Source organism: Ralstonia condita (assembly GCF_958405655.1).
Lineage (GTDB): Bacteria > Pseudomonadota > Gammaproteobacteria > Burkholderiales > Burkholderiaceae > Ralstonia > Ralstonia condita.
Genome location: NZ_CATYWO010000003.1, coordinates 227487 through 336767 on the forward strand (window position 1 = coordinate 227487; position 109281 = coordinate 336767).

Annotated in this window: 111 protein-coding genes and 1 riboswitch (2 of these 112 running past the window's edge); of the genes, 58 read left to right on the top strand and 53 right to left on the bottom strand. The window is 65.3% G+C overall.

All coding sequences use genetic code 11. The features are described from left to right. The 3 genes in view from thiS to thiC are tightly spaced (at most 14 nt apart) and all read right to left on the bottom strand, a layout consistent with a single transcriptional unit that may run on beyond the window. Nucleotides 1-26 carry the 5' portion of a sulfur carrier protein ThiS gene (gene thiS / locus R2N03_RS12760; RefSeq protein ID WP_045205182.1) on the bottom strand. It extends 190 nt beyond the left edge of the window, so the window shows 26 of its 216 coding nt (coding positions 1-26); its start codon is at nt 24-26; its stop codon lies off the left edge, out of view. Next, nucleotides 23-1165 (bottom strand): FAD-dependent oxidoreductase, encoded by a 1143-nt coding sequence (locus R2N03_RS12765; RefSeq protein WP_316658016.1) that lies wholly within the window; start codon nt 1163-1165, stop codon nt 23-25. The genes thiS and R2N03_RS12765 overlap by 4 nt, the downstream gene beginning before the upstream one ends. 14 nt (nt 1166-1179) lie before the next feature. Then, on the bottom strand, nt 1180-3087 hold the full coding sequence (gene thiC / locus R2N03_RS12770) for a phosphomethylpyrimidine synthase ThiC (RefSeq protein WP_316658018.1): 1908 nt from the start codon (nt 3085-3087) through the stop codon (nt 1180-1182). Between the two features lie 99 nt (nt 3088-3186). After that, a riboswitch (TPP riboswitch) is annotated at nt 3187-3288 on the bottom strand. Nucleotides 3289-3503: 215 nt separating this feature from the next. Here thiC and R2N03_RS12775 point away from each other — a divergent pair. Next, nucleotides 3504-4664 carry an NAD(P)H-dependent flavin oxidoreductase gene (locus R2N03_RS12775; RefSeq protein WP_252692162.1) on the top strand — a complete coding sequence of 387 codons (1161 nt, stop codon included), beginning with the start codon at nt 3504-3506 and terminating at the stop codon, nt 4662-4664. 78 nt (nt 4665-4742) lie between these two features. Here the strand turns inward: R2N03_RS12775 and R2N03_RS12780 are convergent, their stop codons facing one another. Further along, a complete protein-coding gene (locus R2N03_RS12780) occupies nt 4743-9755 on the bottom strand; it encodes a putative Ig domain-containing protein (RefSeq protein ID WP_428984404.1) in 5013 nt (1670 codons plus the stop codon). A 117-nt stretch (nt 9756-9872) separates the two neighbouring features. Here R2N03_RS12780 and R2N03_RS12785 point away from each other — a divergent pair, with 117 nt between their 5' ends. Next, complete coding sequence (locus tag R2N03_RS12785; protein ID WP_316658020.1) at nt 9873-10088, top strand: hypothetical protein; 216 nt, start codon at nt 9873-9875, stop codon at nt 10086-10088. 316 nt (nt 10089-10404) lie between these two features. Further along, entirely contained in the window at nt 10405-12066 is a 1662-nt protein-coding gene (locus R2N03_RS12790; protein WP_316658021.1) for an acyl-CoA dehydrogenase family protein, read from the top strand. A 398-nt stretch (nt 12067-12464) separates the two neighbouring features. On the opposite strand, the gene R2N03_RS12795 is transcribed toward R2N03_RS12790, so the two are convergent. Next, nucleotides 12465-14183 carry a GMC family oxidoreductase gene (locus R2N03_RS12795; RefSeq protein WP_316658022.1) on the bottom strand — a complete coding sequence of 573 codons (1719 nt, stop codon included), beginning with the start codon at nt 14181-14183 and terminating at the stop codon, nt 12465-12467. 331 nt (nt 14184-14514) lie between these two features. Here R2N03_RS12795 and R2N03_RS12800 point away from each other — a divergent pair, with 331 nt between their 5' ends. Next, entirely contained in the window at nt 14515-15402 is an 888-nt protein-coding gene (locus R2N03_RS12800; protein ID WP_316658023.1) for a LysR family transcriptional regulator, read from the top strand. A 62-nt stretch (nt 15403-15464) separates the two neighbouring features. Here the strand turns inward: R2N03_RS12800 and R2N03_RS12805 are convergent, their stop codons facing one another. After that, nucleotides 15465-15749, bottom strand: coding sequence for a hypothetical protein (locus R2N03_RS12805; RefSeq protein ID WP_316658024.1), 285 nt, complete (start codon nt 15747-15749; stop codon nt 15465-15467). A 497-nt stretch (nt 15750-16246) separates the two neighbouring features. Between R2N03_RS12805 and R2N03_RS12810 the strand changes: the two genes are divergently transcribed. From R2N03_RS12810 to R2N03_RS12825, 4 genes are all read left to right on the top strand, one after another. Beyond that, the gene (locus tag R2N03_RS12810) at nt 16247-16816 is read left to right on the top strand and encodes a PAAR domain-containing protein (RefSeq protein ID WP_316658025.1); all 570 of its coding nucleotides are present in this window, start codon (nt 16247-16249) and stop codon (nt 16814-16816) included. Then, nucleotides 16813-17430, top strand: a complete 618-nt coding sequence (locus R2N03_RS12815) for a type VI secretion system amidase effector protein Tae4 (protein WP_316658026.1) — start codon at nt 16813-16815, stop codon at nt 17428-17430. Before R2N03_RS12810 ends, R2N03_RS12815 begins: the two co-directional genes overlap by 4 nt. Beyond that, on the top strand, nt 17427-18014 hold the full coding sequence (locus tag R2N03_RS12820; RefSeq protein WP_316658027.1) for a hypothetical protein: 588 nt from the start codon (nt 17427-17429) through the stop codon (nt 18012-18014). Before R2N03_RS12815 ends, R2N03_RS12820 begins: the two co-directional genes overlap by 4 nt. A gap of 435 nt (nt 18015-18449) precedes the next feature. Next, nucleotides 18450-19076, top strand: coding sequence for a hypothetical protein (locus tag R2N03_RS12825; RefSeq protein ID WP_316658028.1), 627 nt, complete (start codon nt 18450-18452; stop codon nt 19074-19076). Nucleotides 19077-19161: 85 nt separating this feature from the next. Here the strand turns inward: R2N03_RS12825 and R2N03_RS12830 are convergent, their stop codons facing one another. Then, nucleotides 19162-19383 (bottom strand): hypothetical protein, encoded by a 222-nt coding sequence (locus tag R2N03_RS12830; protein ID WP_027678733.1) that lies wholly within the window; start codon nt 19381-19383, stop codon nt 19162-19164. Between the two features lie 123 nt (nt 19384-19506). Beyond that, nucleotides 19507-19950 carry an acyl-CoA thioesterase gene (locus R2N03_RS12835; RefSeq protein WP_316658029.1) on the bottom strand — a complete coding sequence of 148 codons (444 nt, stop codon included), beginning with the start codon at nt 19948-19950 and terminating at the stop codon, nt 19507-19509. A 184-nt stretch (nt 19951-20134) separates the two neighbouring features. Between R2N03_RS12835 and R2N03_RS12840 the strand changes: the two genes are divergently transcribed. Both R2N03_RS12840 and R2N03_RS12845 read left to right on the top strand, forming a co-directional pair. Then, the gene (locus R2N03_RS12840) at nt 20135-20569 is read left to right on the top strand and encodes a universal stress protein (RefSeq protein WP_316658030.1); all 435 of its coding nucleotides are present in this window, start codon (nt 20135-20137) and stop codon (nt 20567-20569) included. 102 nt (nt 20570-20671) lie between these two features. Further along, nucleotides 20672-21061, top strand: coding sequence for a hypothetical protein (locus R2N03_RS12845; RefSeq protein ID WP_316658031.1), 390 nt, complete (start codon nt 20672-20674; stop codon nt 21059-21061). A 14-nt stretch (nt 21062-21075) separates the two neighbouring features. Here R2N03_RS12845 and R2N03_RS12850 read toward each other — a convergent pair whose 3' ends face one another. Beyond that, nucleotides 21076-21348: a metal/formaldehyde-sensitive transcriptional repressor gene (locus R2N03_RS12850; RefSeq protein WP_316658032.1), complete on the bottom strand. Its 273-nt coding sequence runs from the start codon at nt 21346-21348 to the stop codon at nt 21076-21078. A gap of 106 nt (nt 21349-21454) precedes the next feature. On the opposite strand from R2N03_RS12850, the gene R2N03_RS12855 reads away from it, so the two are divergent. Together R2N03_RS12855 and R2N03_RS12860 are read left to right on the top strand one after the other, a co-directional pair. Further along, nucleotides 21455-22258: a nickel/cobalt efflux protein RcnA gene (locus R2N03_RS12855; protein WP_316658033.1), complete on the top strand. Its 804-nt coding sequence runs from the start codon at nt 21455-21457 to the stop codon at nt 22256-22258. A 200-nt stretch (nt 22259-22458) separates the two neighbouring features. Next, entirely contained in the window at nt 22459-22797 is a 339-nt protein-coding gene (locus R2N03_RS12860; protein WP_316658034.1) for a hypothetical protein, read from the top strand. Between the two features lie 77 nt (nt 22798-22874). Here the strand turns inward: R2N03_RS12860 and argC are convergent, their stop codons facing one another. Continuing rightward, nucleotides 22875-23801: an N-acetyl-gamma-glutamyl-phosphate reductase gene (gene argC / locus R2N03_RS12865; protein ID WP_316658035.1), complete on the bottom strand. Its 927-nt coding sequence runs from the start codon at nt 23799-23801 to the stop codon at nt 22875-22877. Nucleotides 23802-23915: 114 nt separating this feature from the next. Here argC and R2N03_RS12870 point away from each other — a divergent pair, with 114 nt between their 5' ends. Both R2N03_RS12870 and R2N03_RS12875 read left to right on the top strand, forming a co-directional pair. After that, the gene (locus R2N03_RS12870; RefSeq protein ID WP_316658195.1) at nt 23916-24800 is read left to right on the top strand and encodes a LysR family transcriptional regulator; all 885 of its coding nucleotides are present in this window, start codon (nt 23916-23918) and stop codon (nt 24798-24800) included. Nucleotides 24801-24954: 154 nt separating this feature from the next. Next, nucleotides 24955-26247: an MFS transporter gene (locus R2N03_RS12875; RefSeq protein ID WP_316658036.1), complete on the top strand. Its 1293-nt coding sequence runs from the start codon at nt 24955-24957 to the stop codon at nt 26245-26247. A 4-nt stretch (nt 26248-26251) separates the two neighbouring features. Here R2N03_RS12875 and R2N03_RS12880 read toward each other — a convergent pair whose 3' ends face one another. From R2N03_RS12880 to R2N03_RS12900, 5 genes are all read right to left on the bottom strand, one after another. Further along, nucleotides 26252-26689: an SRPBCC family protein gene (locus tag R2N03_RS12880; RefSeq protein ID WP_316658037.1), complete on the bottom strand. Its 438-nt coding sequence runs from the start codon at nt 26687-26689 to the stop codon at nt 26252-26254. 46 nt (nt 26690-26735) lie between these two features. Further along, nucleotides 26736-27173 (bottom strand): carboxymuconolactone decarboxylase family protein, encoded by a 438-nt coding sequence (locus R2N03_RS12885; RefSeq protein WP_316658038.1) that lies wholly within the window; start codon nt 27171-27173, stop codon nt 26736-26738. Nucleotides 27174-27250: 77 nt separating this feature from the next. Beyond that, entirely contained in the window at nt 27251-28708 is a 1458-nt protein-coding gene (pdxR, locus tag R2N03_RS12890) for a MocR-like pyridoxine biosynthesis transcription factor PdxR (protein ID WP_316658039.1), read from the bottom strand. Nucleotides 28709-28785: 77 nt separating this feature from the next. Beyond that, on the bottom strand, nt 28786-29997 hold the full coding sequence (locus R2N03_RS12895) for an NnrS family protein (protein WP_316658040.1): 1212 nt from the start codon (nt 29995-29997) through the stop codon (nt 28786-28788). A gap of 20 nt (nt 29998-30017) precedes the next feature. Next, entirely contained in the window at nt 30018-31223 is a 1206-nt protein-coding gene (locus R2N03_RS12900) for a globin domain-containing protein (RefSeq protein WP_316658041.1), read from the bottom strand. 237 nt (nt 31224-31460) lie between these two features. On the opposite strand from R2N03_RS12900, the gene R2N03_RS12905 reads away from it, so the two are divergent. The 3 genes from R2N03_RS12905 (at nt 31461) to R2N03_RS12915 (ending at nt 33066) form a co-directional block, all read left to right on the top strand. Continuing rightward, nucleotides 31461-31937 (top strand): RrF2 family transcriptional regulator, encoded by a 477-nt coding sequence (locus R2N03_RS12905; protein WP_316658043.1) that lies wholly within the window; start codon nt 31461-31463, stop codon nt 31935-31937. A gap of 185 nt (nt 31938-32122) precedes the next feature. Then, nucleotides 32123-32500 carry a DUF2795 domain-containing protein gene (locus R2N03_RS12910; protein ID WP_316658044.1) on the top strand — a complete coding sequence of 126 codons (378 nt, stop codon included), beginning with the start codon at nt 32123-32125 and terminating at the stop codon, nt 32498-32500. A 26-nt stretch (nt 32501-32526) separates the two neighbouring features. Further along, nucleotides 32527-33066: a DUF4142 domain-containing protein gene (locus R2N03_RS12915; RefSeq protein ID WP_316658045.1), complete on the top strand. Its 540-nt coding sequence runs from the start codon at nt 32527-32529 to the stop codon at nt 33064-33066. A gap of 152 nt (nt 33067-33218) precedes the next feature. Here R2N03_RS12915 and R2N03_RS12920 read toward each other — a convergent pair whose 3' ends face one another. Together R2N03_RS12920 and R2N03_RS12925 are read right to left on the bottom strand one after the other, a co-directional pair. Further along, nucleotides 33219-34706, bottom strand: a complete 1488-nt coding sequence (locus tag R2N03_RS12920) for a sensor histidine kinase (protein ID WP_316658046.1) — start codon at nt 34704-34706, stop codon at nt 33219-33221. Continuing rightward, on the bottom strand, nt 34684-35364 hold the full coding sequence (locus R2N03_RS12925; protein WP_316658047.1) for a response regulator: 681 nt from the start codon (nt 35362-35364) through the stop codon (nt 34684-34686). Before R2N03_RS12925 ends, R2N03_RS12920 begins: the two co-directional genes overlap by 23 nt. A gap of 152 nt (nt 35365-35516) precedes the next feature. Between R2N03_RS12925 and R2N03_RS12930 the strand changes: the two genes are divergently transcribed. After that, on the top strand, nt 35517-36575 hold the full coding sequence (locus R2N03_RS12930) for an ABC transporter substrate-binding protein (RefSeq protein WP_316658048.1): 1059 nt from the start codon (nt 35517-35519) through the stop codon (nt 36573-36575). Between the two features lie 18 nt (nt 36576-36593). On the opposite strand, the gene R2N03_RS12935 is transcribed toward R2N03_RS12930, so the two are convergent. Beyond that, entirely contained in the window at nt 36594-37736 is a 1143-nt protein-coding gene (locus tag R2N03_RS12935) for a porin (RefSeq protein WP_316658049.1), read from the bottom strand. Between the two features lie 273 nt (nt 37737-38009). Here R2N03_RS12935 and R2N03_RS12940 point away from each other — a divergent pair, with 273 nt between their 5' ends. Beyond that, complete coding sequence (locus R2N03_RS12940; protein WP_316658050.1) at nt 38010-38444, top strand: PaaI family thioesterase; 435 nt, start codon at nt 38010-38012, stop codon at nt 38442-38444. 20 nt (nt 38445-38464) lie between these two features. Then, nucleotides 38465-39055 (top strand): hydrolase, encoded by a 591-nt coding sequence (locus tag R2N03_RS12945; protein ID WP_316658051.1) that lies wholly within the window; start codon nt 38465-38467, stop codon nt 39053-39055. 16 nt (nt 39056-39071) lie between these two features. Here the strand turns inward: R2N03_RS12945 and R2N03_RS12950 are convergent, their stop codons facing one another. After that, nucleotides 39072-39905, bottom strand: coding sequence for a helix-turn-helix transcriptional regulator (locus tag R2N03_RS12950; protein WP_316658052.1), 834 nt, complete (start codon nt 39903-39905; stop codon nt 39072-39074). A 124-nt stretch (nt 39906-40029) separates the two neighbouring features. Between R2N03_RS12950 and R2N03_RS12955 the strand changes: the two genes are divergently transcribed. Together R2N03_RS12955 and R2N03_RS12960 are read left to right on the top strand one after the other, a co-directional pair. Beyond that, complete coding sequence (locus tag R2N03_RS12955; protein ID WP_316658053.1) at nt 40030-41499, top strand: MFS transporter; 1470 nt, start codon at nt 40030-40032, stop codon at nt 41497-41499. A gap of 148 nt (nt 41500-41647) precedes the next feature. Further along, nucleotides 41648-42436 (top strand): aquaporin, encoded by a 789-nt coding sequence (locus R2N03_RS12960; RefSeq protein ID WP_316658054.1) that lies wholly within the window; start codon nt 41648-41650, stop codon nt 42434-42436. A gap of 15 nt (nt 42437-42451) precedes the next feature. Here R2N03_RS12960 and R2N03_RS12965 read toward each other — a convergent pair whose 3' ends face one another. From R2N03_RS12965 to R2N03_RS12980, 4 genes are all read right to left on the bottom strand, one after another. Continuing rightward, the gene (locus R2N03_RS12965) at nt 42452-43099 is read right to left on the bottom strand and encodes a response regulator (protein ID WP_316658055.1); all 648 of its coding nucleotides are present in this window, start codon (nt 43097-43099) and stop codon (nt 42452-42454) included. Nucleotides 43100-43107: 8 nt separating this feature from the next. After that, nucleotides 43108-43317 carry a hypothetical protein gene (locus R2N03_RS12970; RefSeq protein WP_316658056.1) on the bottom strand — a complete coding sequence of 70 codons (210 nt, stop codon included), beginning with the start codon at nt 43315-43317 and terminating at the stop codon, nt 43108-43110. 127 nt (nt 43318-43444) lie between these two features. Then, nucleotides 43445-44659 (bottom strand): EAL domain-containing response regulator, encoded by a 1215-nt coding sequence (locus R2N03_RS12975; protein WP_316658057.1) that lies wholly within the window; start codon nt 44657-44659, stop codon nt 43445-43447. Between the two features lie 897 nt (nt 44660-45556). Continuing rightward, entirely contained in the window at nt 45557-46363 is an 807-nt protein-coding gene (locus R2N03_RS12980; protein ID WP_316658058.1) for a MetQ/NlpA family ABC transporter substrate-binding protein, read from the bottom strand. Between the two features lie 487 nt (nt 46364-46850). Here R2N03_RS12980 and R2N03_RS12985 point away from each other — a divergent pair, with 487 nt between their 5' ends. From R2N03_RS12985 to R2N03_RS13000, 4 genes are all read left to right on the top strand, one after another. Then, entirely contained in the window at nt 46851-48047 is a 1197-nt protein-coding gene (locus R2N03_RS12985; protein WP_316658059.1) for a chromate transporter, read from the top strand. A gap of 59 nt (nt 48048-48106) precedes the next feature. Further along, entirely contained in the window at nt 48107-49165 is a 1059-nt protein-coding gene (locus R2N03_RS12990; RefSeq protein WP_316658060.1) for a DMT family transporter, read from the top strand. 80 nt (nt 49166-49245) lie between these two features. Further along, nucleotides 49246-49590, top strand: a complete 345-nt coding sequence (locus R2N03_RS12995) for an ArsR/SmtB family transcription factor (RefSeq protein ID WP_316658061.1) — start codon at nt 49246-49248, stop codon at nt 49588-49590. Further along, on the top strand, nt 49580-50098 hold the full coding sequence (locus R2N03_RS13000) for an SRPBCC family protein (RefSeq protein ID WP_316658062.1): 519 nt from the start codon (nt 49580-49582) through the stop codon (nt 50096-50098). The genes R2N03_RS12995 and R2N03_RS13000 overlap by 11 nt, the downstream gene beginning before the upstream one ends. A 93-nt stretch (nt 50099-50191) precedes the next feature. On the opposite strand, the gene R2N03_RS13005 is transcribed toward R2N03_RS13000, so the two are convergent. Next, a complete protein-coding gene (locus tag R2N03_RS13005; RefSeq protein ID WP_316658063.1) occupies nt 50192-50665 on the bottom strand; it encodes a hypothetical protein in 474 nt (157 codons plus the stop codon). A 725-nt stretch (nt 50666-51390) separates the two neighbouring features. On the opposite strand from R2N03_RS13005, the gene R2N03_RS13010 reads away from it, so the two are divergent. Beyond that, complete coding sequence (locus tag R2N03_RS13010; RefSeq protein WP_316658064.1) at nt 51391-51759, top strand: hypothetical protein; 369 nt, start codon at nt 51391-51393, stop codon at nt 51757-51759. A 460-nt stretch (nt 51760-52219) separates the two neighbouring features. On the opposite strand, the gene R2N03_RS13015 is transcribed toward R2N03_RS13010, so the two are convergent. Both R2N03_RS13015 and R2N03_RS13020 read right to left on the bottom strand, forming a co-directional pair. Beyond that, nucleotides 52220-52519: a hypothetical protein gene (locus tag R2N03_RS13015; protein ID WP_316658065.1), complete on the bottom strand. Its 300-nt coding sequence runs from the start codon at nt 52517-52519 to the stop codon at nt 52220-52222. Between the two features lie 203 nt (nt 52520-52722). Then, nucleotides 52723-54129, bottom strand: a complete 1407-nt coding sequence (locus R2N03_RS13020) for a GGDEF domain-containing protein (protein WP_316658066.1) — start codon at nt 54127-54129, stop codon at nt 52723-52725. A gap of 353 nt (nt 54130-54482) precedes the next feature. Between R2N03_RS13020 and mprA the strand changes: the two genes are divergently transcribed. Both mprA and R2N03_RS13030 read left to right on the top strand, forming a co-directional pair. Next, nucleotides 54483-56438, top strand: coding sequence for an MprA protease, GlyGly-CTERM protein-sorting domain-containing form (gene mprA / locus R2N03_RS13025; protein WP_316658067.1), 1956 nt, complete (start codon nt 54483-54485; stop codon nt 56436-56438). Between the two features lie 150 nt (nt 56439-56588). After that, nucleotides 56589-56828 (top strand): hypothetical protein, encoded by a 240-nt coding sequence (locus tag R2N03_RS13030; protein WP_428984405.1) that lies wholly within the window; start codon nt 56589-56591, stop codon nt 56826-56828. Nucleotides 56829-56897: 69 nt separating this feature from the next. On the opposite strand, the gene R2N03_RS13035 is transcribed toward R2N03_RS13030, so the two are convergent. From R2N03_RS13035 to R2N03_RS13045, 3 genes are all read right to left on the bottom strand, one after another. Then, nucleotides 56898-57050, bottom strand: a complete 153-nt coding sequence (locus R2N03_RS13035) for a hypothetical protein (RefSeq protein WP_316658068.1) — start codon at nt 57048-57050, stop codon at nt 56898-56900. Nucleotides 57051-57093: 43 nt separating this feature from the next. Then, nucleotides 57094-58272, bottom strand: coding sequence for a DUF4382 domain-containing protein (locus R2N03_RS13040; protein ID WP_316658069.1), 1179 nt, complete (start codon nt 58270-58272; stop codon nt 57094-57096). Between the two features lie 202 nt (nt 58273-58474). Further along, nucleotides 58475-58933 (bottom strand): hypothetical protein, encoded by a 459-nt coding sequence (locus R2N03_RS13045; protein ID WP_428984407.1) that lies wholly within the window; start codon nt 58931-58933, stop codon nt 58475-58477. Nucleotides 58934-59124: 191 nt separating this feature from the next. On the opposite strand from R2N03_RS13045, the gene R2N03_RS13050 reads away from it, so the two are divergent. Further along, nucleotides 59125-59757: a cysteine hydrolase family protein gene (locus tag R2N03_RS13050; protein WP_316658197.1), complete on the top strand. Its 633-nt coding sequence runs from the start codon at nt 59125-59127 to the stop codon at nt 59755-59757. A 140-nt stretch (nt 59758-59897) separates the two neighbouring features. Further along, nucleotides 59898-60791 (top strand): amino acid ABC transporter substrate-binding protein, encoded by an 894-nt coding sequence (locus tag R2N03_RS13055; protein WP_316658071.1) that lies wholly within the window; start codon nt 59898-59900, stop codon nt 60789-60791. A gap of 36 nt (nt 60792-60827) precedes the next feature. Here the strand turns inward: R2N03_RS13055 and R2N03_RS13060 are convergent, their stop codons facing one another. The 5 genes from R2N03_RS13060 to R2N03_RS13080 all read right to left on the bottom strand — a co-directional run bounded on the left by R2N03_RS13060 (nt 60828) and on the right by R2N03_RS13080 (nt 63070). Continuing rightward, nucleotides 60828-61706, bottom strand: coding sequence for a lysophospholipid acyltransferase family protein (locus tag R2N03_RS13060; protein ID WP_316658072.1), 879 nt, complete (start codon nt 61704-61706; stop codon nt 60828-60830). A gap of 179 nt (nt 61707-61885) precedes the next feature. After that, the gene (locus R2N03_RS13065) at nt 61886-62098 is read right to left on the bottom strand and encodes a hypothetical protein (RefSeq protein WP_316658073.1); all 213 of its coding nucleotides are present in this window, start codon (nt 62096-62098) and stop codon (nt 61886-61888) included. A 107-nt stretch (nt 62099-62205) separates the two neighbouring features. Next, complete coding sequence (locus R2N03_RS13070; RefSeq protein ID WP_316658074.1) at nt 62206-62460, bottom strand: translation initiation factor 1; 255 nt, start codon at nt 62458-62460, stop codon at nt 62206-62208. Between the two features lie 54 nt (nt 62461-62514). Continuing rightward, nucleotides 62515-62736 carry a translation initiation factor IF-1 gene (gene infA / locus R2N03_RS13075; RefSeq protein ID WP_316658075.1) on the bottom strand — a complete coding sequence of 74 codons (222 nt, stop codon included), beginning with the start codon at nt 62734-62736 and terminating at the stop codon, nt 62515-62517. Next, a complete protein-coding gene (locus R2N03_RS13080; RefSeq protein WP_316658076.1) occupies nt 62729-63070 on the bottom strand; it encodes a hypothetical protein in 342 nt (113 codons plus the stop codon). Before R2N03_RS13080 ends, infA begins: the two co-directional genes overlap by 8 nt. A 677-nt stretch (nt 63071-63747) precedes the next feature. Between R2N03_RS13080 and R2N03_RS13085 the strand changes: the two genes are divergently transcribed. After that, nucleotides 63748-63951: a cold-shock protein gene (locus R2N03_RS13085; RefSeq protein ID WP_316658077.1), complete on the top strand. Its 204-nt coding sequence runs from the start codon at nt 63748-63750 to the stop codon at nt 63949-63951. A gap of 181 nt (nt 63952-64132) precedes the next feature. On the opposite strand, the gene R2N03_RS13090 is transcribed toward R2N03_RS13085, so the two are convergent. Together R2N03_RS13090 and R2N03_RS13095 are read right to left on the bottom strand one after the other, a co-directional pair. Next, nucleotides 64133-65479 (bottom strand): ABC transporter ATP-binding protein, encoded by a 1347-nt coding sequence (locus R2N03_RS13090; protein ID WP_316658078.1) that lies wholly within the window; start codon nt 65477-65479, stop codon nt 64133-64135. A gap of 31 nt (nt 65480-65510) precedes the next feature. After that, complete coding sequence (locus tag R2N03_RS13095) at nt 65511-67280, bottom strand: ABC transporter permease (RefSeq protein WP_316658079.1); 1770 nt, start codon at nt 67278-67280, stop codon at nt 65511-65513. Nucleotides 67281-67549: 269 nt separating this feature from the next. On the opposite strand from R2N03_RS13095, the gene R2N03_RS13100 reads away from it, so the two are divergent. Continuing rightward, entirely contained in the window at nt 67550-67837 is a 288-nt protein-coding gene (locus R2N03_RS13100) for an acylphosphatase (RefSeq protein WP_316658080.1), read from the top strand. Between the two features lie 30 nt (nt 67838-67867). Here R2N03_RS13100 and ppk2 read toward each other — a convergent pair whose 3' ends face one another. From ppk2 to R2N03_RS13115, 3 genes are all read right to left on the bottom strand, one after another. Continuing rightward, nucleotides 67868-68770 (bottom strand): polyphosphate kinase 2, encoded by a 903-nt coding sequence (gene ppk2, locus R2N03_RS13105; RefSeq protein WP_316658081.1) that lies wholly within the window; start codon nt 68768-68770, stop codon nt 67868-67870. A 123-nt stretch (nt 68771-68893) separates the two neighbouring features. Beyond that, nucleotides 68894-69751: a 23S rRNA (adenine(2030)-N(6))-methyltransferase RlmJ gene (locus R2N03_RS13110; protein WP_316658082.1), complete on the bottom strand. Its 858-nt coding sequence runs from the start codon at nt 69749-69751 to the stop codon at nt 68894-68896. A gap of 60 nt (nt 69752-69811) precedes the next feature. Next, a complete protein-coding gene (locus R2N03_RS13115) occupies nt 69812-71245 on the bottom strand; it encodes a CoA transferase (RefSeq protein WP_316658083.1) in 1434 nt (477 codons plus the stop codon). Between the two features lie 107 nt (nt 71246-71352). Here R2N03_RS13115 and R2N03_RS13120 point away from each other — a divergent pair, with 107 nt between their 5' ends. After that, nucleotides 71353-72585: a citrate synthase family protein gene (locus tag R2N03_RS13120; protein ID WP_316658084.1), complete on the top strand. Its 1233-nt coding sequence runs from the start codon at nt 71353-71355 to the stop codon at nt 72583-72585. A gap of 16 nt (nt 72586-72601) precedes the next feature. On the opposite strand, the gene minE is transcribed toward R2N03_RS13120, so the two are convergent. From minE to minC, 3 genes are read right to left on the bottom strand one after another with little or no spacing between them, the layout of a single operon-like run. After that, complete coding sequence (gene minE, locus R2N03_RS13125; protein ID WP_147214336.1) at nt 72602-72856, bottom strand: cell division topological specificity factor MinE; 255 nt, start codon at nt 72854-72856, stop codon at nt 72602-72604. Nucleotides 72857-72868: 12 nt separating this feature from the next. Then, nucleotides 72869-73687 carry a septum site-determining protein MinD gene (gene minD / locus R2N03_RS13130; RefSeq protein ID WP_316658085.1) on the bottom strand — a complete coding sequence of 273 codons (819 nt, stop codon included), beginning with the start codon at nt 73685-73687 and terminating at the stop codon, nt 72869-72871. A gap of 44 nt (nt 73688-73731) precedes the next feature. Beyond that, nucleotides 73732-74502: a septum site-determining protein MinC gene (gene minC, locus R2N03_RS13135; protein WP_316658086.1), complete on the bottom strand. Its 771-nt coding sequence runs from the start codon at nt 74500-74502 to the stop codon at nt 73732-73734. Between the two features lie 312 nt (nt 74503-74814). On the opposite strand from minC, the gene R2N03_RS13140 reads away from it, so the two are divergent. The 3 genes from R2N03_RS13140 (at nt 74815) to R2N03_RS13150 (ending at nt 78899) form a co-directional block, all read left to right on the top strand. Beyond that, complete coding sequence (locus R2N03_RS13140) at nt 74815-76863, top strand: bifunctional 2',3'-cyclic-nucleotide 2'-phosphodiesterase/3'-nucleotidase (protein WP_316658087.1); 2049 nt, start codon at nt 74815-74817, stop codon at nt 76861-76863. A 12-nt stretch (nt 76864-76875) separates the two neighbouring features. Next, nucleotides 76876-77679, top strand: a complete 804-nt coding sequence (locus R2N03_RS13145) for a tetratricopeptide repeat protein (protein ID WP_316658088.1) — start codon at nt 76876-76878, stop codon at nt 77677-77679. A 263-nt stretch (nt 77680-77942) separates the two neighbouring features. Continuing rightward, complete coding sequence (locus R2N03_RS13150) at nt 77943-78899, top strand: fimbrial protein (RefSeq protein ID WP_316658089.1); 957 nt, start codon at nt 77943-77945, stop codon at nt 78897-78899. Between the two features lie 15 nt (nt 78900-78914). Here R2N03_RS13150 and R2N03_RS13155 read toward each other — a convergent pair whose 3' ends face one another. From R2N03_RS13155 to R2N03_RS13165, 3 genes are all read right to left on the bottom strand, one after another. Beyond that, complete coding sequence (locus R2N03_RS13155) at nt 78915-79892, bottom strand: 2-dehydropantoate 2-reductase (RefSeq protein WP_316658090.1); 978 nt, start codon at nt 79890-79892, stop codon at nt 78915-78917. A gap of 115 nt (nt 79893-80007) precedes the next feature. Beyond that, entirely contained in the window at nt 80008-80946 is a 939-nt protein-coding gene (locus R2N03_RS13160; protein ID WP_316658091.1) for a DUF2272 domain-containing protein, read from the bottom strand. A gap of 143 nt (nt 80947-81089) precedes the next feature. After that, nucleotides 81090-81368 carry an HU family DNA-binding protein gene (locus R2N03_RS13165; protein ID WP_004628548.1) on the bottom strand — a complete coding sequence of 93 codons (279 nt, stop codon included), beginning with the start codon at nt 81366-81368 and terminating at the stop codon, nt 81090-81092. Nucleotides 81369-81994: 626 nt separating this feature from the next. Here R2N03_RS13165 and R2N03_RS13170 point away from each other — a divergent pair. Next, the gene (locus R2N03_RS13170; RefSeq protein WP_316658093.1) at nt 81995-82537 is read left to right on the top strand and encodes an SET domain-containing protein; all 543 of its coding nucleotides are present in this window, start codon (nt 81995-81997) and stop codon (nt 82535-82537) included. A 7-nt stretch (nt 82538-82544) separates the two neighbouring features. On the opposite strand, the gene R2N03_RS13175 is transcribed toward R2N03_RS13170, so the two are convergent. Then, nucleotides 82545-84215: a sensor histidine kinase gene (locus tag R2N03_RS13175; RefSeq protein WP_316658094.1), complete on the bottom strand. Its 1671-nt coding sequence runs from the start codon at nt 84213-84215 to the stop codon at nt 82545-82547. Nucleotides 84216-84225: 10 nt separating this feature from the next. Further along, nucleotides 84226-84936 (bottom strand): response regulator transcription factor, encoded by a 711-nt coding sequence (locus R2N03_RS13180; RefSeq protein WP_316658095.1) that lies wholly within the window; start codon nt 84934-84936, stop codon nt 84226-84228. A 65-nt stretch (nt 84937-85001) separates the two neighbouring features. On the opposite strand from R2N03_RS13180, the gene R2N03_RS13185 reads away from it, so the two are divergent. Next, nucleotides 85002-85229 carry a DUF3717 domain-containing protein gene (locus tag R2N03_RS13185; RefSeq protein ID WP_316658096.1) on the top strand — a complete coding sequence of 76 codons (228 nt, stop codon included), beginning with the start codon at nt 85002-85004 and terminating at the stop codon, nt 85227-85229. Between the two features lie 7 nt (nt 85230-85236). Here R2N03_RS13185 and R2N03_RS13190 read toward each other — a convergent pair whose 3' ends face one another. Both R2N03_RS13190 and phhA read right to left on the bottom strand, forming a co-directional pair. Beyond that, a complete protein-coding gene (locus R2N03_RS13190) occupies nt 85237-85560 on the bottom strand; it encodes a 4a-hydroxytetrahydrobiopterin dehydratase (protein ID WP_316658097.1) in 324 nt (107 codons plus the stop codon). A gap of 38 nt (nt 85561-85598) precedes the next feature. Next, nucleotides 85599-86531, bottom strand: a complete 933-nt coding sequence (phhA, locus tag R2N03_RS13195) for a phenylalanine 4-monooxygenase (protein ID WP_316658098.1) — start codon at nt 86529-86531, stop codon at nt 85599-85601. A gap of 139 nt (nt 86532-86670) precedes the next feature. Between phhA and R2N03_RS13200 the strand changes: the two genes are divergently transcribed. From R2N03_RS13200 to R2N03_RS13215, 4 genes are all read left to right on the top strand, one after another. Continuing rightward, on the top strand, nt 86671-87147 hold the full coding sequence (locus tag R2N03_RS13200; protein ID WP_316658099.1) for an Lrp/AsnC family transcriptional regulator: 477 nt from the start codon (nt 86671-86673) through the stop codon (nt 87145-87147). 103 nt (nt 87148-87250) lie between these two features. Next, nucleotides 87251-88018, top strand: coding sequence for a lysoplasmalogenase (locus tag R2N03_RS13205; RefSeq protein ID WP_316658100.1), 768 nt, complete (start codon nt 87251-87253; stop codon nt 88016-88018). A gap of 44 nt (nt 88019-88062) precedes the next feature. Then, entirely contained in the window at nt 88063-89061 is a 999-nt protein-coding gene (locus R2N03_RS13210; RefSeq protein WP_316658101.1) for a delta(1)-pyrroline-2-carboxylate reductase family protein, read from the top strand. Nucleotides 89062-89252: 191 nt separating this feature from the next. Then, nucleotides 89253-89972, top strand: coding sequence for an OmpW/AlkL family protein (locus R2N03_RS13215; protein WP_316658102.1), 720 nt, complete (start codon nt 89253-89255; stop codon nt 89970-89972). A gap of 61 nt (nt 89973-90033) precedes the next feature. Here the strand turns inward: R2N03_RS13215 and R2N03_RS13220 are convergent, their stop codons facing one another. Next, entirely contained in the window at nt 90034-90234 is a 201-nt protein-coding gene (locus R2N03_RS13220; RefSeq protein WP_316658103.1) for a heavy-metal-associated domain-containing protein, read from the bottom strand. A 147-nt stretch (nt 90235-90381) separates the two neighbouring features. Between R2N03_RS13220 and R2N03_RS13225 the strand changes: the two genes are divergently transcribed. The 11 genes from R2N03_RS13225 (at nt 90382) to R2N03_RS13275 (ending at nt 102428) form a co-directional block, all read left to right on the top strand. Beyond that, nucleotides 90382-92595 carry a heavy metal translocating P-type ATPase gene (locus R2N03_RS13225; RefSeq protein ID WP_316658104.1) on the top strand — a complete coding sequence of 738 codons (2214 nt, stop codon included), beginning with the start codon at nt 90382-90384 and terminating at the stop codon, nt 92593-92595. Then, nucleotides 92592-93065, top strand: coding sequence for a Cu(I)-responsive transcriptional regulator (gene cueR / locus R2N03_RS13230; protein ID WP_316658105.1), 474 nt, complete (start codon nt 92592-92594; stop codon nt 93063-93065). The genes R2N03_RS13225 and cueR overlap by 4 nt, the downstream gene beginning before the upstream one ends. 74 nt (nt 93066-93139) lie before the next feature. Next, nucleotides 93140-94000: an alpha/beta hydrolase gene (locus R2N03_RS13235; RefSeq protein WP_316658106.1), complete on the top strand. Its 861-nt coding sequence runs from the start codon at nt 93140-93142 to the stop codon at nt 93998-94000. 55 nt (nt 94001-94055) lie between these two features. Then, on the top strand, nt 94056-95690 hold the full coding sequence (locus R2N03_RS13240; protein ID WP_316658107.1) for a GMC family oxidoreductase: 1635 nt from the start codon (nt 94056-94058) through the stop codon (nt 95688-95690). A gap of 233 nt (nt 95691-95923) precedes the next feature. After that, nucleotides 95924-96694, top strand: a complete 771-nt coding sequence (locus tag R2N03_RS13245) for an ABC transporter ATP-binding protein (RefSeq protein ID WP_316658108.1) — start codon at nt 95924-95926, stop codon at nt 96692-96694. Nucleotides 96695-96778: 84 nt separating this feature from the next. Continuing rightward, nucleotides 96779-97519 carry an ABC transporter ATP-binding protein gene (locus tag R2N03_RS13250; RefSeq protein ID WP_316658109.1) on the top strand — a complete coding sequence of 247 codons (741 nt, stop codon included), beginning with the start codon at nt 96779-96781 and terminating at the stop codon, nt 97517-97519. Between the two features lie 64 nt (nt 97520-97583). Continuing rightward, entirely contained in the window at nt 97584-98792 is a 1209-nt protein-coding gene (locus R2N03_RS13255; RefSeq protein ID WP_316658110.1) for an ABC transporter substrate-binding protein, read from the top strand. 81 nt (nt 98793-98873) lie between these two features. Next, nucleotides 98874-99758, top strand: coding sequence for a branched-chain amino acid ABC transporter permease (locus R2N03_RS13260; protein WP_316658111.1), 885 nt, complete (start codon nt 98874-98876; stop codon nt 99756-99758). Nucleotides 99759-99771: 13 nt separating this feature from the next. Next, a complete protein-coding gene (locus R2N03_RS13265) occupies nt 99772-100758 on the top strand; it encodes a branched-chain amino acid ABC transporter permease (RefSeq protein ID WP_316658112.1) in 987 nt (328 codons plus the stop codon). A gap of 438 nt (nt 100759-101196) precedes the next feature. Further along, the gene (locus R2N03_RS13270) at nt 101197-101634 is read left to right on the top strand and encodes a hypothetical protein (RefSeq protein WP_316658113.1); all 438 of its coding nucleotides are present in this window, start codon (nt 101197-101199) and stop codon (nt 101632-101634) included. 35 nt (nt 101635-101669) lie between these two features. Continuing rightward, nucleotides 101670-102428, top strand: a complete 759-nt coding sequence (locus R2N03_RS13275) for a sulfite exporter TauE/SafE family protein (protein WP_316658114.1) — start codon at nt 101670-101672, stop codon at nt 102426-102428. On the opposite strand, the gene R2N03_RS13280 is transcribed toward R2N03_RS13275, so the two are convergent. Continuing rightward, the gene (locus tag R2N03_RS13280; protein ID WP_316658115.1) at nt 102418-102795 is read right to left on the bottom strand and encodes a cupin domain-containing protein; all 378 of its coding nucleotides are present in this window, start codon (nt 102793-102795) and stop codon (nt 102418-102420) included. The two genes, R2N03_RS13275 and R2N03_RS13280, sit on opposite strands and share 11 nt — an antisense overlap. A 169-nt stretch (nt 102796-102964) precedes the next feature. Here R2N03_RS13280 and R2N03_RS13285 point away from each other — a divergent pair, with 169 nt between their 5' ends. Next, on the top strand, nt 102965-103516 hold the full coding sequence (locus R2N03_RS13285; RefSeq protein WP_316658116.1) for a phosphonate degradation HD-domain oxygenase: 552 nt from the start codon (nt 102965-102967) through the stop codon (nt 103514-103516). Here R2N03_RS13285 and R2N03_RS13290 read toward each other — a convergent pair. Then, a complete protein-coding gene (locus R2N03_RS13290; RefSeq protein ID WP_316658117.1) occupies nt 103502-104458 on the bottom strand; it encodes an SDR family oxidoreductase in 957 nt (318 codons plus the stop codon). The genes R2N03_RS13285 and R2N03_RS13290 overlap by 15 nt on opposite strands. Before the next feature lie 102 nt (nt 104459-104560). Between R2N03_RS13290 and R2N03_RS13295 the strand changes: the two genes are divergently transcribed. Beyond that, nucleotides 104561-105457, top strand: a complete 897-nt coding sequence (locus R2N03_RS13295) for a LysR family transcriptional regulator (protein ID WP_316658118.1) — start codon at nt 104561-104563, stop codon at nt 105455-105457. Between the two features lie 9 nt (nt 105458-105466). Here R2N03_RS13295 and R2N03_RS13300 read toward each other — a convergent pair whose 3' ends face one another. Further along, a complete protein-coding gene (locus R2N03_RS13300; RefSeq protein WP_316658119.1) occupies nt 105467-105682 on the bottom strand; it encodes a DUF3820 family protein in 216 nt (71 codons plus the stop codon). A 295-nt stretch (nt 105683-105977) separates the two neighbouring features. Between R2N03_RS13300 and R2N03_RS13305 the strand changes: the two genes are divergently transcribed. Continuing rightward, on the top strand, nt 105978-107126 hold the full coding sequence (locus R2N03_RS13305; RefSeq protein WP_316658120.1) for an ABC transporter substrate-binding protein: 1149 nt from the start codon (nt 105978-105980) through the stop codon (nt 107124-107126). 330 nt (nt 107127-107456) lie between these two features. After that, nucleotides 107457-109281, top strand: partial view of a tRNA uridine-5-carboxymethylaminomethyl(34) synthesis enzyme MnmG gene (gene mnmG / locus R2N03_RS13310; RefSeq protein ID WP_316658121.1) — the 5' portion only. Its footprint extends 119 nt past the window's final position; 1825 of the gene's 1944 nt are visible here — the first part of the coding sequence; the start codon lies at nt 107457-107459; its stop codon lies off the right edge, out of view.

Genomic DNA, 109281 nt, shown 5'->3' on the forward strand with positions numbered 1-109281 from the left:
TCGTTGAGGGTGACGTTCAGCGTCATGACAAAACAGGTTCGGGGGATGCGGCGGCGAACAGCGCGGGCCATTCGCAGTCGTCCGTATCGAAGGCACAGCCGTCCAGCACATCGCACGCCGCTGCCACCGCGGCTTGGGTGACGGCGGGCGCGATCATGTAGCCGTGCCGGTACAGGCCATTGACCGACAACGTGCCAGCGCCGTCCCAGCGGATGGCCGGACGGTGGTCGGGCAGCGTAGGGCGGCACTGCGTGTTCAGCTCCAGCACGCGCGCCTCGCCAAACGCGGGGTGCACAGCGTAGGCAGCAGAGAGCAATTCCAGCGTGGAGCGCACGCTGGCCGGCGACATGTCGTCGGATTCCAGCTCGGTCGCACCGATCACGTAGACGTTGCCCGGCTTGGGCGCGATGTACAGCGGGTAGCGCGGATGCAGCATGCGCACCGGCCGCGTGAGCGACACATCCGGCGCATGGATGCGCGCTACTTCGCCACGCAGGCCACGCAAGCGCGGCCACTGCGGCTTGGCACCGAGACCACGGCAATCAAGCACGAGGCGCGCGCCAAGCCCTGCAGCGGCCAGCGCCTCGGGGCTCGGATCAGCAACCTCCGTGTTCCAGCGCAATTGCACGCCCAGCGCTTCCAGCTCGGTCGCCAGCGCATCCAACACGCCGCGCGGGTCAAGCTGACCTTCGCCCGCCAGATACAGGCCCTGCGTGAAGCGTTGTGCGAGCAGCGGCTCGAGCTGGGCAATGCCGGATGCGTCTACGGCGCGCAGATCGGCGGCCACGCGCTCGGGCGGCGCGGCATTGCGCACGTGGTTGGCAAACAGCGATGCCTCACCACGGTCTGCCGCGTGCCACACCACCAGCGTGCCGGCCTCCTGGAAGAACACCGGCGTGCGCAGCTTGGGCAGCCAATCGCGCCACAGCGCCAGGCTTGCCAACCCCAAATCGACGACGAAACGATCGGCCACGGCGGCTTCGGCCAACGGCGCCAGCATGGCTGCAGCTACATACGCGGCGGCACCGCTGCCATCACGCGCGCCGCGCTCCACCACGGCAATGCGCGCGGGGGGCACCCCCGTTTGCGCAAGTTGCCAGGCACACAGGCGGCCAGCGAGGCCGCCACCGAGGATCGTTACGTCGAATGAAGTTGAGGTTGGCATTGCACCGGTTGTGGTTAGCTGTAGATCTTGCTGCCGCTCTTGCGGAACTCGATCGACTTCTCTTCCATGCCCGCAGTTGGGTTAACTGCTGCGGCGGTGGCGTTGGAATCGAGCGATGCCGCGTAGTCGCGCACTTCCTGCGTGATCTTCATCGAGCAGAACTTCGGACCGCACATCGAACAGAAGTGCGCGATCTTAGCGCCCTCGGCCGGCAGCGTTTCATCGTGGAAGGCGCGTGCCTTCTCCGGATCGAGGCCGAGGTTGAACTGGTCTTCCCAGCGGAATTCAAAGCGTGCCTTCGACAGCGCGTTGTCACGCAGCTGCGCGCCCGGCCAGCCCTTGGCAAGGTCGGCCGCGTGCGCGGCGATCTTGTAGGTGATGATGCCTTCGCGCACGTCTTCCTTGTCGGGCAGGCCCAGGTGCTCCTTGGGCGTGACGTAGCACAGCATGGCCGTGCCGTACCAGCCGATGTTGGCTGCGCCGATGCCGCTGGTGATGTGGTCGTAGCCCGGGGCGATGTCGGTCACCAGCGGGCCCAGCGTGTAGAACGGGGCTTCGAAGCAGTGCTTCAGCTCTTCGTCCATGTTGGCCTGCACGCGCTGCAGCGGCACGTGGCCCGGGCCTTCGATCATGACCTGCACGTCGTGCTCCCACGCCTTCTTGGTGAGTTCGCCCAGCGTGTGCAGCTCGCCAAATTGCGCGGCGTCGTTCGAGTCGGCAATGCAACCGGGGCGCAAGCCATCGCCCAGGCTGAACGACACGTCGTACGCCTTCATGATTTCGCAGATCTCGTCGAAGTGCGTGTACAGGAAGTTTTCCTTGTGATGCGCCAGGCACCACTTGGCCATGATCGAACCACCGCGCGAGACGATGCCCGTGATGCGGTCAGCCGTGAGCGGCACGTAGCGCAGCAGCACGCCCGCGTGGATGGTGAAGTAGTCGACGCCCTGCTCGGCCTGCTCGATCAGCGTGTCGCGGAACATCTCCCACGTCAGGTCTTCCGCCACGCCGCCAGTCTTGTCCAGCGCCTGGTAGATCGGCACCGTGCCGATGGGCACCGGCGAGTTGCGCAGGATCCATTCGCGCGTCTCGTGGATGTGCTTGCCGGTGGACAAGTCCATGATCGTGTCGGCGCCCCAGCGGATCGCCCACACCATCTTTTCCACTTCCTCGGCCAGCGACGACGTCACCGCCGAGTTGCCGAGGTTGCCGTTGATCTTCACGCGGAAGTTGCGGCCGATGGCCATCGGCTCCAGCTCGGTGTGGTTGATGTTGGCGGGGATGATCGCGCGGCCGGCAGCGATTTCCGCACGCACGAATTCGGGCGTGATGTCTTCCGGGCGCTGCGGCAGGTTGGCGCCGTACGAGAAACCCGGATGCTGCTTGAGCAATTGGCGGTATTCGGGCTTGTCTTGCAGCGCCTGCAGGTTCAGCGATTCGCGCAGCGCGACGTACTCCATTTCCGGCGTGATGATGCCGCGACGCGCATAGTGCATCTGGCTCACGTTGGCGCCAGCCTTGGCGCGGCGCGGGTTCGTCAGTTGTGCAAAGCGCAGGTGGGCCGTGGCCGGATCATTGGCACGCGTGCGGCCGTATTCGGACGACAGGCCCGAGAGGATTTCCGTATCGCCGCGCTCGTCGATCCACTTGGCGCGCAGCGGGGCCAGACCGGCCTTCAGGTCGATGTGCACGTCCGGATCGGAATACGGGCCCGAGGTGTCGTACACCGGCACCGGCGGGTTCAGCATCTCGCCCTTGTCGGTGCGCGTGGCGGTCTGCTTGATGGTGCGCATCGGCACGCGGATGTCCGGGCGGCTGCCGACGATGTAGGTCTTGCTGGAGGCCGGATAGGCGAACTTCTGGTCGAGCTCGGACTGCAGCGAGTCGAACGATGCGGCGGGGGCGCTTTTGGCTTGGGGCATGGTCTCGTCCTAGATTCTGTGGCCTGGTGGAGCAGGCAGTGGACGAAACCGGGAGAGGTGGCGTGGCCCGAAGAACTGAGGGGGTGGCTGCCAGAGACTACGCGGTGTTCTGAAACTTCCCACGCCGGTACGAACCGGATCGGGTGCGAAGGGACTCTCTCAGCCGCACGGCCCATCCGTACGGCACCCCTGTTTCATCCAACGAGGCTGAATTTAAGCACAGGGCCGCCGGCGTTGCCAGCACGAAAACCAGTGACGTGACGGTTGGCCGGTCATTTCAGTCCAAACCGCCACGCAATGTGCGGCGGCGCGCACCGGCACGGCCGGCCTTGATCTTGCGCAACCCCATCGCGTTTCACCTATGCGACGCTCAATCCCTTTTCTATTGCATTGCGGCACGGCCGCTGGGAGTTGTCATGCTGGAGCGTCGGTTCACACTCGCGGGGCGCAGCCTCGTACCCATCGTGCAGGGCGGGATGGGCGTGGGTATTTCGGCGCACCGGCTGGCCGGCGCCGTGGCGCGCGAAGGCGGCGTCGGCACCATCGCCAGCATCGACTTGCGCCATCACCACGCAGACCTTGTTGCCGCCACCGAGAAATCCCGCGACAAGGACGCCATCAACGCCGCCAACCTTGTCGCGCTGGACCGCGAGATTCGTGCAGCGCGCGAAGGCAGCCAGGGCAACGGCATGATCGCCGTGAACGTGATGAAGGCGGTGGAATCGCACCCGGCGCTGGTGCGTCAGGCGTGCGAAAGCGGCGCCGATGCGATCGTCATGGGCGCGGGCCTGCCGCTCGATCTGCCCGAGATGACGGCGGAGCATCCAAAGGTGGCGCTCATCCCGATTCTTTCCGACTCGCGCGGCGTGGGCGTGGTGCTCAAGCGGTGGATGAAGAAGTCGCGCCTGCCCGATGCGGTGGTGATCGAGCATCCGACGCACGCCGGCGGCCACTTGGGCGCGGCGCGCATCGAAGATTTGCGCGACGAGCGCTTTTCGTTTGCGCGCGTGCTGGACGAATGCCGTGAGTTGTTCATCAAGCTTGGGCTGGCTGCGGAACAGATTCCGATCATCCTGGCCGGCGGCATCGACTCGCATGCCAAGGTGAAGCACTGGCTCGACAAGGGCGCCGCTGCGGTGCAGCTCGGTACTGCATTTGCCGTGACGGAAGAGGGCGATGCGCACGTGCGCTTCAAGCGCGTGCTGACGGGCGCGGAGCAAGGCGATATCGGCGAGTTCGTCAGCGTGGCGGGGCTGCCGGCGCGGGCCGTAATGACGCCGTGGCTGTCGCGGTATCTGTCACGCGAAAGCGCGCTGCAGGCCAAGGCCAAGGTGCGGGATTGCTTGCAGGGGTTCGATTGCCTACAGACGTGCGGACTGCGGGATGGCATCGGCAAGGTGGGGCAGTTCTGCATTGACCTGAAGCTGGCGCAGGCGCTGCGGGGGGATGTGGAGCGCGGGTTGTTTTTCCGTGGGGCGGGGAAGCTGCCGTTTGGCGAGGCGATTCGGCCGGTGAAGGAGTTGATGCATTACTTGCTGACCGGAGAAAAACCGGCGGCATCCTCGACGGCCACCTGATGCGCTGACATCGCGTCTCAAAAAAAAAAGAGCCAGCCCGAAGGCTGGCTTTTTGTTGGGCGCTGACAGCTTGTTGCGTCAGAACGGTGCAGCAAACGTCAACCGAACCCCCTGCTGCAAACCGCCCATCCCGGCCATCACGCTGTAGTCCAGCCCAAACGTGAGCGGCCCGGTGCGGAACTTCGTTCCCAGCCCGATCTGCATGCGATCGCGCCCAAACGGCGTACCCGGCACGTAATAAGCAGGGCCCGCCGAGGCCAGATCGGCATACGCCAAGCCTGCATTGCTCTGCCCATTGAAGTCGTGCTGGTACTCCACCCGTGCGAATGGCAGGAACGTGCCCCACTTGGTCTTCTGCGTGTATTCCGCACGCAGGCCGAGCGTGCCGGATACCGTCGTCACCGTCTGGTCGAAATACGTCAGCGCGTTGATGCCGGCGCCTGATTCGGTGAACTGATCCAGCGTCGATTGCGAGACCGAGAGGCGCCCGTAAGGCGAGATCAGCCAGGTGCGATCGCGATGCTCATAGCCGGCCGACACGGAGGCGAACACTTGCTTGCCGTTGCGCTTGCCGGTGGCGAAGTCGTTGGAGTCCGTCACCCAGCGGCGCGAGTCGAAACTGAGCGTGCCGAAGCCCGCCACACCATCGACGAACAACGAAGGCAGCGGGCGATAGCTGCCGTACAAGGCGAGGCTGTAGCTGTCGCCCGTGCTCTTGGTGCCTGCGTTGCCGATGTCGGTGGAGTCGCGCCCGTAGCCGAAACCGCCACCGATCGAGAACTGATCGGACACGCGGTAATCCGCGCCGGCCGTCACGCCGCCCGTGGTGAAGCGGAAGCCGGAGCGTTGCGTGCCGGCGTTGGCGAAACCGAAGTCCAGCGTACCCGCGCTCCAGAACGCGAGGTTGGGGTCGGTGTTGTCCGGGCCCGCGCCCGCCGCATCAGCACCGGGCAGGTCGGGACCGGCATCGGCGTTCGACTTGCCGGTGTTGCCGCTGGCCGCATCGGTGCCCCGCTTGCCGCGCGCGAATGGCCGCACGCCCTGACCGTCACCGCGCATGCACGCATCGTGCGCGGCAATGCCGACCACATCCTGGCAACGCGCCTGCATGTCCACGCGCTGGCCCGGCATGGCGACTGTCAGACCGTTGCCTGACGGTGCCCGGCCGGTGCCATGCAGCGCTTCGAGGCGACGGTTGTAGTTGTCGATCTGCGTGGTGGCGAAGCGGCGCGCGGCCTGGACTTGCGCGTTGATCAGACCTGCCACATCCGGGTCGGCCGAGGGGTCCTTGCGCGGCGCCACGCTCACCTGCACGGTAGCCGGTGCAGAGGTCGTGAAGGCGTTGGCCAGCGTGTACGTCAGGACCGCCTGCCCGCTGTATGTGCTGGACGGCGTGAACTTGAGCACGTAGGTCGACGTGGCTGCAGCCGGCGTCTTCACGCCTGCGGGGGCCTGCACTGCCGTCTGCACGATCGTTGCTGTGCCGGCGTTGGCCGGCACGATCGAAACGAGCGTCGCGCTCGTGAACGGCCCGCCTGTGGCGCCCTCGGTCAGATCCACGCTGAGACCCGCGCCCGACGCTGTCATCGCCTGCTTCTGCGCGACGGCAATGGGCGCGACGTTGACGGTGACCGTCACGGGAATCGGCGCGGATGTGCCTGCCGAGTTGATCAGCGCATACGTGAAGTTGACGGCGCCCGAGGTGGTCGGAGTGGGCGTGTAGACAATGTCCTGCCCGTTGACCACGGCCGTACCGCTGGCCGGCGGACTGACGATCGCAATGGAAGAGAACGGTCCCCCCGTCGCATTGGCCGTCGCGTGCAGCGTAACCGCTGTGGTCGACATGGTGGTGGCTGCAATGGGCGGCGCCGTGCCGACCACCTGCCCGACGACGAGGGTGTAGCTGCGTGTGCCGCTGTAGGGGGCGCCGCTACCCGAACTGCTGTCTGTGGCCCGGATGGTGAAGGTGCTGGAGCCGAGCGTGGTGGGCGTACCCGACAAAACGCCCGTGCTGGTGTTCAGGCTCAGGCCAGCCGGCAGCGTGCCGGTAGTGACAGCGTACGTATAAGGCGCGGTGCCGCCCGTGGCGTTGAAGGCCTGGCTGTAGGCCGTGGAGATCTGCGCCGCAGTGACGCCACCCGGGCTCACGGTTACAGTCGGTGCGCCAATCGTGACGCTATATGCGCGATTGACCGTGAAGCGGTTGGCGTCGGTAGCCGTAATGGTGAAGTTGAACGTGCCGCCGGCAGTGGGCGTTCCAGAGAGTATGCCGGCCGAACTGAGCGTGAGCCCCGCAGGCAGCGTGCCTGCCGTGATGGCGTAGGTGTAGGGCGCCGTGCCGCTGCTGGCTGTCACCGTCTGGCTGTAAGCCGTGGCGATGGCGGGGTTGGGCAGCGCGCTCGGTGATACCGCGATGCTGGGGGCCGCAACGGTCAGCGTGTAGGACCCAATAATCGAATAGGGCCCGCTGCCCGAACTGCTGTCGGTAGCCACCACATTGAAGCCGACGGTGCCCGCCGAAGTGGGCGTGCCCGACAGCGTGGCGGTGGCGCTGTTGAACGATATGCCCGTGGGCATAGTGCCTGCGGTGATCGTCAACGCATAGCTGTAAGGACTCGTCCCGCCGCTGGCCGTGAAGGTTCGGCTGTAGGCCGTGCCGGCCGTACCGCTCAACGAACCCGATGCCGGCGTGATCGCCAACGTGGGCACCCCGACCGTCAGTGTATAGGCGCGGCTGCCGGTGTAGGGACCGGTGCCGGTGCTGCTGTCTATGCTGGCGATGGTGAAGTTGAAAGCGCCACTGGCGGTGGGCGTACCTGAGAGCGTGCCGGTGGAAGTCAGCGTCAGGCCGGACGGCAAGGCACCTGCGGAGACCACGTAGCTGTAGGGCGACGTGCCGCCGCTTGCCGTGATGGCCTGACTGTAGCCGGTGCCGATGATGGCGCCCGGCAGCGCGGCCGGACTGACCGTCACGGTTGGTGCGCCGATGCTCAAACTGTAGGCGCGCGTGCCGGCATAGCTGTTGGCGTCGGTGGCCGTGACGGAAACATTGAAGGTACCGGCAGCCGTGGGCGTCCCCGTGATCGCGCCCGTGCTGCTGTTCAGGCTCAGCCCCGCCGGCAACGCTCCGCCAGTCACGGCGTAGGTGTAGGGCGCGGTACCGCCGCTGGCTGTCGCGGTCTGGCTGTATGCCACACCTACCGTGCCATTCGGCAGTGACGCAGGCGACACGCTGATTGTGGGCGGTGTGGTCGTCAGCGTGTAGGTGCTGGCCAACATGTACGGTCCGGTGCCCGTTGAGTTGTCTCTGACAGTGACCGTGAAGTTGGCCGTCCCTGCAGAAGTGGGCGTACCGGACAGCACGCCGGTGCTTGTGTTGAACGAGACACCCGCAGGCAGCGTGCCGGAATTGATGGCGATGCTGTACGCATACGGCGCTGTGCCACCGCTGGCAGCAAAGGCTTGGCTATAGGGCAAGCTGGCCGTGGCATTCAGGCTGCCAGCCGGCGGCGTGATCGACAACGCGGCCGCATTCACGGTGAGCGAATACACCTGGCTGCTGACGTATGGCCCCGCGCCGCCTGTGTGATCGGTGGCTGTAACGGCGAAACTGAACACCCCCCCGGCCGTGGGCGTACCCGAAATCACGCCGCCCGAGCTGAGCGTCAAACCGGCCGGCAGGGTACCCGCCGTGACGGCATAGGTGTAGGGCGCCGTGCCGCCGCTGGCCGAAACCGTCTGGCTGTAGGCCGAAGCCACCGTGGCCATCGGCAGCGTGGCAGGCGACACGCTGATCACCGGCTGCGCGATGGTCAGCGTGAGGTTGCTGCTGGTGCCCGTGAACGGCCCGGTGCCGGTGCTGCTGTCAGTAGCCGTGACAGCGAAGCTGAACGTACCCGACGAAGTCGGCGTGCCCGACAGCGTACCGTTGCTCGCCAGGGTCAGCCCCGGAGGCAAGGCGCCCGATGCCAGCGCATACGTGTAAGGCGCCGTGCCGCCGCTGGCCGATGCCAGCGACTGGCTGTAGGCCGCGCCTGCCGTGCCACCCGACGGTGACGATGGCGTGTATGTGACCGTCGCGTCCGATACCGTGATCGTGACCGTGGCCGGTGCCGATGTGCCGCCCACGTTCGCGTCGGTGTAGGTGAACGAATCCGGCCCCGAATACGATGCATAAGGCGTGTAGGTGATCGTCATCCCGCTGGCAGTGGCGGTACCGTGGGTCGGCTGTGTGGCCACAGCCACGCTCGTTGGTGAGCCGGTGACATTCAGCGGAACGACGTTGCCGGTGCTGCCGTGCGCCACGGTGGTGGTGGTCGGGCCAGCCGTGGGCGGAGCGACGTAGGTGAACTTGTCGGCAGCGCTGTTGGCACTGGCACCACTGAATGTCGAGACGGAGACATCGACCACGCCAGAGCCAGGCGGCGAGACAGCGGTGATCTGCGTGCTGTTCACAATGGTGAAACTGGCGGCCGGGGTTGGGCCGAACCAGACCGACGTCCGGCCCTTGAAGAAATTGATCCCGGTGATGGTGACGCTTGTGCCCCCGGCGCTGGCGCCACTGGAGGCCGACAGCCCAGTCACCGTCGGTGCGGAGCCGGTGACAGCGATATTGACGGTGCTGGAAACCCAATGGACACCGTCCTGAATGGTGAAAAAAGTTGCCGTGTCGTTGCCACTGAAGTTGGAAGGCGCCAGGTAGACGAAGCCTTCGGTTCCCGAACTCAGGTCGAAATACACAGAGATCAGACCGCCCGCCGCTGTTGGTTGCGTCACCCCCAAACTACTTGCCGACGGATTACTGTTGCCCAGAGTGTCGTAGGCAATACCGAGTTGGAACGGGTCGCAGTTGTTTTGATCGGTGCCATTGAATTGATAGGTCGTCTGCGCATTCACAGCGGCCGTGAAGGAAACCGTACAAGCGACAGCCCCCTGCGATAGCAGCGCCAGCCACGCCGTCAGTAAGGCCAGCAGGCACCGCCGCATCCACGCACGCCTTACCGGCCACTCGTGCTGCAATGTGGGCAGCAACTTCGACCATCCGGCAACCCCATGCCGGCCAAACGGGCTGTGTTGTGTCAGCACGCGCATTTCTCCCTCGGTCCCGCCCGTTGCCTTGCGAGCTTTCTTCTATCGAGCGTCTTTGCGAAATTCGGAGCCTGACTGCTCTCAGGCACTCCCCCGTCACGAGGAGATCGCGCATGGAATATGCATACCGGCAATCCATTACACACAAAAAAAGATGGCGCAATGGACGCGTGTTATCCCGTGAAAATCCCCCGTGAGATCGGCTCAGTCTTTATTCTTTATTTTGACTGGCATATCGATCCGGACGCGATGCTAGAAAAAGCCCCCGGATCCGTCAATAGCCGACACCTCCGGAATCGCTTCCAGATGGGGTTTACGGGCTTTTCTTCCGCTTGAATATCGCGCTGGCATCGCGTTAGAACCAATAAATTGAGACGGAATGACAGAGATTTGAGACAGCATTACCATTTATCACCAAAATACCAATCACCTAGCCTCCTGGCATTTCTGAATCGAGAATACCGTGTGAAGCGATGCATGAAAAAAGCGCTTATCTTGGTATTTGCACTGCTACCGCGAAGATGGCTGCGCGCACTGGTAAACGGCTGCCAGGCCCGCCACCTCGCCGTATAGAAATCCCCCTCCACGCCACGCCGCCCCGACTGGTCTACCATGGCCTCACAACACAACGTGCCACGCCAGGAGACCCCCAATGCCCACCGAGGCCACCCACCGCGTCTTCAACCAGGTCCCGGACCTGACCGGCTTCAACCCCTTCACGTCCGACACCACGCTGCAAAGCGCACTCGAACGCCTGGGTGGCGGCTGGAACGCCAGCGCGCTGCAAGCCTTCGGTGACCAGCTCGGCGCGCCCGAGACGCTGCAGTGGGCCACAGAGGCCAACACCTACCACCCCGAACTCCACACCCACAGCCGCACCGGCGAGCGCATCGACGCCATCCGCTTCGACCCCGCGTGGCACGCGCTGCTCGGCCTGATGCGCAGCCAAGGCCTGCAGGCGCTGCCGTTTGCCGACCCGCGCCCCGGCGCCTGGGCCGCGCGCACCGCCGGTTATTTCATGCAGGCGCAGATCGAATCCGGCACGCTCTGCCCAGCGACGATGACGTTCGCGAGCATTCCCGTGCTGCAGAAAGAGACCGCGCTGTTTGCCGATCTGGGGCCGCGTCTCTACGTCCGCGAACACGACGCACGCGATCTGCCGTGGCGCCAGAAGACCGCCATCCTCGTCGGCATGGGCATGACCGAAAAGCAGGGCGGCTCCGATGTACGCAGCAACACCACGGTCGCAACGCCCTTGCGCGGCGAAGGCCGTGGCGCCACATACGCCATCACCGGCCACAAGTGGTTCTTCTCCGCGCCGATGTGCGATGCGCACCTGGTGGTCGCGCGCATGGGCGCGGAAGACGGGCCGCTGTCGTGCTTTTTCGTGCCGCGCTTTCGGGACGATGGCAGCAAGAATCCGATCCAGATCCAGCGCCTGAAAGACAAGCTCGGCAACCGCTCGAACGCCAGCAGCGAGGTGGAGTTTCGCGGCGCGGAGGGCATCCTCATTGGCGAGGAAGGGCGCGGCATTCCGACCATCATCGAGATGGCGACGCACACGCGGCTCGATTGCGTGATCGGCAGCGCGGCCATCCTGCGCCACGCGCTGATGCAGGCGCTGCACCACGCGCGCCATCGCATGGCCTTCGGCCGCCTGCTGGCCGACCAACCGCTGATGCGCAATGTGCTGGCCGATCTGGCCCTGGAATCGCAAGCCGCGACCTTGCTAATGATGGAACTGGGCAACGCGTTCGAGCGCGCCGATGTCGATCCGTTGGCCGCGGCGTGGAAGCGCATCGTCACACCTGCCGCCAAGTTCTGGGTCTGCAAGCGCGCTATTGAGGCGACCGGCGAGGCGATGGAAGTCTGGGGCGGCAACGGCTACGTGGAAGAAGGCCCGATGGCGCGCCTGTACCGCGAGGCGCCGGTCAACTCCATCTGGGAAGGCTCGGGCAACGTGATGTGCCTCGACGTGCTGCGCGCGATCGCCCGCACCCCGGACGACGCGCTGCGCTTGGTGCACGACATTGGCGAGCGCGCGCAGGGCCACCGTGCCGTGCGCGCGGAACTGGCGGCGCTGCAGGCGATGCTGCATCAGCCGGGTGACATCCAGGAAGCCTCAGCACGCCGCATCGCGCAGGGGCTGGCGCTGACGGCGCAGGCGGCGCTGATGGTCGCCCATGCCCATCCCGATGACGCCGAGCGCTTCATCGCCAGCCGCTTCCATCATCAGCACGGCCGCGTGTTCGGCACGCTTGATGGACACGCGCAAGCCCTGGGCGCCGTGCTGCAGCGCGCCTGGCCGGCGTGACGGGCGCCGCAAGCAGGGCCCGGCGTGCTAGCAGCTGATCGCCCCGTCGATGACGTGTCTGGTCATCGACGGCGAAGTGCAGAAGCGCCACGAGAGCAGTGGTTCCAGCCGCCAACTCCGCCCAACGGCGCGAACCTTCCCGTACCGATGAGCGATCTGCTGCGGGACTCGTTCAATACGCCGACGAGTCGTGCGGAGAACTGAGGCTCGGCTTAAGAGGGATGGCGATCGAGGGTATTGGTGCACCCCTTGTTTCATCCCCTGCCGGTGCTGGCTGACTTCCCCTGTCTTGCCAAGGAAACTCATCAAAGGAAGATGCGCCCTGGATGACGCCATCCAGGGCATCAACAGTCAGACCATTGGTGTGCCTGAGTCGGTGCGAAAAGGCGCCTTGTTGCTCAGTGCACCTCGGCCGGCACCGCTTGCGCGGGGGTGCTGCTCACCACGTTCAGTGTTGGGCGTCCGCCTTGACGCATCAGGTCGGCGGCGCGCTCGGCGATCATGATGATGGGGGCGTTGGTGTTGCCGCCGATCAGCGTGGGCATGACCGAGCCGTCAATCACGCGCAGGCCTGTCAGGCCACGCACGCGCAGTTCCGGGTCGACCACGGCCATTGCATCGTCGGCGCTGCCCATCTTGCAGGTGCCGACGGGGTGGTAGATGGTGTCGGCGTGCTGGCGGATCAGGGCACGGACGGCTTCGTCATCCGAGCCGTCGCCGCGGATATTTCCGGAATACAGCTCGCGACCGCCCAGGTCGGCCAGCGGGCGCTGCGCGAAGATGCTCTTCACTGCGCGGAAGCCCGCCAGCATGCCCGCCATGTCGGCAGGGTCTGACAGGAAGCGCGGATCGATCAGCGGCGCATCGCGCGTGTCGGCGGAGGCCAGGCGCACCTCGCCACGGCTCTTCGGACGCAGCACGCACACGTGGCAGGAATAACCGTGGCCGTAGTTGAACGTACGGTTGTGGTTGTCGGCCATGGCCACCACGAAGTGCAGTTGCAGATCCGGTTCGATCAGATCGGCGCGACTCTTGATGAAGCCGCCCGCCTCGGCAAAGTTGGTGGCCAGCATGCCGCGCCGCTCGCGGCGATAGCGCAGGATCTCGCCGAGCATGTGGGCGCCGCCTCGCAGCGAGTAGCCGATCAGGTCGAGGTTGAACAGCTTCTTGTGCAGGATGATGTCGAGATGGTCCTGCAGGTTCTGGCCGACGCCGGGCAGGTCCTGGACCACCGGAATGCCGAGTGCGCGCAGATGATCCGCCGGGCCGACACCCGACGCCATCAGCAATTGCGGCGAACCGAACGCGCCCGATGACACGATCACCTCGCGCCGTGCACGCAGTGTCTCCGTGCGGCCGGCGCGCTCCACCGTCACGCCTGCCGCGCGCTTGCCCTCAAACACGATGCGCAGCGCCTGCGTGTCAGGCATCACCGTCAACTGGCGGCGGCCACGGCTGAATGTGGCGTCGCTCTTGTCGCCGCCGTGCAGGTAGGCGCGCGCGGCGTTCCAGCGTTCACCGTTGTACTGCGTGACCTGGTACGGGCCGACGCCCTCCTGGTTGGGGCCGTTGAAATCGTCGTTGCGCCGGTAGCCGGCGGCGGCCGCCGCGTCGACAAAGCGACGCGCGACCGGATTGCCGGTGCGCAGGTCGCTCACGTGCAGCGGGCCGTTACCGCCGTGCAGCGGATCATCATCGCGCCCGGCCACGCGCTCGTTGCTTTCGGAGCGCTTGAAGTAGGGCAGCACGTCGTTCCAGCCCCAGCCGGTGCAGCCGAGCGACGCCCAGTGGTCGTAATCATTGCGCGTGCCGCGGATGTAGATCATCGCGTTGAGCGACGAGCTGCCGCCCAGCCCACGCCCACGCGGCTGATAGCCCTGACGCCCACCGAGGCCGGCCTGCGGCACCGTCTGGAAGGCATAGTTGCGCTTGTTCTTGAAGGGCAGGGACGCCGCACATCCTGCCGGCACCCACACGGAGAGGTGATGATCATGCGGCCCCGCTTCCAGCAGCGCGACGGTCACGTCCGGATCTTCGGTGAGTCGGCTGGCAAGCGCGCAGCCGGCGGAACCTGCGCCGACGATGACGTAATCGAAGGTGAGCGAATCGGTGGCCATGGGGGTGTCTCCGGAGTGGTTTTATTGGGCGAGCGACGCCGCCGGCTTGGTGCCGGTCACAACCCCACATCCTAGGCGCCCAGCGTTGTTTCAAACGACCGGGCTTACCCGCATTAGAACAGTTGCTCGGTTGTGCGCAGCAAAGTCCCCCGGCACGCGCTGACAACGCCTGCCCGGGCAATCGCCGCCCGAATGATGCAATGCAGCATTCGAAGCCACGCATACGTGTGCGACCTCCTTGCGAGCACCCGGCCACGGCGGCCGGGGTGTCCGCAATCCATTAGCGATCGTGAAACGCTCGCACCGGGGCATTAGCTTCTAGAATGCCCAGATGGCCAAGAATCTCGACATCACCCTCGTCCGCACCTTCGTTGCCGTAGCTGAAAACGCCAGCATGACGGTGGCGGCCAACGCGCTGCATCTCACGCAGGGCGCCGTCAGCCAGCAGATCAAGCGGCTCGAAGACGCCTTCGAATGCCGGCTGTTCGAGCGCGACGGCCGGCGGCTCGAGCTCACCCACGCGGGTGAGCGCTTCCTTGGCCGCGCCAAGCGCCTGCTCGCGCTCAACGATGAAGTGTGGGCGGACATGGCCGCGCGCCCACTGCAAGGGCCGGTGCGCCTGGGCGTGCCTTACGACCTGGTCGGCACAGTCTTCCCGCCGATCTTCAAGGCCTTTACCGAGGCGTGGCCGGCGGTCGAACTCGGCATCGTCTGCGGCACATCGCCGGCGCTGGCACAAGGCATGGCGCGCGGCGAGCTGGACATCGCCGTGGTCGAAGCCCCCATAGACGAAGCCAGTGGCGAATGCCTGTGCGTGGAACGGCTGGTGTGGGTGGGCGCACGCGGCGGCAACGCGCACCTGAAGCGGCCCTTGCCGCTGTCGATGGTGGACGAAAGCTGCGCCTTCCGCGCCCGCGTGCTGAAAGCACTGGGCGAGCAGCGCACCGAATGGCGCACGGTGTTCGAGAGCGGCAACATTGAAGCCACCACCGCCACGGTACGTACCGGCCTGGCCGTCACGGCATGGCTCACGCCGACGGTGCCGGCCGACCTCGACATCCTCGGGCCCGAAGCGGGACTACCGGACCTGCCGACGTTTGCGATCAGCCTCATGTTGCCAGCGCAGGGCGCGAACGCGGCGGCGCAGGCGCTGGCGGGATGCATCCGCGCAGGATTCTCGACCCGCCAACGCGCGGTGGAGCGCAAGCGCGCGGCCTGATCCACCCGGCCATCCGGTGCTACCGGCGTCCCCGCCCGTCACGGGGAACCGTCAATCCGTTGTTATGCGGCGCAAACCCGCCGCCGCTCGATGGCGGCCAATACCTCCCACGTGCGCGGGTCCACATCGCTCCCCCCGAGCGACATCGACAGATACGCGTCGATGGCATCGATAAAGCCTTTCACAAATGCTGGTGGATACGCGTGTTCCGAGAAGTACGTGAGCTGCTCGCGCAGCTTGCCGGTCCGGCATTGACCGTGCGTGCGCATATCGGTGCGCGTGCGGCACAGGAACGCGCGCGCCGAGACTGCACCGTCGAGGTAGATGCGGTTCTTGGTCAGCGACATGCGGCACCTCCCGGTTGCGTGGGAAGCCTGCAGCGCCAAGGCGGTGGGGAAGGGTAAGACGCGGGGCGATGCCCGCTGAGTGCGGTAGCCATGTGGCCTCCTGTGGTGATTGCAGGAGACCCGCCATTCGCTGCGAACGAGGGTGGCGGGCCTGACGACAGGGTTCGCAGACCGGCCACCACAGGAAACCGGCAGACCCGAAGGTCTCCCTGCCCGGCCCGCCGTAAAAAGCATAGGCGTGCGCAAGCACCGGACATAAAAACGCCGCGCGAAAGGCGGCTGTCCGTCTGTGGTGAGCGTGGACGGGCTGCGAAACCCGATCACCGTTGGTGCGGTGACGGTGGGGATTATAGCGATCGAACAAGCCCATCCCATTCGTAATATTTCGCCAAATCCTGCTTGGCGCTCGATCTGCCCAAGACAATCCGAAGCGGTTAATCGGAGGCAGGTGCTATGCAAAACGAACAGTGGTTGAGCTGCATCGTGGAGGCCACACCATGATGCGAAGAATTGCTGTTGTCGGCGATGCGCTTCAAAACGGCGGAACGGTCCTGCCTTACTCGGGGCCTCCATGCACATTTGGAAGCGCAGATAACCAAGTCGCCCTGATCGCCGGAGGAGCGTACTGCGAAGCGTGCAAGAGCGTCGGCACCATTGCAAAGGCTGGCGGCCCGCGCCGGATGAATTTCATGGGCGAGGTTGCCTTGGATGGCGACGAGGTTCTGTGCAAGTGCCCGACTCCGCAACGCATCGTCGCTTTGCTCGCCGGCAACGCCTGGTATGAAGACATGGGCAGCGGGGAACGTGCATCCCATGCTGCCTCCGGCCATCCCCATGCCGCGGCAACGAGCACGGGAGCCTCAGCCAGTCATGACGAACAGACGCACCTCGTATCGCCGCACTTGGAGGGCTTGCCGTACTACATCGAGACCTCGGACGGCCGTACTTTCTCAGGCCGCACGCCTGCCAATGGTGCGCTACCACGCGTTGTCACACTCGGCGAGGAGGCATACACCGTTTTCTGGGGCGACGAGGCTCTTGCAAAGCAAGCGGGGGAATCGGCATGACGGCAGCACAACGCAAACCGCTCAAACAGAAGGCTCAGGTCAGGACCAATGCAACGCCGGGATCGGTGTGCCGAATAGACGCTCCGGCGGTGAAGTTTGCGGACTTGTGGGGCAACTACGTTACGGGCGACCCATACGCCGACCCCACTGGGGCGTACAAGAATCAATGCGCAATCCGCATGAGCGCAACCTTGCATCGTGTCGGTATAGAGATGAAATCGTTCTCAGAGAAAGTGATAAAGCCCCCGCCCGGCAAAGATACCATCGGGCGCATCTTGCTAAAGGGAAAGGCTACGGCAACACGAGCCGATGAAATGGCCATATGGCTGAATCTGCAACCGTTCTGTGGTTTACCCAAAAGACCGCAAGATGTGACGGGCACGGACTGGGAGATGAAGGTGAAGGGGCGTACCGGCATCATCTTCTTCGGGGAGTATTGGGCTCGCGATGGCGAATCATCGGATCGCGCCAGCGGCGGTCACATCGATCTCTGGAATCAGGACACGTTGACTCCTTCCTCGACCTCCTTTTTCCGATTCAGGCTTGGCTTCAATAGTCTTTGGTATTCGGACTTACGGAACTCCAAAAAGATTCTTTTCTGGGAGATCAAGTGAAGACTCTCATCACTGCCGTGCTTGGCTCTTTTGGTGGGGCAGCACTCGGCATCGCCTTATCGCTGCCCTTCATGCACTTCATTCCCATGTGCGGAGAGGACTGCGCTGCAAGGCAGCTAGCGTTGCTGCTTTCCTGCGCATTGGTGGGCGCCATCTTGGTGTTCGCGACTTGCCTTGCGTTGCAAGTCAAGCGGAGCCGTATTGCTGTTTGGACCGTCACCCTTGGCGCCGAACTGATCATCACTCTCGTGGCGGCGATGGGCGCTTACATCCATAAGTTGCGAGAGGAGAACGCATACTTCTATAGCATTCGCGAGATACAACCGGAGTCAGATTTCTACCTAACGGTCGTCGCCAAAGAAGATGTGCAGGCATATGCGTTTCACGCCCCCGAGAATCGGGAGACGTCGATCCTCATTAAACAATGGGAACGCTGTACATCCGGAGGACCAGCGGAGGGGCGAACCCAAATCCACTGCCGATCGGGGTATGGCTGGGTGGATCGCGCTGTGCTGCTCAAGAAGTTTGCCTTCGTTCACGATCCTCGCTTGCGCTATGACGAAAGCGAGGACCGCTCAAAATGAGAAGCGCTGGCCTAGCGTTGCTGTTTCTTGCCGTTGGACTTGCCACAACGTGGGTCGCTCTAAAGGTCGGCAGTCAGATGTCATATCGGCTTCCCTTCAAGCTTGTACCTCGTAACAGAGGAGGTTGCTATGAAATCGGCCCTTGCTGGCTGCCGTGGTGGGCGATTGTTCTTCTGCTTGGATATTTGCTTGGCCCCACATTGATATTTGCCATAACGGGTTGGGCAAGCGCGCGTCCCGGCACCGGTGCACTGCGAGTATGGCGCCGACTATTAGCGCTGGTCATTGGGACGAGTTTGTTTTTTTTGTCGGATACGCGCTCCAACCCTGAAAAGACGGACAACTCAAAAGCATCCCCTACGCCTTAAACCCAACCGAAAAGCGCGGACTACGTATAAGTGCGCGACTCCAAGAAGATTCTTTTTTGGAGGTTGATTGAAGCGAGCTCTGACGTTAATAAGTTTCGTGTTCGCCGGGTTCGTAACCGCCACGATCGTCATACGCATCATGACGGCTTTTGACCACAACCCTGGGTGCGGATTGGATTGTGCGAGCCCCGACCTTGAAGCCGCGGGTGTCGCAACTGTTTTGGCATTCCCGATATTTGGTTTTTCCCTCACCCGCAAAAGAGGCTTTACGACACGTCGAATAGCGGTCACGTTGGCGACAGTGATGACAGTGGTGATTCTTGCCGCCGTCTTCCACTACGGCTTTAATCTACACACACGGTATCTCCGAGCAGAAGCAGCAAGACCCGTACAGCCGGACCTGGATTTCATGTATATGGCGATTTCGACCCGGGATGTTCAAACGTACACCGAACTCAAGAATGGTCAGCGTCTACCTGCCGGCGTGATTTCTCAATGGCAACGTTGTGCAATTGGCGGCGCGTCGTGTAGCAAACAACCCAGGCAAGCACACATGCTATGCAAAAGCGGGGAGGTTTTCGTCAATGAAGCCGACTGGAAATACTTCTCGCTGATTCCAAAAGAGAATGCCTTTGGAGCGATTCCCCTGAAATCGATGAAGCTATGCGCGCCCGACAATTGGGCTGAACCATAAGGCTTCTGCAGGCTCCACCGTTCAATAAAAACAAAAACCCCGCCAACCGGCGGGGTCCCCCAAATCCTTTTGAGCCTGCAAGCAATCAGGCCTGCGGGGCAGCCCCATCTTCGGGAGCCGCCTCGGCGCCTTCGGCCTTGGCTTCGTCCTTCTTTTCCAGCATCTCTTCCAGCGCGCCCGCGCCCTTGAAACCGGCGACGGCGGCGACTGCCTTAGTCAGCAGGCCGGCATCCGGATCGACTTTCTCGGCGGCTTCGACGGCGGCGACGGCGCCGGCGATCTTGCCCACTTCATCCAACAGTCCCATGGTCACCTCCGCGTGATTGAACGGGAGAGCCATCTTCCCACCGGGAAGGGGCGGGAGCGCAAACAAAGTTAAAAACTTTTACAGGGGAGTTCGTTTGCGTGGGCGGTGCGTCACGCCATGCCGTCACTCGGCCGGTGCATCGGCGGGGGCAGTGATGAGCGCCGCCAGACGCTGGCGCGCGCTGTCGCTGATGGGTGTCGAATGGCGCGTGGCCACGTCGATCTGCACGATCACCGACTGCGACGTCGCGGCGCAGCGGCCGTTCTGGAACAGGGCCTGCTCGAGCTTGACCGAGCTGCGCCCGATTCTCGCCACGCGCGTGCCGATCTGCACCGAGCCCGGCCAGAGGATTTCGTTGCGGAAGTCGAGCACGAGCTGCGCGATGACGAACTCGCACCCCGGCGCGGCCAGCGGGTTGTCCGGCGAGAACAGCATCTCGACGCGCCCGGTTTCCAGGTAGGTGGCGAAGACGGCGTTGTTGATGTGGCCCTGGCGGTCGGTGTCGCCGTAGCGGAGCTTGTCGGTGGCCTGGAGCGGGTAATCGGCGAGGGATGGCGTGGCAGTCATTTGCGGCGCAAAGTCGGGATAGGTGGTGCATTCTGCCTGTGTTCCTGTGCAACCGCTGATGGCGCTGCGGCACCAGGCCGCTCGGGTTGACTCGTATCAACGCGCCACATTCAGCAGGCTTTACGTTAGAAGTTAACACCGACCGCACATCCGGCGCGGGCGGCAGACATGGCAAGGAGGCCACATGAAGACCCTGGTACTGGCAACGGACGGATCGAGCTATTCCGACGCGGCGGCACGCTGTATCGCGGACAAGACGCTGTTCGGCAGCGACGTGACCGTGCATGTCGTCCACTGCATGCCGGACTTGTCCGGCGATATCCGGTCCCTGGTCGGCAAGGCGGAGGTGGATGCCTGGTACGCGGAGGAGAGCGCCGGTGCCATGCGCTCTGTCTGCACGATCCTGACCGAGGCGGGCATGCCGTTCGAGCAGCACGCGCTGGTCGGATTTCCGCCCGAACGCATCATTGAGCACGCCAAGCACGCAGGCGCGGCGGCCATCGTGATGGGCTCGCACGGACGGGGGGTGTTCGTGGAAGCGATTATGGGGTCGGTGGCGGGGCGCGTGGTGGCGCACGCGGAATGCCCCGTGCTGCTGGTCAAGGCCCCTAAGGCGTAGCTTGACGGCGGGATCCTCCCCGCATGCATGGCGATCCGCTGGCGGGCGCAGCGACATGGTCTAGGATGTAGGCACCTTTCGTCACATCCTGGAGGACACACCATGCCGCATTCCCGTGGTCTTGCGCTCGCCCTGGCGGGTGCCGCGCTGCTGGGCACCGCCACGCCGTCGTTCGCGTACTTCCGCAACGTGCTGGCCAGCACCATCATCGGCTCGATGAGCCAGACCGAACTGCAGTCGTTTACCAAGGCGATCGGCAACACGCTGGTCAACGCGGCCGACAATACCCCCGCGCAATGGACCTGGCCCGCAAAGGGCAGGCTGCCGGCCATCGAAGCGACCATCACGCCGCTGGAGAGCAAGACCGACGCCGGCCAATCGTGCCGTCGCCTGCAAAGCGAGCTGAGCCGCGGCAGCAGCAAGGAGCAATGGACAGCGTGGCTGTGCAAGCAGCCCAGCGGCGAGTGGAAGCTGCGCCCGCTGGCGCAATAACGCGCCGCGCCAGCCTATTTCAGATACGACTTGATCACCTGGAGCACGGCGCTCAGGTCTTCCTGGCGCTGCGCCTCAGCCGGCTGCTTGACCAGATGGTCGGTCAGATGGCCTTCGATGACGGCCGCCATCAGCCCGTTGACCGCACCGCGAATCGCAGCGATCTGCTGCAGCACCGCGGTGCAATCCCCTTCTTCTTCGAGTTGTTTTTCCAGGGCAGCCGCCTGCCCCTGGATACGCCGCACGCGTGCCAGCAGCTTGGCTTTGTCGCGAATGGTATGGGCCATGGATGGGCACTCGGTTTGGGGTGGTTGACGTGCGGAAAGTATCACGCGTGATACTAGGGGGGAGTATACTGCCGCCACCTTGAATTGCCTATCGCCTCGCGATCTCATGACCTCGTTCACGACCCTCCTGCAGCAAGGCAATGCCTGGCTGTTCGTTCCCAGCGCCATCCTTCTTGGCGCACTCCACGGCCTCGAGCCCGGACATTCCAAGACGATGATGGCGGCGTTCATCGTCGCCATCCGGGGCACGCTCACGCAGGCGGTGCTGCTCGGGTTGTCGGCAACGGTCTCGCACACGGCGGTCGTGTGGGCGGTGGCCATGGCCGGTCTGTACTTCGGCCGCAACTGGAATGCGGAAACGACGGAGCCGTACTTCCAGGTGGTGTCGGCGGTGCTCATCATTGGCGTGGCGGCGTGGATGGTCTGGCGCACTTGGCGGAGCACGCACAGCCACGATCATGACCACGACCACGGGCATGACCACGGCCATGGTCACGAAGCGCTGAAGCTTGCCTCAGGCGAGTACCAGGACGCCCATGAGCGTGCGCATGCCGATGACATCCGCCGCCGCTTCGCCCACCGCGACGTGACGACGGGCCAGATCATCGTGTTCGGCCTCACTGGCGGCCTGATGCCGTGTCCGGCGTCGATCACGGTGCTGCTGCTGTGCCTGCAGTTCAAGAAGATCACGCTGGGTGCCGCACTGGTGCTGTGCTTCAGCATCGGTCTGGCACTGACCTTGGTGGCCTCCGGCGCACTGGCCGCACTCAGCGTGAAGCATGTCTCGCGCCGCTGGGGCGGCTTTGGCGAGTTCGCACGCAGGGCGCCATACCTGTCTGGCGCGCTGATCACGCTGGTGGGTGTGTATGTGGGCTGGCAAGGCGTGGCAGGACTGATGCGGATGGCGTGACAGGAGCACGACGCTGCATCCGTTTCCTGGCGGCCTGCGTATATGGCGGTACAGGTTGGCGCACGATCTTTCTCGCAGATGCGGTGTCAGGTGTGCATCCGTGACGCGACCAACCTGCAGGATCGCGGCGGCAAGACGCCGTCAGCGACCTCATGGACGCCGTCTCCGGACGGCATATTCCCCCGCTCAAGGAGTTCATCATGGACACACGCCGCGCTTCGCCCCTTTCCCGCAAACTGTCGCTGAAGGTACTGGCCACCCTCTGCGCATCTGCCGCCCTGTTCACGGCCCTGCCTGCCGCCGCAGCGCAAAGCGAAGGCCGATTCGATCCGTACACGCAGGGCGCCTCCACCGACAAGGCCGACCCCTACACGCAAGGCCTGGACCGCCATGCCGACACCTATGGCTACCTGGCGTGGAAGTACGATCGTTTCGATCCGTATTCGCAAGGCACTGACCGTCAGGCCAGCGCGTACGACGTGCTCGCATGGCGCTGGGATACGAGCTACCCGGGTGATGCACAAGGGCATCGCGCCTGAAGGGCCGTCCGATCTGGTCAGGCCCGGTACCGGATACCGGCGCCTCGCCATTGACGCCCGGCCAGCGCACCGGCGATTCAAGCTGACGCGAGCATCAGCTCCAGATTCTGTACCGCAGCGCCGGACGCCCCCTTCCCCAGGTTGTCGAACACGGCCGTGAGCAGGACTTGGCCGTGGTGGTTGGCGAACACGCCCAGATGCATGTCGTTGGTCCCGTTGAGCGCCTGCGGATCAAGGTGCGTCCATTGGGACGAGGCCTCCAGGGGCATGACACGCACGTGCCGCGCGCTGGCGTAGTGGCGTGACAGGCAAGCATGCAGCCCCGCTGCGTCGACGCCCGGAGCCAGCAGGCGCAGCTCCAGCGGCACCGTCAACACGATCCCCTGCCGGTACGCGCCGTATGCAGGCACGAACATCGGCCGTTGCGCGAGGCCCGCGTGCCGTTCGATCTCGGGCGTGTGCTTGTGCATGAGTCCCAGGCCATACACCTGAAACGGTAGCGCCTGCGACGCGTCGGCGCCCTCGAATGCTTCCACGGCCGCACGACCACCGCCGGAATAGCCCGACACGGCGTGGATGCTTATCGGATAGTCCGCCGGCAGCAAACCCGCTCTCACCAGCGGACGCAGCAGGCCGATCGCACCGGTGGGGTAGCAGCCGGGGTTGGTCACGCGCGATGCCGTGGCAATGCGCTGCGCCTGCCCTTCGCTCATCTCCGGAAAGCCATACGTCCAGCCCGGTGCGGTGCGGTGGGCGGAGCTGGCATCGATCACCCGCACGTCTGGGTTGACGATGGAGGCTACCGCGTCGCGCGCCGCCGCATCAGGCAAGCACAGGATGGCGATATCGCAAGCGTTGATCGCTTCCGCGCGTCGCTGTGGATCTTTCCGGTCGCTGGCGGCGAGCGTCAGTAGTTGCAGACCGGTGCGGCCGCGCAGGCGTTCATGAATCTGCAGGCCAGTGGTGCCCTGGTCGCCGTCGATGAAAATCAGGGGAGCAGTCATGGCGGAGCCCTCTGCGCGTTCGATGGAGGAGCCGCCATCTTCAGGGTCTGCCTAGAATATGAAAAGTTGAATTCGGCAACCTTTCGATTCAGTTTTCCTGAACTGCGCCACCCGATGAGAGAAATCAGTCTGGACCGCCTGCGCACCCTGGTCGAAGTCGCTGACCGGGGTTCTTTTGCAAACGCCGCCCGTGCGCTGCACCTGGCGCCGCCCACCGTCAGCCTGCACATCGCCGAGCTGGAGAGCCGCATCGGCGCTCCGCTGCTGTCGCGCAAGCGGGGGCAGGTCGCGTCCACCGCGATCGGCGAGGTGATGGTCGAGCGGGCACGCAGGCTCCTCGCCGATGCAGAACAGGCACTGGAAGACATTCAGCGGCAGGTCGCGGGGCTGACCGGGCGCGTGAGGCTCGGCGCTTCCACCGGCGCGATCGCACACCTGCTGCCACAGGCGCTGGAGGTGCTGCGGCAAGAGCACCCCGGCATCGACGTGCAGGTGGCGGTCCTCACCTCGCAGGAAACGCTGGCGAGGCTGGCGAGTGGGGCGCTCGATATTGGCCTCGTGGCGCTGCCCCAATCGCAGATGGCGGGGCTCACGATCAAGCCATGGCGGCGCGACCCTGTGATGGCCTTCCTGCCCGCGCACTGGAAAAGCCCCGCGCGCATCACACCTGCCTGGCTGGCTGCACAGCCTTTGATTCTGAACGACGTCACCACGCGGCTCTCGCGTCAGACGGCTGAATGGTTCGCGGCCGACGGCCATCACCCCGTGCCGCGCATCCAGCTCAATTACAACGACGCCATCAAGAGCCTCGTGGCGGCGGGCTATGGCGCGACGCTGCTGCCGCATGAGACCTCGGCGCCGCCAGCGGACGCGCGCATCGTCATGCGACCGTTGCGACCCACGCTGTGGCGTGAGCTTGGCATCGCACACCGCGCCGGACAGGTCGAGCCGTCCACGCGACACGTGCTGGACGTGCTGTGGACACTCCGGATGAAATGACCTATTGCGGATAGGCGGCACACGGGCGCACGGAATAGCGTTTGACTTCCTGTGTCGTGACAACTATCTTGCGATATGTTTTTCGATATGACTTTATGCGCGGAGCGGCCAATGCCGGCCGCTGCTCGCGCGCACCCTGTCTTCCGTCGCCCTGATGCCCATCCTTGAACCCGCTCGCGAGCGCCGCCTGCTGTGGCTGCTCGCCCTCACCCAATTCACCGTCATCATGGATTTCATGGTGATGATGCCGCTCGGTCCGCAGATCATGCATACGTTTGGCATCGGGCCGGCGGCCTTTGCCATGGCGGTATCGGTGTATTCCCTCTGCTCGGGCGCCTCGGGCCTGCTGGCGGCCACATACACAGACCGCTTTGACCGGCGCCGCCTGCTGCTGTCGGTCTATGGTCTGTTCACGCTGGCCAATCTGGCCTGCGCGCTGTCTGGCAACTACGGCATGCTGCTGTTTGCGCGCGCGTTTGCCGGGCTCACGGGCGGCGTGCTCGGCTCGGTGATCCTCGCCATCCTGTCGGACGTGATTCCACCCGCGCGGCGCGGGGCGGCAACCGGAGTGGTGATGTCGTCGTTTGCCCTGGCGGCCATGGCCGGTGTGCCGGTGGGTGTTGCGCTGGGTGCGCATCTTGGCTGGACGGCGCCGTTCTTCCTGCTGACGGCGCTCACGGTGCTGATCTGGCTGAGCGCGCGCCAGATCATTCCGCCGCTGACGGCCCACCTGAGCGGCACCAGCCAGACCGTCGGCCAGATCGTCGTGAACTTGTGGCGCCTGCTGACCAGCCCGCGCCACTTGCGTGCCTTTCTGCTGACCTTCGTGATGATGGGCTCGCACATGCTGGTGATCCCGTTCATCTCGCCCGTGCTGGTGGCCAACCACGGTGTCGCGCCGCAGGATCTCGCGTGGCTGTACGTGGCGGGCGGCGCAGCGTCATTCTTCAGCTCGCGCGCCGTCGGCAAGCTGGCCGACCGCTTTGGCCGCCGCCGGGTCTTCGTTGCGGCTGCGCTGCTGGCATTCATTCCCGTGCTGGTGATAACGCATCTGCCGGACTGGCCCTTCATCGGCATGCTGCTGTTCTTCCCCTGCTTCATGGTGATCCTCTCCAGCCGCATGGTGCCGATGCAGGCGCTGATGACGACCGTGCCGATGCCGCAGGTGCGCGGCGCCTTCCTCTCGGCCAACAGCGCGGTGATGTCGGTTGGCACGGGCGTCGGGGCCTGGCTGGGTGGCCTGCTGCTCAGCGATGGCGCGGGCGGGCATATCGAAGGGTATGGGCTCAACGGCTGGCTGGCTGTGGGCGCGGGGCTGTTCTGCGTAGTCTGGGTCCGTCAGGTGAAGGGCTCGGACGAACGTGGCGACCCGTCGCTCGCGAGCCCCTCGGCACCGCAGGCCGTTCCGCACGCCCTGCCGCAAGCGGCACGGACAGACCAGCCCTGAGCTGCTAGTCCGTTTCGAGCGCGATCTTGAGCTTCAGAAGATCGCGCTGGACCCACTCGGCATCGGCCTCGAACTGGGCGTCGTCCATGTTGGGCTGCTGAAACAGCATGAGCGAGACGGTGCTGCCGGTGCCGTTGCGCACCACGCGCAGCGGCACGGTGACGACCGTGTCGTCCGGCAGGCGCACCCAGTGGTCTGCAATGCCAAAGGAATTGGGCGGGCTGAAGCGGATGAACACTCGGCCCGCCTCGCCTTCGTTGGCCGCTGGCCCCTTTGCGATCCACTCGTCGGGCGCCGCGCCCGACCCCTGCGTGCCGGGCACGAGCCCTTCCGCCAAGCCGGTCGCCCAGATCGGAAAATTCAACGGCTCGGCCAGGAACGCAGCGACATCATCGAGGTGACGTTCAACGTTGATGCTGAGCGTGCGGACGTTGTGCAGCATGAGCCCTCCGTCGGCGGCGTGCGGTGTGGCGAAGTATAGGCAGCGCTCAGCCCGGCAGCTTGCGAAAGCTGATCGCCAGCCGGTTCCACGTGTTGATGGTGCAGACCAGCAGCGTCAGGTCGACGAGTTCGGCATCGGAAAACTGCGCCCGCGCGGCTTGCCACACATCATCGGGCACGCGCGTTTCACCGACGAGCGTGACCGCTTCGGTCCACGCCAGGGCGGCGCGCTCGCGGTCGGTGAAGAACGGCGTTTCACGCCAGACCGAGACGGTCGCCAGGCGGCGCTCGTTCTCGCCACCTCGGCGGGCATCGGCGGTATGCAGATCGACACAGTACGCGCAGCCATTGACCTGCGAGGCGCGCAGGCGCACCAGTTCGGTCAGCGGTGTTTCGAGGGTGCTCTTGCCGAGGGCCTTTTCAAGCCCCATGACGGCCTGGATGGCGGCAGGATTGCTTTGATAGAAGTCGAGGCGGGGTTCCATGCTGGGCTCGTGTGCTTGAGAACCGAGCCAGTCTAGGCGGCGCAGTGGCCGCTTCATATCGCCACTCCGCGTGAATTTCAGGGGGCCACTTTCGCGAGCGCATCGGTCAGCCGGCTTAGCCCGCTGTCGATTTCCGCGACATTCACGTGGCCATACCCGACCAGCAGCCCCGGCTGCGGCGCCGTCGCGACGTACATCCGCTCCATGCCGTACAGGCCCACGCCGACGCCCTGCGCCAACTGCACGATGGTCGCCTCCGACAGCGGCGGGCGCAGTTGCGCCGCCATGTGGATGCCAGCAGTCGACGGCACGGGCGCCATCCAGCGGGCGAGGGACCCGCGCAGATGTCGCAACAGTGCGTGGCGGCGCGCCGCGTACTCCTTGTGCATGCGACGCAGATATTTGCCGAAATCGCCATCGAGCATGAACTTGGCCAGCGCCGCCTGCATGAGCGATTCACTGTGCCAGTCGGCCACCTGCTTGGCACGGCGCAGCGGCGCCACCAGCGAGGGCGGTGGCACCGCATACCCGATGCGCAATTCCGGGAAGATCGTCTTGGAAAACGTACCCACGTAGGCCACGCAGCCCGCAGCGTCCAGGCTCTTGAGCGACTCCATCGGTCGGCCGTCGAAGCGGAATTCGCTGTCGTAATCGTCCTCCACGATGAGCGCGTCATGATGCTGCGCCCAGTCGAGCAGCTGGGCGCGGCGCGCGAGGCTCATCGGCATGCCGAGCGGAAACTGGTGCGACGGCGTGACATAGACGAGCCTGGCATGCGGTGGCAGCGCCTCCACCACCAGGCCCTCTGCATCCACCGGCACCGGCACGACGTTCGCCCCGAGCGCCTGGAGCGCGATGCGAACGGGCGGATACCCGGGATCTTCGACGGCCACCGTATCGCCCGGGCGCACCACCACACGCGCGATCAGGTCGATTGCCTGCTGGGCGCCGTGCGTGACCAGGATGTCGGCCCACGTGCAGACCACCGCGCGACTGAACGCCAGATAGCGCGAAACGGCCAGGCGCAGCGACTGGTCGCCAGCGGGATCGTGATAGGCGCCACGCCCGCGTGCCTGCTGCCGCAGCGCATGCGATACGCAGCGGCGCCACGTATCAAACGGGAAAAGGCGCTTCTCTGTCACACCGCCGACGAAGTCGTAATCGATGCGCGTGCGCGGCATGGGCAGCACGTCTGGCACGTCGTTCCATGGCGTGGCAAATGCGCGCGCCGGCGGCACAGGCGAGGCAAGCTGCTCGGCCGGCGAACGCTGCGGCGCGTGCCCTCGCAGCCCGCCCGTGGCCTCGGCGACGAAGGTGCCCGAACCCGCACGCGCTTGCAGGTAGCCCTCGGCGATCAGGCGCTCGAACACGTCCAGTGTGGTCTTGCGCGACACGCCGATCTGAAGGGCGAGGTCACGCGTGGAAGGCAGCCGCTCGCCTGCCACGAGGCGACCCTCGAGGATGGCGGTGCGTAATTGTCGGTAGAGCTGGCCGGCGAGATCGTGCCGGCCATGGATCGTCAGATGGACATCCATCGTGGGCGCAGTGGGCGGTGGGGCTGCGCCATTCTACGGAGCCGCCGCTGCGGCGGGCAATGCGGAACGCAGGCTGCTCAGCCGTCCCTGCCGTCCGCGCGCGGGGCCATCAGCCACGGCGTGTAGCTCCACAGGTAGACCGCGAATGCCGCCACCCAGAGCGCGCTGGCCGTGCCGATCCACACGTTGCGCGGCACCAGCACGGGTCCCGCCACCCGGACAAGCGCTGCCACCGTGACGGCGGCGTAGGCAAAGTTTTCGGCGCGCCCGGTGCGCAGCAGCCGGCCGGTGTGGCCCAGTGCAGTGCGCGTGATCATCGCCACGATGGCGCCACCGATCGCGCCGGCGGTCAGCGCATGCAGCGCGGTGGAGCGATCGCCCCAGCCCAGCGCCGCAGCCGCCAGCAGGGCGAAGCCGACTGGAATGAAGGCATAGGCCGCGTGCAGGATGGCAACGATGGGCGTGCGCAACGTGCGCCGTGAATCCCAGCCGGCCCAGCGGGTGGCCTGAACCACGGCGGCGGCCGCAAAGACCGCAGCGGGCACGATGCCATCCAGCGGCGCCGCCAGTGCAGCCACCGCCAGCGCCGTGAGCGGCACCATCGCGCGCTCCGCCCACGCAAAACGGCGGACACGCGCGCCCGGAACGGCATTGGTCGTGAACATCGGGATGACGCGTCCACCGATGACGGTGACGAACATGCAGACCAGTCCGGCCGCTGCATCCAGGCAGCGCAGCGCCACGAGCGGCGCGTCCAACGCCAGTGCGGCGTGGAACGCAGCATTCACGGCGCCGAGCACGAGCAAGGCAATGGCCAGCCCGTAGTTGCGCGAGCTGCGCGCGCGCCGCAGGATGCGCAGGAACACGAAGCCGCACGTCGGCAGGAACGCCACATCGACGGCGATCGCCAGCGGCAGCGGCCCCGTCCACATCAGCACGCGGGCAGCGAGCCACAGGCCCGCAAGCGCGGCCAGGTGCTTGCCTTGCGGCGTCTGCAGCCCCGTCCAATTCTTGCCGGCGGTGAACAGAAAGCCGACCACTACCGCCACTGCAAACCCGAACACCATCTCGTGCGCGTGCCAGAACAGCGGGGCAAGCGCCGGGCCGTGCGCAGAGGGCAACACGCCCGTCATCAGGGCTGCCCATAACGCCATGGCCAGCGCCGCAAAGGCGGCGGCCAACAGATAGAACGGCCGGAAGCCGAGCGCGAAGACCGGGTGCCCCGCATACGGCACGCGGCTGGCAGGATCGGGCTGGCCGATATGGAGCAGCGGGGCAGAGCGGGGCATGGTGGTCTCCGGGATGAGGCTTAGAGGATGTCGTCCAGCAGATCGGGACCGAACACCTCGCGGTGGATGCGCTCGGCGGGCACGCCGTTGGCAAGGAGCGCTGCGCGCTGCGCCTGCATGAAGGGCAGCGGGCCGCAGAGATAGAAGTCCGCGTCTGCGGTCTCCGCCGCGATGAATGCATCGACGGACATGCGGCCTGGCTGCGCCGGACGCGAGGCGAATTCGGCGTCCTCGCCCGATTCCAGGAAGACATGCGCCTCGAACGCCGGCAGGATCTGCGCGGCACGCGCGAGGTCATCGGCGTGGGCGACATGGGCGGCCGCGCGGTCGGCATGGCTGAACACGATCTTGCGATCGCTGTTCTGCTGCGCGAGCGTATTCAGGGTGGAAATCATCGGCGTGATGCCCACGCCTGCCGACATCAGGACGATCGGATTGTCGGTGGCGAGTTGCGGCACGAAGTCGCCGTACGGCTGGCTCACCAGCAGGACTGCGCCTTCACGTGCGTGGGTATGCATCCAGTTCGATACGGTACCGGCCGGCCGGCCGCCATCGCCGGCATCGCGCTTGACCGAGATGCGCCAGGTGCGGCCATTCGGCGCATCCGACAAGCTGTACTGACGCTGCTGCAGCACGCCCGGGGAGAGTTCAACCTGCACCGAGATGTACTGGCCCGGCAGGAAATCCGCCAGCGGCGCATCGCCTACAGCCTCGAGCGTGAACGAGACGACGTCTTCGGCCTGCTGGCGGCGCTCGACAATTCGCACCGGCTGACGGTGGTCCGGACCGCTTCCCGTGTGCTGGTACAGGCGCGCCTCGGCGGCAATCAGCTCGGCGGCGAGCAACCAGTAGGCCTCGTCCCACGCGGCGATCAGGTCAGGCGTGGCGGCATCGCCCAGCACTTCGGCAATCGCTCCCAGCAGGTGGCGCGCGACGATCGTGTAGTGGCTCGGCTTGATGCCGACGGCGGCGTGCTTGTGCACGATACGGTTGACCACCGGGCCCAGCGCGGCGTTGTTGCCGTAGTTGGCAGCGTAGGCAAATACCGCCGATGCCAGCGACTGCTGCTGCGATCCATTGGCCTGGTTGCCCATGTTGAAGATGTTGGTCAGCTCGGGGTGGCTGGCGAACATGTTGCGATAGAAGGTCTGCGTGATGGTCAGACCGTGCTCGCGCAGCACGGGAACGCTGGCATCAATGAAAGGCTTGGACCGCTCGGACAGCATTGTGAACTCCAAATATGCGTGATTAATGCAACAAATAAGACGGGGGCGCCGTCACGCTCTGTTGTGTGGCACCCCGGTGACGAGGCAACCGCTTGCATTGGATTCTATTAAACGTATATTTGAGATGCAACAAATTGACCTGCGGCAAACCGGCGCATCTTCTGGTGAAGTTCCCCTTAAGATGTGCCTTTCGTGAATGTTTCTGCGCGCCACGCACCCGCCTGGCCGCCGCCCGCCATGCGACTGACCGACTACACCGATTACGCCTTGCGCACGCTCATCTACGTGGCCGTGCATCCGGACGAGCTCGTCACCATCCAGCGCATTGCGGACGCATTCGACATCCCGAAGAACCATCTCATCAAGATCGTCCAGCAGCTCGGGCAGGACGGCTTTCTGCACACGGTGCGAGGGCGCGCGGGGGGCATCACGCTGGGCCGCCCGGCCGCGCAGATCAACCTGGGCGACGTGGTGCGCGCCACCGAGCCGGACTTCCGCATGGTCGAGTGCTTTCATGGCGAGCACAACCACTGCGTCATCACCCGCGTCTGCGGTCTGCGGGGCGTGCTGCGGACCGCGCTGCAGGCGTACTTCGACGTACTGAACGGCTACACGCTGGAAGACCTTGTCGACAAGCCTGCCGCAGTCAACCGGGCACTGGGTGAGTCGATGACGCTGCCGATGCCGCGTAGCGTCAAGCGCAAGGCGGGTTGATCGGCGCTTGCCAGAAAACGCTCGCCTGCATGGAGGAAGCACCTCCAGTGCTGCCTGCGACCCTTTCAGCATCACAACGCCCTGCATTGCCCCGCTGCCACGCGCAGGCATGTTCACTGCTGCGCATCGGCTGTCGGCCGCGCCATTTCCGGTGACGGCCCGTTCAACCGACCAGCGGAGGTGTCATGAAAACGACTCGCGGCAAGACCCAGCACGCATCGCACTCGAAATCGACGGCGCAAAGCCATCGCGGCAGCGCATCGGCCGATGAGCGTGGCGGGCACGCCAGCCACGGCAATGCCGGCAAATCCCCAGACCGCGCGGGGGCCAAGTCGCACGGGCACGGCGCGGACGGCGGCGGCCGTGAGCACGCGATGCACTCGCCGATCAGCATTCAAAAGGCCCTGAAGGGCGCGTCCTATCCGGCGAAGAAGCAGGAACTGGTGAAGACCGCGCAGGCCAATGGTGCCGACGACAGCACGCTGCAGACGCTGCGTGACATGCCGGACGACGAATACGACACGCCGGCCGCGGTTTCCAAGGCCGTCGGCCACGAAATGTGATGCCCACCCGCGCAGGAGGACCACCCATGGACCGATCGACACAGCATATTCGCGCGCGGCGTGTCGCCGCGTTGTTTCTGGCAGGTGCACTTGGCTTTGGAGGCGCGCTGAGCGTCGCGCGGGCTGCGGCGGACAAGGCCGACACGGCCTTCGTCACGAAGGCGGCAGCTTCCGGGCTGCTGGAAGTGCAGGCCAGCCAGGTTGCCATCACGCGCGCCAGCAACCCTGACGTACGCGCCTTTGCACAGCGGATGGTGAAGGACCACACGACCGTCGGCGACGAACTCAAGCAGTTGGCCGACAAGAAGGGCATCCCCGTGCCTGGGAGCCTGCCGGCTGGTGAGCGCGCCAAGGTCGACCAGCTCAATGCGCTGGAGGGCGCGAAGTACGACAGGACCTACGCCGATGAGGTGGGGACACAGGCGCACAAGGAGGCCGTCTCGTTGTTCGACAAGGCCTCGAAGGAGGCCAAGGACCCTGACATCAGGGCGTTCTTCGCGCACAACCTGCCTGCGCTGCGCGAGCATCTGCAAATGGCGGAGCAACTCCGGCCCGCGGTGAAATGACCCGCGGCCCGACACGTACCGGTAACCGGTAACCGCTGCGCAGCCGACACGAGGAAAGGGGCGGGGTACCCGCCCGGCGACGATACGTTCGTCGCCGACGCGTCCGAACCGATGCGCAGGGCACGACCGTGCGCGAAGCCGCGCGCGGCAGTTCAGGCTGCGGCGGGACTCCCCGTCCGCCGCAGCCACACGGTGACGGCCAGCCCGACGCCGCCGGGCCCGGGCGCCAGCGCAATCTGTCCGCCCATGCGGTCCACGATCTGCCGCACGATGGCCAGCCCGAGGCCGCTGCCTTGCGTATGGGGGGCCAACCGCGTGAAGCGCTCGAACACGCGGGCATGCGCCTCGGGCGGGATGCCGGGGCCGTCGTCCGTCACGGTGAGCATGGCCCAGCCGTAGTCGGCCGCAACCTGCACCGTCACGTGGCCACCCTCCTGCGTGTAGCGCACCGCGTTGTCCACCAGGTTGAACAGCAGGGCCGCCACCAGCGTGCGGTTGCCCGATGTCCAGACCGGCTGCGGCGGCTCGGGCGCGTCCATGCCCAGGTCGATGCGGCGGCCGTCGGCCAGCAACGCGAGGTCTTCCAGCACGGTGCGCGCCACCTGCGTCAGGTCGACGGTCTCGCTGGTGGCGGCCGAGGCCTCGGCCTGCGACAGCAGCAGGAGGTCGTTGATCAGATCGGCCAGGTTGCGCGTGCTGGTGCGCGCAGCCTTCAGCACCTCGTGCAGCGCCGCATCGGCGTTGGTTTGCGCGGCCACCTGCATCTGCGTGTCGAGAATGGCCAGCGGCGTGCGCATCTGGTGAGCGGCATCGGCAATGAAGCGCTTCTGCGTCAGTGCGTTGTCGGCAATGCGCTGCAGGTATTGGTTGAACGCGCCGGCAATGGGCTGCAGCTCGCGCTGCAGTCCGCGTGGATCGAGCGCGGCAAGGTCGGTGGGCGAGCGCGCCGACACGTTGGCGGCCAGCCGCAGGATCGGCCGCAACTCCAGCGTCAGGCCGATCAGGATCATCGCCAGCGCCAGCCCCACCAGGGCAAGCTGGCGCACGGTGGACGGCCACCACAACTGGCGGATCATCGCGTCGCGGCCGTTCATGGTCTGCGCCACGCGCGTGACGACGCGCTCAATACGCCCCGCGTCGTACATGGTGCGCACCACGGCGGCCACGTGCACGGGCCTACCCTCCACGGTGTCGGAGTACGTGCCGGCATCGGCCAGGCCGGCGGCATCGAACGCGGGGCGCGTGCCGAAATCCAGCCGCCCGGCCAGCAAGCGGCCGTGCTCGGTGCTCACCTGATACGACACCAGATCACGCACCGGCACATCGGTCGTTTCCGGCGCGGCAAACACCGCCAGCGCGGCCGGCGGCACCGACACGCGCAAGCGGCCTTCGTCCCATTCGATCTGGCCGCTGATCATCTGCGCGGCGGTGTCCAGCGCATGAAAGTGCACCAGATCGGCGTTGTGGCGCGCGGCGGCCAGGTCCAGCCACGCATCGGCAGCCACGTAGATCACCAATGGCAAGGCCAGCCACAGCACCAGCCGGGCACGCAGACTGCGGGCACGCTGCGCCGTCTGCGTGGTGGCCGGGCGCGGCGAGGCCGGGCTTGCGCCCGCGCTATCGGGATTGGGTCGAGGCATCGCGCAGCAGGTAACCGAGACCGCGCAGCGTGACGATGGTGGCGGCGGAATGCTCCAGCTTCTTGCGCAGGCGGTGAATGTAGATCTCGATGGCCTCGGGGCTGGCATCTTCGTCGAGGCCGAACACGCCGTTGACCAGCGCCGGCTTGGACACCGTGCGCCCGAGCTTGAGCATGAGGATTTCCAGCACGGTGTGCTCGCGGGCGGGCAGCACGAGCAGCTGGCCAGCCAGCACGAAGGTGCGGCTGCCGGTGTGGTAGGTCAGGTCGCCGCAGTGCAGCTCCACCGACTGATCGGGCGTACTGCGCCGCACCAGCACCTGGATGCGCGCGATCAGTTCGCGGATCTCGAACGGCTTGACGAGGTAGTCATCCGCACCGGCGCCCAGGCAGGCAACCTTGTCGTCAATGCCGCCGCTGGCGGTCAGGATCAGCACCGGCACGGCGTTGCGGCGCGCGCGCAACCGTTGCAGCACACCTTGCCCCGGCAGCGTGGGCAGTTGCAGATCGAGCAGCACCACGTCGTAGTGCTGCGTGAGCAACAGGCTGTCGGCGGACTCGCCATCGGTGGCGTGGTCCACGGTGAAGTGCGCGCGGCGCAGCGCTTCGGAGAGCCAGTGCGCCAGCGGGGCGTTGTCTTCGATCAGGAGCAGCTTCATGCGAAGACGATGCGTCGTCTGAAATGAAAGCGATTTGTGGGTTGCCGCTTCCTAGAATGGTGGCGGCTGCCTACGCGTGCGCCGGACCCATCAGTTGATGACCGCAGCGCTTGCGCGATACCGATATCTACAAAAGAGCCGGAGACAACTCAATGGGTGTTTTTACCTGCAAGGACGCGCACGCACGCCGCTTCCGGCGCTGGGTCACGCCGCTGCTCGCCGCCTGCCTGGCGGCTGCGCCGCTGATCCCCTCGCTCGCCTTGGCGCAAGACCCCACACGCCTGACCCTCATGGTCAGCGGCACCGCCAAGATGATCTACCTGCCCGCCACCCTGGCACAGCGCCTGGGCCTCTTCCGCGATGAAGGGCTCGAGGTGGAACTGCTCTCGCAGCCCGCCGGCGTGGATGCCGAGAGCGAGCTGCTGACGGGTTTCGCACAGGGCGTGGTCGGCTTCTATGACCACACGATCGACCTGCAGGCCAAGGGTAAGGAAGTGCGCGCCATTGTGGTGTTCAGCGAGGTGCCGGGAGAGGCGGAAGTGGTCTCCACGCGGCTGCCTGCCACGGTGCAGGCGATGCACGACCTGCGCGGCCATAAGCTGGGCGTGACGGGGCTGGGCGCATCCACCAGCTTTCTCACGCGCCACCTGATGGCGCAGCAGGGGCTGTCGGCCGGCGACTACACCATGCTGCCGGTCGGTGCCGAGCACAGCTTCGTCAGCGCGCTGCGAGGCGGCCGCATCGATGCCGGCATGACCACCGACCCGACCGTCTCGCGCCTGGTGCGCAACGGCGAGGCGCGCGTGCTGCTCGATCTGCGCACGCCCGAAGGGACGCGTGCGGCGCTGGGTGGCCCGTATCCGGCCGCCTGCCTGTACCTGCAGACCGAATGGCTTGAAGCCCATCCGGACCTCGCCGCCAAGCTGGCACGCGCCTTTGTACGGACCCTGCGCTACATGCACACGCATAGCGCAGAGGACGTCGCCGCACACATGCCGGCCGACTTCCGGCGCGAGCATCCCGAGCTTTACGTCAAAGCGCTTGCCGCCGCGTTGCCCACCTTCAGCACCGACGGACGCATGCCGGACGACGGCCCACCCACCGTCCTGCGCGTCCTCGCCGCCAGCAATGCCAACGCGCGCGACAAGCACATCGACCTCTCGCGCACCTATACCAACAGGTTTGTCGATCAGGTGCGCGAGCGCCGCTAGCGCAAACCAGGCACTGGCTTAGAAGCGGGTGCGCATACCGATGCCGAACTCGGTCTGGCTGTTGTGGCCGTTGGTCGAACCCACGATGTACTGATCCTTCAGCTTCATGTAGTCGGCTGCCACGTAGAACTCCGTGCGCTTGGACACGTGGTAGAACACCGAGCCGTACAGCGTGTTCTTGCGGCCGCTACCCGCTGCGGTGGCACCCACTACGCTGGCGTACGCGTTGAGCGTGTTGCCGTCGGCGCTGAAGGCCGCGTTGTCGGCCTTCATGATCTGGTAGCCGATCTCATAGTCGAACGCGCCTTGCGGAGCGATCTTCAGCGACAGCGTGTAGGCGTCGTCCTTGCGATTGCCCAGCGCGGCCGGTTGCTCGCCGGTGTAGTGGAAGTAGCCGGCGTTGACACGGAACATGCCCATGATCACGTTGCCGCCCACCGAGTACGAACGGTCCATGAAGCCGCCCACCTTGGCCTGTTGCGCGAAGCCCGCCAGATGGAAGTTGTCGCCGTTGTAGCCCAGTGCGAGCGATTCGGTGGTGCCCTGCGTGAACTGGCCCGGCACTTCGCCAAACTGATAGCCCAGGGCCGTCAGGAAGCGGCCGCCCCACATCTTTTTCCACACCACGCCGTTGTTCATGCGCGTGCCGGTGGCGCTGCCTGCGTAGAAGATCAGTTGCTTGAAGTTGTTGGTATTGGTGTAGCCGCCTTCGTCCAGACCGACTTTCGCACTGGTATATGGGTCGCCGTAGATACCCGACACGTCACGAGCAATCGCGTTCTGGCGGCCGAAGGTCAGCTTGCCCAGCGATTCGCTCGACAGGCCCACCCAGGCATCGCGGTTGAACAGCACGCCCGGGGTGTCCATGTTGCCCGTCGGCGTTTCATATTCCGATTCCAGCTTGAAGATGGCCGACGTGCCGCCGCCCAGGTCTTCCTTGCCGGTCAGGCCCCAGCGGCTGCCCGAGAACCAGGGGATCTGGAAGCCGGTGGTGCGCGCGCCAGCAGCGTTGGTGTTGTTGACGGTGCTGATGGTGGTGTCGATCAGGCCGTAGAGCGTCACGCTGGATGCTTGTGCGTGGGCGCCGGGAGCGGCCAGGGTGGCCACGGCTGCGGCAGTCGCCGCGAGGGCATGAGTACGAAAACGCGTGGTACGGGACATCGATGTCTCCTTCCTTTGTGGGTGATGGTGTCCGGTCGTGATGCCGGCTTCGGGTCACGCGCAAGGGCAGCCGGCCAGCCGCCCGATGCAATCGCTGGGCGAGGGTAGAAGGGGGCACCTTTCTGGAGCCTTTCGCGTCGGTGTGGATGCAACGCTAGGGTTCGCCCGCATTGGGGGCGTTGTTGCCCGGTTCGTTGCAACGCATTGCAGTCCCGGCAACCCGGCTCGGGGTAGAGTGTCGGGTCGCCCCAACCCAAAGCACCCGACCTTCCCATGCATCCGTCCCAAATGACCGGCCTGCAATTGCTGCAGGCCATGTCGCGCGGCGAGCTCCCGCGCGCGTCCATCAGCGAAACCATTCCGATGACGATGGAAGCCATCGACAGCGGCGCCGTGCGCTTCGGCGCGAAGGCCGACAAGCGACACCTGAATCCGCTCGGCGGCGTACATGGCGGCTTTGCCGCAACAGTGCTCGATTCAGTGACGGGCTGCGCGGTGCACACCATGCTCGAAGCCGGCGTGGGCTATGGCACGGTGGACCTGAACGTCAAGATGGTGAAGGCGGTGCCCGTGGACACGCCGCTGGTGGCCGAGGGCCGCGTATTGCATGTCTCACGGTCGATCGGCGTGTCGGAAGGCACGCTGAGAACGCAGGACGGCACCCTGCTTGCGCATGCCACGGCCACCTGCGTGATCCGTCGTCCGTAATCCAGTCTCCGGAGACTTCGATGTCTGAACCGCTGCAATCCCTGTCCGCCAAGACCACCGCACTGGTGCTGATCGATCTGCAACGCGGCATCCTGCCGTTTGCGCAAGGGCCGCATTCGGCCGAGCAGGTGCTGACCGCTTCTGCCAGGCTCGCCAAGCGCTTTCGCGAGCTGGGCGCGCCCGTGCTGCTGGTGCGCGTGGGCTGGGCGCCCGACTATGCCGATGCGCCGCGCCAGCCGGTCGATCGTCCCGCACCGACGCAGCCCGGCGGCCTGCCGGCGCAATGGTGGGAGCAGCCCGACGAACTCGACGTGGCGCCCACCGATATCCAGATCACCAAGCGTCAGTGGGGCGCGTTCTACGGGACCGAGCTGGACCTGCAGCTGCGCCGGCGCGGCGTCTCCACCATCGTGCTGGGCGGCATCTCCACGCATGTGGGGGTCGAATCGACCGCGCGCGCCGCGTGGGAACACGGCTACGCGCTGGTGCTGGCGGAAGACGCGATGAGTTCGAACGACCCCGCGATGCATCGCTCCTCGGTGGAAAACGTCTTTCCGCGCCTGGGCCGGGTGCGCAGCACCGACGTCATCCTGTCCGCCCTCACGGCCTGAGCCAGCGGCCGCCGTGTCAGGTACCGTCTGCCACGGGCACGTACAGCACCATGCGCAGGCGCGGGTCTTCCACGACCGGCAGGCCGATGTAGTCGTAGCGCACGATCCTGCCGCCGGACGTGCGGATCAGCTTGTGCTCCGCGCGCTGGGCGCGCACCTCGTGCTGGCGCCACCAGGTGTCGAACTCACGGCTGCTGGTGCGCAGGCGGTCGACCAACGCCACGAGCAGCGGATCGTCCGCATGCGGGTCGTAGACGGCGCGGAACTTCGCCAGCATGCGGCGCGCCTCGTTCTCCCACTCGACGAAGCGCTCGCGCGCGTTGGCGTAGAGAAACATGTAGACCAGCGCGTTGCGGTCTTCCGGCGGCATCGTGCCGAAATCCATGAACAGCTGCGAGGCCGCGTCGTTCCAGCACAGCAGGTCGGTGCGGTAGCTGCGTACGTGGGCGGGCAGATCCATGCACGCCACGGCACGGCGCAAGACGTCGGGCACCGCCTCGGCCGGTGAGCGCCCGGCCACCCCCGTAAACGCCGCCTCCGCCCGCGCCAGGCCCCGCATGTGCGCGCGCTCGTCCGACGACAGGCGCAGCGCGCGGCCGATCGCCTCGATCGTCGCCACCGAGGGCCGCACGTCGCGCCCCTGCTCGATGCGCACATACCAGTCGATGCTGATATTGGCCAGTTGCGCGACCTCCTCGCGGCGCAGCCCAGCAGTGCGACGGCGTCCTCCGCCCTCAGGCAGGCCCACGTCCTGCGGGCGCAACTGGCCACGGCGGCTGCGCAGGAACTCGCCCAGCTCGTTACGCGGCGCGGCGGCAATGTGGGAAAGCTCGGGAGTGAAATCGTCCATGGCGGCATTACACACGACTGCGTGTGCGGGTGGGAGGGACAGCTCAATCCTAGGTTAATCCTAGCTCTGAATCGAATCTGTCCGGGCATCTACGCTGGCTCCAGTCCTCTTCCAGGAGCCCATCGTGATCCACGCTTCCCCTGTTTCGCAACCATCAGACACGCGCCGCCGCTGGCTTGCCTTTGGCGTGATGGTGACGGCGCAATTCATGTTCATCGTCGATGCGTTCATCGCCAATGTGGCGATCCCGAGCATCCGGACCAGCCTGCACGCCACCCCGGCGCAACTGGAGGGCGTACTGGCCATCTACCAGCTCGGCTACGCGATCCTGCTCATCACGGGCGGGCGGCTGGGCGACCTGTTCGGGCGGCGGCGGGTGTTCCTGCTGGGCCTGATCGCCTTCACTGCCACATCGGCCGGATGCGGCCTGGCAGGCAGCGCCGCCGCGCTCATCGGCTGGCGCTTTGCGCAGGGACTCTCTGCCGCGATGCTGGTGCCGCAGGTGCTGGCCAGCATCCAGGCGCTGTTCACCGGAGCAGAACGTGACCGCGCGCTGTCGATCTTCGGGCTGGTGATGGGTACCGGCGGCGCGGCCGGGTTGCTGGTGGGCGGCGCACTCACCAGCGCCGACATCGCCGGGCTTGGCTGGCGCTCGGCTTTCCTGATCAATGTGCCGGTGGGCGTGGCGGCCGCGCTGCTGGGCTGGCGGTGGATTCCGCGCCCGACCGCAGCCGTCGCAGAGGTGCATCTCGACACCGCCGGCGTCGCGTGGATGGCGGTCAGCGTGGCCGCGGTTCTGGTGCCCCTGCTGTTCGGCCGCGAACTGCACTGGCCAGCGTGGATCCTGGCGTTGCTTGCCGTGGGCGTGGTGGGCATTGCGACCTTCCAGCGGCTCGAAGCACGCGTCGATCGCGCGGGTGGCGCGCCCTTGCTGCCGCCTTCGCTGCTGCAGCATCGCGCGTTCATGACAGGCCTGACAGCGTCCGGCCTCCACTACATCGGCATGATGGCGTTCTTTCTTGTGATGACGCTGTACCTGCAGAACGGGCGACAGCTCTCGGCCCTGCACGTCGGCGTTGCGATGCTGCCGCTGGCCCTTGCGTTTCTCATCACCTCTCGCCTGGCCAACACGCTGGTGCGTCGTCACGGTATGCGAGCCATGCTGGCAGGGTTGGGCATCATGGCGCTGGGGCTGCTGGTGCTGCTCGCAGGCTTCGGCACCGACTGGGCGCACCCCGCCGCCCCGGGCATGGCGCGCATCGGCCTCGCGCTGACGCTGTATGGCGCGGGGCAGGGGCTGGTGGTGGTTCCGCTGATCGGCCTGGTGCTGACCGGCGTGGCGCGCACCCAGGCCGGCGCAGCGGCGGGGCTGCTGATCACGGTGCAGCAACTGGCGGGCGCACTGGGCGTCGCCTGTATCGGCGCGTTGTATTTCACGTTCGCCGCCAACGGCAGCGCCGCCGGCATGACGCGCGGGGCCATGGCCGGATGCCTCGCCATGCTGGCGGCGCTGGGCGCGGCAGCGGTTGGCTTCGCCCGCCTGGGCGCAGAGCAACGACTGATGGCCGCCGCGAGCGCAGCGAGCCCAGCCTGAACGTCTGGCGCACCAGCGGTTGCACGCCAATCCGCCGATTCGATACCGCGGCGCGCGACACAAGCGCGCCGCGATGCATTGATCGGCCCGGGCGGGCGCGCCACACTCCCGCGCGATACGCTTTGCATCGCCCGCCTTCCCTCTCCACATGGCCACCGTGTCTTCGCTTCGCGCCGCTGCGTCGGCTGCATCGGCTGCTCCGCCCCGCATCGCTCTTGCTCGCCGCGTTGCCGCCGAAGGCATCGGCACGGCGATGCTGATCGCCGTCGTCATCGGCTCGGGCATTCACGCGCATCGCCTCTCAGGTGGTGACGCCACCTGGGCCCTGCTCGCGCAGTCACTGGCAGGCGGCGCCGGGCTATTTGCGTTGCTGACGATATTCGGGCCGGTGTCCGGAGCCCATCTGAATCCGGCGGTCACGCTATCGGCCGTGCTGAAGGGCCGCCTGCGAGGCGATGAGGCGCTGGCATATGTGGTCGGCCAATTGGCGGGGGCCGCACTCGGCGTAGCCGCCGCGCACGCCATGTATGGCATGCCGGCATGGGCGGTTGGCACGCATGCGCTGTCGGGCTCAGCGCTGTGGTGGAGCGAGGCGCTCGCAACATTCGGGCTGATCGGCGTGGGCATTGCCTGCGGGCGCCACGCGCCCGGACAATTGCCGCTCGCGGTGGCCGCCTACATCGCCGCGGGGTACTGGTTCACAGCGTCGTCGTCGCTCGCCAACCCGGCGCTGGCACTGGCTTGCGTGCTGACGGACGGCCCTTCCGGCATCCGTCCCGGCGACGCAGCAGGCTACATGCTGGCGCAACTTGCGGGCACGCTGTTGGCCACGCCGCTCTTCACCTGGCTGGTGGTCGGTGAGACCACGAACACCTCTGCCGCTGCGGGCGCGCCCGCTCCAACGCTGCCGATGCCAGCGCGCCGCCGGGCCGGGTAATGCGCGCGATCGCTGTCAGCGCGGGAAGGGCACGCCGCTGGCGCGGACGTACTGGAACAGTTCGGTCTCTCGGGCCAGCCCGAGCTTGCGCAGCGCTGCCGCCTTCTGCGTGCTGACAGTCTTGACGCTCGAGCCGAACCTGCGGGCGATTTCCGATACAGGCATGCCGCTGACATAGAGACGGACGACCTCGCGCTCGCGCGCGCTCAGCACCAGCGGGGCATCCCGCTCATTGATCGGGAATCCCGCGCCTTCGAGGATGCGCGGGCTGTAGTACGACGCGCCACGGGCAGCGGCATGGATGGCGTGGCCGACGTGCATCAGCTCGTCGCGCTTGCTCACGAAGCCTGCCACGCCGATCTGGCGCATGGTGCGCAGCAGCGCGGGATTGCTCACCATCGTGCAGGCCACGACCGCGGGCGCTGGGTGTTGCTTGCGCACCCGCGCGAGCAACTGCATGCCGTCGTAGGCAGGGTCGCCGTTCAGGTTGAAATCGGTGACGATCACATCGCAGCCGATATGGTCGAGCACGTGCACGAGCTCGCGGCCATCATGCGCCTGCGCAACGACGCGCAGTTGCGGAAACCGTGCAATGGCAGCCATCAGCCCGATCAGGATCACAGGATGATCATCCGCCACCACGACCGACAGAAAAGGGGGCATGTGGCGCGTCAGGGATGTGCACGTTGTCCGCTGCCTTCCGCCTGATGCCGCCAGGCATCGACCAGGGCGCGGCGCTGCGAGGGAGATGCAAACACGAAGCGATCGATCTGCGAGAGCACCGTCGCCCGGGACGCCGCATCCAGCTTGGCGAACATCAGCAGCATGGGATAGATCGGAGCCGTCATGGCGTGAGGAGGACAGATGAAAGAGTCGTCCATACCTTACGCACCCGGGCTTCCTGCGGGCATCAGCGATTTCTGACTTTCCGGGCCCTGTAACCTTTCGGGGCAGAAGCCGTTTCAGTCAGGGCTGCGAGAAACTGAATGCCGCTGCCGCATGGCGGGGCTAGCCGCCCGCTTGCACATGCGCCAGGAACGCCGTGGTCGACAGCGGCGCCGCCCACAGGTAGCCCTGGCCGGTTGCGCAACCGAGCGCGCGCAAGGTCTGGCGTTGCGCGTCGGTCTCCACCCCTTCCGCGATGCACTCGAGATGCAGCGTGCGGGCCAGTTCGATCATGGTCCGGCAGATGACGCCGCGCTGGCTGCTCAGGTCGACGGCAGCCGTGAACGACCGGTCGATCTTGAGAATCGTGAAGGGCAGGTCAGCCAGCAGCTTGAGCGTGGCGATGCCGACACCAAAATCGTCGATGGCCAGCGGATGACCCAGCAGGCGCAACCGGTTGAGCGCGATGGCGAGCTGCGTGGCGTCAGGCACCGGTGAGTCTTCGGTCAGCTCGATCGTGACGGCGCCTGGCGAGATGCGCGCCTCGCGCACGGTGGCATCGATGCGCTCGACGGTGCCGGGGCGGCTGAGCGTGGCTGCGGACGCGTTCACGCCAATCGACACCGGGTGCGCTTGCGCGGCCAGTGCGTGCTGTACGCGCACGCAATGGTCGAGCACATGGAAAAACAGGCCATCTGCCAGCCCCAGCGCCTCCAGGCGCGGCACGAAGGCCGCAGGAGACACTCGCCCATGCACCGGATGCAGCCAGCGGCACAGCGCCTCGGCACCGGCAATCTGGTTGCTGGCCAAGTCATGCTGTGGCTGCAACACCACCTCGATCTGCTCAGGCGTTTCGTGGATGAGCGCGGCGAGTTCGTCGTCGGAAAACTGCGGCGGGCTGTCTTGCACCGAGGAGACCGGTTCGCGCTCGCGGGCGGCGGCGGCCTCCAGCAAGGGCAGCACGTGCGCCGGTCGCAGTGGCTTGTGGATACCATGCGGACGCTTCAGACCGATCGCATCGGCCAGGCTCACATGCGACTCGACGATCGGCGCATCCATGGCGCTGACCCACGCCCACACGGGCGACTGCCTCGGAAACACCTGACCGTCGCGCAGCCGCAGTTGCGCCATCAGTTCGGGGCCGTTCATGCCGGGCATGTCGATGTCGCACAGCACGAGGTCGACATGGCAGAGCTGGAGCAGGTAGAGCGCCTCGCGGCCGTCGCAGGCTGTCAGTATCTGCTGCACGCCCAGCGTATGGAGCAGTTGCCGGGCGGCAGCCCGTTGCACCGGATGGTCGTCGACCACCAGCACGGCGAGTTGCGCGAAACCTTCCATCGGCCACTCCTTGTCGTCAGTATCGGGGGCGGATCACATCCCGCCCACGCCATGTCACGTCCGCCGCGAGCCGTCATTGAAGCACCGCGCGGTGCCGTTGTCAGGCACGGGCGCCAAAAAAACAAAGCCCGCGCAGCTTTTCAACTGCGCGGGCCTTGAGCGATTCCCCCAACCTTTTGAGCATCCGGAGCCGGTGTCGACGGCGCCGGGATGCAGGAAATCGTGCCCGAAAAAAATGAAGCCCGCAACAGGGGCGGGCTCAAAAGGGGGGGAGTGCTCTCTAAAGAGAGAGCACGGTGAAGTTTAGTGGAGGGGTGTTTGTCAGACTGTCCGGCCTTCGCCGAATCGCTTGTAGGACAAAAACTGACGCAGATCCGCGATGTTAGCCACATAAAGCGCGCGGTTACGCCCAGGTTCGGGACGGAAAGGTGATTCAAACGGCGCATTGAGCACCTGGAAGGCACGTGGGGAAAGGCGATGGAATCCCGCTTCGAATCGTGCGCTTGAAAAATAGGCTCGTTGCTGCCGGGCAACGCCACGGCGTTGCCCGCAACGGAAATCAGCGTAGCCGGGATCGGCTGGGAGGCAAGTCGGCGAATCCGCCGCGCCAAAGAAAAAAGCCCGAGCACCAGGTGCTCGGGCCACAATCCACCAAGGAGGGTGGAGGAGACAGTTCCTACTATAGCGAATGCTTTGCTGCGTTGCAATAACGTAGAACTACGTAACGCAGCAATGCGTTGTCAGGGCGCCACGGACGACGGAAACGATTGCAGTCGTCACATTATGACGCGACGCAGCAAACACCGCCGCCACCCCGAAAATCCGGCCTCCTGCGGCTATACGGCTTTCAAAGGCAAAGCACGCGGCGAAAGTATTCACTAACTCACGTTCACCAGCTTAAAACGCCGGCAAGATCGCGCCCTTGAACTGGGTGTCGATGAACTGGCGCACCGTCTCCGATTGGTACGCGTGCACGAGCGTCTTCACCCACGGCTGGTTCCGGTCCTTCTCGCGCACGGCGATCAGGTTGGCGTACGGCCCCTGGCGGTCTTCCAGTGCGATGGCATCCTTGGCCGGCGTCAGGCCGTTCTTGACCGCGTAGTCGGTGTTGATGGAAGCGGCGTCCAGGTCATCCAGCGAGCGCGGCAGCTGCGCCGAATCCAGCTCGATCAGCTTGATCTTCTTCGGGTTCTCGACCACGTCACGCGGTGTCGCATTGTTGCCGTTCGTGCCGGCGCCCGCCTTGAGCTTGATCACCCCCGCCTTCTGCAACAGAAGCAGCGCGCGGTTGCCGTTGGACGGATCGTTCTGGATGCCGACCTTGGCGCCTTCCTTGAGCTGCGCGAGCGACTTGACCTTCTTCGAGTAGAAGCCCATCGGCGCCACGTAGGTCAGGCCCACGTTGACGATCTTGTAGCCGCGCGCCTTGATCTGGCCATCGAGGAAGGGCTGGTGCTGGAAGCCGTTGGCATCCAGGTCGCCGGCGTCGAGCGCGGGGTTGGGCTGGGCGTAATCGTTGAACTCGATGATCTTGACGTCCAGGCCGTCCTTCCTGGCGACCTTCTGCACGACTTCCCAGATCTGCGCATCGGGGCCGCTCATGGTGCCGAGCTTGATCTGTCTGGTATCAGCGTTGGCGGCGGCGGCAACGGCAAGCGCAATGGCCGGTAGGGCCACGCGCGCAAGACGGGAAAAGAGAGACATGGAGAAACCTCGTGGATCGTGTCGTCAATGAAATCCGCCCGCGGGTAGCGGGCGGGTGACGCGATCCTGTCATAGGGTCGCGCGCGACAGAACGACAATTTCGGCATGTCCATATGCCCCGGAACAGGGCAAAGCTTGGGCAGGGGACGCCGGCCTCCAGCCAAGGCTCGGCTTTGCAAGGTCCGCTGCACGAACCGGTCTGCGGCACCATCATCCATGCCCCCGACGAGGGCTCATCGGCATTGCAGCAACGGCGATCGCTCCCTATGCTGCAGGCATGACCCCGCGCTGGACTGCGGCCTGCTGCTGGCCGACCGCCCGCACGCCGGGATGCAACGGTGCGCGATGGCGTCGAATGGCGCCAGGCCGGTTCCGGACTCGACCGCAATGTGGGCTCGCGCGCCTTGGTGCCACCGTTCACGTGCTCGACGAGGGTCGCGCCGCTGCGCCATACCGGAAACGCTGATTCACGCTGTGAGACACCACCTTGAGCGCACCCCAACCCACTGACGCCGCACCGCAGGCAGCGCTGCCGGTCTACACCCTCTGGCAACTGATTGCCTATTTCGCACGCCTGGGCGCCTTGGGCTTCGGCGGGCCGGTGGCGCTGGCCGGCTACATGCGCCGCGACCTCGTGGAAAGGCGCCACTGGATCACCGACGCCGACTACAAGGAAGGCCTGGCGCTCGCGCAACTGGCGCCCGGGCCGCTAGCCGCACAGTTGGCGATCTACCTCGGCTATGTGCATTACCGCATCCTGGGCGCGACCCTCGTCGGCATCGCGTTCGTGCTGCCGTCGTTTCTGATGGTCGTGGCGCTGGGCTGGGCATACGTGCATTTCGGTGGCCTGACGTGGATGCAGTCGGTCTTCTACGGCGTGGGGGCGGCCGTGGTCGGCATCATCGCCATCAGTGCGCACAAGCTCACCACCAAGAGCGTGGGGAAGGACAAGCTGCTGTGGGCCATCTATCTCGTGCTCGCGGCGGTCACCGTCATCACCGAATCGGAGGTGGCGTGGCTGTTCGTGGCGGCCGGCATTCTGGTGTGGTTCTGGCGTGCACCGCCCAGGTGGTTGCGGCAGGGCAAGCTCCATGCGGTCGCCGTCGCGCCGGTCAGCGCCGCGAGTGGCATCCTCAGCACGATCGACTGGCCGGTGCTGTCACAAATTGGCGTCTTCTTTGCCAAGGCCGGTGCCTTCGTCTTCGGCTCGGGTCTGGCCATCGTGCCGTTTCTGTACGGCGGCGTCGTGACCGAGCACCACTGGCTCAATGAAAAGCAATTCGTCGACGCGGTGGCGGTGGCCATGATCACCCCCGGCCCCGTGGTCATCACGGTCGGCTTTATCGGCTATCTCATTGCGGGCTTGCCCGGCGCATGCGTCGCGGCGGCCGCTACGTTCCTGCCGTGCTACCTGTTCACGATCCTGCCGGCGCCATACTTCAAGAAGTACGGCAGGCTGCCCGCCATCCTGGCCTTCGTGGATGGCGTGACGGCCGCCGCCGTGGGCGCCATCACCGGCGCGGTCATCGTGCTGGCCAAGCGCTCGATCGTCGATGTGCCGACGGCCATGCTCGCAGTGGCCACCGTTGCGCTGCTGCTCGGGTTCAAGAAGCTGTCAGAGCCCGTGGTCGTAGCCGGCGCCGCGCTCATCGGTCTGGCGCTGTATCCGTTGCTGCATCATTGAGATGGAAGCCGCTGTGCAAGGAAAGCACCAGCGGCGCATTCCCCACCCGAACTGCCACTATGTCGATCCGCTCTGCCGCGCCGGCCCTGGCTGCCGCACTTCTGTTTGGCGCCAGCACCCCGCTGGCCAAAACCCTGACCGGCGCCATCTCGCCCATCCTCCTGGCGGGCTTGCTTTACCTGGGCAGTGGGCTTGGCCTGACTGGCGTCCTGCTGGTCCGGCGGCTGGCCCGGACATCTGGCGAGGCGGCACAGCCCGAACCCGCCATGCCCCGGCGCGACATTCCCTGGTTGCTCGGCGCCATCCTGGCCGGCGGTGTCGCGGGGCCCGCCCTCCTCATGACGGGCTTGGCACAGACGGGGGCCGCGCCTGCGTCGCTGCTGCTCAACGTCGAAGGCGTGTTCACCGCGCTCATCGCGTGGATCGTCTTCAAGGAAAACGCCGACCGGCAGATCGTGCTCGGCATGGTCGCCATCGTGGCCGGTGGCGCGCTGCTGTCATGGCAACCGGAAGCCGCCAGCCTGTCGCCGGGCGCCCTGCTGATCGTGGCGGCATGTGCCTGCTGGGCGATCGACAACAACCTCACGCGCAACGTGTCGTCCAACGATGCCGTACTGATCGCCTGCCTCAAAGGGCTGGTGGCAGGCGTCTGCAACACAGCCTTCGCTCTGGCGGCGGGCAACGCGCTGCCGGCCATGCCTGCGCTGGCGGCGGCCATGCTCGTCGGCTTTGCCGGCTATGGTGTGAGCCTGGCGCTGTTCGTCGTGGCACTGCGGCACCTGGGGACCGCCCGCACGGGCGCGTATTTCTCGGTTGCGCCGCTGTTTGGTGTGGTGATCGCCTTCCTGATCTGGCCGGAGGTGCCCGGTGTGGCGTTCTGGGTTGCAGCCGCGCTGATGGCCCTCGGGGTCTGGCTGCACCTGCGCGAGCGGCATGAACACGAACACGTACACGAGCCGATGGTTCACACGCATGCGCATCGGCACGACGAGCACCACCAGCACGTGCACGACTTCCCATGGGACGGCAAGGAGCCGCACGTGCATGCCCACCGGCACGACGCACTCGTCCACAAGCACCCGCATTACCCGGATATCCACCACCGCCACACGCACTGAACAGCGCAGCCGGGCAGTGATGGCGCACGCGAACGCGAATGGGCTTGCAGCAACCGATTCGAGAGCATATAGTTAGCCAAATGGATAACAATAGAATTGCGCTAGACGCGATCTTCCATGCGCTTGCAGACCCCACGCGCAGGGCCGTCGTTCAACGGCTGGGCAGCGGGCCTGCAACGGTGAGTGAGCTGGCGGAGCCATTCGACATGGCACTGCCGTCTTTCATGAAACACGTGCGGGTCCTGGAAGAAACCGGGCTGGTTCATTCCAGGAAGAGCGGCCGCATCCGGACATGCGAGCTGGATCGCGAAAACCTGGCGGCCGCCGAGCGCTGGTTTGCCGAGCAGCGCGAAATCTGGGCAAGCAGGTACCGCAATCTGGACCACCTCTTAGAAGAATTGAAAGGAAAGAACCATGAAGGCTGATCTCCGATTCGAATTCCTCGCCGACAAGGCTGCGAGCCGCATCACCGTCAAGCGCGAGTTCGCGGCAAGGCGCCAGCTCGTGTGGGATTGCCATACCCAGCGCGAATTGCTTGACCGCTGGTTTGCGCCCAAGCCGCTGACCACCAAGACCCAGCACATGGCGTTCAAGGAAGGGGGCTATTGGCACTACGCCATGATCACGCCCGAGGGCGAAGCATTCTGGAGCCGCCTCGACTATCTGGCCATCCACCCGATCGACAGCTATGCCGCGCTGGACGGCTTCTGCGACGAGGCAGGCAACGTGAATCCGGACATGCCCAGGTCGCGCTTGGACGTGACCTTTACCGATGCGAACGAGCGCACGCTCGTGACAACCGTGGTTCAGTACAAGTCGGCAGAAGATGTGCAGAAGGTCATCGACATGGGGTTGAGGGAAGGGCTCGCCTCCACCCTCGAACGGCTCGACGAACTGCTGCTCGACCTGGCTGCGCCGGCGCAGCGGGCATAACAGCGCCGTCGCTGGCGGGGCAACGCCGGCCGCTGGTCAGAAGAAAGGCCGCCCCTGGGCGGCTTTTTCTACGTACCGCGCTGGCAGCTCGGCTCACGCTGCCGGCGGGTCCTCCGCGCGCTTTGGAGCGCTCCGGCTGAACCGCGCCGCCAGCACCTTGCGCGCCCCGTCCAACCCTTCCCCCTGACCGGCCAGCTTGAGCAGCGCATACCCCTCCATCGCGCCGCTCATCACGTCGCTGCCCAGTGCCAGTTGCGAGTCGGACATGCGCTGGTAGAGGCTCGCCACGCGCACGAGGCGGCTGCGGAGCTGGTCGAAACCGGCCAGATCGCGGCGCAATTCCGCCAGGTCGAAGTTGCCGGGCAGCAGGTAGGGGTTGTTGTTCAGCACCTCCACGGCCTGGCGCGCAAACGCCTCGGACTTGTTGCCCATCTTCACCAGCGTTCGACGCTGGGCCGGGGTGAGGTCGATCAGGCTGGCGAGCCGGTCTTCGAGCGTCTTCAGCGCGCCGTCCACGGCGGCCAGGTCAGCCGGGGTGAGTTGATACGAAATCAGGTTCTGCGGCATGTCACTCCTCGTCAATCCATTGGCAGGGTCGCGCCATCCAGGGCACGAGGGCGGGAGATTGGCCGCTGCGGCGCCGGTTCGCAATGCTCGATGGCAGCTTTGGTTGAAGAATCAGACTGTTCCGATGCGGCGTTCACAACTCGACACATCGAGATGTGCTCTCGGCGGTCCGAGCTCGGAGCTCGACATGTGAGGCTTTTTGCTCGATGGTTCGAGCTCGGAGCTCGGCGTGTGAGGCTTTTTGCTCGACAGGTCGAGCTCGGAGCTCGGCGTGCTGGGCTTTTTGCTCGGTGGACCGAGCGCTGAGCTCGGCGCGTGAGGCTCTTTGCTCGGCAGTTCGAGTTTGAAGCTCGACGTGTCGGGCTTTTTACTCGGCGGTTCAAGCTCGAAACTCGACGCGCGGGGCCTTTTGCTCGGCGAGCAAAGCCTGGAAGGCGACGTGCGAAAAATCAGAATCTGGCGCTTACCCCCATCGCTATAATTCCTCCCGCTGCCGCACCAACGGCAGCCGGGTCTGGCGATCCGTCTGAGGTATTTCCTGTGAATGCATGTCGCCTCGCGCGACGTGCTGCGTTCGCTCGCGCAAGCCAGTTCATGGCGGGCCGGGTGGGGAGACCTTCGGGTCTGCCGGCGCCACAGGGGCCGGTTCGCCAGCCCCGCCGTCAGGCCCGCCACCCCTCATCTGGCGATGAGCGGCAGGCCTCTTCAATCCCTGTGGAGGCTTCATGCCAAATTCTCAAAGCGTGCACCGCCCCGCGTCTTACCCATCTCCACCCGCACCACTCAGTCCAGCGCCCACGTCATCCGACACCGGCAGACTCACCAAGAACCGCGTCTACCTGAACGGCGCACTCGCCGCGCAGGCGTACCTCAAGCGCACGCGCACCGCCATGTGCATGCACGGCCAATGCCGGCCGGGCATGCTGCGCGAGCAGCTTCAGGTCTTCTCCGCACAGGCGTTTCCGCCGGTCTTCGTCAAAGGCTTTGTGGATGCGATTGATGCCTACGTATCGATGTCGCTCGGGGGCCGCGATGTCGATCCGCAAGCGTGGGACGTGCTAGCCGCCATCGAGCGGCGGGGCTATCGCGAATAACAATGGTTTGGCGCATTCCCGTGACGGGCGGGAATGTCCTCCTGGAGTGGGCCACCCAACCTGCGCCGTCTGCCGCACCACCTCACGATCCATCCGCAAGGGCCGCCCGGGCGTCGACTCTGGCGTTGACACGGTGGCATGTGCCGGACGCATGCCGTGGCACTGGATGCCCGCCATCAGCGGGCGCAGGTCGCAGGTCATCACGTCAGGCGCCGGTTGCACGCGCTGCGGCCCGAAGCCGCGAAAGCGATCACCACCGATGCTCACCTTGCGCCGCGGCGCGCGTCGGTGGGCTTCATGTGTGAGCAGGATGCGGGTGGGGCGTGTGTGATGCCGGGGTGACCTTCCGGTGAGGCCGACAAGCACCATCAGGCAGCGCCCGCCTAGCCTAACCGTCTCCATGGCCTGCAGTCATTCGACTGCGGAAGCCACGCGCCACCCCCGTGCCGTCGGCGGCAGCTCATACCAGCCGCACGACGGTGTCCTGCATGGAGCCTTCTGCCCACACGTCTTTGTACTTTTCGAGCAGGGCTGCGTAGTCCCGATCGCCCAGCAATTTCTCGTTGACCTGCTGCATCTTGTCGAGGCTGTCCGAATCGAAGTGCCAGTGAATATTGCCGCCGCCGAATTGTTCGGCGCCGAAACGCATGTCGAGCGCATAGCGCTTGTTGAGGTGGGCCGTGACTTCTGCGGCAAAGGCCAATGCCGACGGCAGCACCGATGCATTCTTGACGGTCGCCGTGCGGATGAATCTGTACATGGTTGCTCTCCTGTCAACGTGACTTGAACCATTGCGGCACGCCCATGGCAGGAGTTGCTTCGCCTGGGCGGCTTCCGCCGAAGTCATGTTAGGAGGCCGACCGCCGCGCGCGTTGCGATGGCTCAAGGATGGTCGCCAAGTTGATCGGCCGTCACGCTGTGTACCCGATGGGGTTGCGCCGCGTGACAGCGCGCGTGCCGGCTTTACGCCTGCATCACGCGATTGCGGCCGCCTCGCTTGGCCTGGTACAGGGCCTGGTCCGCCAGGTGCAATACAGCAGCCGCAGTGGCGTGCAGGAACTTGCGGCTCCAGCGTTCGGGCGGCGTCGCGCTGCCGTCGTAGGTGGCGCATCCGATGCTGACGGTGACAAACCCGCCGACGGCTGGCGCGGCCGCAATGCATCGTGCTTCCACGGCCTCGCGCACACGCTCTGCGATGTGCTGGGCTTCCGCTGACGGCGTGTAGGGCAGGAGCGCGACGAACTCTTCGCCGCCGTAGCGCGCGACGAGATCCGCAGGGCGCTTGCCGAGCAGTCGCGCCAGCACTTCGGCAACCTCGACCAGGCAAGCATCGCCGCGCGCGTGGCCGTAGCTGTCGTTGATCTGCTTGAAACGGTCGATGTCGATCATGAGCACCGAGAGCGGGGTGCGATCGCGCGTGGCCCGCCGAAGCTCCGCCTCCCAGCGTTGCTCGAAGGCGCGGCGATTGGGCAACCGGGTGAGGCTGTCGACCAGTGCCTGCTGTTCGAGCTTGGCGTTGTCGCGGACGACGAGCTCGTACAGGCGCGCGATGTCACGAATCAGCTTCGACAGCACGATGGCGGAAGATACGACGCTGAGCAGACGCGCCATGTACCACCCCAGGGCATAGCGCGCACCGCCATGAAGCGTGAGCACGGCGTCGGCAAGGGCGGCCGTCAAGGCGACGGCAACCCACAGGTCGATCCGCCGACGGATGCGCGTGATGGCCACATAGGCTGTCAGGCCGATGATGTTGGCCCCGATGACCGGCACACCCAGTTTCTGCACCAAGCCACTGTATGCGCCGTCCTGGATCAACTGCGGCAGGTGGCTCACCTCGCGAAGGCTCACGAAGGCGACGGCGGCCGCCAGCAGGGGGCCCACCAGAATCATGCACGCGGCGCTGCGGTTGTGGCGCAAGGATTCCGCCGCAGAGGGCCCGGCACTCCGCCGTGCCGCAAGAAGGGCTAGCAGGACGAGCAGGGGATAGCCGGCATGCCAGAAGGTCCAGAGCCAGACCGCCGTCTGCGGTCCGGCGCCCAATAGCCCGGTTGCGGAAAACACGCCTGGAAAGGTCGGCAACTGCACTGCAGCCAGGACGGCCGAGTAGAGGTAGGCACTCGCCAGGATGCCGGAGAACGCGTCTGCTCCGATGCGCGCGCGCTGCCAGAGCAGGTAGGCCGTCAGGCTGTCCGACAGCATGATCGTTGTCAGGAACATCGGCAGGAACGGCTTGACCTCGGCCAGCGGCGTTTCGGCATGCAGAAACGCCAGGCCCATCACCGCCACGATCGAGACGACAACGGTTGCGGCCGTGATGAACTCACGCCGGGTGATCACGTCATCGTTGAGCCTGGCTGTCAGCGGCATGTGTCTTTGATTCGGGCACTGCCCTGTTCATCGTCTTGAAACCCCTCGACTTTAGACTGATTCGTCGATGCGCTCCTCGTCACTGACGACAGACAGTGTCTGTCGCGCGCTTGACGAGCATGCCGGCTCCCGGGCGCCGGGCGCCGGGCAATAGAGATAAATACCCACACGTCGTTTTTTCAAACGCGCCGATGACACACGTGACGCGACGGTATAAAGCCTGACCAGGCAAACGACCCGATTGGCCCGCCCAGGGTTCAGGCAACGCATCGGATGCGACCTGCCGCTGTCAAGTTTCCGTCCTGACCACCGAAATCAAGATTTGCCGTGCCCCGATTGATCCAACGCGCCCAATGGCCAAGATGAACCTCACGTCCTTCAAGTTTTCCGCGCTTGCCGCCGGCGCGCTTCTGCCGATATTTTCCGCACAGGCGGCGGACAAATCCCAAACGCCGGCGCAGCCGCTGCAATGGGTCTCGCAACTCATCGTCAAGGAACGCGGGGCCAGCACGGCAGGCACGCTCGACGTGGCCAGCGCGACGCAGCGCTGGGCAGCCGCAGCCCAGCTTCCGCTCGGTTACAAGCGACCGATGTCGACGGGCGGGCATGTCGTCATGTTGCCCAAGGCGATGTCGCTGGACGATGCGGCCACCGTCGCCAGGCGCATGGAAGCGAGCGGCCAGTTCGAATACGTCTCGCCCGACCGCAAGATGAGCCCCGCGTCCACGGTCACGGACCCGCTCTTCAGCCAGCAGTGGAACCTCATGCCGACGAGCACGGCGGCCGGCGGCGCCAACATCACCAATGCCTGGAGCACCACCAAGGGCTCGTCCCTGGTCACGGTGGGCGTGGTCGATACGGGCCTGATTGCAACCCACGCAGACCTGTCGGGCGCCAACATCCGCACCGGTTATGACTTTGTCAGCAGCACGGCGATGACCGGTACGCCGGACCCGAAGACCAACCTGTCCATTCCGCTTTATTTCGTCGAGAACGACGGCAGCACCGAGCAGGGCCGCGATTCGGACCCGTCCGACCCCGGCAACTGGGTCAGCAGCAACGACGCGGCAAACTACCCGACGTTCTGCGGCGGGGCGGCCAACAGTGACTGGCATGGGACGTTCGTCACCGGGCTGATCGCGGCGCAGCAGAACACCATCGGCATTGCCGGCATCGCGCCCACCACCGGTGTGCTGATGGCGCGCGCGCTGGGCAAATGCGGCGGCGTCAGCTCCGACATCATCGATGCCATGACCTGGGCCGCTGGTGGCGCCGTGCGGGCCCCCCCCCACAACGCCAATCCGGCCAAGGTGATCAACATGAGCCTGGGCGGCGTCGGAAGCTGCTCATCCGCGGAGCAGGCCGCCGTGGACAACGTGCGCGCCCTGGGCGCGAGCGTCATTGTGGCGACCGGCAACGAAGCCGGACCGGTGGATTCCCCCGCCAACTGCTCGGGCGTGATCGCGGTGACTGCGCACACCATCGATGGCGACAATGCGAGCTACGCCAACATCGGCCCGCAGACCACACTGAGCGCGCCAGGCGGCGGGCAGGGGACGGTGCTGACGGGCACCGGCAGCCTGATCCCGTCGTTGTTCAACAATGGCCTGCAAGGGCCCACCACCGATGCGTACGCGCAGGGTGCGGGCACCTCGTTCGCGACGCCTCACGTTGCCGGTGTGGCCGCGCTGATGCTGTCGCTGGTGCCGACCCTCACGCCGGATCAAGTGGCGACCCTGCTCAAGCAATCGTCGCGGCCGTTCCCGGCGGGTACCTACTGCGCAACGCATGCGGGCGTGTGCGGCAGCGGCATGCTCGATGGCACTGCCGCGCTGTTGCAGACGCAGGGCAAGCCGACGCTCCATGCCGCCACGCCGGCTGCCGGGGCGACGGCAAACGCCACGGTGACGCTCTCCGCGGTTGGCGGCCCCGGCTTTGGAAACAGCGTCGCCAGCGTGGTGTGGAACCAGACCGCAGGCACGGCTGTCACGGTGGCGTCCAGCGGCCCCGATGCCAATGGCGCGATCAGCGGCACGTTCACCCCGCCGAGCCAGGGCACGTACAGCTTCAATGTCACGCTCACCAACAGTGCCGGCGCCACGGCCACGGACAGCGTGACGTTGAACGTGGCGGCAGCCACCACGACCGGGACGCCGTCGACCGGCACCTCGGGCGGCACCACAACGAGCACCTCTTCCGGCGGTGGTGGCGGGGGCGGTGCGGTTGACCCGCGGTTCTCGGCATTGCTCCTTGCAGCTGGCGCGGCTGCGTGGTTGCAGCGCCGACGTGGCGCCGGTCAGGCACGATGAGTTGGCCGCCGCCCGGGTGACCTCCAATCAACCCGGGCGGCGTGGGCGGCACGTCGCATGGACGGCAGTTACGATTGGTTGCACAAAGCCGCACATGCGCCTCTGCGCCTCCCTACAATCGGCGGAACCATCAACAGACGGAGGAAGGCAATGAAGACAACACGATGGATGGCGGCGGGTGCAATCGGTGTGCTGCTGGCGGTGTCGGTTCCGGCACTGGCCAAGGGTGGCGCCGGGGGCGGTTCTGCGGCGCACATGAGCGGCGCCGGCATGACCAACACCAACGGCCCCGAGAGCGCCGATCGCGACAAGGGCCGCGCCCGCGCAGCGGACCGCGCGCACGAGCACGGCAAATCCACGCAGCACGAGCACGCGGGCAAGCGCAAATAAGCCACGCAATCGCTCAAAAAAAAGCCGGTCACGCAGACCGGCTTTTTACTGGGCGCTGAATTGAACCGCTCAGCAATTGCCCTTCTTGGCCTGCCCGGGCGGGCAGAAACCATTACCCCGGCCGCCCTGGGGTACGGCAACCACCCCCGAGTCAGGCACATAGACTGCGCACCCACCCAGCAGCGAAGCGCCAAGCGACAGGATCAGGACCATTTTCTTCATGATGTTGTAGGGGGCGGTGTGGTTGCCGCCCCGTGCTCTCTGGTTAGAAGGTGAAATTCACGTTGCTCTGGCTGCCGGCCGCGACGTTCACGTTGGTGCTTTGCGTGGCGCCTGTTGCGCTGGTGGCCTGCACCGAGTACTGACCTGCCACCGACGACACGGGCGTCAGCGCGATCGGCAGCGTGGCACTGTAGGCACCAACCAACGGTGCGGCTGCCGGCAACGACAGCGAGTATGCCCCGGTATCGAGGTTGGCATTGGCAGACGTGATCTCATACGACACCGAGTTGATGGTCTGCAGCGCACGCAGCGTGGCCTGGGCCGAAGCCGTGACCGTGCCGCCCGCCGTGTTGGTGGTGGAAGACGGCAGCAAAATCGGCGCGGTCGAGGTCGACACCGTGGTCGTGGCGCTGGCCGTCACCGGGACGGCGGTGATGATGCCCGTGGCATGGCCAGTCGGGGACGCGTTGTCGACGACCACGACGTCATACGTGCCGTTGCTGCTGCTCTGGACCAGCGGCGACAGGACGAACTTGCCGGTGGAGTCGGCAACCGTGCCGCGGATGACCTGGCCGTTCTGTTCGGCATACACCGTGGCGCCCGCTTGGGCAGTCGGCACGTAACCGGTGATCGAACCGCTGACGACCGTGGGCGTGGCCGTCACGACGGGCTTCAGGCTGTAGCCACCGTTGCCTTGCTGCACGATCGACTTGCAGGCGTTGAAGTCCAGCACCAGATCGACCAGCGTGTTGGGTTGCACCGTAAAGGGCTGGATGATCTTGTAGCCGCTCTGCGTACCGCTGGGGGTGGCCAGGGGCTGCTCGGTCGAGGAGCTGGACGGCACCACGGAGTTGGCGAGCGTGCCGCCCTGGTTGGGCGACAGCACCAGGCGCAATTGCTGGTATTGGCCCGCCGGCAGCGGTGCGCTGCCCAGATCGGTCAACACACCATTGGTGAGCGACAGCAGATCGATCTTCTGCGGGGTGGCCAGGGCAATGTCCGTCCAGCCGGCGTCGGTATCGGCGGCCGAAGCGCTGGCGTTGACGCGCACCTTGTTGACCGTGACGTAGACATGATCGAAGCCGCAGGCGGGCGCATCGGTCATGGCGACGCTGAGCGTGCCCGTGCTGGCGGTTCCGCTATCACCCCCACCACCACCGCACGCGGCGATGAGGAACGGCAGCGGCAGGGCCATCAGGGCGTTACGGTAACTGGCTTTCATGTTGTCTCCTCGGCTGTGGGGGGTGCCGCAAGCATAGCCCCAGCCATGGCACGCATTTTGGGCGAATTGAAACCATTCGTAACCGAAATGGGCCGACTGCAACAAGTGAAGGTTTGCGAATAACCAGCGGCCAGTCCGCACCTTCAAACGGCCGGCGGGCGCGGGTTGCGGGCACCCGGCGGCGCGTCAAACCCGCAGCGGATCAGCCGCGCATGCGGAGCAGCTCCGCGTAGGAGACGAGCTTGCGCTTACCGGGGCCCAGCGTTTTCCGTTTTGGCGTGGAACGGCCGGATTGATTGCGCTCGAACTTGGCGGCGGCGCGCGCATCTTCTTTTGCGTGGAGGCTCATGGCCCGGGCCTCTGCCTTCAGGCGCTCCGCTTCCAGCCGAGCGGCCACCCGCTCCTCGCGGGCAACATCGTGCGCAGCCGACAGGATTTCGGCACGCAGCAGGTCGCGCCGCTGCTTGGCAGCCGCGCGGGCCTCCTGCAATTGCGCTTTTCTCTGCCGCAGCCAGTCCTTTCTGCTGACCGGGGCGGGCCGGGCCTCTGCCGGCACGCTCTGGCGCAATGCCTGGCTGATGGCCAGTTTCTCAGCCAGGTGTGTGCTTCGAGCGCCATGTTTTGCATCAGTCACAGTGCGTCGCCCTCCGCAACGGCGCATGGGTGCCGCCCATGCACCACCGTCGATGGATGTCATCAAAGCTCATGCCGCGAACCTACCATAGGGCTCGCGATCGCGCCGAGGCTGGCACGGGCGGACAAGCGCGTTCGGCACATCGGGGCGTGCCGTGCCGGATACGGAAATGCGCGATCATGCCGGCTCTGTGGCCAACATCGATCCACCCCGATCCGATGACTCCTGACGACAGCGCAAAGGGAACCCGCAACGCCAACGCAAACGCAAACGATGTCACCCCGCAGATCGCGTCGATTGTTCCCGCACAGACCGCCGTGGTGGTCATGCATTACCAGACCGACATCCTCGCGCTGTTTCCGTCGGTTGCGCCCACGCTGCTCTCGAACACCCGCGAGCTGTGCGACGCAGCGCGGGCCAAGGGCGTCAGCGTCTACTTCGCCAAGATCCACTTCAGCCCCGGCTACCCCGAGGTCAGTCCGTTGAACCGGAACGGGCAGGGCATCAAGCGCCTGGGGCTGTTTGTCGACGACCAGGTCTCGCCCGAACTGGGCCGGCAAGCCACGGAACCGCTGATCATCGCGCACCGTGCCAGCGTGTTCTTCGGTACCGACCTGCAGGTGCGGCTCTCCGCGCAGGGAATCGACACGCTGATCCTGGTGGGCATTGCATCGACCGGCGTGGTGCTGTCCTCGGTGGCGCACGCCAGCGATGCGGACTTCCGCCTGTTCACCGTCAAAGACTGCTGCTACGACCCCGATCCGATCGTGCACGATCACCTGTTCTCGACGGCATTCGCATCGCGCACGACGGTGCTCTCGCTGGCAGACGCGCTGTCGCTGCTGGCCTAGGCGCTCGCCCGTTGGATGCCTCGTCTCGCACGCGTTGATGTGAGTCAATGACCGGTCTCACAGCCTGCATAGAGTCACTTCATGGACCTGCGGCAACCCCATGCCGCCAGGGCGCGCGGGAAGCTTCCATGGAGACGACAATGAAGACGATTTGCACGATCGCATCGGCACTGATCCTGGCCGGGCTTCCACTCGTACCGACGGGTGTCCACGCGCAAACGCTGGAAAAGGTTGCGGCGGCGGACAAGATCACGGTGGGGTATCGCGAGGCGGCGGTTCCGTTCAGCTACCTGCTCGGCCCGCACAAGGCAGTGGGCTTCTCCGTCGACCTGACGCAGGCCATCGTTGACGATGTGCGACACCAGCTGAAGAAGCCGTCTCTCAAGGTTGATGCCATTCCCGTGACGGGACAGAACCGCATCCCGCTGCTGGTGGACGGCACCTACGACCTGGAATGCGGATCGACCACCAACACCAGCGCGCGCGGCAAGGAAGTGGCGTTTTCCATCAATGTCTTCTACGCGGGAACACGCCTGCTGACCAGGCGGGATTCCGGCATCCAGGGCTATGCCGACCTGTCGGGGAAGACCGTGGCCAGCACGGCCGGCAGTACGAACGAGAAGGTGCTGCGAAAGTACGCTGCCGACCACCACATCGATGTCCGGTTTGTCTTCGGCAAAGACTATGCGGATGCGCTGCAGCTCGTCGAGAACGGGCAGGCCGCTGCATTGGCGCTGGACGACGTGCTGCTGTTCGGCATGCGCGCCAATTCGGCCCATCCCGCATCGCTGGAAATCGTGGGCGACACCTTGCAGGTGGAACCCTACGCCTGCATGGTGCGCAAAGGCGACGCGGCGTTCAAGAAGCTGGTGGATGGCACCATCACACGGCTCATGCAGTCGGGAGAATTCACGGCGCTCTACAAGAAGTGGTTTGAATCGCCGATTCCTCCCGCCGGTGCGAACCTGCGCATGCCCATGAGCGAGCCCCTGCGAGCCAATCTGAAGGCCCGTAGCGACAAGCCGGCGCAATAGCGCACCGCGTGTGCCTGGCGCAGAGGCGGCGCGCGCTCACACCGCGTCGGACGGTGCTGCCGATGCGCCCGTCGGCACCTTGTAGCGGTTGTAGCCCCACAGATACTGCTGCGGAAAACGGTGGATCATCTCTTCCATTTCCGCATTGATCCAGGCCGCCTGGGCTTCCGCGGTGTCGGGAAGCGGCCCGGTCAGGCGCTTGACGTGCATGCGCCAGCCGCGGCCGCCGGGCAGTCGCTCGCCAGCGGCGATGATCAGCGCGGCATTCGTCTGCGAGGCCAGCTTGCCCGGCAGGGTCATGGTGTATGCGGCGCGGCCAAAGAAGGGCACCCATACGCCGTCACCCTTCGGCGCCTGGTCGGGCAGCAGGCCGATCGCCTCGCCGCGTCGCAGCGCGCGCACGAACGCGCGCACGCCCTGGGATGTTGCCGGCACGGTCGTCAGGTTCGATGTGGCGCGCACGGTATCGAGCACGCTGCGCAGCATCGCCTTGCGGTGCGGGCGGAACATCACCGTCAAGGGAATGCGTTGTGCCGCATAGCGCGCGGCCAGCTCGAAGCAGCCCAGGTGCGGGGTGAGCATGATGAGGCCCTTGCGCTCGGCCAGGGCTTGCTCGATCACGGCCCAATCCTCGCAGATCACCTGGTCCATGCAGGCCGCGCTCTGAAACCAGACGCGCGCCAGTTCGCTCATCATCGCGCCGGTTTCTGCGGCTGCCTGTCGCGCAAAGCGCGGCTCGTGGAAGCCGGCCTGCGCGGCGTTGCGCTGGAGGTGTCGGCGATATCCGCCCGGGACCGCATAGATCAGCAGACCGAGCACACGGCCGAACCCATGAACCACCGGCAGGGGCAACGCAGAAAACAGCCGCAAGAAGGTAGTCAGGGCGCCCGAGGGGCGCTGGGATTGGCTATGCATGGTGTTGCCATCCTGGAAAATGTTGCTTTGCACGCCCCCGACGCCTTGTCAAAGCGCTACTCAAGGCCCCGATTGAAGCGCAGAAGACTAGCGAACCAGCAAGGCGTTGTCCATCCCGGGAACCGGCAGTGGCGGCGTGCCTTTCGGGGTGTGTCGAAGATGCGGCGGATCGGTCGTGCCTACTGCTCAAGCGACCAGCCCTGGTTATCCACATTCTTCTCGTCGCGGTAGATCCAGCGTGCGCCGCAGGTGGGGCAGGTGAACGTGCTGACCGTGACAGCAAGCCCGGTGGATGACTTGATGCGTTGCGTGTCGGTGATTCTCAGCAACGCGTGGCCGGGCGCGCCGCGCTGCTGGACTTCGATGGCAAGGCAGGGCGGACAGAGTGTCATGCCGCGGTTTCTCTCAAAGGATGCAGACCCGCTGCGCAGCGCTAGGGCCACGAAGGCCGGCGCGCGTGGGTCGGGGTGGAGGTTCGATCCGTTGTACTGCCTGCAGGCTACACGCCGAAGACAGGGGCACCGAACTTGAGCAGCAACTGCTCGATCTGGCCCATGTCGTCCGTGCGCGGCGTGCGGTCTTCCGTGACGCGAGACGGCCCGCCATAGACCGCAGCCACGTGCCGACGCACCGTCAGCACTTCATCGGCCGGGGCAGAGACGATGACAGGGGCGCCAGGCTCGTGCCGGTAGCTTCCGTCCTTCCACCCTTCGGGGGTCAGGTGCAATTCTTCCCATTCGTCGCAAACAGACATGGTGGACTCCTCTTCGTTGAATCGCGGTTGTGCCGCGCCAGACAGGTTGCAGGTTCAGTTCTTGTGGCGATAGTTGATCCGGCCCTTCGTCAGGTCATAGGGCGACATCTCCAGCGTGACCCGATCGCCCGCGAGGATGCGGATACGGTGTTTCTTCATGCGGCCCGATGAATAGGCCCAGATCTGGGCGCCATTCTCCAGGACCACGCGAAAGCGGTTGTCCGGCAGTACTTCTGCGACCTGGCCGCCAAATTCCACGAGTTCTTCTTTAGCCACGTTGGACTCCTTTCGCGGCACTGTGGGCCGCATGATGTGATGGGGTGCGGGCGCCAGGATGGCGGCGGCGCAGGCGCGCGATGGCCATGCTTCCGGCGTGCCGGCCGGCATGCCTTGCGAGCGCTTCGGTGCGATGTACGTCGGTGCGCATCGAGACGTTGGCAAGGATGTGCTCCATGCCGTCGCGGTACTCACTGATGAGGTAGGTGGGAAACCAGACGCCTGGTTCTTGTTCAATCGGGTACACGGAGACCGTGTACGGGGAGTTGGCTTGATTCAATACGCTGCAATGTTTCGGGCGATCGCTCAACGCAGGTCTGGCGCGGGTATGCATGCCGCTTCCTGCCAATGAGGTACGTCACGATGGATGAGGCCAATGTCTGCGCGTCATGCAACCAGGCAGGGCGCGAGTGATTGGCGGCGAGGTGACCGGACTTGCGTAGGCTGGCATGCCGAGTACATGCATGCCGGGTACGGAGCGGACAGGCCGCCGGTCTGGATGGTCATGGGCTGCGTGGCCCAGGCAGATTCGGGTGTACGCCCGACGGGTAGCCGATGGAATGTAGCGATTGCGTGTTCGGCACCCGACCCGATCATTTCGATGAACGGGTAAAGACCGCGTATGGTAACAGCTTCCGCATGCGGCTGCCTCGCCGTCGAATCCCGGCGTTGGCACCGTGCACCCCTTTGCGAGCCTCAACGCAGTCAAGCCTCGACGGCCGTCCTTTCCCGGCGCGCAGGCGCTGCGGCTCATGCGCCACCTGAGCGCCACGAGCCGGGCGACGAAGCGCCTGGAAGGTCATGTGAATGGACTGCTGCCCCGACTTTTTTTCGTAATTCGTTGACACGGTGTCACAAAGCCTGTAGAACCCGTCCCGCAGGATCTTCAAGCAGTGACTCCGATGTTCTGGGGTGCCACACCAAGCGGCGCCTCCTTTGCTCCATGTTTCTTCCTTGATTGTCGTGCCTGCTGAGCACAAGGCTCATGCAGAACTTTTGAGGATATCCAACATGGAAACCGGCACAGTTAAGTGGTTCAACGACTCCAAGGGCTTCGGCTTCATCTCCCCTGACGCAGGCGGCAGCGACCTGTTCGCGCACTTCTCTGAAGTGCAGGGCAGCGGGTTCAAGTCCCTGCAAGAGGGACAGAAGGTTCGCTACGTCACCGGCGTAGGCCAGAAGGGCCCGGTCGCGACCAAGATCGAAGCTGTCTGATCGCTCTGGTCCGCATAGAAGAAACCCCGCCATGCGGGGTTTTTTTTCGTGCTGCTCGCGCCGCGGTTGTCGCAGCCGCCGCGCCTCTCGATCCTGGCACACGAGCCGGATGTGACAAGGCCCGCTCTGGAGGCGGGCCTTGTGTCTGGTGCAGCGCCCGCCGCGCGGGCCGGCCAGGCGATCAGGCCGATCCGTCCGCGCCGCCCTCGGCTTCACGCTCTTCGCGCTCTTCACGCGGCAGCGTCAGCATGCCGGTGTTGTACACGTACTCATACACCTCGCCATACCGGCCCCATTCAATGCCGATCTTGAGCACGCGCTCGGCTTCCTCGGCCTTCAGGTAGGCCTCCAGCTCGCGCAGGACCTGCTCTTCGCGGATCTCGCCATCCTCATTGGCGTCGAGCTCCGCACGGATGTGGGCGGCCAGTGCCACGCGCTCCAGCAGCTTCTGGCCGAACAGCACCTTGCGCTCGGGCGGCTCGGTTTCCATGTAGGTCTTGCCGAACGGGGTGACGATGATGTCGCCGCGCTCGATGGTGGCGAGCTGCAGCAGGGCCAGCGCCTCGCAGGCGGGTAGCAGATCGTCGTCGGTCACGCCGGCTTCTTCGGCCAGGTGCGGCAGGTCGGCGCGGCCGTTGAAAGGGGCTTCGACCAGCAGGTCGAGAATGGCCTCCATCTGGCCGATTTCCGCCTCGGGCAGGCGGTAGGCGAGCTGCTGCGCGGCAGGTTCTGCGCCCACATAGATGCCCACGCGCTCGGGCGAGGTCATCAGGCCATAGACCTCGTCGATCAGGTTGCGCACGGCGGCCGAATCACGGTTGCGCGGGCGCGGGAACGGCACGCGCACCTCGGCGCGGATGCGCCCGGGATCGCTCGACAGGATGACGATGCGGTCCGCCATCATCACCGCCTCTTCGATGTTGTGCGAGACGATCAGGATGGCCTTGATGTTGGTGCGGCGGTCTTCCCACAGGTCGAGCATTTCGTCGCGCAGGTTCTCGCCGGTGAGCACGTCCAGCGCGGAGAATGCCTCGTCCATCAGCAGCAGGTCCGGCTCGGTGACGAGCGCACGCGCAATGCCCACGCGCTGGCGCATGCCGCCGGAAAGCTCGCGCGGGAGGGCGCTGTTGAAGCCCGACAGGCCGATCAGGTCGATGGCCTGCTCGGCACGTTCTTCGCGCTCGGCCTTGCCCACGCCTTGCGCTTCCAGGCCCAGCTCCACGTTCTGCTGCACGGTCAGCCACGGAAACAGGGCGAACGACTGGAACACCATCGCGATGCCCTGCACGGGGCCGGTGTATTCGCGCCCGCGGAACAGCACCTGGCCACGGTCGGCACGCACCAGGCCTGCCATGATGCGCAGCAGCGTCGATTTGCCCGAGCCTGATTTGCCAAGCATGGCAACGATCTCGCCCTCGCGCAGGTTGAGGTCCACGCCTTCGAGCACGGCACGGTCGGTGTGGTCTGCGGTGCGGAAGATTTTCGAGACGCCGCGCAGCTCGATGACGGATTCGGCGTTGGTGGCCATGGTGTGTTCTCTGCTGAAAATAGTCGTCGCCTTAGAGGCGGGTGCGCTCTTGCGCGATGTCGTATAGGCGGTTCCAGAGCAGCCGGTTAAAGCCAACCACAAAGAGGCTCATCACGGCAATGCCGAGTGCGATGCGCGGGAAATCGCCCTTGGCCGTCATCTCGGCGATGTAGCTGCCCAGCCCCGTGGCCACCAGCGTGCGGTCGCCCCATGACACGTATTCAGACACGATGCTGGCATTCCAGGAACCGCCGGCGGCCGTCACCAGACCCGTCAGCAGGTTCGGGAACACCGCCGGAATCAGGAACCGCTTCCACATCAGCCAGCCCCGCAGGCCGAAATTGCGGGCGGCGAGCTTGAGCTCGGTCGGGATGCCCGACGCACCGGCAATCACGTTGAACAGGATGTACCACTGGGTACCGAAGATCATCAGCGGGCTCAGCCAGATCTCGGGGTTGAGCGCAAAGCGCGCGATGAGCATCACCGCCAGCGGGAACATCAGGTTGGCCGGAAACGCCGCCAGGAATTGCGCCACCGGCTGAGCGATGCGCGCCACGTTCGGATTCAGGCCGATGCGGATGCCGATCGGCACCCATACCAGCGCAGCCAGCGCAATCAGCAGGATCACCCGCACCATGGTCAGGCAGCCCAGCCAGAACACGTGACCCACCTCGGCCCAGCCCACCTCCGAGCGCACGAACTGCAGCACCTGCGCGACCGCCACCAGGGCGGCCAGGACGATGATGACATCCGCCACGCGGTGCGACCACGGGAACCGTGCAAAGCTGTGGCCGCCGCTGGCGGTTGGCCGCGTCCGCTCGGCGCCCCAGGCCAACGTCCGCTCCGCCAGCGCGGCGGTGCGGTCGAGCAGGGCCTTGACCCATTCGGAGCGGCGCAGCAGGTCCAGCAGCCACGATTGCGGCTCCCGCTCGGAAGACATCGCATCGAAACGAAAACGGTCTGCCCAGGCAATCAGCGGGCGGAACAGCAACTGGTCGTACAGCAGGATGCCGATCAGCATGGCCAGGATGGCCCAGCCGATGGCCGGCAGGTTCTGATGCTGGATCGCCAGGGAGATATACGAACCGATGCCCGGCAGCTTGATGTCGTGGCCCGACACCGAGATGGCTTCCGAGGCCACCACGAAGAACCAGCCGCCCGACATCGACATCATCATGTTCCACAGCAGGCCCGGCATGGCGAAGGGCACTTCCAGCCGCCAGAAGCGCTGCCACTTGGACAGGCGGAACACCGTGGCCGCCTCTTCCAGGTCGGTCGGGATGGTCCGAAACGATTGATAGAGCGAAAACGCCATGTTCCACGCCTGCGACGTGAAGATGGCGAAGATGGCTGCGCATTCCACGCCGACCAGGCTGCCCGGAAACAATGCAATGAAGCCCGTGACGGTAATCGACAGGAAACCGAGCACCGGAATCGACTGCAGGATGTCCAGCGCCGGCACCATCACCTTCTCGGCCGTGCGGTTCTTGGAGGCAATGGCCGCGAATGCAAACGAAAACACCAGCGACGCCCCCAGCGCCAGCAGCATGCGGATGCTGGTGCGCAGCAGGTAATAGGGCAGCTCGGCGACGTCGAGACTCACGTCCAGCGGCTCGCCGGGCGTGTAGGGCACGTTCATCTGCTTGGCGGCATACGCCACGAGCACGATGGCAGCCAGAATGATCGGCAGCAGGGCCAGGTCGAACCGGTTGGGCGGCGCCGTCAACAGGTGGCCGAAATTGACGCCCAGGCTGTTACCAAAGCGGCCCCGGAAGGTGGTTTCGTTGTCGTTCTGCTGCATTGTGGATAACCGGGACGGAAATCGCTGACGGAAATCGCGCGGGCAAAAAATCGGCGCGTCACGTGGCGTGCATGGGCTGGGAGAAACACTTTCGCAAGCGTTGCTTGGCACCCGGCGGTAAGCCGCCTAGTTTACCCTGCATAGCGTCACACCTCGCCTTGCGGTTGTCAGTCTGACGGCGTCACATTCCAGAAATGTGACAGAGATGCGACAACGCCGGCCTGTCATGATTTGCCCAACACATTGCCCGCCGATTGCCCGGAGCCGCCATGGCCGTCCTCTGTCAAGTGATCGTCACCGTACAGGGCCGCGTGCAGGGCGTCGGCTACCGTGCTGCGTGCGCGAGCCGCGCACGGGCGCTCGGGCTGCGCGGCTGGGTGCGCAATCGCAGCGATGGCGCGGTCGAAGCCTTCCTGGCGGGCCCGGAAACCGTGGTGCTGCGCATGCGCGAATGGATGTGGGAAGGCCCGGACAGTGCGCTGGTCACGCAGCTCGACGTGTTCAGCGCCGATGACGAAGCGATGCCGCCGGGCTTCGAGGTGCGGGCGACGTTCTAGCCCGACTTCCGCGGGCCGCTTCCGAATCGCTCAGTAGCGGTTCGGGACGATCATGGATTCCGGGACCGGGTGACGGATGTACTCCGCGTGGTGCACTCGCTCGGGCAGCACGACGGGCGGATGCGGTACCGGGTGATACGGCACCTGGCCAAGCAGATGGTGGATGCAGTTCAGGCGGGCGCGCTTCTTGTCATCGGCCAGCACCACCCACCACGGCGATTCGGGGATGTGCGAGCGCTCGAGCATCGCCTCCTTGACGCGTGTGTAGTCTTCCCAGCGGCGCCGACTTTCCAGATCCATCGGGCTGAGCTTCCATTGCTTGAGCGGGTCGTCGATGCGGCTCTGGAATCGCACCTCCTGCGCCTCGTCCGTCACCGAGAACCAGTATTTGACGATCTGGATGCCGGAGCGCACGAGCATCTTTTCGAACTCCGGCACGGAGCGGAAGAATTCTTCGTATTCCTCGTCGGTGCAGAAGCCCATCACGCGCTCGACGCCCGCGCGGTTGTACCAGCTGCGGTCGAACAGGACGATCTCGCCGGCAGCGGGCAGATGGGCCACGTAGCGCTGGAAGTACCACTGCGTACGTTCACGGTTGGTGGGCGCGGGCAGCGCAGCGACGCGGCAGACGCGTGGGTTCAGGCGCTGCGTGATGCGCTTGATGGCGCCACCCTTGCCGGCGGCGTCGCGCCCTTCAAAGATCACCACCAGCCGATGGCCGGTCTCGATCACCCAGTCCTGCAGCTTGACCAGTTCACCCTGCAGGCGGAACAGCTCGCGGAAGTACATGCGCCGCGTATCGCGCGCTTCCTGGCTGATGGCCGCCTCGCCCTCCGCGAGGCGGTCGTCGATTTCCATTTCCAGCTCCTCGTCAAGCGTGTCGAGGAGGTCTTCCTGCAGACGGGCCTGCCGCTGCGCGTCGCGTTCGCTCATGGTGTCCTGCTCCTGCCGATCGGCGTGCCGCTCGCGGGCGGCACGGTCAAACTGTACGCCCGTCTAGGTAACACCGGCATGTGGCAAGGGGGTGACATGGCCGGCAGGCGCCGTCACGGCACGTCAGCTCGATTCGCCCTCGAGCGTGAACCGCGCGCCGTTGTCCTGGGCGAGCAGGCGCACGAGCGTGGGCATCGCTTCCTGCAGTTGCGCCTTGAGCGTCCACGGCGGGTTGACGACGAACATGCCGCTGCCGTGCAGGCCCAGCCCGCCGGCCACGGGTTGCTTGACGGTCAGCGTCACGTGCACCCAGTCGGTCAGCCCCAGTTGCTTCAGGCGCACCGGTAACTGCACCGATTCGCGCCGCTGCACCTGTGGATACCAGACTGCGTACATGCCGGTCGGGAACCGCTGGAGGCCATCCTGCAGGGCCTGCACGGTGCGTGCGTAGTCCTGCTTGTCTTCGAACGAGGGATCGATCAGCACCACGGCGCGGCGCGGCGGCGGCGGCAGGATCGCCTTGATGCCGGCAAAGCCGTCGCCGTCGTAGAGCATGACCTTGCGACCGGCGCCGCGGAAGTTGTTCGACAGCACCTTGATCTCGGTGCTGTGCAGCTCGAACAGGCGCAGGCGGTCGGCATCGCGCAGCATCTGCCACGCCAGCCACGGCGAGCCGGGGTAGTGTCGCAGTTGCCCGTTCGGGTTCAGCTCTCGCACCTGGTCGAGATACGCGTCGAGCAGCGGGGGCAGCGTCTCGCCGTTGGCAGCCGCGCGCCACAGCGGCCCAATGCCGGTATCGAATTCGGCCTTCTTCTGCGCCCATTCGTGGTCCAGCGCGTAGAGGCCGGCACCGGCGTGCGTGTCGATGTACCAGAACGGCTTGTCCTTCTGCGTGAGGTAATCGAGCATCTGCACAAGCACGGCGTGCTTGAGGACATCGGCGTGATTGCCGGCGTGGAAGGCGTGACGGTAACTGAGCATCGGCGGGCCATGTGCGCCTGAGAGCGCAGGCGCGCGCGGAAGAACGGATAGGCGCGAATCCTACCACCGCGCGGCGTGCGTCCCCAGCGGCACGGCGGGCAGCGTCCAGCGCGGTGGGGTATCGGACAGCTGTCCGGCGTGGCGCAAGGCCGTGAGCGTGCCGAAGCCCGATGGCGCCGTTTCGAGGTACGCACCGATGTCTTCGTAGTGCGGGTCGGCCGCATCGAAGCCACGATCGAGACGACCCAAGCCGCGCAGCCAGTGCGCCGTCTGCGCGAGCGACACTCGCACGTGCCAGCTACCGCCCTCCGTCATGCGACGTGCAAGCGCCGTCATGGCACCGGCGGCCATCAGGTAGCCCGCGCCGTGGTCCAGTGCCTGCGCGGGCAACGGGTGCGGCTTGGCGTCACCGGCAGCCTGCGTTTCCGCCCAGTTGAACCCGCTGGCGGTCTGCACGAGCGAATCGAAGCCTCGGCGATTGGCCCAAGGGCCGTCATAGCCGTACGCGCACAGGCTGACGTAGACGATGCCGGGGCGCAGCGCGGCAACCTGCTCCGGACCAAATTGCAGCGCCGCCAAGCCACCGGGCCGATAGCCCTGCACGAAGATATCGGCATCGCGCAGCAGCGTGCGGAGTTGGTCGGCACCGGCCGCATCGCGCAAGTCGAGCTGCGCAGAGCGCTTGCCACGGCCGGTGTCGATCACCAGCGGTGGGATGGCGGGCAGATGCGGCGCCGTAACGAGCAGCACATCCGCCCCATGCGCGGCCAGCGTCCGGCCGCAGACGGGCCCCGCAATCACGCGCGTGAGGTCCAGCACACGCACGCCCGAGAGCGGACGCCCGTCGGCATGCGCAGGAAGCGGCCGCGATGGCGCATCGCCAATGCGTTCGATCGTCATCAGCGGCTGGCCCGCCACGGCAATGCCTTGCGGGTGCGCGTCCCACTCTTCAAACGTGCGCGCGGCAGTGACGACCATGCCCGCCTGCGCGGCCGCCTCTTCAAACGCTTCGGCCTGCCATTGGTTCAACGCGGTGGCTACAGCGGCCCGGTCATACGCGCAGCCGAGCAGCTTCAGCACACCGTCGCGGTGATGCGCAAAGTTGGTGTGCAGGCGCACCCAGCGGCCATCACCGCAGCGATAGAGCCCAGCGATCTTGTCCCACGGTTCGGGCGGTAACTGGCCATCAACACGGAAGTAACGCTCGGAGCGAAATTCCAGCGCGGCGTGGTGCATGTCGACCGATACGGTCTGCTGCCGCCCGCTGCGCAACGTGTCGACCTGCGCGGCCGCCAGTGCAGCGGCGGCAATGGTGCTCTGCGCCAGTGTGCCCACCGCAAACGACGACGGCAGCGCCGGCTCGGCGCCCGTGAGCGTGGCGCGCGACAGCACATCGGCCGGCTGACCGAGCACGGTCCACAACTGGCCGAGTGCACTTGTGGCGCTGACAGTCTGCATGGAAGGATCAACCACATCAGCAACGGGTGACGGCATGGCGGGGCTCCGCGAGCGAGGTGCGCCCATTACAGTCCTGTGCGGCCGATAGCGTCAACATTGACTAGACTGATCAACCTCGATTGCCGCCCACCGCATCCGGCCTGATGACCACTTACCTCAATGCCGCCGAAGCTGCCGAGCGCCTGCGCGTCTCGCGCCCAACGCTGTACGCCTATGTGAGCCGCGGGCTGCTCGCGGCGTACCCGTCGCCCGACGGACGCGGCAGCCGCTACCGCGAGGCCGATGTGGCACGGCTGGCCGATCAGCGTTCCGGTGGACGGCGCCCGCGCCAGGTGGTGCGCCATGCGCTGGACTGGGGCCTGCCCGTCATGGAATCGGCCATCACGCTCATCGATCACGGGCAGTTGTTCTACCGCGGCATGCCCGCCTTGGAATTGGCCAAACACGCCACGCTGGAAACCGTGGCGGCGCGGCTGTGGCAGTGCGAAGAAGCATCCGCGTTCAACGCGCCCGCGCCGGTGTTACCGAAGAGCTGGTACGCGGCGCTCACGTCGCTGGCAGACGCAGACATCCGCCAACGCTGCATGGCGCTCTGCGCGCTTGCCTTGCCGGCGCTGGACGAGGCCGCGTGGCGGCAGGACGCTGCTCGCACGGCGCGCGATGCCGGCGCGCTGCTGCGCGTTGTGTTTGCCGCCATGCTCGGCCGCAAGCCAGATACCGCACCCGTACACCTGCAATGCCAGCAGGCATGGAATGTTGACGCGCACGCCGCCCAGGCCATCCGCGTCGCCTTGGTGCTGTGCGCCGATCACGAACTCAATGCCTCGAGCTTTGCGGCGCGCGTGGTCGCATCGACCGGCGCCAGCCTGGGCGCCGTGGTCAGCGCCGGGCTGGCCGCGCTCACCGGTGGCCGGCATGGCGGCACCACGGCGCGTGTGGAGGCGTTACTGGACGAGCTGGAAGGGGAGCGCTCCGTGACAACGGCATTGCGCCGACGGCTGGATCGCGGCGATACGCTGCCAGGCTTTGGCCACCCGCTGTATCGCCAGGCCGACCCGCGCGCGGATGCGATCCTGGCGCAGTTGCCGAAGACGAGCGCGGTGCGCAAGCGGCTGCAAACCGTGATGGATGCCGTGGCCGGGCTAACGGGCGATGGGCCATCGGTGGATTTCGCGCTGGTGGCCACCCGGCGTGTGCTGGCGCTGCCGGAAGGTGCCGGCTTTGGCCTGTTTGCAGCGGGGCGTACGGCAGGGTGGATTGCACACGCGCTTGAGCAGCGCGCGGCAGGGCAGTTGATCCGCCCAAGAGCCGCCTATGTGGGGCCGATGCCAGCCGCGCCGGACACACCGGCGGGCCGCATCATTCGCGTGAGGTAACGACGCAGGCCGAGGGTCAGGCCTGCGGAATCTCGATCTTCACCTCCAGCACTTCCAGGTTGTCCTGGCGCTCGAGGTTGACCTTGATGTCGTCGTTGCCGATCTTCACGTATTTGGAGATCACCGCCACCAGCTCGCGTTGCAATGCGGGCAGGTAGTCGGCCGGAGCACCGCCGCCGGTGCGTTCATGGGCGAGGATGATCTGCAGGCGTTCCTTGGCAACGCTTGCAGTCTTCTTCTTCTCGCCCAGCAGGAAAGACAGAATCGACATTGAGGCGTCTCCTTACTTGCCGCCGCCGAACAGGCGCTGCAGAAAACCGGGCTTGTTGTATTCGACGTAACGGAGTTCCTTCTCCTTGCCCAGGAAACGGTCGATCACGTCGTGGTAGGCGTTGGCCACGTCCGTGCCCTCCAGGTGGATGGCGGGCAGGCCCTGGTTGGATGCCTGCAGCACGGCTTCCGATTCCGGAATCACGCCGATCAGCTTGATGCGCAGGATTTCCTGAATGTCGCTCAGCGACAGCATCTCGCCTTCGGATACGCGCTTCGGGTTGTAGCGGGTGAGCAGCAGGTGTTCCTTGATCGGCTCCTTGCCTTCCACCGCGCGCCGCGACTTGGACGACAGGATGCCCAGGATGCGATCGGAGTCACGCACCGAAGACACTTCCGGGTTCGTCACCACGATGGCCTCGTCGGCAAAGTACATCGCCATCAGCGCGCCCGATTCGATACCGGCCGGCGAATCGCAGACGATGTATTCGAAGCCCATTTCCTTCAGGCCTTCGATCACCTTCTCGACGCCTTCACGCGTAAGCGCATCTTTGTCGCGCGTCTGCGAGGCCGGGAGAATGAAGAGGTTTTCGCACTTCTTGTCCTTGATGAGGGCCTGGTTCAGGTTGGCCTCACCGTGGATCACGTTGATCAGGTCATACACGACGCGGCGCTCGCAGCCCATGATGAGGTCGAGGTTGCGCAGGCCGACGTCGAAGTCGATGACGGCGGTCTTGTGGCCGCGCAGCGCAAGGCCGGCAGAGAACGCCGCACTGGTGGTCGTCTTGCCGACGCCGCCCTTGCCGGAGGTGACTACGATGATCTTGGTCATGGCTCGTATATCGAAAAGTTAAATCGCTCGGCGCACGGGGTGCGTCACTTCATCCGCAACGGTTCGAAAACCAGCGTGTTGTCCGCGAGCCGGACCTGCGCAGGCTTGCTGGCGTAGGCGTCGGGCCACGGGGTTTCGCCGGTGCGGTAGATGCCGGCGATGGAAATCAGTTGAGGCTCCAGGCACGTGCAGAAGATGCGCGCGTCCAGGTTGCCCTTCACGCCTGCCAGCGCGCGGCCGCGCAGCGAGGCATAGATGTAGATGTTGCCCTCGGCGATCACCTCGGCGCCGTCGCTCACCAGGTCGAGCACGACGAGGTCGCCACGCGCATAGATGCGCTGGCCCGAACGCAGGGGGCGATCGACGATCATCGTGCCGGGCTGCATGGCTACGGCATCGGCGGCGGGAACGGCGGGAGCAGGGGCAGGTGCTTCTGCGGCTTGGGCGTGTTCGGGCGCATCCTGTGCGTCCTTGCCGTCCTTCTCACCGCGCGGGCGGCGGCCGTGGCTGTCGAGCAGTGGCAGGCCAAAGGCCTGGGCCCACTCGGCCTGCTCGGGGCTGGCCACCACGCCGATCGCGCGGGCACGCAGCGCGGTCAGGGTCTCCACCAAACGATCGATGGGCAGGCGCTCGTCTTCGGCCAGGCGGCGGACATCGATGGCGATCACGTCGTTGGAGAAAAACTCCGGCGTGTCGGCAAAGCGTCGCGTGAGTTCGGCGGCCAAGGCGTCCACGTCGGCGGTGCGCGGCGACAGCAGCAGGGCATCGACGGTGCCGCTGCGGATCTCGAACAGCGGCGCTTTCTTCTGGGACATAGAACGGCTACGCGGAAAAATGGGCTCATTCTAACGTTGTTGACGAAACGTCCCGGATTTTTTGGTGCGCCGACTCGTCCATCGGGCCGAGATCTGCAAGGGGCGCGCGTCTCGGCGCAGAAGGTTCACACGAACTTGTCATTCGCCGGTCACGGCTCCGTCACGCTCCCTCCCGATACTCGCAGGTTCTGAGCCCCCGCGGCCCAGCCAGCAGTTCTCTCGTGTTGCGCAAACGATCGCGCGCGCGCCTCGGCAGTTCGTAGTCCGCAGTCTGTAGTTCCCATACCAAAAACGATTTTCAGGGAGAAGTTGATGCGAATCCGACCGTTGAGCTCGGCGGCGTTGCCGTTTGCTGCGTTTTTGTCGTTGTCGCTGGCTGCCTGCGGTGGCGGCGACGGCAGCCCATCCAGCGGCAGCGTAGCCCCCGTTGGTACCACAGCCACGCTGGCCGTACTTGAGACAACCGACCTGCACACGAACGTGCTGTCGTACGACTATTTCAAGCTCGCGGCCGACAATTCGTTCGGCTTCGAGCGCGTGGCGACGCTCATCAACCAGGCGCGCGCGCAGTTCCCGAACACGCTGCTGCTGGATAACGGCGACACCATCCAGGGCACCGCGCTTTCCGATTACCAGGCAATGGTGAATCCGATCACCTGCGACCAGACGCTGGCGATCTACAAGGTGATGAACGCGGCCAAGTACGACGGCGGCGGCATCGGCAACCACGAGTTCAACTACGGCCTGCCGTATCTGTCGCAAGTTACGGGCAATACGTTCAACGTCGATGGCCTGCCCGATCCGGCCACGCAGAAGAAATGCGCGGGCCCGAACTTCCCGCAGGTGCTGGCCAACGTAATCAGTGCCAAGACGAATGCGCCGCTGTTCCAGCCGTACACGATCATCACCAAGACGGTGACGGCCACGGCGCCGGATGGCAGCAACATCAGCGCGCCCGTCAAGGTCGGCATCATCAGCTTTACGCCGCCCACCATCACGAGCTGGGACAAGCGCTGGCTTGACGGCAAGGTCTACACCGTCGGCATCAAGGAGACCGCCGCCAAGTACATCCCGGAAATGCGCGCGAAGGGCGCCGATCTGGTGGTGGCGATTTCGCACGGCGGGCTGGATAACTCGACGTACTCGCCGACGATGGAAAACGGCAGCTGGTGGCTGTCCACCGTACCGGGCATCGATGCCATGTTGATCGGCCACTCGCACCAGCTCTTCCCGGATGCGAAGAGCACCGTGAGCCAGTTCAACCTGCCGGGCGTGGACAAGGTGGCAGGCACCGTGAATGGCGTGCCGACCGTGATGGCGAACTACTGGGGCAAGCATCTGGGCGTCATCAAGCTCGGCCTGACGTTCAACGGTACGAACTGGGCTGTCGACAAGACGCAGACCACGGTGGAAGCGCGCTCGATCCAGAACGCTGACAAGACCTACGTGGCCGCTGACCCGACGGTCTCGGCTGCCATCGCCACCGAACACCAGGCGACGATCAACTACGTGAAGACGCCGGTGGGCAGCACCGACTTCAACATGAGCACGTACTTCGCCGACGTGGGCGACCCCGGCGCGATCGAAATCGTCAACCAGGCGCAGGCCCAGTATGTGTCGGACTACGTCCAGGCAAACCTGCCGCAATACGCGTCGCTGCCGGTGCTGTCGGTGAGCGCACCGTTCAAGAGCGGTTTTGGTGGTGGGACAGATTTCACCGACGTGGCGGCCGGCCCGCTGGCGATCAACAACGCGGCTGACCTGTACCTGTATCCGAACACGGTCTACGCGGTGAAGGTGGCGGGCTCCGACATCAAGAACTGGCTGGAAACGGCGGCCAAGCGCTTTAACACCATCGACCCGACGCAAGCGACGGTGCAGAAGCTGGTGAGCACATTCCCGGGCTACAACTTCGACATGTTCACCACGCCGGACCTGACGTATGAGATTGACGTCACGCAACCGGTCGGCAGCCGCATCAAGAACCTGATGTACAAGGGCGTGGCGCTCGACCCCGCAGGCCAGTTCATCGTGGCGACCAATAACTACCGTGCAAGCGGCGGCGGCAATTTCCCGGGCCTGGACGGCAGCAAGACGATCTATGCGTCGCCCGATGCCAACCGTGACGTGCTCATCAGCTACATCAAGAAGATCGGCAGCGTGAAGCGCGCCACCAACGGCTCGCAGCGCAGCTGGCGCTTCACGAAGCTGGCGAGCTCGGTGGCGCAGGTGCAGTTCACGTCGGCGCCCAACAAGCTGGCCAGTGCCACGGCCGCCGGCATCACCAACGTCACGCAGGTGGCCGCGGATGACGGCTCGGGCAAGGGCCTCGCGGTGTATCAGATCGACCTGACGCAGTAAGAGGACCACGCCATGCCTTCTCTTCGTTCCGCATGGGCGGGTGCACCGGCGATGGAGTCTGCGCGCCAGTCGGTGCCGATGCTGACCGTGGCTGCCGCGCTCGCGATTGTCGTGATGGCCGGCGGTTGGCTGTCGCACGCACGCCAGGCGCCGGCCGTGGATGCCACTCAACTGGAGTCGTGGCGCGCGATGGTCGTGCAAGCGATGGAGCCAGAAGCGCTGCAGCGGTTGCGTCAGCTCGCGCGCAGCGGTTCAGTGCCGGCGCAAGCCGCGTTAGGCGAAGCCTTGCTCGGCGCGCACGACAGCGCCTTGCGTAACGAAGGGATGCGCTGGCTGGAAACCGCTGCACCGAGCGATGCGCGCGCGCAGTTGTCGCTGGGCAAGGCGCTGCTGCTGGGTACCGGTGGTGTAGAGCGCGACTATCCGCGTGCGCTGCGCCTGCTGCGCCAATCTGCCGACAAGGGCGATGCTGCAGCCGCGTACTACTTGGGCGTGATGTATCGCAGCGGCTACGGCACAGCTATCGACACGGCGCAGGCCGCGCACTGGTTTGATCGTGCCGCGCGTCACGAGATTCCGGCCGCGATGTTCATGCTGGCCAATGCGTATCGTGACGGTGATGGCGTGCCGCGCGATGAAGCCCGCGCGCTGGCGCTGTACCAGGACGCCGCTGAACACGAATTGCCAGAAGCCGTGCAGGCGTTGGCGATGGCGTATCAGAACGGCGAGCTTGGCCTCAAACGCGACGATGCGGCGTACCACCAGCAGTGGATCGAAACGGCGCATGCGCTGAAGCACCCCGCATTGGCGCCGTAAGCATCTCCGTCATTTTTCTTCCGGCTGTTCTGCTTGCGCGATCCTCGCCGTCCTGGCGATGGATCGCGTTTGTCAATCGACTCCGTACGTTTTGCGCACACTAGCGGGCTCGCGACGGGAGTCCTGCACATCGGCACGTCCACCATTTTCAGAATGAGACGATTCCTATCTACAGGAATTGCACGATGTGTTTTTATGTTGCCCGACAAAAACGAACGGAGCGACACATGCGTGCGTGGAGCGCAAGGCTGGCAGCGGGCCTCATGCTAACCGCTGCAAAGGGCGCTTTTGCCTACACCTGCACCACGGTCACGACGAGCACCACGATCCAACCGCAAACGCTCTCGGTACAGCGCGACCTCCCGGTCGGTGGCCTCATTGCGCAGGTGGTTTCCGATGTGGTGACGTCCTTCAAGTGCACCAACGAAGCGCCTGGGTTGACGTACCAGGAAGTCGGCATCAAGGGATTTGGCACCTACGTTGGCGACTTCGACGGCAAGCGCGTTTGGAAAACCAACATTGACGGGATTGGCTATGCCGTCGGCGTTGGGATTGTGAATGGATGCGGTGCCGGCCTGGAACGGTGGGTCAACGGAACCAACGTCGACAATCCAAATCATCGTCTCTATTGTGCGGTCAACGGGATATTCAGCACACAACCCATGCAGCACAAGGCGCTGATCAATTTTTACAAGACAGAATCGAGCACGGGAACGGGCAAACTGATCGGCGCCTTCATCTTGAAGAACAACCAGAGCACGTGGCAGAAGGAATCCCAGTTCAGCATTGGCTCCGTCGCAGTGGAAAAGCTGTCGTGCACGTTGGGCAGTGCGGCAATCAATGTTCCGATGGGCAATGTACCTGTCAGCACGTTCAAGGGTCCGGGGACAGCGCAACCCAGTTTTCGCGATCGAGCCTTCAGCATTCCGCTGACGTGCCCGAAGGGCGCCAGCATCAATCTGAAATTGGATGGCACGGCATATGACGCATCTCAAGGGATGCTGAAACTGGACTCGGAAGCCTCGAGTGCCACGGGCGTTGCGATACAAATGCTCTATGACGATAAGCCCGTCGAGCTGGCGAAAAACTTCAAGTGGCAGACAACCGATGCAGAGGGCACTTATTCCATTCCGCTCAAGGCGCGCTACGTGCAGACGGACAGCAGCGTCACGCCGGGCGTTGCGAACGGTAGTGCCACCTTTACGCTCACCTATCAGTAATTCCGCCCTGCCGCTTCAATAAAGCCCGCGGGTCTGGGCATGCAAACGCACCAGACCCAGCAGGGCATCCATCTGCGGTGTTGGCGCACCCACGTGCTGCCCGATCTCCCGCACCGACGCCACCAGCGCGTCGATCTCCAGCGGACCACGCCCAGCTTCGGCATCCTGAAGCATCGATGTCTTGAACGCCCCGAGTTGCCGTGTCACCGCGCTGCGCTCTTCTCCACTCTGCGCAATCGGGCAGCCGATGCGCTCGCCGATCGCCTTCGCTTCTTCCATGATGGCCAGACAGAACGCCGCCACCTGCGGGTCATCCAGGATGCGATCGCACGTTGCACCCGTCAGTACCGACACCGGGTTCATCGTCATGTTGCCCCACAGCTTGAACCAGATGTCACGTTGAATCGCTTCGCTTTGTTCAACTTGCAGGCCAGCGCGCTCCAGCAGCGCACGGATGGCTTCAAGCCGTGGCGAGCGGCCACCCGAGGGTTCTCCGAGAATCAAGCGCTTGCCGAACCCGTGGAGCACGTGTCCAGGCGCACAGGTCGAACACGTCAGATGCACCACGCAACCCAGCACATGCTTTGTCGGGATCGACTGCGCAATGCGGCCACGCGGGTCTACCGATCGCAAGCGCAAACCTTCCAGCGGTCCGGGCCGATCAAAGAACCACCAGGGCACCCCGTTCATGGCCAGCACCACGCGGGTGTCTGGCCCGATGAGCGGCCCGATGGCACTGGCAACGCTGTCCATCGCAGGAGCCTTTACCGCAACGATGACCACGTCCTGCACGCCGAGCGCATGCGCGTCGTCGCGCGCGTCAACGGACACGCTGCGCGTGACACCGTCTTCTGTCAGGCGCAGTCCTTCGGTCTGCAATGCCTGGAGCGTCGCACCGCGTGCGAACACGTTGATCGGTTGACCGGTCAGTGCCAGCTTCGCGCCCAGGTAGCCGCCAACCGCTCCGGCGCCAACGATGCAGATGCGTGTCATGGAGTCAGGCTCAGAAGAAAGAATCGATGCGATCGATGATGCGAGTCAGCGCTGGAAACCCGCCGTCATTTGCGCGAGCGCCCCGGTCATCGATCGTCATACCAGCCGTGCCCCGCTAGGGCAACTGGTTACGCAGGATCACCAGCCACTGCATGACCGAATTCGTGTAAGGGTCGATCTGGTTGGCATCGTTGAGTTCCGTGATGCTCATTGAGGCGGATTGCTGCACGTTACCGCCGATGGATCTGACCTCATGGCGCACGGGGTCCATTTCGACGACCAGGTCGCAGTGCATTGGCGTCACGCCTGCCCGGATCTCGGCCGGGTCGGACATGAAGCGATCGGCACCGCGGGCAGTACAGATGAGGTCGCCGGGGCGCGGTACTGCCGGCGTGCGTTCAAGCACAAAGGCAGGATGCTTGAGGATGTGATCGCGCGCATCGGTCACATAGTCTGCATGCGTTGCGCCCGTCAGGAACTGGTCATTCTGCAGCCCGGCCTTGCGCATGATCCACGAGATGAACACGGCGGACCACGCCCAGCCGCCGGTGGTCAGTTGCTGGCAGGTTGGCGTCTTGCCGACGATGGCCCAATAGCGCCTGGCCAGCATGCAGCCGCGCGCGGTGGCTTCGCCGCCGCTGCCGTCCGGGTAACGCAGGCACGGTGCTGACGGCGATGCGGAGGTGGCTGCATCGGATTTGGGCAGCGGCATATCGGCGCCGGACTCATCGTCCGATGGCGCCGCAACGGAATTGTCGCTGGCCAGCCATTGGCCTTGCGGTTGGTCGGGGAAGCCACCACCGGCGACGCAATACGTATCGTCACGGCCAACGCGCACCACCTGCCGCCCCCAGCGGTCCCATTCGGTCAGCGCGATCTCGATCATCTTCTGACGCGGTGTGGCGCCGGGCGTTGTCTGCACGACCTCGTTGTCGGGCAGCGGTTCGGCTTGCGGCCGCGCAGGGGGTGTCGTGCAGCCCGCCATCCAGAAGACCGGGGCGATGAAGACAACCGGAAGAACAACACGCAGAACGCGCTGTAAGCGGCGGAACATGGCGGATGGGAAAGGGATGGCCTGACGGGGAGACAGGCCGTCCGACGTGGTACGCCCGTGCTGCGGGCAGTTCACGCATGCAGAGGCATGCCACGTCGTTGGCGATGACCAGGGGAATCGGTCACGCCACGGTTGTGATCAACTCAGGCGTTGACAGCGTCCTTGAACTTCTGACCGGCCTTGAACTTGACCGTCTTGGCAGCTTCGACCTTGATCTCTTCACCGGTGCGCGGGTTGCGGGCCATCCGTTCGGCGCGCTCGCCCTGGCTGAAGGTACCAAAGCCGATGAGGCTGACCGCATCGCCCTTGCCAACGGATTCCATGATGGCTTGCAGCGTCACGTTCAGTGCCTGCTCGGCCTTGGCCTTGGTCAGACCGTCTACGCCGCTGGCGATGGCGTCGATCAGTTCGGTTTTCGTCATTGCTTGACTCCCTTCAAGAGTAGATAAAACACACATCAGAGCCTCCGGGGGATGGCTCCAAGGGCGACATGATACCGGCATGCGATCTGCACCGGCACGTGAGCTTTGTAACGACACATGGAGCGCAGGTTCCGCAAACCCGCATGGCGCTTGCGTTGCGAGGTGATCCCATCACATCGATAGAGGGGGTGACGTGCCGTGTCTTGCTTGCCTGGCACGTTCGTCAATGGGATCGACGCATGTCGATTGACGGGTTTACCTTTTTCTTTATGTATACAGATAGTAGTAGTAGATAACGGTGGACAGTTTCTGTGGATAACCTCAAAAAACGCTTTGCATTCAGTGGTTTGTCGCAAGCAAAACCGCTGGTACAGCGTGTGCCCCGACGTGGATGACTTGCGGGTTTCGCCGAACCCCCCGTTCGGGACCGGTTCAGTTGTGCCCACACCGTCGACAGGGGAGCCACAGTCAGCCCACATGCTTTGCCGGTGGTTATCCACAGCGCAGCGCCAGGTTATCCACATTGCAGGGCCGTTCGCCGCGCCGCAGACGTGTCGGGACGCCATGCTTTTGGTGTAGGCTCACGGCTTCGTTGATCGACGTTCCCTGCCTGGTTTCAGACGCCCATGACACGCTTGTCCCCCGATGCCAAATCTGTTCTGGCTGACCTGTCGCCCGTGCCGGAAGCGCCGGCCAAGGTGCGCCGCCGCGATCGGATCGAGGTGCGCGAGTCCGGCGTGCACGGGCGGGGCGTCTACGCCGTTGCACCGATCGCCAAGGGCAAGAAGATCATTGAGTACAAGGGCGAGCACATCTCGTGGAAAGAGGCGCTGCGCCGTCATCCGCACGACCCGTCCGACCCGAACCACACGTTCTATTTCAGCCTGGAAGATGGCAGCGTGATCGACGCCAAACACGGCGGCAACCGCGCGCGCTGGATCAACCATGCCTGCAAGCCGAACTGCGAAGCGCGCGAGGAGGATGGCCGCGTGTTCATTCACGCGCTGCGCGATATCAAACCCGGCGAAGAGCTCTTCTATGACTACGGTCTCGTCATCGAAGGTCGCCAGACCAAGGCGCTGAAGGAGCAGTTTGCATGCCGCTGCGGCGCCAAGAAGTGCCGTGGCACGATGCTTGCCCCGCCTGAAAAGAAGAACCGGAAGAAGTAAGACGGCCTCAGACGAGGTTGTCCGCTAGCGGCAGTCGCAGTACGAAGCGCATGACGCGGCTGCCATCGCGCGCAGTCGCGTCGTCAATGGCTACCGTGCCGCCGTGCAGCCGCACGATGTCGTGGACGATGGCCAGGCCCAGGCCGCTCCCCTGCGGCTGACCAGGCTGGTGATCTGCATCACCGCGAAAGAATCGCTGGAACACCTCGCTGCGGCGTTCGGGCGGAATGCCCGGTCCGTTGTCTTCCACACTCACCACACCCCACCAGCGCGAAGCGGCATCGGCTTCCACACCGGCGCGCAAGGTCACACGGCCGCCAGACGGTACGTACTTGATGGCGTTATCAAGCAGGTTGTTGATGGCTTCCCGCAGCAGCACCGCATTGGCCAGCACAGGCGCCTGCAGTGAACCGGGCGACGATGCTTCCTGCGGCCACGCCTCGAAGCCCAGGTCGAGGCCGCGTGCCAACGCCCGGGGCACCCACTGCGCGCCGGTATCGAATGCCAGTGATACGAGGTCGACCCGCATCGGTGGCCCCAGTTGATCGAGCGTCATGCCGGGTTCTGCACGCGCCAGGGTGAGCAACTGGTTGGACAGACGGACGGCGCGGTTGGCCCCGGATTGCAGTTCGAGCAGCGCGTGGCGCGCGTCTTCCGGTGTCTTGGCATCGATGGCCCGATCTGCGTGCAGCTTGAGCGCGGTCAGCGGCGTGCGCAACTGGTGTGCGGCATCTGCGATGAACGTGCGCTGGGCTTCGAGCGCATCCCGCAATCGGGCCAGCAGTGCGTTCATCGCGTTGATGAGCGGTTGCAGCTCGGCCGGCACGCGCGCCGCGGATTCCGCGGGCAATGGCGTCACCGACTGCGCGCTTTGCTCGTTGAGCGTGTCGGCCAGGGTCTGCAGCGGCTGCAGCTCTTCCTTCAGCACGAGCGAAAGGATCAGCCCGCCGATGGCCAACAGCACGAGCAGCGGAATCGATACCGACAGCAGCACCTCCTTGGCTGCCGTATCACGCCGGTCGAGCAGTTCAGCCACTTCCACGACGATGCCTTCTTCGGGTCGCATGGCCTCGGGCAGGGTCGGCGGGTTGGCCGCGGGGGCAGTCTGTGCCTGCGTGGGTGCCAGGGCAGGGCGGGTGACGTCGTCTTCCGGCCCAGGCAGGGCGGGCTGGCGTGGTGATCGCGGCTTCGGTACTTCGGCGCTCATGCCGGGCAGCAGCAGATGTACCGCGCGTACCTGTTTGCCGTCGATCCAGCTATAGAACACGCGCGCATCGCCGATGCGGACCTGGCCGGAGCCGTAGCCCAGTGGCAGATCCCGGCCGATGAGGGTGCCGGTCGGGCCCGCGATCCGCCAATAGATGCGGTCCTCGCCGCTGTTCTGCACAAGCGTCTGGGCGGTCATGGCAATGTCGTACAGCTTGGCGGCCGGCACATGCGGACCGGCCAGGCGCAACTGCTCGGCCAACGTGTTGGCGACGCCCACCAATGCGCGATCGAATACCTGGGTCGTGTAGTGCGCAGCCAGCCAGTACGACAGCGCACCGGTGCCGACCACCAGGCCAAACAGCGGCGTTGCCAGCGCCCGCAGCAAATGCAGGCGCAGACTGACCGCGCCGTTGGCCGACGTACCCGCTGCCGGAGCGGATGGCGTAGCAGGGCGGTGGCGCTTGAACATGTGGGAAGGGCTACGCCGCCGTGCGCGCCTGCAGCAGATAGCCGAAGCCGCGCACCGTAACGATCTCCGCCTCCGAGTGCTCGATCTTGCGACGCACGCGGTGGACATAGACCTCGATGGCCGTGTCCCCGACCACGTCGTGGCTGGCTTCTCCAATGGCATGACCGAAGCTGGCGAGATGATCCTGCAGTTGCACCTTGCTGACCACGCGGCCCTGCCGCAGCATCAGCAGCTCCAGCACCGCGAACTCGCGCGGAGACAGCTCGAGCGGTGCCGCATCGACGAAGATGCGCCGCTCGACCCCGCTCATTCGCAACCTGCCGACGAGGATATCCGGACGGCCAGCGGGTTCATCCGAGGCACTGCGCCGGCGCAGCAGCGCCTGCACGCGCGCAAGAAGCTCCAGCATTTCGAAGGGTTTTGGCAGGTAGTCATCGGCACCGGCATTCAGGCCGTTGACCTTGTCGAGCAGGCTGTCACGCGCGGTGAGGATCAATACGGGCGTCGCACGATCGCGCATGCGGAACTGGGACAGCAAGGTCATGCCGTCGATCCCCGGCAAGCCGAGATCGAGGATCACCAGGTCATGCGTTTGCCGGGCCAACTGCTCGGCCGCGAAAACACCATCGTGCACCAGATGCACGCGGTGTCCGGCCTGTGTGAGTCCGGCATGGATGCCACTGGCGATGGCGCGGTCGTCTTCAATCAGCAGGATGCGCATGCGATGCGGTCCGGAATCCGGGGAGAAAGGCCTTCGATGCGGTTGGGCGGCGCTACAATGCGCGGATGACCGAAGCTCTGCTCACCATCACCGACCTGGAAGCCGCCATCAATTACTGGCGCGCCCTTTCCCCCTCCGAGGGCGAGGAATTACGGCTGTGCGCCGAGGCGTCGGCGCTGGCCAAACCGTATGCGTTGATGATTGTACAAGGCGCCACCCGCATCGCCCCGGAACAACTGAGCGACAAGGCACGGGCGGCGTACGAGGCATGGCGCGCCGCGGCGGGCGCGTAGGCCAGGGTTACTTCCTGCCGGCCTCGCCGGCGTCCCTTGCAACCTGTTCAATGAAGCGTGCGAGATCCGCATCGCGGTGCGTGAGCCCGTTCGCGTCGTGTGTGGACAGGGTGATGTCCACACGATTCCACACGTTGAACCACTCAGGGTGATGATTCAACTGTTCGGCCTTCAACGCGACGCGCGACATGAAGCCGAACGCGGCGTTGAAATCGGCAAAGGTAAAGGTCTTGTGGATGGCGTCGCGGTCATGCTGCAACTTCCATCCGGGCAGTTCGGCAAACAGGGCTTTGCGTTGGTCTTCGTTCAGGGTCGGCATCATGGTGGTCAATGAAGATCGGTCGAGAATGCGCGCAGTATAGTCAGCGCTCAGATATCTGCCGTATCACTCCATCCCTGGCGGTTGCCGAGGCTGATGACCGTGTCGCCTTCCGCTATATCGCCGGCCCCGAAGGTGGGTTGCGCGGCGAGTGCTTCGTAAAGCGGCGCAAAGTCGGGGCGCGTGGCGTTGAACAACTGCTCGAAGCTGTCGATCACGAAGTAGGTCTTCTGGAAGGTGTCGATGCGATAGCGCGTGCGCATGATGCGGCGCACATCGAAGCCGACCCGGTTGGGACTGGCTGAATCCAACGCGTAGACCGATTCGCTCTTGCTCGACAGAATGCCGGCGCCATAGATGCGCAAGCCGGCAGGCGTCTTGATCAGGCCGAATTCGACCGTGTACCAATACAGGCGCGCCAGCATGTCGAGGGCGCCCAGGCGTGCCGCCTTGAGACCCCCCTGGCCATACGCCTGCATGTAGTCGGCGAAGACCGGGTTAATCAGCAGCGGAACATGGCCGAAGATGTCGTGAAAGCAGTCGGGTTCCTGCAGATAGTCGAGCTGGTCCGGGCGGCGCATCCACCAGCTGGCCGGGAAACGGCGGTTGGCGAGGTGATCGAAAAACACTTCGTCGGGCACGAGGCCGGGTACGGCCACAATCTGCCAGCCGGTTGCGCGCATCAGCGTTTCGTTGAGCTGCTCGAACGAAGGCACGCCCTCGCGGCTCATGCCCAGCGTCGACAGGCCTTGCAGGAATTCATCGCACACGCGGCCCGGCAGCAGCGCTTCCTGGCGGTCGTACAGCGTGCGCCACGTTGCATGATCGGCAGCGGTGTAACGATGCACGGGCTGCTCCATCGTGAAATCAGGACGCAGCGTCTGACCATCCAGGCCTTCGGCGAACTGTTCGCGCAGCTTGTCGGTCAGGGTGCCGGTAAAGCCGGCGGGGGCTGGGCTGGGGGCGGTGGTTGCGATGGCCATAATGATGACGGGCTCGAATGCAATCGGAATCCGGCCAGTGTAGGGGCGAGCCAACGCGGATTGGCCGCAAAACCCCGGCGGATTGGACGTCGCTTGCATCGTTCATGCAAAATCCAGTACTTCTGTGCAGGAGATGTGCATGATTTCCCTTGATGCTTTCGATCTGGCCCTGCTGACGGCGCTCCAACGCGATGGCCGTGCGACGCACCAGCAGCTTTCGGAGCAGGTTCACCTGTCGGCCAGCCAGGTGGGGCGACGCTTGGCGCGGCTCGAGTCCGAGGGGGTGATCGAGGGCTACCGCGTCGTGCTCTCGCCGACGGGGCTGGGGCTGGGGGTGACGGTGTTCGCGAGCGTCAAGCTTGCGCATCATGGCGACGCCATCGTCGAGCGCTTTCGCGAAGAGATCCTGCTGCTTGACGCGGTGCAGGAGTGTTTTTCGGTGGCCGGCGACGCCGACTACATGCTGCGCGTCGTGGTGCCCGACCTGCCTGCGTTGTCGGAATTTGTCATGCGCAAGCTGATGCGCGTGCCGGGTGTCGACAATGTGCGGTCCAATATCGTGCTGACAGCGTTGAAGCGCGATGGCGCTTTGCCACTATCCCACCTCGGTGGGTGACACCGTGCCTTGCGCCCGGGTGCGTGGCATGTCACGCTGCAAGCCGACATGAACATGACGCTGTTGCAGGCAAATTCTGGCCGCTCTTTGGCGGGAGACAACCATGGTTGAAGGACACACCACGCATCCGGCGCATGCGCCGGCGGATCGCGTCGGCGGCTACGGCATGCCGGCCCGGGTTCGCGCGTGGTGGGTGGCGGCGGCAGTGGCGGGCGTGACCTACGGCGGCATGCTGACGATGGTGGCCGTCGATGTGCCCCCGGGCACGCCCCTGGCTGGCCGCATCGTTGCGCAGCCGTTGTGGAAGATGCTGATGGCGATGCTGCTTGCGCGCGCTGCCACGCTGCACGAAGTCCCCCGGGAACGCGGCTGGCTGATTGGCGCCATGTTGTTTTCCGCGCTGGGGGATCTATGGCTGGCACTGCCCGGCTGGAAGTTCTCCTTCATGACCGGCCTGGGCTGCTTCCTGATTGCCCATGTGTGTTACTTGCGTGTGTTGGTCGGGTTGCGCGGGGCCGCATCGCCCATCCGCCTGCTCGGTGCCGGAGCGATGGTCGGCGTGGCCATCGGCATGTTGATCTGGTATTGGCCGGGCCTGGGCGACATGAAGGGACCGGTCATTGCCTATATGGTCGTGCTGTCGTCGATGGTCTGCGCCGCGTTCATGGCGCGTTTGCCGGGGCCGCTGACGGCCTGGGGCGCCCTCACGTTCGCTGCCTCCGACGCGATGATCGGCATCAGCGCGTTCGTCTTTCCGTTCACCGATCACGAGCTGGCCATCTGGTGGAGCTACGCCGCGGCCCAGCTTCTCATCAGCGCAGGGCTGTTGACCCGCCGCGTCCCGCCGTCGCACCGGATCGTGCAGGCGTAAGGCGACCTGCCGCTGCCATTTTCCGTTGACTGCAGGAACTCCCAATGCAGACACTCGACGCCGCCAGCACGGCGGCCCGCTTGCCTTATTCGGCGCTCGCCGATGCGATCGCCCAGGTGCTGCGCGACGCGCGTGCAGGCCGGGCCCTGGCGCCCGCCCGGCTGGTAATGCCGATACCTGGCCCAGGCAGTCTGCTGCTGATGCCGGCGTCCAACGACGACATCACCATCACCAAGATGATCACCGTGCATCCGGCCAACCCCGGGCGCGGGCTCCCGGCCATCCAGGGCGAAGTGGTGGTCATGGATGCGCAAACCGGCGTGCGTCGGCTGGCGCTTGACGGACCGACCGTCACCGCGCATCGTACGGCGGCCGTCTCGCTGCTGGCGGCGCGCCTGCTGGCGCCAAAGCCTGGGGGCGATCTGCTGTTGATCGGTGCCGGGGCGCAGGCACGGGCCCATCTGGAGGCATTTCGCTTCGGACTCGGGACACGCCGCGTGACGATCGTCGCACGCACGGCGGCCAGCGCCGGGCAGCTTGCCGCCCACGCGCAGGCCCTCGGCATGGACGCCACGCCCTTGGCTGGCGGTGATGCCGCCGGCGTGGCCGAGGCCGCCCGCACGGTCCTGCCACATGTGGCGCTCGTCATCACTGCCACGCCATCTGCGCAACCGGTGCTGCCGGACTTGGCGCAAGCCGGAAAAGCCGCGGGCGAGTTCTGGCGTCCTGATCACTTCGTCGCGGCGATTGGCGCATTTCGGCCCGACATGGCTGAATTGCCGCCGCGCCTCTGTGTGCAGGCGGCCGCCGCCGATCGCCTGTATGCCGATACGCTGGTCGACCTCGAAGCCGAGGCGGGTGACCTGCTGCAGGCCGGCATTCCGTGGTCGCGCGTGCGCCCGCTGCAACAGTGTGTCGATATTGCGCCGGACACACTCACTCAGGCCACGCCCGTGTCGCCTGTCCTGTTCAAGAGCGTAGGCAGCGCCCTGTGGGATCTGGCTGCGTGTGAACTCGCACTGTCCAAACGCGATCCTGTTTAAAAACGGTTCACCCGCGCCGAAGGTATGTGCCAGGCCGGTCGCCGCGACTGCTTGTAACAGAAAACCTCTAGAAAATCGGTTCTAGCCTAGGCAGTCACGCGGGATAATGGCCCCCCCTCCGCTCAGGAGGAGACTTAGAACGCACCGCTATCGTTGGCATCGGATGCGTTTCAACAGGAGCACATACAGAGATGGTCTATAAAAAAGCACTGGCGGCCGCCGCCGGGATGATCCTCGCCACCGCCGCGCACGCTCAGGTTGCCGGCAGCAACATCGTGAGCCTCGGCTGGTTCCGCGTGATGCCGGACAGCTCGAGCGACCCGCTGATGGTCAAGAGCATCGGCGGCATGCCGGTGAATCAATCGCAGTCCGGCACGGGCGCCAAGATCAAGGACGCCGACACCGTTGGCCTCGCATTCACCCACTTCTTTACCGACAACGTTGCCGTGGAGCTGGTGGGCGGCATTCCGCCGCGCCACAAGATCGAAGGCACGGGTTCGCTGTCGCCTTACGGGGAAATCGGTTCGGCCAGGCAATGGAGCCCGGCTGTGCTGGCCAAGTGGTACTTCTTCAGCGCCGACAGCAAATTCCGCCCGTACGTGGGCGCCGGCCTGAACTACACGTGGTTCTCGGACGAGAAGATCAACAACAGCGCCTTCCAGACGAAGCTGGCCGGCCCGGGCAGCACGAGCAGCGTCTCGACGGACAGCTCGCTGAACCCGGTGCTGAACGTGGGCGCCACCTACGCGCTCACGAAGGATTGGTTCATTGGCCTGTCGGTGTCGTATCTGCCGCTCAAGACGACGGCGACGATCGATTCCACGACGGCCACGGGCGTGCACGTCGTGAGCGAAGCCAAGATCAAGATCAACCCGGTCGTGACCTTCCTGAGCGTCGGCTATCGCTTCTGAGCGAGTCTCGCGCAAACAAAAAGGCGTGCCGCAGTGGCACGCCTTTTTTGTTCGTGCAGCGTCAGGCGACCGCTTTGACCGGATAACCGGCCTGCTCGATGGCCGCCTTCACCGCATCGGTGCTGGCGGTGGTGGTCACCGCCACCGTCTGCCTGGACAGATCGACCTGCACAGTCGCACCGGTATCGACCTGCTGGACCGCGCGGGTGACGGCTGAGACGCAATGACCGCAGCTCATGCCTTCAACGGAAAACGTCGTCATGGTTTGGGCTCCTGATGAGGAAAAAGTACGACAGGGGCGCAGTATGAACCTTCCCATCATGGGAAGCGCAAGCGTAAGATCAGCGCTTGACCTTCCCAAGATTGGAAGGTCTAGGCTAATGCCATCTTCTCTGAATTGGGTGTTTTCATGACTGCTGCCAGCCTGACCGAAGCTGCCTCCACCGACCTCGATATCGGCGGGATGACCTGTGCCGCATGCGCTGGTCGGGTCGAACGCGCCTTGCGCGCTGTCCCGGGGGTGACCGAGGCCAGCGTCAACCTCGCCACCGAACGCGCGCGCGTGCGCGGTGCGGTCAGCGCAGACGATCTCGTGGCAGCGGTCTCCGGCGCCGGCTATGAAGCACAGGTCGCCTCTGACGAGACAGCGGGCCTCACGGTGGTCGAACCCGAATTCTGGGAGGGCCCGGGGCCGGTGTGGATCGCTGCTGCGCTGTCGGTGCCGCTGGTGCTGCCCATGATCGCCGGCTGGTTTGGCGCCGACTGGATGTTGCCTGCCTGGATGCAATGGCTGCTGGCGACGCCGGTCCAGTTCGTGGTGGGTGCCCGTTTCTACAAGGCTGGCTGGAAAGCGCTGCGCGCGGGCGCCGGCAACATGGATCTGCTGGTCGCGCTGGGGACGTCGGCGGCCTATGGCCTGTCGCTGTGGCTCTGGTGGCGCGCGGACGCAGATGACATGCCGCATCTGTACTTCGAGAGCGCCGCCGTGGTGATCACGCTGGTGCGCCTGGGCAAGTGGCTGGAGGTGCGCGCCAAGCGGCAGACAGCCCAGGCCATCCGCGCGCTGCAGGCGTTGCGCCCGGACACCGCCCGCGTGCGTGCTGCCGATGGCACGCTGCGGGATGTGCCCATCACCAAGGTGCGTGTGGGCGATGTCGTCTCGGTGCGCGCCGGCGAGCGCATCCCTGTCGACGCTGTCGTGCTGGAAGGCGCCAGCCACGTCGACGAATCGATGCTGACGGGCGAAAGCCTTCCTGTGCCGAAGCGCGAAGGCGATCGTGTGACCGCCGGTGCGATCGCGACCGACGGCGTGTTGCTGGTGCGCACCACGGCCATCGGCGCGGACACCATGCTCTCGCGCATCATCCGCCTGGTCGAAGATGCACAGGCCGCCAAGCCGCCGATCCAGCAACTGGTGGATCGGGTGAGCGCAATCTTTGTTCCGGCCGTGCTGGTGGCAGCACTGCTTACGCTGGCAGGCTGGGCCATCGCCGGCCCGGAATGGGAAACGGCCATCGTCAACGCGGTGGCGGTGCTGGTGATCGCCTGTCCGTGTGCGCTGGGGCTGGCGACGCCATCCGCCATCATGGCCGGCACCGGCGCGGGCGCCCGGCGCGGCATCCTGATTGCCGATGCGCAGGCGCTGGAGCGCGCACAGCAGGTTGACTTCGTCGTCTTCGACAAGACTGGCACGCTGACGGTCGGCAAGCCCCGCGTCACGGCCATTGAGGCAGCGCCGGGCGTGGATCCTGTTGCGGTACTCGATCAGCTTGCCGCGCTGCAGGCCGAGAATACGCATCCGCTGGCACAGGCCACGCGGGACCATGTGGTGGAGCAAGGCCGTTCGATCACGCCAGCGCAATCGCCCGAAGTGCTGGCCGGGCGCGGCACCCGGGGCAAGGTGGGCGGCGCATGGCTGCAGCTCGGGAATGCGCGCTGGATGGACGAACTCGGACTCGACCGCAGCGCACTGCAAGCGCGCGCGCAAGCCCTGGAAGCCCAAGGCAACACCGTCTCGTGGCTGGCACAAAGCAGTGAAGGCGCGGTGCAGCTGCGTGGCCTGATTGCGTTTGGAGATGCGCTCAAGCCAGGCGCCAGGGGCGCGGTGGCCGAGCTGCGCCGGCGCGGCATTCGCACTGCGCTGGTGACGGGCGACAACGCCGGAGCCGCGCGCAGCGTGGCGCAAGCGCTCGGCATCGACGAAGTGGCCGCGCAGGTCCTCCCGCAAGACAAGGCCGCGCGTGTCGCCGCATGGCAGCAGGGCGGCCACGTGGTGGCGATGGTCGGCGATGGCATCAACGATGCGCCGGCGCTCGCGGCGGCCGATGTGGGCATCGCCATGGCGACGGGCACGGATGTCGCCATGCAGGCAGCGGGCATCACGCTCATGCGCGGTGAGCCGCGCCTGGTGGGCGACGCGCTGGACCTGTCGCACCGCACAGTCGCGAAGATCCGCCAGAACCTGTTCTGGGCCTTCGTCTACAACGTGGTGGGCATTCCGCTGGCGGCATTCGGGTGGCTCAACCCCACCTTTGCCGGCGCGGCGATGGCGTTTTCCAGCGTGAGCGTCGTGACCAATGCGTTGATGCTGCGCCGCTGGCGCGCCACCGGAGAGCAGGCATGACCCGCACCCAGCTCAGCGCTGCCCAAGGCTTGGCGGCCGGTCCCATGAGCATCGGCGAGGCCGCCAAGGCGAGCGGGGTCTCCGCGAAGATGATCCGCTACTACGAGAGCATTGGCCTGCTCCCGCCCAGTCCGCGCACCGAGGGCAATTACCGTATGTACGACGCGCGTGCGCTGCACGTGCTGCGTTTCATTCAACGATCACGCTCGCTGGGGTTCTCGCTCGAAGAGATCCGCACGTTGCTCTCGCTCTGGCATGACCGGGAGCGCGCCAGTGCTGACGTCAAATCCATCACGTTGCGCCACGTGGCCGATCTGGATGCGCGCATCCGCGAACTGCAGGGCATGCGCGACACGCTCATGTCGCTCGCCAATGCATGCCACGGCGATGACCGGCCGGACTGTCCGATCCTCGAAGGCGTCGCCGGCGTGATGGAAGAGGGCGCCGGCGGAGACGGCTGCTGCCGCTGACAGCACGCGTAATCCCCAGCCTCGCATCGCGCGGCGTCTATGCCACAATCTGGCAACCCAAGGAGGAGACGCCGATGACGCAAGCCCCCGCTCAGGCCGATGCGCTGGAATCCCGCCAGCGCATGAAGGACGGCACTGAATTGCTGGTCCGCACCTGGTTGCCCGTGCCCGACAACGGCGCGCCGCGCGGCACCGTCATCCTCGTCCACGGCATGGCCGAGCACAGCGGGCGCTACCCGCATGTGGCCAAGGTGCTCACCGCCCTGGGCCTGCGCGTGCGGGCCTTCGACCTGCGCGGCCACGGCAAGAGCGGCGGCCCGCGCATGGCGCTCGACGCGCAAGACAATTACCTCACCGACCTCACGGAAATCGTCGATGCCGTTGTCGCCGAGTGGCATGAGATGCCGTTCGTGCTCGGACACAGCATGGGCGGACTGATCGTGGCGCGTTTCACCACGGCCCGTATCCGGCCGGTGCGCGGCGTGCTGCTGTCGTCACCGGCGCTGCGTGTGAAGCTGCCGCCCGGGGCAGGTATCGTGCGCGGCATCCTGTCGGCGCTCGCGCCCCGCCTGCCTGTGCCCAATCCGGTCGACCCGGCGAAGCTGTCACATGATCCGAGCGTGGCAGCCGCGTATCGCGCCGACCCGCTCGTCCAGAGCACCATCAGCGCTTCCGTGCTGGAATTCATGCTCAACGCCATCGCCCAGGCGCAGCAGGACGCACCGCGCCTCGAAGCGCCCATGCTGCTGATGGCGGGTGGATCCGATTCGATTGTCGATCCGTCCGGCAGCCGGGATTTCTACGCGAATGCCCCGGAAGACTTGCGGACGCTGGCGTGGTTCGACAGCGGGTATCACGAGATCTTCAACGAAGCCGAGCCACTGCGTAGCGAGGTGCTCGGAAAGATGACGGCGTGGTTGGCCTCGCGGATCTGACGCGGCACCGAGGACGAAAACAAAAGCAGACACCCAGGAAAAGAAGCACGGAGACATGGAAACCTACGACTACATCATCATCGGCGCGGGCTCCGCAGGTTGCGTCCTCGCCAACCGTTTGACGCGTGACCCCGACGTCTCCGTGCTGCTGCTGGAGGCGGGCGGCAAGGACGACTACCACTGGATCCACATCCCGGTCGGCTACCTGTATTGCATCGGCAACCCGCGCACCGACTGGCTTTACCGCACGCGCGAGGAGCCCGGCCTGAACGGGCGCTCGCTGGGGTATCCGCGAGGGCGCGTGCTCGGCGGCTGCTCGTCGATCAACGGCATGATCTACATGCGCGGCCAGCGTGAAGACTACGACGGCTGGGCCGCCATCACCGGCGATGACTCCTGGAAGTGGGATGCGGTGCTGCCGCTGTTCAAGGCGAGCGAGAATCACCACGGCGGCGCAAACACATGGCACGGCGCTGACGGCGAATGGCGTGTCGAGCCCCAGCGCCTGCACTGGCAGGTACTCGAGACGTTCATCGAGGCCGCAGTGCAGGCGGGCATTCCGCGCACAAGCGACTTCAACCGCGGCGACAACTTCGGCGTCGGCTATTTCGAGGTCAATCAGAAGCGCGGCATCCGCTGGAATACGGCCAAGGGTTTCCTGCGGCCCGCATCGCAGCGGCCGAACCTGACCATTGTCACGGGGGCGCAGGTGCGTGCGCTCACGTTCGAGGGCAAGCGCTGCACGGGGGTGACATATCGGGGTGCGGGGCAGGACTGCACGGTGGCCGCGCGGGAAGAGGTCATCCTCTCCGCCGGCGCGATCAACTCGCCGCAGTTGCTTGAGCTGGCGGGCATCGGGCAGCCGGAGCGGCTGCAGGCACTTGGCATCCCCGTGCGGCAGGCGCTGCCCGGTGTGGGTGAGAACCTGCAGGACCATCTGCAGCTCCGAAGCGTGGTCAAGGTGCATGGTGTGCCGACGCTCAATACGCGCGCATCGAACTGGTGGGGCAAGGCGCTGATCGGCATGCAGTACGCCTTCAACCAGAGCGGACCGATGAGCATGGCGCCGTCGCAGCTGGGCGTGTTCGCGCGCTCGAATCCGTCGGTGGCGCGGCCTGATGTGGAATACCACGTGCAGCCGCTCTCGCTCGACAAGTTTGGCGAACCGCTGCATGCGTTCAACGCCTTTACCGCGAGCGTGTGCAACCTGCGGCCGACCTCGCGTGGCACGGTGCATGTCACGTCGGCCGACCCGTTTGCCGCGCCCGTCATCGCACCGAACTATCTGTCGACCGAGGAAGACCGCAAGGTAGCGGCCGATTCGCTGCGCCTGACGCGTCGCATTGTCGCGCAGCCGGCCCTGGCGAAATACCGGCCCGAGGAATATCTGCCCGGCGCGGCACTCCAGACCGATGACGAGCTTGCCCGCGCCGCCGGCGAGATCGGCACGACCATCTTCCATCCGGTCGGCACGTGCCGCATGGGGCGCGCGGACGATGTGGATGCGGTGGTCGATGCGCAGCTGCGCGTGCGCGGCATCGAAGGCCTGCGCGTGGTCGATGCGTCGGTCATGCCGACCATCACCTCGGGCAATACCAACTCGCCGACGATCATGATTGCGGAGAAGGCGGCGGAGATGATTCGCGCCGCGCGCAAGGCGCGTGCGCGCAGCGAAGCGGTAGCGGTCTGAATCTCGATGACACAGGCATGACACACGGCCCGTGTCCGATGAGATGCAATCCGTATTGCTCCGATACGTAACTCTACGTAACCCGCCGGCGGCCCGCAAAGCCAATGCCGGCGCGGATTTACGCACCGTAAGCGAGGTGTAATCCGCCTCGGTACAAACCCCGATGTTTTGCAACGCAACAGGCGTTGACAATCAGCCGCTACATAAAAAATGGCGGGAGACAAGAGGGAATCATGGCGCAGGACATCATTCTCGAAACGCGCGGACTCACGAAAGCCTTCAAGGGCTTTACCGCCGTGTCCGACGTCAACCTGCGCGTGCGGCGCGGGTCCATCCATGCACTCATCGGCCCGAACGGTGCCGGCAAGACGACCTGCTTCAATCTGCTGACCAAGTTTCTGGTGCCCACGCGCGGCAACATCTTGTTCAACGGTGTCGACATCACGGCAGAGAAGCCGGCGCAGATCGCACGACGGGGCGTCATCCGCTCGTTCCAGATTTCTGCGGTGTTTCCGCATCTGAGCGTGCTGGAAAACGTTCGGATCGGACTGCAGCGGCAGCTTGGCACGGCCTACGCGTTCTGGCGCAGCGAGCAGTCGCTGAGCGTGCTGAACGACCGCGCGATGGAGCTGCTCGATCAGGTCGGCCTGACGCAGTTTGCGCACACCGTGACGGTGGAGCTTCCGTATGGCCGCAAGCGCGCGCTGGAGATCGCCACCACGCTGGCAATGGAGCCGGAACTGATGCTGCTCGACGAGCCCACGCAAGGCATGGGGCACGAAGATGTGGACCGCGTGAAGGAGCTGATCAAACGCGTGGCCGAGGGCCGCACGATCCTGATGGTCGAGCACAACATGAACGTGGTGTCGTCCATCGCCGACAAGATCACCGTCCTGCAGCGCGGCCAGATCCTGGCCGAAGGCCCGTATGAGGAAGTCTCGAAGAATCCGCAGGTGATGGAAGCCTACATGGGCACCGCCGATGCGGCTCTGGAAGGCCATTGAGGCCACTGGCTGGCGCAGCCCCGTCGTCGATACGGCGGGACGCGGCAACACCGAACGCTTGACCCGAACACACGAGAACATTGCATGAGCACGCCCGCGCTCCAGATCAAGGACCTGCACGCCTGGTACGGCGAGTCGCACATCCTGCATGGCGTCGACCTGACCGTGAACCGGGGTGAGGTCGTCACGCTGCTTGGCCGCAATGGCGCCGGCCGTACCACCACGCTGCGCGCCATCATGGGCCTGGTCGGCACGCGCAAGGGCTCCATCGTGGTGCACGATGCGAGCGGCCGTGGCGTCGAGACCATCGACCTGTCGACGCACAAGATCGCTCACTGCGGCATTGGTTACTGCCCGGAAGAGCGCGGCATCTTTTCGAGCCTCTCGTGCGAAGAGAACCTGATGCTGCCGCCGGTGCTGAAAGGCCAGGTGGCGAAGGGCGGCAACGCCGGCATGAGCATCGACGAGATCTACGAGATGTTCCCGAACCTGAAGGAGCGTCGCCAGAGCCAGGGTACGCGGCTGTCGGGCGGCGAGCAGCAGATGCTGGCGGTCGGGCGCATCCTGCGTACCGGTGCGAACCTGCTGCTGCTTGATGAGATTTCCGAAGGGCTGGCGCCGGTGATCGTGCAGGCGCTGGCCCGCATGATCCTGATGCTCAAGAAGCGCGGTTATACGGTGGTGATGGTGGAGCAGAACTTCCGTTTTGCCGCGCCGCTGGCAGACCGCTTTTATGTGATGGAACACGGCCGCATTGTTGAGCGTTTCGAGGCGGCGCAGTTGCAGGACAAGATGCCGGTGCTGCACGAGTTGCTCGGCGTTTGATTGCTTTGCTTGACCTTTGCGCCAGGGTCACCCGACCGGCGCGTACGACACAGGAGACAAGACCATGACACTCAAGAAGCTGGCTGGTGCATTGATGGCGGCAGGGCTGGGCCTCGCGGCATTCGGCGCGCATGCGCAGGTGAGCGGCGACAAGGTGAAGATCGGCTTCATCACCGATCTCTCGGGCCTGTATGCCGACATCGACGGGCAGGGCGGCATCGAGGCGGTCAAGATGGCGATCGAGGATGCGGGCGGCAAGGTGCTCGGCAAGCCGATCGAACTGGTCACGGCCGACCACCAGAACAAGGCCGACATCGCCGCCTCGAAGGCGCGTGAATGGATGGACCAGCAGGGCCTGGACATGCTGCTGGGCGGCACGAACTCCGCCACCGGCCTGGCCATGAACAAGGTAGCCGCCGAGAAGAAGCGCGTGTTCATCGACATCGGTGCCGGCACGGCGCGTCTGACCAACGAAGAATGCACGCCGTACACGATCCACTATGCGTACGACACCGTGGCCCTGGCCAAGGGCACCGGCAGCGCAGTGGTCAAGCAGGGCGGCAAGTCGTGGTTCTTCCTGACGGCGGACTACGCGTTTGGTCACTCGCTGGAGAACGACACGACGACCGTGGTCAAGGCCAATGGCGGTACGGTGGTGGGCTCGGTCAAGCACCCGCTGTCGGCCTCCGACTTCTCTTCGTACCTGCTGCAGGCGCAGGCGTCGAAGGCACAGATCCTGGGCCTGGCCAACGCCGGCGGCGACACGATCAACTCGATCAAGGCGGCCAAGGAATTCGGCATCACCAAGACGATGAAGATCGCCGGCCTGCTGATGTTCATCAACGACGTGCATAGCCTGGGCCTGCCGACGGCCGAGGGCCTGCTGATGACCGACAGCTGGTACTGGGACATGAACGACGCCACGCGCAAGTTCGCCAACCGCTACTTCATGAAGATGAAGAAGATGCCGAGCAGCCTGCAGGCAGCGGATTACTCGGCGGTGTCGAACTACATCAAGGCCGTGGCGGCTGCCGGCACGGATGACCCGGACAAGGTCATCGCACAGCTCAAGAAGACCAAGATCGACGACTTCTACACGAAGGGCTACATCCGTCAGGACGGTCGCGCCATCCACGACATGTACCTGCTGCAGGTGAAGACCCCGGCCGAGTCGAAGAAGCCGTGGGACTACCTGAAGGTCGTGGCGACGATCCCGGGCGAACAGGCTTTCACGACGCCGGCTGAGTCGAAGTGCTCGCTGCTGAAGAAGTAAGCAGGTAAGTACCGGCGCCGCTGCCCCCATGGGTGGCGGCGCGGTCAACGTTGTTGGTGTGGTGTTCTCTTCCTGACCGCGATGGAAATCTTTGGTGTTCCGCTACCGGCCATGCTCAGCCAGCTGCTGCTGGGCCTGGTCAACGGTTCGTTCTATGCGATGTTGAGCCTGGGCCTTGCGGTCATCTTCGGGCTGCTCAACGTCATCAATTTCGCGCACGGTGCGCTGTTCATGCTGGGGGCGGTGCTCACGTGGATGGGCTTCTCGTACCTGGGCGTGCCGTATTGGGCGATGCTCGTGCTGGCGCCCCTGGTGATCGGCGTGCTGGGTATGGTGATCGAACGCACGCTGCTGCGCTTCATCTACAAGCTCGATCATCTCTATGGCCTGTTGCTCACGCTGGGCGTGACGCTCGTCATCGAGGGGGTATTCCGCGCCATCTACGGTGTGTCGGGCCTGCCGTATGACACGCCTGAACTGCTGCAGGGCGCGACCGATCTTGGCTTCATGATCCTGCCGAATTACCGTGCGTGGGTGGTGGTGGCCTCGCTGGTCGTGTGCTTCGCCACGTGGTTCATGATCGAGAAGACCAAGCTGGGCGCCTACCTGCGGGCAGGTACCGAGAACCCGAAGCTGGTCGAAGCCTTTGGTGTGAACGTGCCGCTGATGGTCACGCTCACCTACGGCTTTGGCGTGGCGCTGGCGGCGTTCGCGGGCGTGCTGGCGGCGCCGGTCATCCAGATCTCGCCGCTGATGGGTCAGAGCTTGATCATCACCGTGTTTGCGGTGGTGGTGATCGGCGGCATGGGCTCGATCATGGGTTCGATCATCACCGGCCTTGCCCTGGGCGTCATCGAGGGGCTGACCAAGGTGTTCTATCCGCAGGCGTCGTCCACCGTGGTGTTCGTGATCATGGTGCTGGTCTTGCTGGTGCGTCCGGCCGGCCTGTTCGGTAAAGAGAAATAAGCGAAGCGGCACTATGCAAAACACCTCTTCCTTCAAATACGTCCTGTACGGCCTGCTGCTGGTGGCGCTCATTGCGGCACCGCTGGTGGGCGCGTATCCGGTGTTCGTCGCCAAGCTGCTGTGCTTTGCACTGTTTGCGTCCGCGTTCAACCTGCTGCTGGGCTACACCGGGCTGCTGTCGTTCGGGCACGCAGCCTTCTTTGGGGGCGCCGGCTACGTGGCGGGCTACCTGATGCGCGACCTGAACGTGACGCCGGAACTGGGTCTCCTGGCCGGTACCGCGGCGGGCGCCTTGATCGGCCTGGTCGTGGGCCTGCTGGCGATCCGTCGCCAGGGCATCTACTTCTCGATGATCACGCTGGCGCTGGCGCAGATGCTGTACTTCTTCTGCCTGCAGGTGCCGTTCACCGGCGGCGAGGACGGCCTGCAGGGCGTGCCGCGCGGCAAGCTGTTCGGCGTGCTGGACTTGTCTTCAGACCTGACGCTGTATTACGTCGTGCTCGTCATCGTGGTGCTGGCTTTCCTGCTGATTGTGCGCACGATCCACTCGCCGTTCGGGCAGATCCTCAAGGCCATCAAGGAGAACGAGCCTCGCGCGATCTCACTCGGCTATGACACCGACCGCTTCAAGCTGCTGGCCTTCGTGTTGTCCGCGGCGCTGACCGGCCTGGCCGGTTCGCTCAAGACGCTGGTGCTCGGTTTCGAAACGCTGACCGATGTGCACTGGTCGATGTCCGGCTCGGTCATCCTGATGACGCTGGTGGGCGGTCTGGGCATCCTGTCGGGCCCACTGCTGGGCGCGGCGCTGGTGATCGCGCTGGAAAACAAGCTCGGCGACATCGGCACTTTCCTGGCAGGCGTGACCGGCATCGACGGGTTCAACATCCTCGGGGAATCGGTCACGACGGTAACGGGCGCGATCTTCGTGATCTGCGTGCTGACGTTCCGCCGCGGCATCATGGGCGAGATTGCGGCTCGCGTGCCGTGGTTGCGGCGTTGACGTCACAATGCGCGAAGATACCGGCCGTTTTGGGTTGGACGCGGCAACTTGGTGCCCCTTGCACCGTAAGGGTTTGCTCTAGTTGCTGCATTGCGGTGCATCTTTTACAGTCTCGTCACGGTTTTCGCACGAGATAAATGAGGCGGGAGCGAGGAGACGACAGCACACACCGCACGAAACGGTGGAGATGCTAAATAAAATAGAGGCCCTGCCGGGTGATCCCCGGCAGGGCCTTTTAGTTTTTGGCGCCAGGCATTCGCCACTCGGGCGGCCACGGCGGCAATTGCAGGGGAGGGCGCGGGCGGGGTCGTCCATGGCAAGGCGTCCGATGGAGCGTTTTCACCAGCCTGTTGGCAGGCTATCCACAAAAGAAGTGCCTGCGTGGTCGACGCCTATGCGGCCGCTGCATGACAATGGCGCCTTCGCCCAACGCCGCCCATGATGCTTTCCACCCGCCTCGCCACGCCGGAAGACCGGCCGCGCCTGCTGGCCGCCATTGCCCCGATGGGGGCTGCGCTGCAGCTGGCACACGCCGTTGATACGCTGTTGGCCCAGCCCGCCATGCATCCATGCATGCTCGTTGAATCCGGCGAGGCGCCGGTTGGCGTTGTGCCCATGACGCTTGTGCCCCACCTCGTTCTGGGCGGCTTGGTGGCGTGGCTGCCGGTCGGCGTGATGGTCTTGTCCGGCGGTACGACGGTGCTTGATGTCGCGCTGTCCGCCGTCAATGAGTACGCCAGCGCACATGGCATACTCCACACCCTGCTGCCGCCGGCAGCGCTGGCGGCCGACGAGGCTGCGGCCTTCGGCTTTGTGCCCGATACGTCCGGCTGCTGGCTGCGCAGCGCCCGTCCGTCACCCAAATCGCTGGGTTAGCCCCTTACGTTCATTCGCCTGGTCCTGTTTCCCTGATGGAATTCGCCTTGCTCGCCGTGGCCGGCTTTCTGGCCGGCCTCATCGATGCCGTAGCCGGTGGCGGCGGTCTGGTGCAGATTCCCGCGCTGTTCTCCGCTTATCCGAGCCTGGCGCCGGCGACGCTGATCGGCACCAACAAGGTCGCGTCGATGTCCGGTACGGCCACGGCGGCGGTGCGCTACGGCCGCACGGTACGCATCTACTGGGGCGCGACGGGGCCGGCAGTGGTCACGGCGTTTGTGTTTTCGCTGCTGGGCGCATGGGCGCTCACGCATATTCCGGCCGAACCGCTGCGCCGCGCGCTGCCGTTTGTGCTGGCGGTGCTGCTCGTCTACACGGTCGCCAAGAAGAACCTCGGCGCAGACCACGCGCCCCGCCTGTCGGGTTGGCGCGAGCGCGCCGTGGCGCTGCTGGCGGGCGCCGTCATCGGCTTTTACGACGGCGTGTTCGGACCCGGCACGGGCAGCTTCCTGATGATTGTTTTCGTGCGCGCGTTCGGATACGACTTCCTGCACGCATCGGCATCCACCAAGGTCGTCAACCTGGCGACGAATGTGGCCGCCATGCTCTTGCTGGCGGCCAAGGGGCACGTCTGGTGGCAGCTCGGCCTCGTGATGGCCGTGGCCAATGTGGCGGGCAATCAGGTCGGCAGCCACCTCGCGCTGCGGCACGGCAGCCGCTTCGTGCGCAAGGTGTTCATCGTGGTGGTGCTGGCGTTGATCCTGAAGACGGCTTACGACGCCTTCATGCGCTGAGCTGCGTGTCGAGCGACACGGTGCGCTCGGTGACGACGTCGCCCGTGTGCTGCGTGCTGACGGTTTCGATCAGCATGATCCCGCACTCGTCGTCGGCGACCGGGAAATGCCGCACGCCGCGCGGCACCACGCAGAACTCACCGGGGCCGAGGTGCACGTCGGCGCGGTCTTCGAAAGCGATCTTCAGGTGGCCGTAGACCACGAAGAACAGTTCGTCTTCGTTCGGGTGATCGTGCCAGACGAATTCGCCCTTCAACTTGGCGACCTTGATGTACTGGTCATTGACCTGGCCGACGATGCGGGGTGACCAATACGCCGTCACCTGTGCCAGTGCCTGTGCGACCTGCACAGCGTGTCCTGCGAGCATGATGGGCTCCGATGGGTGGGAAGTGTCCAAAGATAAGGTTGCGCCGCGCGCTTTCCCAACCAAACTTTCTAATCGGGTCGATCACGCAGGCTAATGCCCGGCGCGCTGTCATCGTGTTGCCGCAGGCGGCGGATACGCTGCCGGGTTTCTTTGCTCGACGTGCGACGCCATGGCTTTGAGTCTCGACGACATCCGAACCCTGTTCGACCGCCACGGCCACATTGCCTACAGCGGCGAACCCGTCACCCAGCTCGAACATGCGCTGCAGACGGCCGCGCTTGCCGAGGCGGCGGGCGCTACCGCCGCGCTCGTCACCGCCGCGCTGCTGCACGACCTCGGCCACCTGCTGAACCCGCAGGGCGACACGCCCACGGCCCGCAGCATCGACGATCAGCATCAATATTTCGCGCTGCCGTTTCTGCGCGCGACGTTTCCAGACGCGGTGCTCGAACCGATCCGCCTGCATGTGGACGCCAAGCGCTGCCTGTGCGCGATGGATGCGCATTACTACGCGCGGCTGTCGGCGGATTCCGTGCGCAGCCTGGCGCTGCAGGGTGGCGTGTTTTCCGCCGAAGCGGCCGAAGCGTTCTTGCAGCGCCCATACGCCGCGGACGCGCTGCAACTGCGGTGCTGGGACGATCTGGCCAAGGTGGCCGGCCAGTGCACGCCGGCACTCGGACATTTCCTCGGCATCGCGGCTCGCGCTTCAGCGGCAGCGTAGGCTGCGCAGGGTGGTGCCGACGGCTTCGTCCCACGGCGTGTGCGGCTCGGCGCCGAGCGCCTGCACCAGCCGGGTGTTGTCCATGCAGACGGGGTGTTGCCACAGGTAGCGCATTTCGCGCATCTCGCGCAGCATTTCAGAGAACGGTGCCAGTACCGGGAGCAACCACCATGGGAAGGCGCGCGTCCTGACTGGGTGCCCCACGGCGCGCCCGATCGATGCCGCCATCTGCGTGCCGTCGGCATCCCAGTGGCCGCGCATGTGGTAGACGGCGAAGTCGGGCAGGCGGTCGCCCTGTTCGACGAGCCGCAGCATGGTCTCGGCCACATCTGGCAGATACGCCCATTGGTGACCGACACCGCGCGTACCGGGGGAGGTGATCGTTCGCACCGGCTTGCCCGGCCGCACCAGGGCGCCGGCAAACCAGGTGTTGGCGGTTTGCGGCCCGAAGAAGTCGCCGGCGCGCACGATCAGGCTGCGCACGCCTTCGGCGCTGGCGGCCTGCATGCGGCGCTCCAGCTCCACGCGAATCCGGCCTTTGCGGGTGAGGGGCTGTTGCGCGGTGGTCTCGCGCAGCACGGGAAATGTGTCCGGTGCAAAGTTGTAGACCGTGCCGGGCAGCACGATGCGCGCGCCCGACGTCCGGGCCGCGGCGATGGTGTTGTCGATCATCGGCAGCACCAGGCCGGCCCAGTTGTGATAGCCGGGCGGGTTCACCGCATGCACGATCAGCTGCACCCCTTGGGCCGCGCTGACCACGTCGTCGCGGACCATGGCGTCGCCGCGAATCCATTCGAAGGTGTTGTCGCGCCCGGCGAGGGCATCCGGATTGCGCTGCAGCGCGCGGACATGCCAGCCTCGCGCCACCAGGCGTCGTGCCACTTCCCCACCGATGCCGCCCGTTGCGCCCAGCACCAGCGCCATGCGTTTTGCGTGATCCATGACTCTGCTCCCGTGTGATGGCGTGTTGCGATGGAGGTATTCTGGTCGCGGCTGTGATTCAATGGAATTGTTGATGATGATCGTGCTGCTATACGGATGTGTATGACTGGAGCGGAGCCGGGCTGGGAGCTGTACCGAACGTTTCTCGCGGTCGTGCGGGAGGGGTCGCTATCGGGCGCCGCGCGGGCGCTGGGTCTGACGCAGCCGACGGCCGGGCGCCATGTCGATGCGCTGGAGCGCGCGCTGGGCCTCGCTTTGTTCATCCGAACGCAGCAGGGCCTGAGCCCGACCGAGGCGGCGCTGTCGCTGCGCCCGTTTGCCGAATCCCTGGAGGCGACCAGCGCCGCCTTGCTGCGCGCGGCATCCAGCCATGGCCAGGGCGTGCGCGGCACCGTGCGCGTCACGGCCAGCGACGTGGTGGCGGTGGAAGTGCTGCCGCCCATCCTCGCCGACCTGCACGCCACGTATCCCGATCTCACCATCGAGCTGGCGCCGTCCAATCGCATGGAAGACCTGCTCCGGCGTGAGGCCGACATCGCCGTGCGCATGCTGCCGCCCACGCAAGGTGTGCTGATCGCGCGCCAAATCGGCGGCATCGAGCTGGGGCTGTTTGCGCACCGGCGGTATCTGGACCGGCGCGGTAGGCCCGCGACGGTGGAAGATCTCTCCGGCCACACGCTGATCGGCTACGACAAGGAAAACGCGTTCCTGCGTGGCCTGCGCGGGCAGCTGCCGTGGGCGCAGCGCAACCGCTTTGCGCTGCGCACCGACAGCGATCTGGCGGCCATTGCCGCGCTGCGCGCCGGGTTCGGCGTGGGCTTTTGCCAGATCGGCCTGGCGCGCCGCAACCCTGACCTGGTGCGGTTGTTCGGCGACGAGGTTTCGCTGATGCTCGACACCTGGGTCGCCATGCACGAAGACCTGCGTGACAGTCCGCATTGCCGCGCCGTGTTCAATGCGCTGGCTGCGGGCCTCGCGCGGTACATCGACGGTGACTGACCGCTCGCGCTAGCTGGCGCGGCGCAGCGGATCGAGCAGGCCCTTCAGACCGTTGTGGTCCAGCTCCTGCATCAGCGCCAGCAGCCGGCCGATCTGGCCGGGCGGAAAGCCTTCACGCGCGAACCAGTTGAGGTAATGGCCGGGCAGGTCGGCAATCAGGCGGCCCTTGTATTTGCCGAAGGGCATTGGCGTGGTGACGAGGCGGTGGAGATCTTCGGGTTGCATGGGCGCTATTGTGCCGCCCGCGCGGGCTTGCGTGCCGGCGTGCTGCGGCAAGGGCGCCACACTGCCCGTCGACCTTGACCATTGCGGACCGGAGGGGCCTGGAGGCCGCGCCGCGCTGACGAGTCACGTTGTCTACGGCGCCAGTGGGCCTCGTGAACACGTGAAGGTTCGGGGTATCTCCCCCTTGTCCGCGCGGCGTGACTCCTTCTAGACTCCTTCATCCCCGACCGAGCGGTCGGCCAATCGCAGATTCAGGGCGGGCGCAGAACCCGCTTCGCACACCTCAGGAGACGGCATGAAGGTTTCGCGCGCAACCCGCATTGCACTGGCTGCCACCGCATTGTTGGCCGGCACGGCATTCGCCCAGGTCAAGGTCGGCATCACGGTATCCGCTACCGGCCCGGCGGCTTCGCTGGGGATTCCCGAGAAGAACACCGTCGCGCTGCTGCCCAAGGAAATTGCGGGCAAGAAGATCGAGTACATCGTGCTCGACGATGCGTCCGACACGACCACGGCCGTCAAGAACACGCGCAAGCTCATCACCGAGGACAAGGTCGACCTGGTGATCGGCTCGACTGTCACGCCGAACTCGCTGGCGATGGTTGACGTCGTGGCCGAGAACGAAACGCCGATGATCACGCTGGCTGCCTCCGCGCGCATTGTCGAGCCGGTGGACGTCAAGCGCGCGTGGGTGTTCAAGACACCGCAGAACGATTCGCACATGGCCACCGCCATTGCTGAGCACATGGTCAACCATGGGGTGAAGACGGTGGGGCTGATCGGCTTTGCCGACGCGTACGGAGATTCATGGGCGCAGGAGTTCGACAAGGTGGCGACGCTGCGCAAGTTGAAGGTCGTCGCGAACGAGCGCTTCGCACGCACCGATACCTCGGTGACGGGGCAGGTGCTGAAGATCATGTCGGCCAACCCCGATGCCGTGCTGATTGCCGGTTCCGGCACGCCGGCCGCGCTGCCCGAGCGTGCGTTGAAGGAGCGAGGCTACAAGGGCAAGCTGTACCAGACGCACGGTGTGGCGAATGCTGACTTCCTGCGTGTGTGCGGCAAGGACTGCGAAGGCACGTTCCTGCCGGCGGGGCCCATTCTGGTGGCGGATCAACTGCCCGACAGCAATCCCGTCAAGAAGCAGGCGCTCGCATACAAAGTGGCCTATGAAAAGGCGTACGGCGGCCAGGTTTCGACGTTTGGCGGACACATGTGGGACGCCGGGCTGTTGCTGGCGCACGCCATGCCAGATGCCCTCAAGAAGGGCCAGCCCGGCACCCTGGCGTTCCGCAAGGGGCTGCGCGATGCATTGGAGACGACGACGAACCTGGCGGTCTCGCACGGTGTGATGAACATGAACGCGAAGGATCACCTGGGGCTCGATCAGCGCTCGCGCGTCATGGTCGAGATCAAGGACGGGAAGTGGAAACTGCAGAATTGAACGAGCCGCCATGGCCCGGCCGTCGGGCTGTGGCAGGTCACAGGACGCCGCATCCAATCCGATGCGGCGTTTTTTTTGAAAGGTGCGCGGTCGCGGCCGAGGGGGGAGGGAGGGCGATGACGTCCGACAATTAACATAGGCAGCGCATTTCCTGTGAGAGTGTTTCACGTGAAACACACCGTTCTCGACAGAAGCGGTGCATGTTTCACGTGAAACATGGAAACGCGATGAAATTTGTCTCTCGCGCCGCATCCTCGAACAGTCAGGTAGGTGGACGACTTATAATTCGCCTTCTTTAAATTTCCGATCCCTCCACGCGAGGAGGAAGCCATGCTGTATCCAATTGAATTCGATGTGATCGTGGTGGGTGGCGGGCACGCCGGCACCGAGGCCGCTTTGGCGGCGGCGCGCATGGGCTGCCAGACCCTGCTGCTGACGCACAACATCGAGACGCTGGGGCAGATGAGCTGCAATCCGTCGATCGGGGGTATCGGCAAGGGCCATCTGGTCAAGGAAGTCGATGCGCTCGGCGGCGCCATGGCCATTGCCACGGACGAAGGCGGCATCCAGTTCCGCATTCTCAATTCCAGCAAGGGGCCTGCCGTCCGGGCCACGCGCGCCCAGGCGGATCGGGTGCTGTACAAGGCGGCCATCCGCCATCGGCTCGAGAACCAGCCGAACCTGATGCTCTTTCAGCAGGCCGTGGAAGACCTGTTGGTGGAAGGCGACCGGGTGGTTGGCGCCGTGACGCAAGTCGGCGTGCAGTTTCGGGCACGTGCCGTGGTGTTGACTGCCGGCACGTTCCTCGACGGCAAGATCCACGTTGGCCTGAATAACTACACCGGTGGCCGTGCGGGCGACCCGGCGGCGGTGTCACTGTCTGCCCGACTCAAGGAGCTGAAGCTGCCGCAGGGGCGCCTGAAGACCGGTACGCCGCCGCGGATCGACGGGCGCACGATCGACTTCTCGGTGCTCGAAGAGCAGCCAGGCGACCTCGATCCGGTGCCCGTGTTCTCGTTCCTCGGGCGCGCTGAGATGCATCCTCGCCAAGTGCCGTGCTGGGTCACGCACACCAACGAGCGCACGCACGACATCATCCGCGCCGGGCTGGACCGCTCGCCGATGTATACCGGCGTGATTGAAGGGGTGGGACCGCGCTACTGCCCGAGCATCGAAGACAAGATTCACCGCTTCGCGAGCAAGGACAGCCACCAGATCTTCCTGGAGCCCGAAGGCCTGGCGACAAACGAGTTCTACCCGAACGGTGTGTCGACGAGCCTGCCGTTTGACGTGCAGCTGGACTTGATCCACTCGATGCGCGGGCTGGAACATGCTCACATCCTGCGCCCCGGCTACGCCATCGAGTACGACTATTTCGACCCGCGCGCGCTGAAGGCCTCGCTGGAATCCAAGGCGATTTCCGGCCTGTTCTTCGCAGGGCAGATCAATGGCACGACGGGCTACGAAGAAGCCGCCGCCCAGGGGTTGCTCGCGGGCATCAACGCCGGCCTGCAAGTGCAGGGCAAAGATGCATGGACGCCGCGACGCGACCAGGCTTACCTGGGCGTGCTGGTCGATGACCTCATCACCCGCGGCGTGACCGAGCCGTACCGCATGTTCACCAGCCGCGCTGAATTCCGTCTGAGCCTGCGCGAAGACAATGCCGACATGCGCCTCACCGAGGTCGGCCGCGCCCTTGGGGTGGTGGACGACGCCCGCTGGGACGCATTCAACCGCAAGCGCGACGCTGTTTCACGTGAAACACAGCGCCTGAAATCGACCTGGGTGAACCCGGCGACGCTGCCGCTCGCCGATGCCGAGCCGGTGCTGGGCAAGGGCATCGAGCGCGAGTACGCGCTGGCTGATCTGCTGCGCCGCCCTAACGTGACCTACGAATCGCTGATGGGCATGCAGGGCGGCAAGTACGCGCCCGAAGGCCTGTTGGCCGAAGACCCGCTGCTGGTCGAGCAGATTCGCGAGCAGGTCGAGATCGGTATCAAGTACCACGGCTACATCGCCCGCCAGGCCGATGAGGTCGAGCGCCTGGGGGCCAACGAGGGCACGCGCCTGCCCGCCGACTTCGACTATTCGCAGGTGCGCGGCCTGTCGATCGAGGTGCAGCAGAAACTGGCCAAGCACAAGCCTGAGACCATCG

What these genes read in the sequence shown, in the direction of transcription:
- R2N03_RS13060 (WP_316658072.1), bottom strand. Translation starts at nt 61,706, where the DNA reads ATGCATAGCCAATCCCAGCGCCCCTCGGGCGCCCTGACTACCTTCTTG.
- R2N03_RS13005 (WP_316658063.1), bottom strand. Translation starts at nt 50,665, where the DNA reads ATGCCGCAGAACCTGATTTCGTATCAACTCACCCCGGCTGACCTGGCC.
- thiC (WP_316658018.1), bottom strand. Translation starts at nt 3,087, where the DNA reads ATGCCCCAAGCCAAAAGCGCCCCCGCCGCATCGTTCGACTCGCTGCAG.
- R2N03_RS12800 (WP_316658023.1), top strand. Translation starts at nt 14,515, where the DNA reads ATGGCCAAGAATCTCGACATCACCCTCGTCCGCACCTTCGTTGCCGTA.
- R2N03_RS12920 (WP_316658046.1), bottom strand. Translation starts at nt 34,706, where the DNA reads ATGCCTCGACCCAATCCCGATAGCGCGGGCGCAAGCCCGGCCTCGCCG.
- R2N03_RS13225 (WP_316658104.1), top strand. Translation starts at nt 90,382, where the DNA reads ATGACTGCTGCCAGCCTGACCGAAGCTGCCTCCACCGACCTCGATATC.
- ppk2 (WP_316658081.1), bottom strand. Translation starts at nt 68,770, where the DNA reads ATGAGCGAACGCGACGCGCAGCGGCAGGCCCGTCTGCAGGAAGACCTC.
- R2N03_RS12870 (WP_316658195.1), top strand. Translation starts at nt 23,916, where the DNA reads ATGAGAGAAATCAGTCTGGACCGCCTGCGCACCCTGGTCGAAGTCGCT.
- R2N03_RS13220 (WP_316658103.1), bottom strand. Translation starts at nt 90,234, where the DNA reads ATGACGACGTTTTCCGTTGAAGGCATGAGCTGCGGTCATTGCGTCTCA.
- R2N03_RS13180 (WP_316658095.1), bottom strand. Translation starts at nt 84,936, where the DNA reads ATGCGCATCCTGCTGATTGAAGACGACCGCGCCATCGCCAGTGGCATC.
- R2N03_RS13160 (WP_316658091.1), bottom strand. Translation starts at nt 80,946, where the DNA reads ATGTTCCGCCGCTTACAGCGCGTTCTGCGTGTTGTTCTTCCGGTTGTC.
- R2N03_RS13090 (WP_316658078.1), bottom strand. Translation starts at nt 65,479, where the DNA reads ATGGCCACCAACGCCGAATCCGTCATCGAGCTGCGCGGCGTCTCGAAA.
- R2N03_RS12835 (WP_316658029.1), bottom strand. Translation starts at nt 19,950, where the DNA reads ATGACTGCCACGCCATCCCTCGCCGATTACCCGCTCCAGGCCACCGAC.
- R2N03_RS13170 (WP_316658093.1), top strand. Translation starts at nt 81,995, where the DNA reads ATGACACGCTTGTCCCCCGATGCCAAATCTGTTCTGGCTGACCTGTCG.
- R2N03_RS13235 (WP_316658106.1), top strand. Translation starts at nt 93,140, where the DNA reads ATGACGCAAGCCCCCGCTCAGGCCGATGCGCTGGAATCCCGCCAGCGC.
- R2N03_RS12915 (WP_316658045.1), top strand. Translation starts at nt 32,527, where the DNA reads ATGGACCGATCGACACAGCATATTCGCGCGCGGCGTGTCGCCGCGTTG.
- phhA (WP_316658098.1), bottom strand. Translation starts at nt 86,531, where the DNA reads ATGGCCATCGCAACCACCGCCCCCAGCCCAGCCCCCGCCGGCTTTACC.
- R2N03_RS13150 (WP_316658089.1), top strand. Translation starts at nt 77,943, where the DNA reads ATGCTAACCGCTGCAAAGGGCGCTTTTGCCTACACCTGCACCACGGTC.
- R2N03_RS12805 (WP_316658024.1), bottom strand. Translation starts at nt 15,749, where the DNA reads ATGTCGCTGACCAAGAACCGCATCTACCTCGACGGTGCAGTCTCGGCG.
- R2N03_RS12795 (WP_316658022.1), bottom strand. Translation starts at nt 14,183, where the DNA reads ATGGCCACCGATTCGCTCACCTTCGATTACGTCATCGTCGGCGCAGGT.
- R2N03_RS13255 (WP_316658110.1), top strand. Translation starts at nt 97,584, where the DNA reads ATGACACTCAAGAAGCTGGCTGGTGCATTGATGGCGGCAGGGCTGGGC.
- R2N03_RS13145 (WP_316658088.1), top strand. Translation starts at nt 76,876, where the DNA reads ATGCCTTCTCTTCGTTCCGCATGGGCGGGTGCACCGGCGATGGAGTCT.
- R2N03_RS13085 (WP_316658077.1), top strand. Translation starts at nt 63,748, where the DNA reads ATGGAAACCGGCACAGTTAAGTGGTTCAACGACTCCAAGGGCTTCGGC.
- R2N03_RS13250 (WP_316658109.1), top strand. Translation starts at nt 96,779, where the DNA reads ATGAGCACGCCCGCGCTCCAGATCAAGGACCTGCACGCCTGGTACGGC.
- R2N03_RS12965 (WP_316658055.1), bottom strand. Translation starts at nt 43,099, where the DNA reads ATGCCCCCTTTTCTGTCGGTCGTGGTGGCGGATGATCATCCTGTGATC.
- R2N03_RS13155 (WP_316658090.1), bottom strand. Translation starts at nt 79,892, where the DNA reads ATGACACGCATCTGCATCGTTGGCGCCGGAGCGGTTGGCGGCTACCTG.
- R2N03_RS13215 (WP_316658102.1), top strand. Translation starts at nt 89,253, where the DNA reads ATGGTCTATAAAAAAGCACTGGCGGCCGCCGCCGGGATGATCCTCGCC.
- R2N03_RS13210 (WP_316658101.1), top strand. Translation starts at nt 88,063, where the DNA reads ATGCAGACACTCGACGCCGCCAGCACGGCGGCCCGCTTGCCTTATTCG.
- R2N03_RS12900 (WP_316658041.1), bottom strand. Translation starts at nt 31,223, where the DNA reads ATGCTGTCCGAGCGGTCCAAGCCTTTCATTGATGCCAGCGTTCCCGTG.
- R2N03_RS13295 (WP_316658118.1), top strand. Translation starts at nt 104,561, where the DNA reads ATGACTGGAGCGGAGCCGGGCTGGGAGCTGTACCGAACGTTTCTCGCG.
- R2N03_RS13065 (WP_316658073.1), bottom strand. Translation starts at nt 62,098, where the DNA reads ATGACACTCTGTCCGCCCTGCCTTGCCATCGAAGTCCAGCAGCGCGGC.
- R2N03_RS13200 (WP_316658099.1), top strand. Translation starts at nt 86,671, where the DNA reads ATGATTTCCCTTGATGCTTTCGATCTGGCCCTGCTGACGGCGCTCCAA.
- pdxR (WP_316658039.1), bottom strand. Translation starts at nt 28,708, where the DNA reads ATGGATGTCCATCTGACGATCCATGGCCGGCACGATCTCGCCGGCCAG.
- R2N03_RS13050 (WP_316658197.1), top strand. Translation starts at nt 59,125, where the DNA reads ATGACTCCTGACGACAGCGCAAAGGGAACCCGCAACGCCAACGCAAAC.
- R2N03_RS13020 (WP_316658066.1), bottom strand. Translation starts at nt 54,129, where the DNA reads ATGCCGCTGACAGCCAGGCTCAACGATGACGTGATCACCCGGCGTGAG.
- R2N03_RS13165 (WP_004628548.1), bottom strand. Translation starts at nt 81,368, where the DNA reads ATGACGAAAACCGAACTGATCGACGCCATCGCCAGCGGCGTAGACGGT.
- R2N03_RS12855 (WP_316658033.1), top strand. Translation starts at nt 21,455, where the DNA reads ATGACCTCGTTCACGACCCTCCTGCAGCAAGGCAATGCCTGGCTGTTC.
- R2N03_RS12815 (WP_316658026.1), top strand. Translation starts at nt 16,813, where the DNA reads ATGACGGCAGCACAACGCAAACCGCTCAAACAGAAGGCTCAGGTCAGG.
- R2N03_RS13035 (WP_316658068.1), bottom strand. Translation starts at nt 57,050, where the DNA reads ATGAAGAAAATGGTCCTGATCCTGTCGCTTGGCGCTTCGCTGCTGGGT.
- R2N03_RS13015 (WP_316658065.1), bottom strand. Translation starts at nt 52,519, where the DNA reads ATGTACAGATTCATCCGCACGGCGACCGTCAAGAATGCATCGGTGCTG.
- R2N03_RS12880 (WP_316658037.1), bottom strand. Translation starts at nt 26,689, where the DNA reads ATGCTGCACAACGTCCGCACGCTCAGCATCAACGTTGAACGTCACCTC.
- R2N03_RS13030 (WP_428984405.1), top strand. Translation starts at nt 56,589, where the DNA reads ATGAAGACAACACGATGGATGGCGGCGGGTGCAATCGGTGTGCTGCTG.
- R2N03_RS12895 (WP_316658040.1), bottom strand. Translation starts at nt 29,997, where the DNA reads ATGCCCCGCTCTGCCCCGCTGCTCCATATCGGCCAGCCCGATCCTGCC.
- R2N03_RS13290 (WP_316658117.1), bottom strand. Translation starts at nt 104,458, where the DNA reads ATGGATCACGCAAAACGCATGGCGCTGGTGCTGGGCGCAACGGGCGGC.
- R2N03_RS13280 (WP_316658115.1), bottom strand. Translation starts at nt 102,795, where the DNA reads ATGCTCGCAGGACACGCTGTGCAGGTCGCACAGGCACTGGCACAGGTG.
- R2N03_RS13185 (WP_316658096.1), top strand. Translation starts at nt 85,002, where the DNA reads ATGACCGAAGCTCTGCTCACCATCACCGACCTGGAAGCCGCCATCAAT.
- R2N03_RS13080 (WP_316658076.1), bottom strand. Translation starts at nt 63,070, where the DNA reads ATGCATACCCGCGCCAGACCTGCGTTGAGCGATCGCCCGAAACATTGC.
- R2N03_RS12940 (WP_316658050.1), top strand. Translation starts at nt 38,010, where the DNA reads ATGCATCCGTCCCAAATGACCGGCCTGCAATTGCTGCAGGCCATGTCG.
- R2N03_RS12995 (WP_316658061.1), top strand. Translation starts at nt 49,246, where the DNA reads ATGGATAACAATAGAATTGCGCTAGACGCGATCTTCCATGCGCTTGCA.
- R2N03_RS12780 (WP_428984404.1), bottom strand. Translation starts at nt 9,755, where the DNA reads ATGCGCGTGCTGACACAACACAGCCCGTTTGGCCGGCATGGGGTTGCC.
- R2N03_RS13270 (WP_316658113.1), top strand. Translation starts at nt 101,197, where the DNA reads ATGATGCTTTCCACCCGCCTCGCCACGCCGGAAGACCGGCCGCGCCTG.
- R2N03_RS12910 (WP_316658044.1), top strand. Translation starts at nt 32,123, where the DNA reads ATGAAAACGACTCGCGGCAAGACCCAGCACGCATCGCACTCGAAATCG.
- R2N03_RS13175 (WP_316658094.1), bottom strand. Translation starts at nt 84,215, where the DNA reads ATGTTCAAGCGCCACCGCCCTGCTACGCCATCCGCTCCGGCAGCGGGT.
- R2N03_RS13205 (WP_316658100.1), top strand. Translation starts at nt 87,251, where the DNA reads ATGGTTGAAGGACACACCACGCATCCGGCGCATGCGCCGGCGGATCGC.
- R2N03_RS13040 (WP_316658069.1), bottom strand. Translation starts at nt 58,272, where the DNA reads ATGAAAGCCAGTTACCGTAACGCCCTGATGGCCCTGCCGCTGCCGTTC.
- R2N03_RS12990 (WP_316658060.1), top strand. Translation starts at nt 48,107, where the DNA reads ATGTCGATCCGCTCTGCCGCGCCGGCCCTGGCTGCCGCACTTCTGTTT.
- R2N03_RS12970 (WP_316658056.1), bottom strand. Translation starts at nt 43,317, where the DNA reads ATGGACGACTCTTTCATCTGTCCTCCTCACGCCATGACGGCTCCGATC.
- R2N03_RS12975 (WP_316658057.1), bottom strand. Translation starts at nt 44,659, where the DNA reads ATGGAAGGTTTCGCGCAACTCGCCGTGCTGGTGGTCGACGACCATCCG.
- R2N03_RS13100 (WP_316658080.1), top strand. Translation starts at nt 67,550, where the DNA reads ATGGCCGTCCTCTGTCAAGTGATCGTCACCGTACAGGGCCGCGTGCAG.
- R2N03_RS12860 (WP_316658034.1), top strand. Translation starts at nt 22,459, where the DNA reads ATGGACACACGCCGCGCTTCGCCCCTTTCCCGCAAACTGTCGCTGAAG.
- cueR (WP_316658105.1), top strand. Translation starts at nt 92,592, where the DNA reads ATGACCCGCACCCAGCTCAGCGCTGCCCAAGGCTTGGCGGCCGGTCCC.
- R2N03_RS12775 (WP_252692162.1), top strand. Translation starts at nt 3,504, where the DNA reads ATGCTGGAGCGTCGGTTCACACTCGCGGGGCGCAGCCTCGTACCCATC.
- R2N03_RS12765 (WP_316658016.1), bottom strand. Translation starts at nt 1,165, where the DNA reads ATGCCAACCTCAACTTCATTCGACGTAACGATCCTCGGTGGCGGCCTC.
- R2N03_RS13260 (WP_316658111.1), top strand. Translation starts at nt 98,874, where the DNA reads ATGGAAATCTTTGGTGTTCCGCTACCGGCCATGCTCAGCCAGCTGCTG.
- R2N03_RS12810 (WP_316658025.1), top strand. Translation starts at nt 16,247, where the DNA reads ATGATGCGAAGAATTGCTGTTGTCGGCGATGCGCTTCAAAACGGCGGA.
- R2N03_RS12830 (WP_027678733.1), bottom strand. Translation starts at nt 19,383, where the DNA reads ATGGGACTGTTGGATGAAGTGGGCAAGATCGCCGGCGCCGTCGCCGCC.
- R2N03_RS12840 (WP_316658030.1), top strand. Translation starts at nt 20,135, where the DNA reads ATGAAGACCCTGGTACTGGCAACGGACGGATCGAGCTATTCCGACGCG.
- R2N03_RS12945 (WP_316658051.1), top strand. Translation starts at nt 38,465, where the DNA reads ATGTCTGAACCGCTGCAATCCCTGTCCGCCAAGACCACCGCACTGGTG.
- R2N03_RS12980 (WP_316658058.1), bottom strand. Translation starts at nt 46,363, where the DNA reads ATGTCTCTCTTTTCCCGTCTTGCGCGCGTGGCCCTACCGGCCATTGCG.
- R2N03_RS12925 (WP_316658047.1), bottom strand. Translation starts at nt 35,364, where the DNA reads ATGAAGCTGCTCCTGATCGAAGACAACGCCCCGCTGGCGCACTGGCTC.
- minE (WP_147214336.1), bottom strand. Translation starts at nt 72,856, where the DNA reads ATGTCGATTCTGTCTTTCCTGCTGGGCGAGAAGAAGAAGACTGCAAGC.
- R2N03_RS13055 (WP_316658071.1), top strand. Translation starts at nt 59,898, where the DNA reads ATGAAGACGATTTGCACGATCGCATCGGCACTGATCCTGGCCGGGCTT.
- R2N03_RS13140 (WP_316658087.1), top strand. Translation starts at nt 74,815, where the DNA reads ATGCGAATCCGACCGTTGAGCTCGGCGGCGTTGCCGTTTGCTGCGTTT.
- R2N03_RS13010 (WP_316658064.1), top strand. Translation starts at nt 51,391, where the DNA reads ATGCCAAATTCTCAAAGCGTGCACCGCCCCGCGTCTTACCCATCTCCA.
- R2N03_RS13095 (WP_316658079.1), bottom strand. Translation starts at nt 67,280, where the DNA reads ATGCAGCAGAACGACAACGAAACCACCTTCCGGGGCCGCTTTGGTAAC.
- R2N03_RS12845 (WP_316658031.1), top strand. Translation starts at nt 20,672, where the DNA reads ATGCCGCATTCCCGTGGTCTTGCGCTCGCCCTGGCGGGTGCCGCGCTG.
- R2N03_RS12930 (WP_316658048.1), top strand. Translation starts at nt 35,517, where the DNA reads ATGGGTGTTTTTACCTGCAAGGACGCGCACGCACGCCGCTTCCGGCGC.
- R2N03_RS13275 (WP_316658114.1), top strand. Translation starts at nt 101,670, where the DNA reads ATGGAATTCGCCTTGCTCGCCGTGGCCGGCTTTCTGGCCGGCCTCATC.
- R2N03_RS13070 (WP_316658074.1), bottom strand. Translation starts at nt 62,460, where the DNA reads ATGTCTGTTTGCGACGAATGGGAAGAATTGCACCTGACCCCCGAAGGG.
- R2N03_RS13285 (WP_316658116.1), top strand. Translation starts at nt 102,965, where the DNA reads ATGGCTTTGAGTCTCGACGACATCCGAACCCTGTTCGACCGCCACGGC.
- R2N03_RS13000 (WP_316658062.1), top strand. Translation starts at nt 49,580, where the DNA reads ATGAAGGCTGATCTCCGATTCGAATTCCTCGCCGACAAGGCTGCGAGC.
- R2N03_RS13115 (WP_316658083.1), bottom strand. Translation starts at nt 71,245, where the DNA reads ATGCCGTCACCCGTTGCTGATGTGGTTGATCCTTCCATGCAGACTGTC.
- R2N03_RS12960 (WP_316658054.1), top strand. Translation starts at nt 41,648, where the DNA reads ATGGCCACCGTGTCTTCGCTTCGCGCCGCTGCGTCGGCTGCATCGGCT.
- R2N03_RS12875 (WP_316658036.1), top strand. Translation starts at nt 24,955, where the DNA reads ATGCCCATCCTTGAACCCGCTCGCGAGCGCCGCCTGCTGTGGCTGCTC.
- R2N03_RS13265 (WP_316658112.1), top strand. Translation starts at nt 99,772, where the DNA reads ATGCAAAACACCTCTTCCTTCAAATACGTCCTGTACGGCCTGCTGCTG.
- R2N03_RS13300 (WP_316658119.1), bottom strand. Translation starts at nt 105,682, where the DNA reads ATGCAACCCGAAGATCTCCACCGCCTCGTCACCACGCCAATGCCCTTC.
- R2N03_RS13245 (WP_316658108.1), top strand. Translation starts at nt 95,924, where the DNA reads ATGGCGCAGGACATCATTCTCGAAACGCGCGGACTCACGAAAGCCTTC.
- R2N03_RS12790 (WP_316658021.1), top strand. Translation starts at nt 10,405, where the DNA reads ATGCCCACCGAGGCCACCCACCGCGTCTTCAACCAGGTCCCGGACCTG.
- R2N03_RS13045 (WP_428984407.1), bottom strand. Translation starts at nt 58,933, where the DNA reads ATGCGCCGTTGCGGAGGGCGACGCACTGTGACTGATGCAAAACATGGC.
- R2N03_RS13240 (WP_316658107.1), top strand. Translation starts at nt 94,056, where the DNA reads ATGGAAACCTACGACTACATCATCATCGGCGCGGGCTCCGCAGGTTGC.
- R2N03_RS12850 (WP_316658032.1), bottom strand. Translation starts at nt 21,348, where the DNA reads ATGGCCCATACCATTCGCGACAAAGCCAAGCTGCTGGCACGCGTGCGG.
- R2N03_RS12950 (WP_316658052.1), bottom strand. Translation starts at nt 39,905, where the DNA reads ATGGACGATTTCACTCCCGAGCTTTCCCACATTGCCGCCGCGCCGCGT.
- R2N03_RS12935 (WP_316658049.1), bottom strand. Translation starts at nt 37,736, where the DNA reads ATGTCCCGTACCACGCGTTTTCGTACTCATGCCCTCGCGGCGACTGCC.
- R2N03_RS13120 (WP_316658084.1), top strand. Translation starts at nt 71,353, where the DNA reads ATGACCACTTACCTCAATGCCGCCGAAGCTGCCGAGCGCCTGCGCGTC.
- R2N03_RS12785 (WP_316658020.1), top strand. Translation starts at nt 9,873, where the DNA reads ATGCATACCGGCAATCCATTACACACAAAAAAAGATGGCGCAATGGAC.
- minC (WP_316658086.1), bottom strand. Translation starts at nt 74,502, where the DNA reads ATGTCCCAGAAGAAAGCGCCGCTGTTCGAGATCCGCAGCGGCACCGTC.
- minD (WP_316658085.1), bottom strand. Translation starts at nt 73,687, where the DNA reads ATGACCAAGATCATCGTAGTCACCTCCGGCAAGGGCGGCGTCGGCAAG.
- R2N03_RS13110 (WP_316658082.1), bottom strand. Translation starts at nt 69,751, where the DNA reads ATGCTCAGTTACCGTCACGCCTTCCACGCCGGCAATCACGCCGATGTC.
- argC (WP_316658035.1), bottom strand. Translation starts at nt 23,801, where the DNA reads ATGACTGCTCCCCTGATTTTCATCGACGGCGACCAGGGCACCACTGGC.
- R2N03_RS12905 (WP_316658043.1), top strand. Translation starts at nt 31,461, where the DNA reads ATGCGACTGACCGACTACACCGATTACGCCTTGCGCACGCTCATCTAC.
- R2N03_RS13305 (WP_316658120.1), top strand. Translation starts at nt 105,978, where the DNA reads ATGAAGGTTTCGCGCGCAACCCGCATTGCACTGGCTGCCACCGCATTG.
- mprA (WP_316658067.1), top strand. Translation starts at nt 54,483, where the DNA reads ATGGCCAAGATGAACCTCACGTCCTTCAAGTTTTCCGCGCTTGCCGCC.
- R2N03_RS12885 (WP_316658038.1), bottom strand. Translation starts at nt 27,173, where the DNA reads ATGGAACCCCGCCTCGACTTCTATCAAAGCAATCCTGCCGCCATCCAG.